The sequence below is a fragment of the Variovorax sp. GrIS 2.14 genome (assembly GCF_046115955.1).
Lineage (GTDB): Bacteria > Pseudomonadota > Gammaproteobacteria > Burkholderiales > Burkholderiaceae_C > Variovorax.
In genome coordinates, this window is record NZ_JBJXIA010000003.1 from 56,578 (window position 1) to 171,920 (window position 115,343).

Consider the following 115,343-nt stretch of genomic DNA (forward strand, 5'->3'; position numbering starts at 1 on the left):
CCGAGCCGTATTGCGGCCTCAATTCCGGCTTCGAGGCGACCCAATGGCTGGCCGAGCCGCGTGCCGCCGTGTCGATCGCAATGATCCCAATGCGGGCCGAGCCCGAGTCGCCAGCCTTCGGCATGTTGATCCTCTCGTCGCCCGATGCGCATCGCTTCAATTCAGACATGGGCACGGAGTTTCTGGAGCGCATCGCCGAGCTGGCGTCGGGCGCGCTGTCGCGACTGCGGCCTTGATCGGCTGGCTGCGACGCGCAACGCTGACCGCACCTTGGGTCGCGCCCGCGGCAGGCATTGCGGCCCTGTTGCTGGCGGCGCTGGCGTTCGTGTGCGTCGCCATCGGCATCACGGTCTGGCGCGATGCGCTCGACCGGTTGGCCCACCCACCTGAACGCACCGCCGACGCGGCGCTGGTGCTGGGCAATCGAGCGTACTTGCGCGGCAAACCCAACCCGTGCCTGACCGGCCGTGTCGACGCCGCTCTGGCGCTGGCTTCAGCGGGCCGTGTGCAGCGCCTGGTGTTCTCGGGCGGCGTCGACAGCGAAGACGGCCGCATCGAAGCCGAGGTCATGCGTGCCCATGCTGTCCAGTCGGGCTATGCCGGGCCGATGCTGCTCGAACCGGCTTCCCAATCAACGCGTGAAAACCTGGCGTTGTCGACTGCAGTATTACAGGCCGCAGGCGTCAAGAGCGTGATCGTCGTGACGGAGCCCTATCACCTGTGGCGCGCGCAGCGTCTCGCGCATGCCGGTGGATTCGATCGGCTTTTCGACGTCCAGTACGCCGCTGCGCCGACGAGTTGCTGGTTGCGCTGGGGCATGGCGTTCAAGGGTGCGTTGCGCGAGCCGTTGGCCATCATCAACAATGCGGCTCATGGCTATCTCCGCTGATCTCGCCCTGGTCGAAAGATACCTGGAGCATGTGCGCGTGGAGCGCCGGCTGGCGGCGCGCACGGTCGAGCTGTATGCCATTCATCTGACGACGTTGTCGGAGAAGGCCACCGAAGCCCGGCTGGCGTTCGACAAGGTCCAAACGGGCCACGTGCGCCGCTGGATGGCGCAGTTGCACAGTGCCGGTCATGCGCCGCGTGGCATCGCTCTCATTCTTTCGTGCTGGCGCAGCTTTTTTCGCTGGCTCGGGAACGAAGGGATGGTTGCGGGCAATCCGGTGCAGGACGTGAAGGCACCCAAGGCGGCGCGGCCGCTGCCCAAGGCGTTGGCCGTCGACGACGCGGTGCGGCTGGCCGACCTGCACGACACCGAAGCCGACCCGTGGACCGAAGCGCGCGACCGCGCCGTCGTCGAGTTGCTCTATGGCTGCGGCCTGCGCGTGAGCGAACTGACGGGGCTCGATGTTCACGCCAGCGCGACCGCGCGCGGCTGGGTCGACCTCGATGCCATGGAAGCCAGCGTGCTCGGCAAGGGCAGCAAACGGCGCAGCGTGCCGGTCGGCTCGAAGGCCGGCGAAGCGCTACTCGCATGGTTGGCCGTACGTGCCGATTGCGCCGCGCTCGATGCCGCCGCGCAGCGCGATCCGGTCGATGCCGCGGCCTTGTTCCTCGGCGCCAAGGGCACGCGACTGTCCCCTCATGCGGTTTGGAAGCAGTTGCGCGCGCGCAGCCTCAAAGCCGGCCTTGCAGCGCCCGTGCATCCGCACATGCTGCGCCATTCGTTCGCCAGCCACGTGCTGCAGTCGAGCAGCGATTTGCGTGCGGTGCAAGAGCTGCTGGGTCACGCCAACATCACGACGACGCAGGTCTATACGCGGCTGGACTTCCAGCATCTGGCGAAGACCTACGACGAATTTCATCCGCGTGCCAGGGCGCGCACGACGCCGGAAAGCGGCTCAAAAAAATAACCGTCGAGCCTTCTTGACAATGCGCGCTGACGCTCATTAGAGTCGGGCCTTCGCTGGCGACAATGCCGGCCGCGGCAACATCGCCGCACTCATCACCGGCAACACTGCCCTCTGCTTAGCGCTTACGCGCAGCAGGGGGCTTTTTTTTGGATTTTCGAAATGGCCCTCTCGCCTTCGACCGCGCAACAGACCCGCGTGGCATGCCTTCAGTTCGAGCCTCTCGTCGGCGAGAAGCAGCGCAACCTCGACGCCAGCGTGCGCCTGATCGAAGCTGCCGCTGCAGAGGGTGCGCGACTGATGGTGCTGCCGGAGCTGTGCAATTCAGGCTATGTTTTCGAGACACGTGAAGAGGCTTTCTCTTTGGCCGAAGCGGTGCCCGGCGGACCGAGCTGCGCGACGTGGATCGCCGTTGCCCAACGACTCGGCGTCACCCTGGTCGCGGGCATCGCCGAGCGCGACGGCAACGCGCTCTACAACGCGGCAGTGGTGATCGGCCCTGATGGCTACATCGGCACTTTTCGCAAGGTACATCTCTGGAACGCCGAGAACCTTTTCTTCGAACCGGGAAACCTGGGCTTTCCGGTTTTCAACACGCCGCACGGGCGCATCGGCGTGGCGATCTGCTACGACATCTGGTTCCCCGAGACCTTTCGCATCCAGGCATTGAAGGGCGCCGACATCGTCTGCGTGCCGACCAACTGGGTGCCGATTCCCGGCCAGGCGCCGGGGCGCGAAGCGATGGCCACGATCCTCACGATGGCGGCAGCACACAGCAACTCGATGTTCATCGCCTGTGCCGACCGCGTCGGCACCGAGCGCGGCCAGTTGTTCGAAGGACAGAGTCTGGTCGTCGGTTGCACGGGCTGGCCGGTGGCCGGCCCCGCGAGCCGCGTGGCGGAAGAAATCGTCATCGCCGATGTCGACCTTGGTGAGGCCCGGCGCTCGCGCAACTGGAACGCTTTCAACCAGGTTCTGCGCGACCGACGCACCGACGTCTACAGCGAAATGCTTGGCAGCGGGCAGACGCCCGGCTGGTACTGAGCGCCCTCGGATTCTTCGCTCCCTTTTCCGTTCATCCATTCATTCAACCCGCAGGAGTCTCCTCATGTTCAAACCGAAAATCCGCATCCTCACCGCCGCTTTGACGCTGGTCGCCTTTCCGTTGCTGGCCGCCGCGCAAGGCGATGCGCCGATCCGCATCGGCGTGCCGGTCGGCCTGTCCGGCGCTAACAGCGTGGTCGCGCCTTCGGTAGTGCAATCGGCAGAGCTGGCCATCGAGGAGATCAACGCTGCGGGCGGCGTGCTGGGCCGCAAGCTCGCACTCGAAGTGGCCGACGATGCGTCGGGCGCGGTCGGTGCGCAGAAGGCTTTCGATTCGCTCGTGTTCCAGAAGAAAGTCGACGTGCTGATCTCGATGGAGACCAGCGCCGCGCGCAATGCCGGCCTGCCCATCGTGGCACGCGGCAAAGTGCCGTACATCTATACCTCGTTCTACGAAGGCCGCTCGTGCAGCCCGTGGATGTTCGTCAATGCATGGGTGCCGGAGCAGCAGGTGCCGCCGGTGGTCGACTACTTCATGAAGACCAAGAACGCCAAGACGATCTTCCTGGTCGGCAGCGACTACTCCTTCGGTCGCGGCATGCTCGAATTCACCAAGAAGTACGCACAAGGCAAGGGCGCCAAGATCGTCGGCGAGGAATACCTGCCGATGGACGGTAGCGACTGGACCGCCGTCATCAGCAAGATCCGCGCGACCAAGCCGGACGCGTTGATCACCTCGACCGCAGGCGGCGCCCCCAACGTGACGCTGACCAAGCAATTGCGCGCGGCCGGCATCAACATTCCGTACGGCAACCTGGCGGTGGACGAAGGCACGGCCAAGAACATGGGTGCCGATGCCGCGGGCATCTACATTTCGGCGTCCTACGTGACCGGCATCGACAGCCCCGCCAACAAGAAATTCCTCGACGCGCTGACCAAGAAATTCGGTGCCGACCTGAAGACGCCCAACGATCTGTCGGTGCCCGAATACGAAGCTGTCTACGCCTACAAGGCGGCGGTCGAAAAGGCGAAGAGCACGGACGCCGACAAGGTCCTGAAGGCATTGGCTGAAGTGGCAGTCGACGGCCCGCGCGGCCGCATCACGATGAACCAGCAGCACCACGCGCCGCTCACGATGTATCTTGCGCAAGTACAGGCCGATGGCGGTGTGAAGGTGATCGACAGCTTCAAGGATGTCGCTGTCGGCATGCAGTGTCCCAATCTCAAATAAAACGACGGCCGCAACTTCGCTTTAAATGACGTAGATCGCCAATGGACTTGTTGCTGGACATCGTCACGACGGCGGCGATTTTGTACATCGTCTCTGCCGGGCTGTTGCTGATCTTCGGCGTCATGAAGATCATCAACTTCGCGCATGGCGCCTTCCTCACGGTCGGTGCCTATGCCAGCTTGGTGGCCTCACGCATCGGCCTGTCGCCGCTGCTCGGACTCGCGTTCGCGCTGCTGGTGGGCGCGCTGGTCGGCATGTTCATCGAGCGCGTCGTCGTGAGGCCGCTCTACGCACGGCCGCTCGACGCCATCCTCGCGACCTGGGGCCTGGCGATCGTCATCGGGCAGGTCATCACCCTGGTTTTCGGGCGCGAGGTGCAACTGGTGCCGAGCCCGGTCAACGGCACCTTCGCCTGGTCGGGCGGCGAGTACTCGGCATACCGCTTGCTGCTGGTCGCCGCCGCCGCCGTGCTCGGCACGGCCCTCGCACTGATCCTGACGCGGACCCGCATCGGCCTTGTCACGCGTGCGGTGATCATGAACGAGCAGCTGGCGCGCGGTCTCGGTATCCATGCCGGCATGGTGCGTTTTTGCACCTTTGCGGCGGGCGCTGGCATCGGGAGCCTCGCCGGTGCGCTGATCACGCCGCTGTCGAGCGTCGATCCCAACATGGGCGTGCCGTGGCTGGTCAACGCCTTCATGCTGGTTATGGTGTCGGGCGTGTCGATGGGTAGCTTGCTGGTCGCCACGCTGGTCTTCGGCGCGGCGCAGGTGCTGCTCTCGACCTATGTGAGTCCGGTTCTGGGCGGCTTGGCGATCGCTGTGCTCGCAGCCGTCACGCTGCGTATCCGGCCGAAAGGATTTTCCCGTGACTGACCCCGTGCTGGGCTCGGTTGCCGTTTCGGTTGCGCCGTTGGCAGACGTTCGATCGGTGCGTTCGATGCGTCGGGTGGTCGCTGTGGCTGCCGCATGCGCTGGCGTGGCGCTGGTCGCGCCGTCGCTGCTAGACACCTACACGCTCAATATCCTGATTCGAGCGATCTTCTTTGCGATGTTGGCGCTGACGGTCGATGTGCTGTGGGGCTACACCGGTTTCCTGACTTTCGGGCAGTCGGCTTTTTTTGGGGCTGGCGCGTACGCGGCTGGGCTGGTATTCACGCACCTCGGCTTCAGCCCCGGCATGGTGTGGGTGGCGCTGGGTCTTGCGGTGTCGGCTGCTGCAGTCCTCGCGCTGATCACAGGCTGGCTGTCGTTCTATCACGGCTCCACAGCGCTGTATGCCTCGGTCATTTCGCTGGTGCTGCCCATCGTGGTGACGCAATTGCTGTTTTCTGGCGGCACCTTCACGGGCTCGAGTTCGGGCCTCACCGGCTATACCGTGCCCGACCTGAGTCTGGAGGCCTGGTTTCGCATCGCTGGTTGTGTGCTCGTGCTCCTGACTGCCGGTGCCTGGCTCTTCGTGCGGAGCGATGGCGGGCGCTTGCTGGCAGCGATTCGCGACAACGAAACGCGCTGCTCCTACCTGGGCATCGACACGGCCCGCCTGAAAATCGTGTTGCTCGTTGCCACCGCCGCCATTGCCGGCCTCGCAGGGTTTGGCTACGCAAGTTTCAGCGGCGTGGTCGCGCCGGAGTTGGCCGGCTTCGTGTTCGGCACCGAGGTGATCATCTGGGTCGCGCTCGGCGGGCGCGGCACCTTGATCGGACCGGTGTTCGGCGCTCTGCTGATCGAGTGGGGCAGCGCCTACCTGAGCGGCAGCCTGCCCTTCATCTGGAAGTTGTTTCTCGGCGTGGCTTTCGTGCTGGTGATCGTGCTGTTGCCACAGGGCTTGCTGCCTCCTCTGGCGCGCCTGCTGCGGCGGTTGGGCCGGCGAAGCAGCGCCGCTGCAGCGGATGTGGCGCAGGCAGCAGGCACCGCCGTGCTGGCCGAGTCGCCCGTGCGGCCCGTCATGGACAGCGGAGCACCGGTGATCGAGCTGGCTGGCGTGTCGAAGCATTTCGGCAGCCTGAAGGTGCTGTCGGGCATCGACTTCGTCGCGCACCGCGGCGAACTGGTGAGCCTGATCGGCCCCAACGGCGCCGGCAAGACCACGCTGATGCGCTGCATGAGCGACGGTGCCGAGCGCAGCGCCGGCACCGTGCGAATCGATGGACACGACATCGCGCATGCGCCACCGCACGCCTGCGTGCGCTTCGGCCTCGGGCGCAAGTTCCAGACCGCCAACGTCTTCGAAACGCTGACCGTGGCCGAATGCCTGCGCATGGCGCGCGTGCGCGTCGACAAGCCGTCGTTGTGGCGTCGGAGCACGACGCTGGCCTTGCCGTCGCACGCGCTGGCGGTGCTGAAGGCGACCGAGCTCGACCGCAAGTTGCACGTCGAAGCGCGGCACTTGTCGCACGGCGAACAACAGGCGCTGGAGCTCGCGATGGTGCTGGCGCTGGAGCCACAGGTCGTGCTGCTCGACGAGCCCACGGCTGGCCTTTCACTGGAAGAGCGCAGCCGCATCGGCGCGGTCTTCACCGACCTGTGCGTGCGCTTCAACCTGTGCCTGCTGCTGGTCGAGCACGACCTTGACTTCGTGCGCGAGATATCGACACGCATCGTGGTGCTGCATCAAGGGCGGCTGGCGCTGTCCGGAACGGTGCAGGAGGTGGTCGACTCGGAGCTCGTTCAGACGATCTACTCGGGGAGTGCCGGCCATGACTGAGTTGCGCTCCAACGAGGCCGCGCTGACGCTGAAAGGCGTGAGCGCGGGCTACGGTGAACTGATGGTGCTGCGCGGCCTCGACCTCTCGGTGCCGGCTGGCAGCATCGTCGCTTTGCTGGGCAAGAACGGCATGGGGAAGACGACGCTGCTTAAATCGGCGATGGGTTTTTTGCCCAAGCGTCAAGGCCGCATCTCGATGGCGGGCGTCGACATCACCACCTTGCCGGCGCACCGCATCGCTCGCCTCGAGGTGTCGTATACGTCGCAAGAGCAGGCCCTCTTCGTCGACCTCAGCATCAGAGACAACCTGCGCCTCGGCCTCGCACGCGACGCGTTGCTGAACGACCGACTGCCGGCAATCTACGAGATCTTTCCTTTCATGCAAGGCCGCATGGCGCAGCGTGCGGGCACGCTGTCGGGGGGTGAACAGAAGATGCTGCTGGTGGCCCGTGCGCTGGTCGCGCGGCCGTCGTTGATGCTGGTCGACGAGATCACCGAAGGGTTGCAACCGTCGGTCATCGACAAGGTGGGCGCGGCGCTGCGGCAAGAGCGCGACCGCAACGGTACCTCCATGCTGCTGGTCGAGCAAAACGTGGGCTTCGCGCTCGCCGTCGCCGACCGGTATGCGGTGCTCAAGCGCGGCGAGATCGTGGTCGAAGGCGACACGCGTGCGCCGGGCGCTGCTGAAATCATTCGCGCGCAGCTGCGCGTCTGATACGGTGCGACCATGACATCGACGATCTGGACCCGCACCACCGCGCTCGCCACCCTGGCCCAAGTGGCCGCGGGCTTGCGTAAAGCGGCCGATGCCATGGAGCAGACGTACAGCGCCATCGCGCAATACGATCCCGCGATCGGCGCTTTCTCGTGCCTCGCCGAAGCCAGACTCGCGATAGACGGGGCAACGCGCGCTGTGGGGCCACTCGCCGGACTGCCGGTCGCGGTCAAGGACATCTTCGATACCCGCGACCTGCCTACGGCTTATGGCTCGCCGTTGTATGCCGGTCTCGCGCCGCCGCGTAGCGACGCCGCCATCGTCGGTGTCATTCGCAGCGCTGGCGGCGTCGTCGTCGGCAAGACGACCACCACCGAATTCGCCTACCTCGAGCCGACCGCCACCCGCAATCCGAATGTGCCCGGTCGCACGCCGGGTGGCTCGTCGGCCGGGTCTGCGGCGGCCGTCGCGGCGGGGCTGGTGCCGTGGGCCATCGGCACGCAAACCGGCGGCTCGACGATCCGCCCGGCCTCGTATTGCGGCATCGTCGGCTTCAAGCCGAGCTTTGGCCTGTTGCCGACCGCCGGGCTGAAATGCTTTTCGTGGTCGCTCGATACCGTCGGGCTGTTCGCGCGCGACATGGGAGACGTGGCTTGGCTGGCGCAGGCCCTGAGCGGTCGGCCGCTGGCGCTTGCCGCGCTGCCGGAGCCAAGGCGCTGGACCGTCGGCGTGCCCGCGGCGTATTCGTGGGGCGACGTGTCGCCGAGCGCGGCGGCTGCGATGGCGCAAGGCATCGAGGCGTGGCGCCGTGCCGGTGCGACGATTCGCGCGGTCGAGCTGCCGCCCATGGCCGAGGCACTTTTCAACGCACACGCAGCAGTGCAGGGATGGGAAGCCTGGCGCTCGCTCGCCGGCGACCTCGACATCGCGTCGAGCCACCCGCAGGGCATGTCCTTGCAGTTGCGCAGCTACTTGGACCAAGCCCGCCAGGTGGACGACTCGACCTATGCCGCTGCGCAGGCCACTGCACACCTTGCCCGTGCGCGCTTTGCCGATTGGCTGGCGCCCTGCGACTTCCTGCTCACGCCCAGCGCGCCGGACGAAGCGCCGGTCGGGTTCGCCAACACGGGGCCGTCGACGTACAACCGGGCATGGACCCTGCTCGGATCTCCCTGCGTGAACGTGCCGGGTGCAGTTGGCGTCAACGGCCATCCGATGGGGCTTCAACTGATCGGCGCGCCGGGTGAGGATGGCCCGTTGTTGAAGGCCGCGGCGGCCTTGCAGCAAGCCCTTGCGGTGGCGGCCAAGGGCACCCCCGGTCATTCACCCACCACGACATGACGCCAGCCGACGACTTTCGGAGCGACCCGCGCCAGGATCCACGCCGCGATGCCTCTGCGTTGCCGGAGACCGCTCCGGCAGGCGATCCCTGGCGTGTCGGCGTGCTGTTCTCGCGGTCGGGCGTCACGGCCATTTCCGAGAGCGAACACTTCTACGGCACGGTGCTGGCCATCGAAGAGATCAATCGTGCCGGTGGGGTGCTCGGCAGGCTGATCGAGCCGGTGGCGCTCGATCCCGGCTCCGATCCGACGGAGTACCGCCGTCTGGCGGATCAGTTGCTGCAGGACGAAGGCATTAGCGTGATCTTCGGCTGCCACACCTCGGCCGGGCGCAAGGCGGTGCTGCCGGCCATCGAGCGCCGCAACGGACTACTCTGGTACTGCTCGTTGTACGAGGGGTTCGAGTTCTCACCGAATGTGATCTACACCGGCGCGGCGCCCAACCAGAACAGCCTTCAGTTGGCGAGCTTTCTGCTGCGCGAAGGACGCAAACGCTGGCACCTGGTCGGCTCCGACTACATCTATCCGCGCGAATCGAATCGCATCATGCGCGACGTGGTTGAGCAGCACGGCGGCGAGATCACGGGCGAGGTTTACCTCAACTATCAGGTCGATACGGGGGCTGTGAGCAGGCTGGTCGAATCGATCAAGGCGGCCAAGCCCGATGTCGTCTTTTCGACGCTGGTGGGACGGCCCGGCCGGGAGTTGTACCGGCTCTACCGTGAGCTCGGCATGGACCCGCAGCAAACGCCGATTGCCAGCCTCACCATGGCCGAAGGCGAGATCGAGGCGGTCGGCCCTGAGCTGTGCACGGGCCACTTCACCTCGGCCAAGTACTTCGCTTCGCTCGACACGCCCGGCAACGCCCGCTTCGTCGCCGCGTTTCGGGAGCGCTTTGGCGCGGACTTGCCGATCAGCCAGTACACCGAAGGCGCCTACAGCCAGGTGCACCTGTTCGCGCGCGCCCTCGAGGTGACCGGCACGCTCGACACGCAGAAGCTTGTCGCCGCGGCCATGCAGGTGAGTTTCGAGGGGCCGTCGGGCGAGCTGCGCATCGATGCCGACAATCAGCATGCCTGGCTGCGTCCGCGCATCGGACGGGTCCGTGCCGATGGCCAGTTCGACATTGCGTGGGAGGCTGCCTCGGCCATCAAGCCCGACCCGTACATGACGATGTACGGTCTGGCCGACATAGCGGGCGATTGATTTGCCGCACGACAGGTTACCAATGAGTTCCGGCATCAAGCGTCTATTCGATGAGTTGCGCGGCACGTCGGTGGCCGTGATCCATCCGCCTGGCGCCGATTGCAACGTGCTGGTCGACCAGCTGCGCCGCATCGGCTGCAACGTGAAGTCGCTATGGCCTTGTCCGCCATCGCCGCCGGCCGCCATCGATGTGGTCTTCGTATTTGTCGCGGCCGAGCGCGGCAGCGAACACTTATGGAGCGGAGTCGATTGCGAGGCCGTGGTGATCGCACTGGTCGACTACGAGAATCCGACGGTGCTGAAAGGCATCCTCGACTTGAATGCGCAGGCCGTCATCAACAAGCCGTTTCGCCCGACCGGGGTATTGAGCACACTGATTCTTGCCCGCGCGAGCAAGGGCTATCAGGACCGGCTGTTGCTCAAGGTGACAAAGCTGGAAGAAGCGTTGCGCTCGCGGCGCGAGATCGAGCGCGCGGTAAAGCTGCTGGCCGAACGCCAGGGGCTGACCGACATACAGGCCTACGAGCAAATCCGTCGCCAGGCCAGCAACAAGCGCATTTCGGTGGTGGAGGTATGCGCCGCAGTCAACAGCGCGGGTTCCGTGCTGGACGGACTCTGGCCGCTGGACCGCTGAGGTCGCAGCGAGGGCGTCGAATCTTCCGTTCGAAGGCGATTTCCACGCCGTCGACAATCAGCGTATGAAGATACTTCGCCTCAAGCCCGGTAAAGAGCGCTCTCTCGCACGCCGGCACCCCTGGATCTTTGAATCGGCGATCGCCCGCGGTTCGGCCGATGCAGGCGAAACCGTGCGCGTCGAATCGCATGAAGGCCAGTTTCTGGCTTGGGCCGCTTTCAGCCCGATATCGAAAATCCGCGCGCGGGCCTGGAGCTTCGTCGAGACGCAGCGCATCGATGCTGGCTTTCTGGCGTCGCTGTGCAAGAAGGCGGTCGATGCGCGCTCGCTGTTCGACATCCGCAGCGACGGCATGCGGCTGGTGCATGGCGAGGCCGACGGGCTCCCGGGACTCATCCTCGACCGTTACGGCGACACGCTGGTGGCGCAGTTTTTGTCGGCGGGCGTCGAGCGCTGGAAAGACGTGCTGGCGGATGCGCTGTTGAAGGCGACCGGGCTCGCACGGCTCTACGAACGTTCCGACGCCAATGGCCGGGAGCGCGAAGGGCTGAAGCCAGTGACGGGCTGGCTGCGCGGCGCGGATGAGGGGGGCGGCCCTGGGGACACGGTCCGCACCATCCGCGAGCACGACTGGCAGCTGTCGCTCGACATCGCGACCGGCCACAAGACTGGCTTCTATCTCGACCAGCGCGACAGCCGCCAGCGCTTTGCCGAACTTGCCCAGCACCGCAAGTTTCGGCGCGTGCTCAATTGCTTTTGCTACACGGGTGGTTTCACCGTCGCAGCACTGGCCGGGTTGAAGGCGGCCGGCGCGCTCGAAGGCGCCGAGCTGACGTCGGTCGATTCGTCGTTGCCCGCCCTGGAAATGGCGCGTGCCAACGTGGCGCTCAACGGTTTCGAAGCTGCAGACACCCGCTTTCTGGATGCCGACGTCAACGCCACGCTGCGCCGCTTCATCGAAGAGGGCCAGACTTTCGATGCGATCGTGCTCGACCCGCCGAAATTCGCGCCCACCATCGCGCACGCCGAGCGCGCCGCACGCGCCTACAAGGACATCAACCGGTTGGCGCTCAAACTGCTGGTTCCGGGCGGCGTGCTGTTGACGTTTTCTTGCTCCGGCGGCATTGGCGCCGACCTGTTCCACAAGATCGTCGCCGGGGCCGGTATCGATGCCGGAGTCGATGGCTACATCAGCGAGCGTCTGGGCGCGGCGCCCGATCACCCGATGACGATCGAGTTTCCGGAAGGCGAGTACTTGAAGGGGCTGGTCGTCGTACGCAAATAGCAGTCGCTGTCGGCACGACGCATGCAGTGGATGTCCTTTCCTTGGCGCCACGCTGTCGTGCTGGCTAAACTTCCGCCTCTCCCGTTTTCAGCCCCCCGCTTTTCCCTTGACCGGAGCAATTCATGGCCCTTATCCCTGCCACCATCCTTACCGGCTTTCTCGGCTCCGGCAAAACCACCCTGCTCAAGCGCATCCTGACCGAGGCACACGGCCAAAAGATCGCGGTGATCGAGAACGAATTCGGTGAAGAGAACATCGACAGCGACATCCTCGTCACCGAGTCGAAAGAGCAGATCATCCAGATGAGCAACGGCTGCGTCTGCTGCACTATCCGCGAAGACCTGCGCGAAGCCTTGCAACTGCTGGCCTCCAAGAAGCGCCAGGGGCTGCTCGACTTCGACCGCGTGGTGATCGAAACGACCGGTCTGGCCGATCCGGGCCCGGTGGCGCAGACGTTTTTCATGGACGACGAGATCGCCGAGAGTTATCTGCTCGACTCGATCCTGACGTTGGTCGATGCCAAGCATGCGCCGCAGCAGCTCAACGACCGGCAGGAAGCGCGCCGCCAGGTGGGCTTTGCCGACCAGATATTCATCAGCAAGAGCGAACTCGTCTCGGCCGAAGAAACCGAGGCGCTAATCCATCGCCTGAAGCACATGAACCCGCGGGCGCCGCAGCAGAAAGTGCACTTCGGCGAAGTGCCGCTGGCTAGCGTGTTCGACCTGCGCGGCTTCAACTTGAACGCCAAGCTCGACATCGACCCTGATTTCCTGAAAGAGGAAGACGACGCGCACGCAGGCCACGATCATGACCACGCACACGGGGAGAGCTGCGATCACCCGTCGCATGCCAACGAAGGTCACGGCCACCATCACCACCATGACGATGACGTCAAAAGCTTCGTCTACCGGGCCGATCGCGCCTTCGATGCTGCGAAGCTGGAAGACTTCCTGGGCGCCATCGTCAATATCTACGGGCCGCGCATGCTGCGCTACAAAGGCGTGCTGAGCATGAAGGGCACCGACCGCAAGGTGATCTTCCAGGGCGTGCACCAGTTGATGGGCAGCGACCTGGGGCCCGAGTGGGGCGCGGACGAAGTGCGCCAGAGCCGGATGGTGTTCATCGGCATCGAACTTCCGCGTGAAATTCTCGAACAGGGCCTCGATCAGTGTCTCGTTTGAGCGGACCTTTGCTTTCAGCGCATTGACTTTCGGTTTCTCTATATACAATCGCCCGCCTGTTCCGGCGACGTGCTTTGGCCCTTTGGGGCTGAGGTATGGCTTCAGGCACAGGAGAGAGCGAGTTTTTGGCGTGTTTTCAGAGGTATAACCCCTGAGCCGCCAAGGGCGAGCATCCTGACTACATGGGAGGAGACACCCGTGAAAGCGCGTTCCAGTTCGTCCAAGGAGCCAGCCACCGTGAAGAAACCTGTCGTTCAGGCCAAGTCAGCTTCAAAGCCCGCCGCGTCCAAGCCGGCGGTCTCCAAGCCGGCGGCGTCGGCGACTAAAAAAGCTTCGGCAACGGCTCCCGCGCCAGCCAAAAAAACCGCTGTCTCAGACAAGTCCGCGAAATCCACGATCACGACCACCACCGCGGCGGCGTCTTCTCCTTCCAAATCGGTGGGCCGGCCCGCCGACTCATCTTCTCCTTCGATTCCCATGAAAAAAACGGCTGCTGCCTCCCTTCCCACTACGCCGACCCCGGTGATGCCGATCACCACCATCGCCGCCACGCCCGTGCCGGCGCGCGGTGGCCGGGTGTCGCGGTTGTCGCAACTCACGGTGCCTTCGATGCCGCAATCGATCGCTTCGACGGCTGCCAAGTCGAGCTTCTCGCAGATCGTGTCGACGGCCCTGGTGCCGCCGCCGCCGGTCGCGGTCAAGAAAGACCCGAAGTTGCTGAACAACTGGAAGACCAAGACGGCCGAACAGTTGGTCGATGCCGAAGTCATCGCGATGCCCGACGCGGAGTACATGAACGACAAGCAGATGGCGTTTTTTCGCCTGAAGCTGCAGGAACTCAAACGCGGCATTCTCGAAAACGCGGGTGAAACCACCGAGCATCTGCGCGAAGACACCGTCGTCGTACCCGATCCGGCCGACCGCGCCACCATCGAAGAAGAGCACGCTCTCGAACTGCGCACCCGCGACCGCGAACGCAAGCTGCTGAAGAAAATCGAACAATCGATCCAGCGCATCGACTCCGGCGACTACGGCTACTGCGATGAAACCGGCGAGCCGATCGGTGTCGGCCGGCTGCTGGCCCGCCCGACCGCGACGCTGTCGCTCGAAGCGCAACAGCGCCGCGAACTCAAGCAGAAAATGTTCGGCGACTAAGCCGACTGACAAAACTCCTTCCCCTTCCCGATTCCCCGTCCAAAATCCGCGCGCACTCATGGCCAAGGAAGAACCCGGTCGACTTTTGTCCAAGGTGGCCAAGTTCGTCCGCAATCCGCTGAAGGATTGGTCGGAACTCGACGCGCAGGATTCGGCTGCACCTGACAACGGCTACAGCCGCGAGATGCTGAAGGAAATGATCGAACGGCGGCAGCGCAACGACTTCGTGCGTCGCCGCGAATTCGACATGCTTCGCAAGCTGCGGCGCCGCGACGCCGCCGGCGGGCGCGACGACGGCGGCACGCCGTCGCAGTTCAACGTCAGCAGCACCTCCGGTAAGACCGAGGGCCGCGCGCTCACGCTCAAGAAGATCGACGAGATCGAAGAGCAGATGTCGCAGCAATGGTGGAAAAGCCGCGGGCCCGCGAGTGACGGCGCAGCGGCGCTCCCCGTTCCGGGTTCCGGTCCGGAAGTGCCCGCCGACATGGCTGGGGAACATGTGCGTGCGTACGCCGACACCGTTCCCGGTGTCACGCCTCACGTAAGCGCGCAGGGTGATTCGGCTTCGGGGGGCAGGTCGAGCGACGACGACGCGTCGCACGCCGGGCGGCAGGTTTATGAAAGTGGCATCGAGGAAGCGGCCATTCGTTTTGCACAAAGCGATGACGCCGGTGCCGAAGCGATCCTGCTACAGACCTTGGCGCCCGATAGCGCGCAGGCCGAGCAAAACGATAGCTGGCTCGCACTGCTCGACCTGTACCGCGCCACGGGCGATTCCGAAAAGTTCGTCGCCGCCAACACGCGCTATGCGCAGCGCTTCAAGCGGCAGGGGCCGGAGTGGGTTTCGCTGCGTTCGCTGGCGCGTGACCTGCAAGTGGCCGCTAGCGTTGCGCAGAATTCGGCCGACGCCGATCGGCCGCTTGGTGTGGCCGACTGGTTCGCTCCGGCGGTTCTGACGCGCCCTTCGCTCGGCGAACTGACGCGTGCACTTGCCGCAGCGACCGGTCCGAAGTGGACGCTCGACTGGCGTGCGCTTCGCAACATCGACGAGGAAGCAGCTGCACCGTTGAAGGCGCTGCTTGCGCATTGGGCCGATTCCGCCGTGCAGATTCAGTTCGTCGGCATGGGCCACTTGACCGCGGTGCTGGAGCAGGCCACGCCCTCGAACGAACGCACGGTCGATGCCATCTGGTGGCAGTTGCGCATGGAAGCGCTGCGCGTGATGCATGCGGCCGACGACTTCGAACTGGTCGCGCTCAATTACTGCATCACCTACGAAGTGTCGCCACCGCCATGGACCGACCCCAAGGGAGAATTCGCGTCAATCGAGGTGGTCACCGAAGCGCCAAAACCGCAGAAGCCGGCGGCGCCGTCGCTCACGCTCGCCAGCATGAGCGACGAAGTGCCGGTCGACATCGGCCCGAAGCTGCCCTCGCTCATCGGTGAACTCACGGGTGAGTCGGCGGCGGTCTGGCAACGGCTGGATGCCGAACTGGCCGACGCGGTGGCGCCGACGATTTCGTGCGCGGCGCTGGTTCGCATCGACTTTGCCGCGGCGGGTACGCTTCTGAACTGGGTGACGGCACGCGACGCGCGCGGTCAGCGCGTGCAGTTCGTCGATGCGCACCGGCTCGTCACAGCGTTTTTCGGCGTCATCGGCATCGCCGACCACGCTGCGGTTTCGCCACGCCAGCACTGATCGGCATTGAGCCCGGTCAGAGTCCGGCGGGACAGAACCCCGCTGTAAGAGGGCTTGAAAAATCCCTGCGTCGTCCTATCTTGTTCCGATGGAACAGTTTCACGGCACCACCATCGTCAGCGTGCGCCGCAAGACCCCCGTTGGCGACCAGGTCGCGATCGGTGGTGATGGGCAGGTCACGCTCGGCAATATCGTCATCAAGGGCACGGCGCGCAAGGTGCGGCGGCTCTATCACGGCAAGGTGATTGCTGGGTTCGCCGGCGCCACGGCCGATGCTTTCACGCTCTTCGAGCGCTTCGAGGCCAAGCTCGAAAAGCACCAGGGCAACCTGACCCGCGCTGCGGTCGAACTCACCAAGGACTGGCGTACCGACCGCGTGCTGCGCAAGCTCGAAGCCATGTTGGCGGTCGCCGACGCCACCACCTCGCTCATCATCACCGGCAACGGCGACGTGCTCGAACCCGAGAGTGGCGTGATCGCGATCGGTTCCGGCGGGCCGTATGCCCAGTCGGCAGCCAAGGCGTTGCTCGACAACACCGATCTCACCGCAGAGCAGATCGTCAAGAAATCGCTGGAGATCGCCGGTGAACTTTGCATTTATACGAACATGAACCACACGGTCGAGACGCTCTGAACCGGGCACAGACAGACAAAAGCACGCCATGTCCATGACGCCCCAGGAAATCGTTTCCGAACTCGACAACCACATCGTCGGCCAGCCCGACGCCAAGCGTGCCGTCGCCATCGCGCTGCGCAATCGCTGGCGCCGGCAGCAGGTCGAGGGTTCGCTGCGCTCTGAAATTACGCCCAAGAACATCCTGATGATCGGCCCGACGGGCGTCGGTAAAACCGAGATCGCGCGCCGGCTCGCACGCCTTGCCGACGCGCCGTTCATCAAGGTCGAAGCCACCAAGTTCACCGAGGTCGGCTATGTAGGCAAAGACGTCGATTCGATCATTCGCGACTTGGCTGAAATTGCAGTGAAGCAGACCCGCGAGAGCGAAAGCGCGAAGGTGCGGACGCGCGCCGAAGACGCAGCCGAAGACCGCATTCTGGACGTGCTGCTGCCGCCCGCGCGCACCGCCGAAGGCGCGGTGCCCGATACCGCCAACACCACGCGCCAGGCCTTTCGCAAGAAGCTGCGCGAGCACGCGCTCGACGACAAGGACATCGAACTGGACTTGGCCGAAACCCGCGCGCCGCTCGAAATCATGGGCCCGGCCGGCATGGAAGAAATGACCGAGCAGCTCAAGGGCATGTTCGGCCAGATGGGCCAGACCAAACGCAAGACGCGCAAGCTGAAGATCGCGGAAGCGATGCGCCTGCTGATCGACGAAGAGGCCGCCAAGCTGGTCAACGAAGACGACATTCGGGCGCAGGCGATCACCAACGCCGAGCAGAACGGCATCGTTTTCATCGACGAGATCGACAAGGTGGCCACGCGCAGCGAAGCACAGGGCACCGACGTGTCGCGCCAAGGCGTGCAACGTGACTTGCTGCCGCTGGTTGAAGGCACTGCGGTGAGCACCAAGTACGGCGTGATTCGCACCGATCACATCCTGTTCATCGCGAGCGGCGCTTTCCATCTGAGCAAGCCGAGCGATCTGATTCCGGAGTTGCAGGGGCGCTTTCCGATCCGCGTCGAACTGCAATCGTTGTCGATAGCCGATTTCGAAAGCATCCTGACGCAGACGCGTGCCTCGTTGGTCAAGCAATACCAGGCGCTGCTCGCGACCGAGGGCGTCACGCTCGAGTTCACGCCGGATGGCATCCAACGGTTGGCGAGCATCGCCTTCGAAGTCAACGAGCGCACCGAGAACATCGGCGCGCGTCGTTTGTCGACAGTGATGGAGCGTCTGCTCGGCGAGGTGAGCTTCGGCGCGACCCAACTCGAAGGTCAGTCGATTCACATCGACGCCGCTTACGTCGACACCCGACTTGCGGCACTAAGTCACGACGAAGACCTTTCGCGATTCATTCTTTGAAGTAGGGCGCCGCAACGGCGCTTCACGCATCACATGCAGTGCGTGAGCTAAGTGCTTCATTTGCAACGATTTTCAGTACTTCGACTGTTCAAAAGTACAGCTAAGTCGTTGATTCCATTACAAAATTCTCCGCAAGGGCCTTCTTGCGCAGGTGTTCCTTCCTGATAAAGTGGCGAAAAGTGCATATAAGTGGGAAAAAGTGTCGCCTGACATCCGTAGTGGATGTCGGAGACGTCTCACAACCAAGGTTTCGTTCTCGTGTTTCAAGGCGCTTCATCGCTCAGTCTGGATGCCAAAGGGAGGCTCGCGGTGCCGACCCGGCATCGTGACGTTCTGAGCGCGACGGCGGCCGGCCACCTCACCATCACCAAGCACCCGCACGGTTGCCTCATGGTGTTCCCCCGCCCGGAGTGGGAAAAATTTCGTGACCGCATCGCGGCGCTGCCGATGTCGGCGCAGTGGTGGAAGCGTGTCTTTCTCGGCAACGCGATGGATGTCGAAATGGACGGCACCGGCCGCGTGCTGGTGTCGCCCGAACTGCGTACCGCAACAGGCATCACGCGCGATGCACTGTTGCTCGGCATGGGCAACCACTTCGAGCTGTGGGACAAGGCGACGTACGACGCCAAGGAAGCCGAGGCCACGCAAGGCGACATGCCCGACGTGTTCCAGGACTTTTCGTTCTGAGGCCGGCAGTGGAGCAGCCATGGACCCACACCACAGTCCTGTTGAAAGAAGCGTCCGATGCGCTTTTTGCCGACACGACATCGCTTGCGCGCGGCACCTACGTCGACGCGACGTTCGGGCGCGGTGGACATGCCCGGGCCATCCTGGCCCGGCTGGCGCCGGAAGGCAGGCTGATCGCATTCGACAAAGATGCGGAAGCGGTGGCCGAAGCAGCGCGCATCACCGATGCGCGTTTTTCTATCCGTCACCAGGGTTTCAAAGACCTGCGCGAGCTGCCTGCGGGCAGTGTCGCGGGCCTGCTGCTGGACCTCGGCGTGAGTTCGCCGCAGATCGACAACCCGGCACGCGGTTTCTCATTTCGGTTCGACGGTCCGCTCGACATGCGCATGGACACCACGCGCGGCGAGAGCGTGTCCGACTGGCTGGCAACAGCCGACACTCAGCAGATTGCAGAGGTGATTCGTGACTATGGCGAAGAACGGTTTGCTGTTCAGATTGCAAAGGCGATTGATGCTCGCCGACAAGAACGGGGCCCAATTTCAACCACCACCGAGCTGGCCGACCTCGTGGCTGGCGCGGTCAAAACCCGCGAGCAGGGCCAGAACCCTGCAACGCGCACATTTCAGGCTCTTCGGATTTTCATCAACGCCGAGCTTGAAGAGCTGCAACAGGCGTTAGAGGCGAGCCTCACCGTGCTGCAACCCCAGGGGCGCCTCGCTGTGATCAGTTTCCATTCGCTGGAAGATCGCATCGTGAAGCAGTTCATCGCTAAACACTCGCGCGAGGTGTACGACCGCCGTGCTCCGTTTGCCGTGCCGCAGCCTATGAAATTGCAGGTGCTCGATCGCATCAAGCCGTCCGCGATCGAGGTGGCTGGCAACAAGCGTTCGCGCAGCGCCATCCTCCGCGTGGCCGAACGCACGGCGGTGAACTGACATGGCGCGGCTCAACTTTTTGCTGCTGCTCGCCGTGCTCGCCTCGGCGCTGTACCTGGTGCACACGCAGTACCTGTCGCGCCAGCTGTTCACCGAGTTCGACCGGGTGCAGAACGAAGCGCGTCGCCTCGAGCTCGACAACGAGCGCCTGCAGGTAGAAAAGCGCGCGCAGGCCACGCCGCTGCGCGTCGAAAAGCTGGCCAAGGAGCAGCTGAAGATGCGTACCACCACGCCGGCCATCACGCAGTACGTGCGGCCCGACGGTTCGGTCATTCCTGCTGTGGTGCAAGCGCCGCCGCCGGTGCCGTCGTCCGCCTCTTCCGCGAACACCGGCAAGAAGGAGCACTGATGCGCCGCAACAGCCGTAGCGTGCAATACGCATCGAGCCCCTTGCTGGCCAGCAAGACGCCGGTGTGGCGCAGCAAGTTCATCGTGGCCGGCATCGCCTTCGGCTTCGTCGTGCTGGCCGGCCGCGCTGCTTACGTACAGGTGTTTGACAACGCCTTTTTTCAGCGCCAGGGCGAGGTGCGATTCACCCGCACGCTCGAGCTGCCTGCGAGTCGTGGCCGCATCCTCGATCGCAACGGCTTGATCCTGGCATCGAGCGTCGAGGCGCCGAGCATCTGGGCGATTCCGGAAGATATCGAGCGCGACGATCCGGACGTCAAGGCCAAGTTGAAGCTGGCCGCGAAGCTGCTCGAGATGCCGCAGAAGGATTTCGACAAGAAGCTCGAAGACGAAGACAAGCAGTTCGTCTGGATCAAGCGGCAGGTCGACATGCCGATCGCCAAGCAGATCGCTGCGCTCAACATCAAGGGCCTGTACCAGCGCAAGGAATACAAGCGGCAGTACCCCGAAGGCGAAGCCGCCGCGCACGTCGTCGGCTTCACCAATGTCGAGGACAACGGGCAGGAAGGCATCGAGCTCGAGTTCGACAAGCAACTGGCCGGCAAGGCGGGTTCGCGCCGCGTCATCAAGGACCGGCTCGGTCGCATCGTCGAAGGCGTCGGTGAGACCGTGCCACCGCTCGATGGCCGCGACATCCAGCTCAGCGTCGACAGCAAGGTGCAGTTCTTCGCCTACCAGAAGCTGCGCGACGCGGTGATCGCACGCAAGGCGAAGGCCGGCAGCGTGGTGGTGCTCGATTCGGTGACCGGCGAGGTGCTGGCGCTCGCGAATTACCCGAGCTACGTGCCCGACAAGCGCCAAAACCTGACCGGCGAGCAGTTGCGCAACCGCGCCATGACCGACACCTTCGAGCCCGGCTCGACCATGAAGCCGATCACCATCGGCATGGCGCTCGAAGCCGGCCGTGTCACGCCCAAGACCATCATCGAAACCGCGCCGGGCCGGTTCCAGATCGGCGGCTTCACCATCAGCGACACGCACAACTACGGCACGTTGACGGTCGAAGGCGTGATCCAGAAGTCGAGCAACGTGGGCGCGCTGAAGATCGCGCAGAAGATGCAGCCGCATGAAATGTGGGACACGTACACCGCGCTCGGCTACGGCCAGAAGCCGGTGATCCAGTTTCCCGGCGCGGTGACGGGCAGGTTGCGCCCGTGGAAGAGCTGGAAGCCGGTCGAGCAAGCCACCATGGCTTATGGCTACGGCCTGTCGGCATCGCTCTTTCAGATGGCGCACTCGTACACCTCGTTCGCGCACGACGGCATGGTCATCCCGACCACGATGCTGAAGTCCGACCAGCCCGCCGTCGGCGTGCGTGTGTTCTCCGCAGAGAACGCGCGCGCCGTGCGCCGCATGCTGCAGATGGCCGCTGCGCCCGGCGGCACTGGCCCGCTCGCGCAGACGGTCGGCTACTCGGTCGGAGGCAAGTCGGGCACCGCCCACAAGCAGGTCGGCAAGGGCTATGCGAGCAACAAGTACCGCGCATGGTTCACCGGCATGGCACCGATCGAGAAGACTCGGATCATCGTCGGCGTGATGATCGACGAGCCCAGCGACGGCGTGTATTTCGGCGGCTTGGCCGCTGCGCCGGTGTTCAGCGAAGTGGTGCAGCAGACGCTGCGCATGATGAACGTGCCGCCCGATCTCGCAGTCAAGCCGCTGGTCACGACCAATGGCGTGGACGAGAGCTTCTGATGCCGATGACGATGCTCACCAACCCGGCCGAAGCGGCAACATGGCTCAAGTCGCGCGTGCGCGGCGTGCTCCATGCCGACAGCCGGCCGGTCGGCACGGGCGACGGCTTCATCGCCTGGCCAGGTGCGGCAACCGATGGCCGCAAGCATGTGGCGGCAGCGCTGGCGCAGGGCGCGGCGGCCTGCCTGGTCGAGCAGGAGGGCGTCGACGCTTTCGGGTTCGAAGACGATGCCATTGCCAGTGAAGCCATCGCCAGCTACGCAGGCCTGAAGGCGGCGACCGGCCCGATCGCCGCCGCCTACTACGAGGCGCCATCGCGCGCGCTCGACATCCTGGCCGTGACCGGCACCAACGGCAAGACATCCACCGCGTGGTGGCTGGCGGAGGCGCTGATGCAGGCGCGCAAGGCGCCGTGCGGTGTCGTCGGCACACTCGGCATCGGCGTGCCACCGGATCTGAACTACACCGGCCTGACGACGCCCGACCCTGTCGTGTTGCAGCGTGAACTGCGCGGCTTCGTCGATCGCGGTTTTGGCGCCTGCGCTATCGAGGCGTCGTCTATCGGCATCGCCGAGCGACGTCTGGACGGCACGCGCATCGCCGTCGCCGTGTTCACCAATTTCACGCAGGACCACCTCGACTACCACGGCGACATGGACGCCTACTGGCAGGCCAAGGTCGAGCTATTTCGCTGGCCTGGCCTGCGAGCGGCGGTGGTCAATCTCGACGACGTGCACGGCGCCAGCCTGGTGGGCAATCTCGTCGAGGCCGGCGTCGGTTCGCTCGATGTGTGGACCGTATCGGCTGCCGGCGCCCCCGCTCGATTGATGGCAAAAGACATCGGCTACGACGCGGCGGGATTGCGGTTTTCTGTGGTCGAGCAGGGTGCGCCGAGCCAGCGGCTCGCGACCCAACTGATCGGCCAATACAACGTCGACAACCTGCTCGGCGTACTCGGCACCTTGCGCGCCCTGGGCGTGGGCCTGGCCGATGCTGTCGATGCCTGCCGCCACTTGAGCAGCGTGCCTGGCCGCATGGAGCGCATCAGCGTTCCGGGTCATCCACTCTCGGTGATCGACTACGCGCACACGCCCGACGCGCTCGACAAGGCGCTGGCCGGACTGCAGCCGCTCGCCCAGCAACGTGGCGGCGCGCTGTGGTGCGTGTTCGGCTGCGGGGGCGATCGGGACGCCATGAAGCGGCCGCTGATGGCCGCCGTGGCCGAGACGCGCGCCGACCGGCTGGTCGTGACCAGCGACAACCCGCGCAGCGAAAAGCCAGGCTCGATCATCAGTCAGATCCTGCTCGGGCTGGCCAATCCTGATGCCGCACAAGTCGAGGTGGACCGCGCCGCCGCCATTGCCGAAACGCTGGCGCAGGCAAAGCCCGAAGACGTCGTGCTGATCGCCGGTCGTGGTCATGAAGCGTGGCAGGAGATCGCCGGTGAACGCATCGCGTTTTCGGACCGCACGCATGCGGTCGACGCGCTCACGCGACGAGGTGCCGCATGAGCGCCGCGCCGATGCACTCGCCGATGATGACGTTGGGTCAGGTTCAGCAATGGCTGCCTGGGTCGAAGCTGATCGGTGACGCCGCCACGCCGATTCAGCGTGTGCACACCGACACCCGCACGCTGGGTGTCGGCGACCTGTTCGTCGCACTCAAGGGCGAGCGCTTCGACGCCAACGACTTCCTGGCCGATGCCAAGGCGGCCGGCGCGGTCGCAGCCATCGCGCACGGTGGGGTCGAAGCCGCAGGCCTCTCCGGAATCGAAGTGCCCGACTCGCTCGCCGCACTCGGCGAGCTTGCCACCGGCTGGCGCTCGCAGTTCGAGCTGCCGCTGGTAGCGGTGACCGGTAGCAACGGCAAAACCACCGTCACCCAGATGATCGCGGCGATCCTGCTCGCGGCCTGCGACGATCGTGCGCTGGCCACCGCTGGCAACTTCAACAACGAGATCGGCGTGCCGCTCACGCTGCTGCGCTTGCGTGGTTGCCACACGCGTGCAGTCGTCGAACTCGGCATGAACCATCCGGGCGAGATCGCGCGCCTGGCCGCGATGGCGCGTCCGACCATCGCACTGGTCAACAACGCCCAGCGCGAGCACCAGGAATTCATGGCGACTGTGGAAGCCGTGGCGCAAGAAAACGGTGCCGTATTGACCGCGCTGCCGGCCAACGGTACGGCCGTGTTTCCGTTTGGCGATATTTTCACCGCGCTCTGGAGCGACCTGGCGCGAGCGGGTGCTTCGCGCCGCTGCCTGACATTTGGCGAGCACGAGAGTGCCGACATCGCGCTGCTGGCCGCCGACTGGCAAGACGGTGCCTGGCGTCTCGCGGCGCGCACGCCGATCGGGCCGCTGCAATGCACGCTGCGCATCGCCGGTCGGCACAACGTCACCAATGCCCTGGCGGCTATCGCCTGTTCGCTGGCGAGTGGCGTTTCGCTGGAAAAGATCGTCGAAGGGCTCGATGCGTTCGAGCCAGTGAAGGGGCGTTCGCGTGCCAGCGCGCTGCGGCTCGCGAATCAACAGGTGATCACGCTGATCGACGACACCTACAACGCCAACCCCGACTCCGTGCGCGCAGCTATCGAGGTGCTCTCTGCATTGCCGGGACCGCGCCTTCTGGTGATGGGCGACATGGGCGAGGTCGGCAATCAGGGTGCGGGCTTTCATGCCGAGGTCGGCGCCTGGGCGCGCCAGCGCGGCATCGAGACATTCTTTGCACTCGGGCAGGACTCGAGGCACAGCATCGACGCCTTTGATGCGCGGACCGACGTCACGCGCCGCCTGGTCGGCGAGCATTTCAGCGACATCGAAGCGCTCAACGCCGCAGTGCTCGCCGCGCTGCCGAACGTGGCCAGCGTACTCGTCAAGGGCTCGCGCTTCATGCGCATGGAGCGCGTAGTGCAGGCCATAGAGGCAACGACCAAAACAACGAGCAACAACGAGGAGGCCGGACATGACGCATGAACCGCGCACGCACGCACCATGCTGATGAGCCTGGCCCAATGGTTGCAAACCCTGTCCCCCGAGTTCGGGTTTTTGCGCGTGTTCCAGTACCTGACGTTTCGGGCGCTAATGGCCGCGACCACTGCGTTGCTGATCGGCCTGGCGGTGGGCCCGTATGCCATTCGGCGTCTGACCGCACTCAAGATCGGGCAGCCGATTCGCGGCTACGGCATGGACTCGCATTTGACCAAGAGCGGCACGCCGACGATGGGCGGTGTGCTGGTGCTGTTCTCGATCGCCTTCGCGACGCTGCTGTGGTTCGACCTGTCGAACCGATTCGTCTGGATCGTGCTCTGGGTAACGCTGGGTTTCGGCGCCATCGGCTGGGTCGACGACTGGCGCAAGGTGGTGCGCAAAGACCCCGAAGGCATGCGCTCGCGCGAGAAGTATTTCTGGCAGTCGGTGGTCGGCCTGGTGGCCGGCTTCTATCTGCTCTTCAGCATTTCGGAAAGCTCCAATTGGCGCGTGGTCGAGTTGTTCTACGCCTGGGTGCGCTCGGGATTCGACTTGAGTTTTCCGCCCAAGATCAATCTGCTGGTGCCGTTCTTCAAAGAGGTGAGCTACCCACTCGGCGGCATCGGCTTCGTCATCCTCACCTACCTCGTGATCGTGGGCTCCAGCAACGCGGTCAACCTGACCGACGGGCTCGACGGGCTGGCGATCATGCCGGTCGTCATGGTGGGCTCGGCGCTCGGCGTGTTCGCGTACGTCACGGGAAGCTCCGTGTACTCGCGCTACCTGCTGTTTCCGCACATCCCGGGCTCGGGCGAATTGCTGGTGTTCTGCTCGGCGATGGCCGGCGCGGGGCTCGCCTTCCTGTGGTTCAACACACACCCCGCGCAGGTCTTCATGGGCGACGTCGGCGCGCTGGCTTTGGGCGGCGCGCTCGGCACCATCGCGGTCATCGTGCGGCAGGAAATCGTCTTCTTCGTGATGGGCGGCATCTTCGTGGTCGAAGCGATCTCGGTCATGGCGCAGGTCACGTACTTCAAGTACACCAAGAAGCGCTATGGCGCCGGACGGCGCGTGCTCAAGATGGCGCCGCTGCACCACCACTTCGAAAAAAGCGGCTGGAAAGAGACGCAAGTCGTCGTGCGTTTCTGGATCATCACGATGCTGCTGTGCCTCGTCGGTCTGTCGACACTGAAGCTGCGCTAGACAAGAACCGATGAAGCACCTTCAAGATCTTCACGTGCTCGTTCTGGGCCTCGGTGCGTCCGGCCTGGCGATGGCACGCTGGTGCGCGCGCCACGGCGCGCTCGTGACCGTCGCCGACACGCGTGAAGCGCCGCCGCAACTTGCGATGCTGCAGCAGGATGTGCCTGGCGCGACATTCGTCGGCGGCGCGTTCACTGCAGCGCTGGTCGAGGGCGCGCCGGTGCGTGCGGTATATCGCTCGCCGGGGCTGTCGCCGGAAGCGATCGCGCCGGTCGCCGATGCGGCGCGCGCGATGGGCCTGCCGGTCGCCGGTGAACTCGACCTGTTCGCGCAGGCGCTCGCCGATCTGCGCATCGCGCCGGACGTGCCTGAAGTGCCTGAAGTGCCTGTCGAGGAAACCGTCGCGGAGCCGACGCCGGTCGAGCCGGAAGCCGAAGCCGGCGAACAGACGGACGACGACGTAGAGGCCGATCTCGAAGTTGCCGTCGCGTTGGCCGAAGACGATGAAGAAGCTGCCGTAGCGCCGTTGGCCGTCATCGTTCCGCCCGAAGCGCTTAAAGGCTACACCCCCGCCGTACTCGCTGTCACCGGCACCAACGGCAAGACGACCGTCACTGCGCTCACAGGTCAACTGGTCGAGCGCGCCGGGAAGACGGTCGCGGTTGCCGGCAACATCGGCCCGACACTGCTCGACACGCTGGCTGCGCACATGGATGCCGACACGCTGCCGCAGGTGTGGGTGCTCGAACTCTCCAGCTTCCAGCTCGACGGCGTGCAGGGCTTCGAGCCAACGGCCGCGGTCGTGCTCAACGTCACGCAAGACCACCTCGACTGGCACGGCGACATGGTGGCCTATGCGGCTGCCAAGGCGCGGGTTTTCGGCGCACGTGGCCCGATGATCCTGAATCGCGACGACGCCACGGTGATGGCGATGTTGCCGCCGCCCGTGCGGGCCAAGCTGCAGCGCCCGCAAGTGCGCGCGCATGTGACCTTCGGCGGCACCATGCCGCTGCGTCCGGGCGACTACGGCATCGAGCAGATCAACGGCATGGGCTGGCTGGTGCGTGCACTCGAAGCCGACGAAACGCAAAAGCGCAAACGTGGTGCGGCGGTCGAAGAAGAGATTTTCATGCAGCGCCTGATGCCGGCCAACGCGCTGCGCATTCGCGGCCAGCACAACGCGCTCAACGCGCTCGCGGCACTGGCGCTCGCCACCGCGGCCGGCTGCCAGCTTGCGCCGATGCTCTACGGCCTGCGCGAGTACCGCGGCGAGCCGCACCGCGTCGAGTCGATCGCCACCGTGGACGAAGTCGAGTACTTCGACGACAGCAAGGGCACCAATGTCGGTGCGACCGTGGCCGCGCTCAACGGCCTGGGTGCCGAACGCAAGCTGGTCGTGATCCTCGGGGGCGAGGGCAAGGGGCAGGACTTTTCGCCGCTCGCCGAACCGGTGCGCAACTTTGCGCGTGCCGTGGTGCTGATCGGGCACGACGCGCCACTCATCACCGAGGCACTCGCGTCTACCAACGTGCCCTTGGTCCAGGCCGCATCGATGGACGAAGCTGTGCAGCTCGCAGCCCGTAGCGCGCGGCCGAGCGATGCGGTGCTGCTGTCGCCGGCGTGCGCCAGCTTCGACATGTTCCGCGACTACGGCCACCGTGCGGCGGTGTTCCGCGACGCGGTGCAGGCGCTGGCCGATATGCCGCGCGAAACTTCGGGAGCGCCGGCATGAACACCAGTTCCGCGACGTTGCACACTTCCGATGTCGCACCGGGCCGCTTTGGTGGCTGGTTCGGCCGCGCCAAACGCAGCATCGATGCGTTGCCGATCCATCTACCGGTGCATCTCGGCAGCGCCGGCACCACGCAAACCAAAGCCGCGCCGATGCGCGTGCTCGGCTTCGACCAAGCGCTGGTCTGGGTCACGATTGCCCTGCTCGCATGGGGCATGGTGATGGTCTATTCGGCGTCCATCGCGCTGCCCGACAACCCGCGCTTCATCCGCCAGGGTTACGGCCCCTACTTCTTTTTGACGCGCCACATCGCCTCGCTGATCGTCGCCTTCATCGCCGCGTTGCTGACCTTCCAGATCCCGATGAAGACCTGGGAGCGCGTTGCGCCCTGGCTGTTCGTCGTCTCGCTGCTGCTGCTGGTGGCGGTACTCATTCCGCACGTCGGCATCAGCGTCAACGGCGCGCGCCGCTGGTTGCCGCTGGGCTTCATGCGCTTCCAGCCGTCGGAGCTCGCCAAAGTCGCGATGGTCTTGTATGCCGCCAGCTACATGGTGCGCAAGATGGAAATCAAGGAGCGCTTCTTCCGCGCCGTGCTGCCGATGGGCGTTGCAGTCGTGGTGGTCGGCATGCTGCTGCTGGCCGAGCCCGACATGGGCGCCTTCATGGTGATCGCCGTCATCGCGATGGGCATCCTGTTTCTGGGCGGCGTCAACGCACGCATGTTCTTCGTGATCGCCATGCTGGTGGTGATGGCCTTTGCCTCTATCGTGGCGTCGAGTTCGTGGCGACGCGAGCGCATCTTCGCGTACCTCGATCCGTGGAGCGAGCACAACGCGCTCGGCAAGGGCTACCAGCTGTCCCATTCGCTGATCGCCATCGGTCGCGGCGAGATCTGGGGTGTCGGTCTGGGCGGCAGCGTCGAAAAACTGCACTGGTTGCCGGAAGCGCACACCGACTTCTTGCTGGCTGTCATCGGCGAAGAGTTCGGCCTGGTCGGCGTGCTGCTCGCCATCGGCCTCTTCTTGTGGCTGACGCGCCGGGTCATGCACATCGGCCGCCAGGCCATCGCGCTCGACCGCGTGTTCTCCGGCCTGGTCGCGCAGGGCATCGGCATCTGGATCGGGTTTCAGACTTTCATCAACATGGGCGTGAACCTGGGCGCATTGCCTACCAAGGGCCTCACGCTGCCGTTGATGAGCTTCGGTGGTTCGGCCATTCTGTTCAACCTGATCGCGCTGGCTGTGGTGCTGCGCATCGACTACGAGAACCGCGTGCTGATGCGCGGCGGTCGCGTATGAGCGCAGTCATCCATCGCACCGCGCTGGTGATGGCCGGCGGCACCGGAGGACACATCTTCCCGGGACTGGCCGTGGCCGAAGCCTTGCGCACGCGCGGCTGGAACGTGCATTGGCTCGGCGCGCCGGGCAGCATGGAAGAAAAGCTCGTGCCACCGCGCGGCTTCGCTTTCGAGCCGGTGCAGTTTGGCGGTGTCCGCGGCAAAGGCCCGCTCACCTTGCTGCTTCTGCCGATGCGCCTGTTGCGCGCCTTGCTGCAAAGTATCGCGGTGCTGCGCCGCGTGCGGCCCGACGTGGTGGTCGGCCTCGGTGGCTACATCACTTTCCCGGGCGGCCTGATGAGCGTGCTGCTCGGCAAGCCGCTGGTGCTGCACGAACAGAACTCGGTGGCTGGCCTCGTCAACAAGGTGCTGGCGAGCGTTGCCAACCGCGTTTTCACCGCGTTCCCCAATGTGTTGAAGAACGCGACGTGGATCGGCAACCCGCTGCGCGAGGCCTTCCTGCAGCAACCGGCGCCCGCCCTGCGTTTTGCCGGCCGCAGCGGGCCGCTCAAGTTGCTGGTGGTCGGCGGCAGCTTGGGCGCCAAGGCGCTCAACACCATCGTGCCGAAAGCGCTCGCAATGATCGCGCCGGCCGTTCGGCCGACCGTCGTACATCAGAGCGGCGCCAAACAGATAGACGAGCTGCGTGCCAACTACGCGGCCGCCGGCGTGCGGGGCGAACTCACACCCTTCATCGAAGACACCGCTCGTGCCTATGCCGATGCCGACCTCATCGTCGCGCGTGCGGGCGCCAGCACCGTGACTGAAATCGCGGCCGTCGGCGCAGCAGCGCTGTTCGTGCCTTTTCCTTCGGCGGTGGACGACCACCAGACCACCAACGCGCACTTTCTTGTCGACGCGGGCGGCGGCTGGATCGTTCAACAATCCGAACTGACCCCTGAATTGCTGGCCGACTTGCTACAAAAAACCGAACGCGCCACGCTGGTGGACAAAGCTTCCAGGGCTAAGACGATGCAGAAAACCGAGGCTGTCGAAGCAGTCGTGCGCGCCTGTGAAGAACTCGCCGCGAAGCGGGCGGAGAAGAAGTCGTTGAAGAAGGAGGCTCGCCCATGAAGCACGCCATTCGTCACATCCATTTCGTCGGCGTCGGCGGTGTCGGCATGAGCGGCATCGCAGAGATATTGCTGAACCTCGGCTACCGCATTTCGGGCTCCGACCTGTCCGACAGCGCCACGCTCAAGCGGCTGACGAGCCTCGGCATCACGACCTTCGTCGGGCACGACGCGTCGAACATCGCCGGCGCCGATGCGGTGGTCACGTCGACCGCCGTGCAGGCCGACAACGCCGAAGTGCTGGCCGCGCGCGAGAAGCGCATTCCGATCGTGCCGCGTGCTTTGATGCTGGCCGAGCTGATGCGCCTGAAGCAGGGCATCGCCATCGCCGGCACGCATGGCAAGACGACAACGACGAGCCTGGTCGCGAGCGTGCTCGCCGCCGCGGGGCTCGACCCGACCTTCGTCATCGGCGGTCGCTTGAACAGCGCGGGCGCCAACGCCAAGCTCGGCAGCGGCGACTACATCGTGGTCGAGGCCGACGAGTCGGACGCTTCGTTTCTGAACTTGCTGCCGATCATGGCGGTGGTCACGAACATCGACGCCGACCACATGGAGACCTACGGGCACGATTTCGCGAAGCTGAAAAAAGCCTTTGTCGATTTCCTGCACAAGATGCCGTTCTACGGCGTTGCCATCCTTTGCACCGACGACGAAGCGGTGCGCACCATCGTGACCGAGGTGTCGTGCCCGGTGACCAGCTACGGCTTCAACGAAGACGCGCAAGTGCGCGGTGTGAATGTGCGTGCCGTCGGCGGCCAGATGCACTTCACCGCGCAGCGCCGCAACGGCATCACGCTGCCGGACCTGGACATCGTGCTGAACCTGCCGGGCGAGCACAACGTGCTGAACGCGTTGTCTGTCATCGCGGTCGCGGTCGAGCTCAACGTGCCAGACGAAGCGGTGCAGCGCGGCCTGGCCGACTTCAAGGGCGTGGGCCGCCGCTTCCAGAGCTACGGCGATGTGCCGGTGCAGGCCGTGCAAGGCACGCACGCCACCGGCAGCTTCACCGTCATCGACGACTACGGGCACCACCCTGTAGAGATGGCCGCGACCATCGCCGCGGCGCGCGGTGCCTTCCCCGGCCGCCGCTTGATGCTGGCGTTTCAGCCGCATCGCTACACCCGCACGCGCGATTGCTTCGAAGACTTCGTCAAGGTCATCGGACAAGCCGATGCCGTGCTGCTGGGCGAGGTCTATGCCGCGGGCGAGCAGCCGATCGTGGCCGCAGACGGCCGCTCGATGGCGCGCGCACTGCGGGTTGCCGGCAAGGTCGAGCCGGTGTTCGTCGACGACATCCTCGCGATGCCGCGAGCCATTCTGGACAATGCGCGCGAAGGCGATGTCGTGATCTGCATGGGAGCTGGATCGATCGGTGCGGTGCCGGGCAAGGTTGTCGAACTCGGCGGTGGCGCAGCGGGTGCCGTACCGGCCAAAGACGAGCGCTTCACGCGCGAAGGACGGGCGCTATGAACCTCTTTCACGAACCGGCTGCTTTCGGCAAGGTCGCCGTGCTCTTCGGCGGTACCTCGGCCGAGCGCGAAATCTCGAACTTGTCGGGCGCCGGCGTGCTGCAGGCGCTGCAATCGCGCGGGGTCGATGCGCACGCGTTCGATCCGTCGGTGCGTGAGCTGGTCGCGCTCAAGCACGAAGGCTTCACGCGCTGCTTCATCGCGCTGCACGGTCGCCATGGAGAAGACGGCACGGTGCAGGGCGCGCTGGAACTGCTCGGCATTCCGTACACGGGCTCGGGCGTGATGGCTTCGAGCGTGGCGATGGACAAGGTCATGACCAAGCGCATCTGGCAAGCAGATGGCCTGCCGACGCCCAAGTACATGCGCCTGGCGTTCGATCAGCAAAGCCGCGAGCAGATTCTCGCCGTGCCCGATGTGTTGGGCCTGCCGCTCATCGTCAAGCCGCCACGCGAAGGCTCGTCCATCGGCGTGACCAAGGTCAGGAGTTATTCGGAAATGCAGGACGCGGTGTCGTTGTCCGCGAAGTACGACACCGATGTGCTGTGCGAGGAATTCATCGAAGGCGAGGAAGTGACCTGCGCCTTGCTCGGCCACGGCCTCGATGCGGAAGCGTTGCCGGTGGTGCGCATCGCCGCACCCGAAGGCGCCTACGACTACCAGAACAAGTACTTCACCGACGACGTCAAGTACCACTGCCCGAGCGGCCTGCCCGAAGCCGAAGAGCGCCACGTTCAGCAGATCGCGCTGGCGGCTTACCGCACGCTCGGGTGCCGCGGCTGGGGCCGTGCCGACGTGATGATCCGCGCCAGCGACCGCAAGGCGTTTCTGCTCGAGATGAATACGTCGCCCGGCATGACCACGCATTCGCTGGTGCCGATGTCGGCGCGCGCCGCAGGCATCGACTACCCCGACTTGTGCCTGCGCATCCTGGCGTCGGCTTCGCTCGATTCGAAGGGAGTGCATTGATGGCAGATGCGCTCCCCGTGCCGTTCGACGTCAAGATCATGAACATCACCGCGACGCTCATGTTCGCGCTGGTGGCCGTCATGTTGCTGGCGGCGGGCGCGTGGTGGGTGCTGCGTCAGCCGTTCTTCCCGATCGCGGCGATCAAGGTCGACGGCGAGGTGACGCACAACAACGCCATCACGCTGCGCGCCAACGTCGCGCCGCAACTGGCGGGCAACTTCTTCACCGTCGACCTGGCCAAGGCCCGGACGGCATTCGAGTCGGTGCCATGGGTCCGCAAGGCGGTGGTGCGGCGCGAGTTCCCCGACAAGCTGCGGGCCACGTTGACCGAACAAGTGCCGGTCGCGCACTGGGGCGAAGAAGCCGATTCGAAACTGGTCAACGGCTTCGGCGAGGTGTTCGAAGCCAACGTTGCCGAGGTCGACGATTCGCTGCCGCGTCTGCAAGGGCCCGGCGACAAGGCCGGCCCTGTCCTCGGCATGTACCGCGTACTCGAGCCGCTGTTCGCGCCCTACGACCTGGTCATCGACGAGCTCGCGCTGTCGAGCCGTGGCAGCTGGGAAGCCACGCTCGACACCGGCGCCGTGATCGAACTCGGCCGCGGCCAGAGCGAGGAAGTGGCGGCACGGACCCAGCGCTTCTTGAAGACCGTGACGCAGGTCGCGGGCCAGTACGGCCGCTCGCTCTCTTCTGTCGAGAGTGCCGACCTGCGACACAACGATGCTTACGCGCTGCGCTTGCGCGGCGTCACCACGGGCGCGCCCGAACCGAAGCCTGCTGCAGCGGCCAAGCCAACGGCCAAACCTGCAGCCAAGCCTTCGGTCAAGCCGGCACCCAAGAAGAATTAAAGAACACCGAGGACATCTTCCATGCCCAAAGAATACAAAGACCTCGTCGTCGGACTCGACATCGGCACTGCCAAGGTGATGGTGGTGGTGGCCGAAGTGCTGCCGGGGGGCGAGCTCAAGCTGGCCGGGCTCGGCGTCGCGCCCAGCAACGGCCTGAAGCGCGGCGTGGTCGTCAACATCGACGCCACGGTGCAGAGCATCCAGCAGGCGCTGAAAGAGGCCGAGCTGATGGCCGACTGCAAGATCACCCGGGTCTATACCGGCATCACCGGCAGTCACATCCGCGGCATCAACTCCAGCGGCATGGTGGCGGTCAAGGACAAGGAAGTAACGCCCGCCGACGTCGCCCGCGTGGTCGAGACGGCACGTGCGATCAACATCTCCAGCGACCAGCGGCTGCTGTTGGTCGAGCCGCAGGAATTCGTGATCGACGGCCAGGATGTGAAGGAGCCGATCGGCATGAGCGGCATGCGGCTCGAAGCCAAGGTGCACATCGTGACCGGTGCCCAGAGCGCGGCCGAGAACATCATCAAGTGCGTGCGCCGCTGTGGCCTGGAAGTAGACCAGCTCATGCTGAATCCGCTGGCGTCGAGCCAGGCGGTACTGACCGAAGACGAGCGCGAACTGGGCGTGTGCCTGGTCGACATCGGCGCCGGGACGACCGACGTCGCGATCTTCACCAACGGCGCGATCCGTCACACCGCGGTGATCCCGATCGCCGGCGACCTGATCACCAGCGACATCGCGATGGCGCTACGTACCCCGACGAAGGACGCGGAGGACATCAAGGTCGAGAACGGCTACGCCAAGCAACTGCTGGCCGACCCGGACACGCAAGTCGAGGTACCCGGCCTGGGCGACCGCGGCCCGCGCATGTTGAGCAAGCAGGCGCTGGCCGGCGTGATCGAGCCGCGCATCGAAGAGATTTTCCAGCTGGTGCAGCAGGTGATCCGTGAATCCGGCTACGAAGAAGTGCTGTCGTCGGGCATCGTGCTCACCGGCGGTAGCGCGGTCATGCCCGGCATGGTCGAACTCGGCGAAGACATTTTCCTGAAGCCGGTTCGGCGCGGCATTCCGAAGTATTCGAGTGCGCTGTCGGACATGGTCGCTCAGCCGCGCGCCGCAACCGTCATGGGTCTGCTCGAAGAAGCCCGCTTCGCACGCATGAGGGGCTTCAAGGTGGCGCAAAAGAACGGTCCGGTAAAAACTGCTTTCGGACGTTTCAAAGACTTCATCGTGGGGAACTTCTGACCATGAAGCACCGTCCACTCTGGCTGGCACGCGCCGGGCCCCCCCGTCATTTCAACGAGCGATGGCGACGCACCGGGCCGCCATCCTGACGTCATCCGGTGACTCGCTAGATCTCAAAAGAATTCATCCCCTAAACAAACGGCAACTGCAAATTCACGGAGTTAAAAAATGGCCATCGAAATGATCGAAGTCGAAGAATTCAACCAGGGCACGCAGATCAAGGTGATCGGTGTCGGCGGCGGCGGCGGCAACGCGGTCGCCCACATGATGGAGCGCGGCGTTCAGGGTGTGCAGTTCGTCTGCGCCAACACCGACGCGCAGGCGCTCACGCGCAGCAACGCGCACAAGATCATCCAGCTCGGCACCAGCGGCCTCGGCGCCGGCAGCAAGCCCGACCGGGGCCGTGAAGCCGCCGAAGCCGCGGTGGACGACATCCGCGCGGCCATCGACGGCGCGCACATGCTCTTCATCACCGCCGGCATGGGCGGCGGCACGGGCACCGGCGCGGCGCCCGTGATCGCGCGCATCGCCAAGGAGATGGGCATCTTGACCGTCGGCGTGGTCACCAAGCCCTTCGACTGGGAAGGCGGTCGCCGCATGACCAACGCCGATGCCGGCCTGGCCGAGCTCGAAGCCAATGTCGATTCGTTGATCGTCGTGCTAAACGAAAAGCTGCTCGATGTGCTGGGCGACGACATCACGCAGGACGAAGCTTTCGCGCACGCCAACGACGTGCTGAAGAACGCCGTCGGCGGCATCTCTGAAATCATCAACGAGTACGGCGGCGTCAACGTCGACTTCGAAGACGTGCGCACCGTGATGGGCGAACCGGGCAAGGCCATGATGGGCACCGCTGCGGCGGCCGGCCCCGACCGTGCGCGCATCGCAGCCGAGCAGGCCGTTGCTTGCCCGTTGCTCGAAGGCATCGACCTGTCCGGCGCCAAGGGCGTGCTGGTGTTGGTGACGGCATCCAAGGGCTCGCTCAAGCTGAACGAATCGAAGCTCGCGATGAACACCATCCGCGCCTACGCCTCGCCGGATGCGCACGTGATCTACGGCGCGGCGTACGACGAAACGCTGGGCGACGAAATGCGCGTGACCGTGGTCGCCACCGGCCTGTCGCGGCAAGACGCGCGCCGTCAGGCGCCGACGCTGGAAGTTATCCGCACCGGCATGGGCACGGGCACCGATGGTCCTTTCAACGTGCCGACGCTGGGCGGCATGGGCCAGACCGGCGCGCACGGCAAGCCCAACTACGAAGGCATGGCAGTGCCGAGCGTGTGGCGCACCAACCGCACCATGGCCGCGGCCAAGGTCGATGCGTTGTCTTCGGGCGGCATGGACGACTTCGAAATCCCCGCTTTCCTCCGCCGCCAGGCGGATTGATGACGGCAAAAGCGGCGTGAGTTCAACGTGACTTCCGCGTGACTATTGCGGGCATAGCCAGGCGCACGGCGCGCCTGGCGTCTGGCGCTTCTAGAATCGCCGTCGTGTTGCAACAACGAACGCTCAAGACCATCAGCCGCGCCGTCGGCGTGGGGCTGCACAGCGGACAACGCGTCGAGTTGACGCTGCGGCCGGCGCCGGTCGATACGGGCATCGTCTTCAGACGCACCGATTTGCCAGAGCCCGTCGAGATCCGCATGACGGCCGAAGCGGTGACCGACACGCGGCTGGCCTCGACCATTTCGACCGGGGGCGCCAAGGTGCAAACGGTCGAGCACCTGATGTCGGCCTGTGCCGGGCTGGGCATCGACAATCTTTACATCGACATCACGGCCGACGAGGTTCCGATCCTCGATGGGTCCGCGTCGTCCTTCGTTTTTTTGCTGCAAAGCGCAGGCATCGAACTGCAGAAGGCGGCGCGCAAGTTCATTCGCGTCACGCGCAAGGTCGAAGTGCGCGAGGGCGAGGGCGCCAACGAGAAGTGGGCGTCGCTCGAACCCTTTCATGGCTACAAGCTCGCCTTCCAGATCGACTTCGATCACCGGGTCGTGAACCTGACGGGTCAGCGCTTCGAGTTCGACCTGGGCAGCGGTTCTTACAGCCGAGACATCGCACGGGCCCGCACCTTCGGCTTCACCAAAGAGGTCGAATACATGCGCAGCAAGGGCTTGGCGCTCGGCGGCGGTCTCGACAACGCCATCGTGATGGACGACACCAAGGTGCTGAACGCTGGCGGTCTCCGCTACGACGACGAACTGGTCAAGCACAAGATCCTCGACGCGATGGGCGACCTTTACATCGTCGGTCATCCGCTGCTGGCGTCTTACACGGCGTTTCGTTCAGGCCACGCCATGAACAACAAGCTGCTGCGCGAACTCATCTCCCACAAGGACGCGTGGGAGATCGTGACGTTCGACGACGTGAAGAAGGCTCCGGCCGGCTTCGCGGAAGTCGAACGCGCCTGGTAGGCGACGGGTCGCGACCGGTTTTTCGAGCGCCACGATCGATGCTGCTTTTTCGCTGGGCTATCCTGCTTTTCCTGCTGATGGCGGGCGTGTCCTTTGCGTTCTACGCGGGCACCGGCCAGGTCAAGTACCGCCGCTTCGGCTGGATCGTTTTGAAGTGGACATTGCTCGCTGCGTTCGGCTTCTTCGCCGTGCTGATCGCTGAACGCGTGGCCTGAGCGGCCAACGCGCCATCGCCCTCACTTGATCGTTGCGGTGTCCGCGAGATAGCGGCGGCGCCAGGGTTTGAGCACCAGCAGCGCCAGCAGGGCGGCGATGATGTCGAGCGTGATCGCGGTAGCGAACACCGGATGCCAGCTGCCGGTCTTCTCGTGCATCAGCGCTGCCATCGGGCCGCCGAGGATCGAGCCGATACCTTGCGAGATGTAAAGCCAACCATAGTTGGCGGTGGCGTGCTGCGTGCCGAAGGTATCGGTCAGCGTCGATGGAAAGAGCGAAAAGATCTCGCCCCAGCCGAAGAACACCACACCAGACAACAGCACGAACAGCACTGCGTTCTCTCGCGTCAGAAGCCAGAGTGTCATGGCCACGGCTTCCAACGCAAAAGCGAAGAACATGGTGTTCTCACGGCCCACGCGATCGGAAATCCAGCCGAAGAAGGGGCGGGTGAGGCCATTGGTGAGGCGGTCGATGGTGAGCGCCAGCGGCAGCGCCGCCAGGCCGAATACCAGCACGCTGGCCACGCCGAAATCGCGCGAGAAACTGGCCATCTGCGACGTGACCATCAGGCCCGAAGTCGACATCATGGTCATCATGCAGAACATCAGCCAGAACAATGGATTGCGCAGCATCTGACGCGGCGCGAGGTCGGTGCCCGTGGTCTGCTGGGCGTGCAGAGGTGCAGCACGCTTCAAGGCAGGGTCGGGCGAGCGCAGCGCCTGTGAGGCAATCACGCCGACGAGCGCGAACACCAGTCCGAACTGCCAGAGCGTGCTTTCCAGGCCCTGGCCGGCCAGCGCCGAGGCAATCGGAAAGGTCGTCAGGATCGCGCCCATACCGTAGCCCGCAGCCACCATGCCGACCGCGAAGCCGCGGCGGTCCGGGAACCAGCGCACCATCTGGCCGACGACGCCGATGTAGACGATGCCGGTGCCCAGGCCGCCGATCAGACCGTAAGTGAGGTAGAGCATGCCGATGCTGGAGGCCTGCGAGGCCAGCATCCAGCTGAGGCCCGACAGCAGCGTGCCGATAGAGATCAGTCGGCGCGCGCCGAAGCGCTCGATCAGCCGACCCTGGAACGGGGCGAAGAAGGTCTGCAACACGATCAACATGGAGAAGGTGATCTGCAGTTGCGACAAGGGCACGCCGAGCTTGGTCGACAGCGGCTTGGTAAAGAGCGTCCAGACGTATTGCGGACTGGAGATCGCCATCATGCAGATCAAACCGATCAGCAACTGGAACCAGCGGTTGTGCAGGAGTCCCGTCGTACTGGCCGGCGCCGAGGTATTGGCGAAAGTGGTCATGGTCTTTCTATCGTGGGAGGGAGGAGGCGAAAAGCGTTCCCATGCGGCCACGCTACCGTCGCTGCGCGGGTGGAGTGGGCCGCCGGGTCGAGTGAAAAGCTGCAGCCGCGGCTCTGCCGGTTGACGCCGCTCCGTGCATCAAGCGTGTGGGGTGCCGCAGCCGTGCCACGGCTGCTCCGGGTAGAAGGAAGATGCATTGCGATTGCGTCGCTCGGGTATTGCGTCTGATTTATGAACGCATAAATCTCGAGCAGACGCAGTGCACGATTCATGCCTATTTACGACATGAGAATTCCCGATAAAAGAACGAGGCGCGGGGCAACGCCGCACCAGCTCCGTGCGTCAGCCGAAGCGCTTGCGTCGCGCCCGCGCGTTCGACACCGCGACCAGGATCAGGCCCAGCACCACGAAGCACACCAGCAGCCCTAGCGCATTGAGCAGCGCCTGGCCATAGCCGATGGCCAGCACGTCGATGAACGGATACGGATACGACTGCAGCACCTCGCCTCGCAACAGCGCGTAAGCGAGGTAGCCGACCGGGTACAGGCACCACACCAGCGGCGCCCACCACGGCAGGCGATGGCCCGGAAGCACAAGCAGCCAGTGCAGGAAGAACAGGATCGGCATCACGTAGTGCAGCAGCATGTCTGCGATCCACTGCATGCCTTGCGGCGCCCAGACGTGGCGCAGCAGCAAGTGGTACACGATGCCGACGACCAGGATGCTGGCGACGGCGCAGCCTTGGACCATGGGCCTCGCCGCGAAGCGTCCGATGGTGGAGTCGGGCGCCACGAGTGGCAGCAGCAGTGCCAGCGCGACGAAGAGATTGGTCAGCACCGTGAAGTAACCGAGGTAGATCACGATGCCCATCAGCGCCGGCTTGCCACTCGCGGCGGTCATGCCGACCGACAGGTTCAGCTGCAACAGCAGGGCGAACCACGCGATGATGCAAAGAGCGAAGCTGGACTGGCGTGCGGTGGGCGTCATGGGTGCGTTGTGTTCGAAGGCCGTGGATCGGCGGTTTGTCTGCTGCTCATCGGCTGCGGCCGGCGCGATATTGGCCGCTGGGCGGTTGCGAACCCGTCGCTTCGGCCAGCCGCGCCAGCGAGCGCCCAACGTGGGCGTGCGTGATCGCGATGCCGAGTGCATCGGCCGCATCGCTGCCGGGCAAACCCGGCAAGTTGAGCAAGCGCTTGACCATTTCCTGCACCTGCGTCTTGGCTGCATTGCCATGGCCAGCCACGGCCTGCTTCATCTGCAGCGCGGTGTACTCGGCCACGCTGAGGTTGCAGGTGACCAGCGCCGTGAGGCAGGCACCGCGTGCCTGGCCCAGCAACAGCGTCGACTGCGGATTGACGTTGACGAACACGATCTCGACCGCCGATGCATCGGGCTGGTAGCGCGCCGCGACTTCGCCGATGCCGTCGAACAGCACCTTGAGACGCGCCGGCAGGTTGGTGCGCTCCAGATGTTTCGTGCTGATGGTGCCGCTCGCGACGTACCTTAGCGCGTGGCCGTCTACATCGACCACGCCGAAGCCTGTGGTCTGCAGGCCGGGGTCGATGCCGAGGATGCGCATGAAAAAACAGTGTCGGGTGCTGCGGCTAGACGCCGAAGTACCAGCGCACCGAATGAAAGAACACAGGCGCCGCGAAGCACAGTGCATCGACGCGGTCGAGCAGCCCGTTGGCGCCGGTCACGCCCATGCCCTTCGGACCCCAGTTGGGAATGCCGCGGTCGCGCTTGAGCGCCTTCATGACGAGGTGCCCCATCGACCCGGCGACGCAGGCGATCAACGACATCGCCAGCGCCTGGCCGTAGCCGAACGGCGTGATGAAAGACATCAGCGCGCCGACCACGCTGGCGATCGCCATGCCGACCGCCCAGCTGACCCAGTTGAAGCTCTGGCTCACGTTGGGCGCGAACGGTTCGCGCTGTAGCCAGCGCCACATCCTGGGGCCTGCATCGAGCGGCGAATAGGCGAAGCGGCGCGCGATCAAGTGCTGCACCACCATGCAGGTCTGCACCACGAACACCAGGAAGAACACGAGGAACGCGCTCTTGCCTTCGAAGCCCGGGAACGACAGCAACAGCAATGCCGGCACGTGGCTCATGCCGTAGACACAGACCGTGATGCCCCACTGCAGCTTGGCGTTGCGTTCGAGAAACTGGTGAGGGTCGTTCGACAGCGCGCTCACCACCGGAATGGCAAGGAACACGTAGACCGGGATGAACACGGTGAAGAGGTCGAAGCGCGCCGTCGCGACCAGAATGAACTGGATCGGCAGCACCACGAAAAACGCCAGGATCAAACTGCGATGGTCTCCGCGCCGCGTCGGCGACAGTGTGATGAACTCTCGCAGCGCCAGGAACGAGATCAGCGCGAAGAGCAGCGTGGCGACGCCTTCCCCAAGCGCCCAGCCGACCCAGAACACGACCACCATGAACCAGGTGGTGCTGAGCAGTTGCTGAAAGACCTTGAGCTCGCGTCGCCACGATTCGCTGTGCATCGCGTTGCGCCGTTCGCGCAGGCTGATCAAAAAGGTGACGGTGCTGACGATGGCTAGCACGCCGAACACCAGGAGGAAGAGGGCAGCGACCTGGTGGGCCGGCGAAAGGTCGCGCAAGAAATGGTTCATCTCGATGGCTGGATCGATGCGGGAGTCAAACGCTGCGCAGCGCGACGACGGCCTCACGCGCGCGATCGAGAAACGGGCGGCGCTCCTCGCCTTCTTCGAGCCGGATGGGCGCGCCGAAGGTGACCGAGCACAGGATCGGCACCGGCACCACTTCGCCCTTGGGCATGACGCGCTGGATGTTGTCGATCCAGGCCGGCACCAACACCACCTCGGGGAACAACTGCGCCAGCGTGAAGAGGCCCGACTTGAACTTTTGCGGTTCGCCGGTATGGCCGCGCGTGCCTTCGGGGAAGATGATGATCGAGTCGCCGCTGGTGAGGGCTTCGATCAGCGGAGCAAGCGGGTCGGCGGCTTCCGGTGCGGGCGAGGCTATCGCATCGGATGCAGTTGCAGTTGCAGTTGCAGTTGCTGCCGATGAAGCCGACGCGTCGGGCTCTGTCGACGGCAATGCAATCAGAGGCAGTTGAACCGCCTTGACTGCGAACGCCGCCGGTGCCGGTGGCGGCACCTGGATCATGAACGGCTCTATCGGGTCCATCGAGGGTTCGATGCGCGCGGTCGGTATGAGGGTTGGAACGGCAGGCTTGGTGGATGCCGATGCGGCCGGCGCAGAAGGCACTAACGGTGCTCCGCCGCGCTCCACGTACACCGCGTTGAACACCTCGGTCGTGATCCAGCGCTTGAACGGTGTGTTGGCCCAATAGTCGCGCGCCGCAATGGGCCGCGTGATACTGCGCAGCTCTTCGGGCAGGGCCGCCCAGATCATCACGAGGTCGGCATGGCTTTGGTGGTTGGCAAAGTAGATGCGCTGTTCGGCCTTGGGCGGGCATCCGTACCAGCGTGCCTGTGCCCCGGTCAATAACCGCACCACTCCCAACAACAACCAACCCGTCAACTTCGCCAGCATGGGCGCGATGATAAGGGGGCGGTACCGTTCAGGGCACGTCGGCCGACGGCATGCGCGCGACGATCGTCGCAGCGCGGCCGCTGATGTAGGCCGAGCCGGGTCGACGCTCGAAGAACTTCGGGCTCGGCAGCATCACCGCCAGCCGAGCGGCCTCGGTGGCGCTGAGGCGCGACGCGGACTTGCTGAAGTAGCGCTGCGATGCCGCTTCAGCGCCGAACACGCCTTCGCCCCATTCGACGCTGTTCAGGTACAGCTCCAGGATGCGCTGCTTGCTCAAGAGCGTTTCCAGCACCGTCGCGAGCATCAGCTCCTGACCCTTGCGCAGGAGGGTGCGTTCGCCCGACAGAAAGAGGTTCTTGGCAAGCTGCTGAGTGATGGTCGAGCCACCGCGCAGCTTGGCCGTTTGCGGCGACTTGCCGCGCGCGATGGCGGCGGCGGCGCGCCGTGCCGCAATCTCTTCAGCCTTGGCGTTGCGCTGGCGGGCTCGTTCGATGGCTTCCCATTCGACGCCCTGGTGGTAGATGAACTCACCGTCTTCGCTGGCAATGACCGCGCGCTTGAGCGTGTCGGAAATCTGCGCGTACGGCACCCAGCGTTGCTGCCAGGCGCGGTCGCCGGCGCGGCTTCCGCTCGCGTCCCCGTTGCTGCGTCCGCGTGTCGCAATCTGCCAGGCTTCGGAGCGCTGGAAAGCTGTCGACTGTGGATCGATCACGGCCATCAACGCGATGCGCGCGACAAAAAACAACTGCAGCGCGATGGCCGCGACGATGAGGCACATGAGCCAGGTGAAGAAAGCGCGCATTGGTTGAGCTGCTCACCCAACCAGCGCACGCAATTCAGCGAGCACTTGCGCTGCCGGCGGCCGCACGCCACGCCATATCTCGAAGGCCTCGGCCGCCTGTTCGACCAGCATGCCGAGGCCGTCTCGCGGCACCGCACCGTGTGCGCGCGCCCATGCCATGAAGCCGGCCGCCGAGGGCCCGTACATCATGTCGACGGCCAAGGTGCCGCGCTTCAATACGCTGGCCGCAACGGGCACCTCGCCACCCGCCAGGCTAGACGCCGTGGCGTTGACGACGACGTCGAAAGCGCCCCCGATGGTGTGCAGCGCTTGCGCTTCGAGGCTCGCGTGATGCTGGAGCGCCAACACTGCATGCCGCTGGACCAGCACGATGGCTTTGGCCAGCGTGCGGTTGGCGACGACGACGCGGCGCGCACCGGCTTCGAGGATCGGGCCGAGCACGCCGGCCGAGCCGCCACCGGCGCCGATCAGCAGCACGTCGCAACCTGCGAGCGCCACGTCGGCGTTGCGTTGAATGTCGTTCACCAGGCCGATGCCGTCGGTGTTGTCGCCATGCATGCCATCCTTGCGAAAGCTCAACACATTGACCGCTTGCGCCAACGTGGCGCGCGGCGTCACATGCTGCGCGAGTCGCGCCGAGTCGAACTTGAACGGCACGGTGATGTTGCAGCCACGTGCTGTGCCGGAAGTGTCGGCACGAAACGCCGACACCGCTGCATCGAAACCGTCCATCGGCACCAGCCGGCGCTCATAGCGCAAGGCCTGGCCAGTGAGTTCCGCAAAGCGCGCATGAATCCACGGCGAGCGGCTGTGCTCGATCGGGTTGCCCATCACGCAGTACAGGTCCATGGTGGTTTCGGGCGGCCTGGCTCGATGCGATTACTTGGACGACAGCTCGGTCGTTTCGTCGCGCGTGAACTTGAAGCGCGACGGCAACGCGATCTGGTCGGTCTGCTTGCGCATCGCGTCGGTAAAGCGGCCGAAGTTGCCGATACTTCGCACGATGGCTTGCGCACGCCGATCGAGCAACGCGTTGCCCGAGCTCTCGACGATCTCGGTGCTCACGATGCTTCCGTCGAAGTTGACGGTAACCAGCATCGTCAGCTGGCCGTACATCTTCTTGCCGGCCGCTTCGGGGAAGTTCTCGGTGCCGCGCTGCTCGATTTGGCGTCGCAGTGCGTCGACGTACGCGGCGTACGCGGCCTCTCGGGTGGCCGGGCTGATGTAGCGCTTCTTGGGTCGCGCGTTTTCTTCGTTGACCCGGCGCTCGATCTCGGCCAGCAGGTTGACCAACTGCTTGCGCTTCTCTTCGCGCGCCGCGGCCTCGCTCGGGTTGCCGCTGTGGCGCGGATCGGGCAGCGGCATGGCAGCCAGCTGCTGCTTGATCTGGGTGAGCAGCATCATCTGCTGCGCCTGCATGGCCTCGACCTCGCGCTGCGCATCTTCGGTGGCGTCGCCGATGGCGCGGAACTCGCTCGGCGGCAACGGGCTGGTGGCACGCCCTTTTTCGAGGTCGCCGCCGCCAGCCAGCGACGTTTGCGCAATCGCCGTGGCTTTGTCGGGCTTCTCGTTGCTGCGCGCATTGACCAAAATCACTTCGAGAGGCGTCTCGCTGAAGACGCGATTGAAGGCTTCAGGGTCGACAAACCGCACGGTGAGCAGTACAGCGTGCGCCAGGACCGAAAGCCCCAGCGCGATCTGCAGCGTGCTCAGGTCCTTGAGGTTCATTTCGCTGCGCTCATGCTCATGCGGGTGCGTTCTCCGCTGCCTTTTCTGGTGCTGCCTCGCCGTCGCTCATGTCGACCGCGATGGCGATCGGGCCGGCGACTTCGTCGTCCTCTTCGCCCGATTCTTCTTCCATGTCAGCCGCCACCACATCGAGCCGCTCGAGCACGGTGCCGTTCACGTCGAGGGCGATCTCGTCGATCTCGCCGAGCTTGACGCGCAGGTGCGCACCGCGTTCCTGCTGGCCGGCCACCGGAAAGACCAGCGGCAGCGAATCGGCCCGAACCAGGGCGCCGTTCTGGATGTCCTTGACGACGGTCACGGTCAGCTCGGTGATGCCTTGCTGCTGCAGATACTTGAGCGTCCAGAAGCGCTCCATGCCGCCCTGGTAACCGTTGTAGGTCGCATAGGCGGCGTCGAAGCCCGACAGGATCGAGAACAGGTCGGCGTCCTTCGGCTTGAAGGGCGCAGCCAGCGCGGCTGTCTTGCCGTGGCGTGCGGCCGCGATGATCTGCCACTGGTTCACCAGGTCGGTGTAGCGGCGCAGTGGCGAGGTGCTCCATGCATAGCTCTTCACGCCCAGGCCGGCGTGCGGCAGCGAGCGCGTGCCCATCCGCACCTTGATGCCCGGCGCCATGCTGGCCTGGCTGCGGTACAGGCCCGGCACGCCGAGTTCGCCCAGCCAGGCGCCCCAGGTGCTGTTGGCCAGGATCATCGCTTCCGAAACGATCAGGTCGAGTGGCGCGCCGCGTTGCCGCGTAGTGATCGTCACCTGCTCGCTGCCTTGCGGCTCGCCATCGTTTCCGATCAGGCGGAAGTTGTAGTCGGGCCGGTTGAAGTTCTCGGGCTTGCCACGAACCACTTCGCGCTGCGCTTTCAGGTGCTTCGCCAGGCGGAACAGCACCGACAATGGACCGCGTAAACGTGCAGCAGCCTCTGGGGTGTCCGGGCTGACGAACGACGCGTCTTCGAGCCACGGCTGCGTGACCACCGTGTCGAGTTGATCGTGCCGCAGGTTGGCAACGATCGGAACGCGTTCGAGCTTGGTCTCGGTACCCTGCAGTGCCAGCGTCGCCTCGTCGAAGGTGGCGTAGAGCGACACGGCCGGCCGGTTGCTGCCTTCGAGCAGCGTGTAGGCATCGACCACCGCGTCGGGCAGCATCGTGATCTTGTAGCCGGGCATGTACACCGTCGACATGCGGTTGCGCGCCACCTGGTCGATGGCCCCGCCCGGCACCAACGCCAGGCCGGGGGCGGCGATGTGCACGCCGACAACGAGGGTGCCACTGCCGATGCCCTGCACTGAGAGCGCATCGTCGATTTCGGTCGTCTGCGAATCGTCGATCGAAAAGGCTTCTACCGTGGCCACCGGCAAGTCGTCGACGATGGCCGGTGCCTGCAGCGCCGGGAAGCCCGTGCCTTTGGGGAAGTTCTCGAAGAGGAACCGGCGCCAGTGAAACTGGTACGGCGAGTCGATGGCGCCCGCGCGTTCCAGCAGGTCGAGCGGCGCCAGTTGCGCGGCACGCGAAGCGTCGACCACCGCTTTGTACTCGGACGCGTTCTTGTCGGGCTTGAAGAGGATCTTGTAGAGCTGCTCGCGCACCGGCTGCGGGCATTCGCCGGCCACCAGCTGCGCCGCCCATTCGGCGATCTGCGCCAGCACCAGCTTCTTCTTTTCGATGCCGGCCAGGGCGGCCTGAACGATGTCGGCTGGCGCTTTCTTGAAGCGGCCCTTGCCGGCGCGGCGGAAGTAGTGCGGTGCATCGAACAGCGCGAACAGCGCGGCACCCTGCTGCGCCAGCGTCGGCTTGTCGCTGAAGTAGTCGGACGCCAGGTCGGGAAAACCGAACTCGCCTTCGGACGCGAATTCCCAGGCCAGGTCGAGGTCCATGGTGGCGGCCAGCGTGCGAGCCTCGGCGATCAGCTCGGCCGGCGACGGTTTCTCGAAGCGCAGCACGATGGCCGCGCTCTTGACCTTGAGTCGCTTGCCGGTGTCGAGCTCGACCTGCGCCGACGCTTCGGCCTCCGACAGCACGCGGCCGCCGAGGTACTTGCCGGCTTCTTCAAACAATACAAACATGGCGCAATTATCAACGCCGTCCGGGGCCGCCTGGCACCGGATATGCCGTGCGCCCCGGCCTAGATTGGATCGACGAAGCGCATGACTTCGTCCAGGTGGGCCCCGGCGAAATTCGACAGCGCGTGGTCGCTGCCTTCGATCAGCTCGATGCGGCTGCCGGGATAACGCGCGGACATTTCGCGCCAGTCGAGCACTTCATCGCCTTTGGCGACGATCGCCAGCGCGCGTTCCGGCCGGATGAGCGTGCCGACTTCGAGCGCGCGCAGTTCGTCGATGTAGTCGGGCTTGAAATAGAAGTGCTCGGACGGATCGTGCCAGCTGGTCTGCTCGCCGATGTAGCGCGACAGGTCGCGGGCCGGATGCACTGCCGGGTTGAGCAAGACCAAGCGGCAGCGCGTCATGCCGGCCACGTAGGTCGCATAGAAACCGCCGAGCGACGAACCGATAACGGCCATCGATTCGCGCGGCCAGTCGGCGATGCCTTTCATGACCCTGTCCATCGCATCGTGCGGAGACGGCGGCAATTGCGGCGCCCAGAAATGCACCTTGGGATGGCGCTCTGCCACCCGCTGTGCGACCAGCCGCGCCTTGGCGGACTGCGGCGAGGAGCGGAAGCCGTGGAGGTAGAGGAGATGGGTGGTGGGCATCGGGCGCATGAGGTGATTTGCAGATTGATTCTGGCAATAAAAAAGCCCCGCAGGTGCGGGGCTTTGGGCTCCAAAGCAGTTCGTTATTGGAGCTTGTAGAGGGCAAGCTTCTTGCTGACCTCGACTTGCCGTGAGCTGCGCGCCCAGAGCTCGAGCAGGTGGAATGAGCTGCCATTCGCATACTGGGTGGTGAGCGTGGGGTCGCAATGCAGATCGGCGCTGCTCTGGCTTGAGCAATAGATGATGCCTTTGCGTTGCGTGCTGGTGAGGCCGGTGCTGTCGTTGAAGGACGCACTGCCGGGGCCGGCGACGCGCCCGATCACGCTGAACGAGGTGGGCGCCAGCGCACCCGCTGGCAGCATCCAGGCGTCGAGGTTGCCTTCGCTGCTGAAGTCGATGATGTTCGGGTCGCCCACGCTCGGGACGCCAAACGTGTAGCGACCCGCGGCGCTCGTTCCGGCGATCAGCTCCGCCTTCTGCACCGGCGTCGCCTGGACGAATGCGAGCTGCCGGATTTCGCCGATGGTCTGCGCACGCGATACGGTGCGGTAGGTCTGGATCACGGATGAACCGCCCGTCGGGAAAAATTCCAGCTGCCAGACGCTCTGGTTCTGTATCGCGCTGATCTGCGCATCGGTGTAGTTGGGCGACACGAAGTAGATGTTCGTCTCGGCTGCGCTCACCAGACCCGCATTGGCCTTGTTCTGGAATTCGCCGCCCAGACGGACGATGCTGCTCGAGATGACCTGGCCCGCCGTGTTCGTGCCGTCCTTGCTCACAGCCAGGAAAGAAAGGCCCGACTGCGGATAGAAGACGATCTTCGTCGCGCTGAACGGCGATGTGACTTCGACCTTGGTGAAAATCGAGGTGCCAGAGACCGTCTTGTTGTCGATGGAGATGTTGTAGCCCGTCATATACGAGCTGAAGTTGGGCGTGTTGACCAGTTCGCGGTCTTCCGAATACGGCCGCACCGAGGCGCGGTAGACGTAGTTGTTGCCGACCAGCTTGAGCACGCCATCGACATTGCGCGCAATGATGGTGTCGTTGTCGGTACTGCCGAAGCGGTCTACCGTGCGGTAGCTCAGCACGAAGTCGCCGCTGCTGCGCACGAACTCGAAATTGCCGCGGTCGAACGTCACGCCGGTGGCGCCCTGGCGAAAGATGCCCGCGAACGAGCCGTTGTTGCCGCTGTCGCGGCCGACGGCGTAGCCGTTGTTGTAGAACGTCGCGGGGTCGTCGCCGAGGAACAGCGTTTTGCAAGCTGGCGCTATCACGTTGACAGCCGTTCCCGTGGCGCTGGTGGTGTCGTTGACAGCGCCGCCGCCCTGCGCAAGGGCACCAGAGCCGCCGACACGTTGCGTGAGCGGCAGGGCGTAGCAGGAGGTCATGCGATCGAACAGCGCGGCGACCACGGCGGGTGCGGGCATGGCGGCAACGGCGGCTGCAGCGATGGGTGGCAACGTCGGTGTAGTGGCCGTGTCGGCGGTGTTGAACGCGATCGACACCGGCGCGGCGCCGTCGCTGGTCGGAATCGTCTTGACCGTGATCTCGATGTTGGCCGAGCTGCCGTTGGGCAGCACGCTGACCGAAATGGCGTCGAGCACCTTGTCCTGGCCCGTGCCGTTGGCGGTAAAGCCACCCGCCATCACGTCGATGGCGCCCTGGCCCAACGCGTCGAGCAGAGGCTTGAGCGCGGCGACCAGCTCGGCGACCTGCGTCTGGATCGTGGCCGTGGTCACGCTGGACGGATTGGTCTGAATGGCACCGGCCAGGCTGGCCGGATTGCCGTCCGGCGACAGCTGCGAAACGATGATGGTGGTGAGCGGCGTGACGTTGGCGATGCCGCCCGCGGCGCTGGCCGTGGTGCTGTAGAAAATATGGTCGTCACGGCTGGCCTTGATGACCAGCGGGGCCTTGGTGGTCGCGGGCAAAGTACAGCTGAAAGCGCCGGCAGCATCGGTGGTCGTGGTGCACACGGTCGTGCCGGTCTGATCGACCACCGTCACCGTGGCGCCGGCGAAGGCGGCGCCGGTGGCGGCCACGCCATCGAGCTTGGCGAGCGTTGGAGGCGTCGTGGTGGTTTCGGTAACCGGCGCCGCGGGTGCGGCAGTTGTCGCAGGTGTAGTCGTCGGCACCGCAAAGCCTCCACTGCCACCGCCGCCACCACCGCAAGCAGCCAGGGAGAGGAGAAGGGCGGTGGTCAAACCGACCTTGAATTTCAGGGTGTGGGGTCGCATGAGGTCCTCGAAATGCACCGGTGATTAACGAAGCGTTACAGGTGTGCGGCGCCAGTGTCGTGACCGAGGCCCGCCGCGCCCATCCCATGAATCGGGTAGTTCAACAACGTGACTTACTGTTTCCGGGCTTTATGCTCGGTGCATGAAAACCGAGGGGAGCGGGAGCAGCCCGGAGCGCATTTGGACCGTCTACGTGGTGGAGGACGATCCACGTACGCGCAGTTTTTTCGAGGTGAGCGTGCGGCGCAGCCCGCGTTTGCGCTGGCTCGGCTCGTCCGGAACGGTGGCCGAAGCTGTCGCGTGGATGCAACGGACGGCCGAGCCACCCGATGTGCTGCTGGTCGATCTCGGTTTGCCCGATGGCAGTGGGCTCGATGTGATTCGCTCCGCCGTGTCGCGCTTTGCGGAATGCGATCCGCTCGTCGTTTCAGTCTTCGGCGATGAAGACAACGTGCTGTCGAGCATCGAGGCCGGTGCCGTGGGATACATCCACAAAGACGCTGCGCCCGAAGACATCGCGCAGACCATCGTGGAGATGAAGGGCGGCGCATCGCCTATCTCTCCGATGATTGCCCGGCGGGTGCTGGAGAAGTACCGCCTGCTGCATTCCGGCGCGCAGGCGACGGAGAGACGCGGCACGGCGCTGGCCACGGCGGATGCCGCTGTGCGGCAATTGTTGTCTGGCCGCGAGCAGGAGGTCCTGACGCTGGTCGCGCGCGGTTTTTCGTATGCCGAGATCGCGCGCCTGAAAGACCTGAGCGTGCATACGGTGCAGACCCACATCAAGAACCTCTACGGCAAGCTCGCCGTGCACTCCAAGAACGAGGCGGTGTTCGAGGCGACCCGGCTCGGGCTGTTGCCGCATCCGCGCTGAGCCGGTGAAGCGCGGCGTGTACTTCCTCGCCGCGCGATCGATCGCCTTTTTGGTGGTGATTTGCGGGTCTTGGGGCACGGCAAATGCGACGGTCGAGCCACTCGAACTGCGGGCCGGCCGCATCGAGACAACCGTCGATGGCGTCACGCGAGAGGCCTTGGTAGCGCTGCCCTACAACTGGGACAGGCAGCATCTTGGCAAGGCGGGCTTCGCGACCTTCGATCTGCCTTTCACGCTGGACGCCGCGCCTGAAAGTCCCTGGGGCATCTTCATTCCCCGCACCGGCAACGTCTTTGAAGTTCGGCTCAACGGTGCCTTGCTGCAGGTCTACGGCAACCTCGATCGGGGCAACGGCCCCGACTACGCGAAGGCGCCGATCTACATGGCCGTGCCGGGGCGTCTTCTGCATGCGGGCGACAACCTGTTGCAGGTGCGGATTCGGGCCGACAGCGGGCGGCGCGCCGGCTTGTCGCCCGTGACGCTCGGGCCCGCCACACCGGTGCGCACACAGCTTTTCGACACGGCCTACGCGTGGCGCTTTACCGGGTCGGTGCTGCTCATGGCATTCAGTCTGGTCGTCGGGGGTATTGCGCTGTCGTTGTGGCTGACGCAGGTCGACACCAGCGTGCCCGGCGGCCGGCGAGAAGGCATTTACCTTTGGGCGGCGCTGGCCGAGTTCTGCTGGGCCCTGCGCGTAGCCGATGGCGTGGTCGCCGAGCCGCCGTTGTCGTGGGGCCCGTGGGGCGTGCTGATGGCAACGTGCTACGCAGGCTGGGTCGCGTCCGCGATGATGTTCTGCTATCACCTGGCCGACTGGGACCGGTGCGCCCGCACGCGATGGGCGCGCTGGCCCATGGTGGCCGTCGTCCTCGGCACGTTTGCGTCCGCGTCGATTTCGATGGTCGCCGACGAACCGGCATGGCGGACCGGCTGGCTGGCCGTCGAGATCGCCATCGTGGTGATTTTCGTTGGCTCCTTCACCGTAGCCACCGTGCGCCGGCCGCAGACCGGAAGCCTGCTCGTGATGCTGGCCGCGCTGGCGACGGTCGCCTTTGGCACGCGCGACTGGATCGTGATCCGGCTCAGCGATTCGTACGGTGAAACGACCTGGGTCCGCTACTCGTCGGTGTTCTTCGGCGTGGCCCTGCTGCTGATCGTGTTGCAGCGCTTTCGGGCGGCGAGCGCAGAGGCGCGCGGCTGGGTGACAACGCTGGCGGCGCGCGTGGCCGAGCGGGAACAGGAACTCGAGTCGACGTACGGCAAGCTAGAAAAGGTGGCGCGGGAACAGGCGCGCACCCACGAGCGCGAGCGCATCTTGCGGGACATGCATGACGGCGTCGGCTCGCACATCAGCGCCGCGATCCGTCAGCTGCAGTCGGGGCAGGCGAGCGATGCCGACGTACTGCGCACCCTGCGCGATTCGCTCGACCAGCTCAAGCTGTCGATCGACTCGATCCATCTGCCACCGGGCGATGTCGGCGCGCTGCTGGCGGGCATGCGCTATCGCATGACGCCACGCTTCACGGCATCGGGCATCGCGCTCGAATGGGCTGTCGACGACGTTACGCCGGTCGCCGGGCTCGATGGGCAGGCGATGCGGCAGGTCCAGCTTTTGTTGTTCGAGGCGATCTCCAATGTGCTGCAGCATTCGGGCGCCAGCACGTTGCGACTCGAAGCAGAGATGCACGGCGCCGTACTCCGCTTGCGCGTGATCGACAACGGCTGTGGTTTCGATGCATCGCAAGTGCCGCGGTCGCTCGGCCAGCGCGCCGCGGCCCTCGGCGTGGCGCTGTCGCTCGAAAGCGGACCGGGGCGCACTGTCGTCTCGCTTGAATTCATCGGGCACGGGCCGGTGGTGCCCGGCAGGCGCGGATAATCCGCGGCCATGTCAGCCGTGTTCAACCAGCCCTCGTTCGCGCGCCGCATCGCGCCTATTTTTCAGGGCTTCGACGGTTTTCTGGCCTTTGCCGTGTTTTTGCTTGCGTGCGCTGGGCTGCTGACGATGTATTCGTCGGGCTACGACCATGGGTCCCGCTTCATGGACCACGGTCGCAACATGATCCTGGCCGGCTTCATCATGTTCGTGGTGGCGCAAATTCCGCCGCAACGGCTCATGAGCTGCGCGGTGCCGCTCTACACCCTGGGCGTTGCGCTGCTCATTGCGGTGGCGGTATTCGGGCTGACCAAGAAGGGCGCCAAGCGCTGGCTCAATGTCGGCTTCGTGATACAGCCGAGCGAGATTCTGAAGATCGCCATGCCGTTGATGCTGGCCTGGTGGTTCCAGCGGCGCGAAGGTCAGTTGCGACCGCTCGATTTCGCGGTGGCGACCATCCTGCTGGTGGTGCCTGTCGGCCTTATCGTGAAGCAACCCGACCTGGGCACCGCGTTGCTGGTGCTGTCGGCCGGACTGTCGGTGATTTTCTTCGCGGGCCTGTCCTGGAAATTGATATTGCCGCCGTTCCTCATCGGGCTCGTCGCCGTGGCCCTGATCGTCGGCTACGAGTCGACGCTGTGCGCCGACGGCTTCGACTGGCGCGTGCTGCACGACTACCAGAAGCAGCGCATCTGCACGCTTCTCGATCCGGGCAAAGACCCGCTCGGCAAAGGCTTTCACATCATCCAGGGAATGATCGCGATCGGCGCAGGTGGCGTCGGCGGCAAGGGTTTCATGCAGGGCACGCAGACGCACCTGGAGTTCATCCCAGAGCGCACCACCGACTTCATCTTTGCCGCGTACTCGGAGGAATTCGGGCTGGCCGGCAACCTGTTTTTGATCGCATCCTTCATCTTCCTGATTTTCCGCGGCCTCGCGATTGCATCGGACGCACCCACCCTGTTTTCGCGATTGCTTGCAGGCGCCATCACGCTGATCTTTTTCACTTACGCCTTCGTCAACATGGGCATGGTCAGCGGCATCCTGCCCGTCGTCGGCGTCCCGCTCCCTTTCATCAGCTATGGCGGCACCGCCATGGTCACGCTTGGCCTCGGCCTGGGCATCCTGATGTCGATTTCGCGCGCCAAACGCTTGATGCAGACCTGACCGCGCCGTAGGGCGGCGGTCTGTTGGTGAGATGCCGTGAAACCGGCTCTGCCGCGCGACCGGCATCGCCTTCGGTAGGGCGCGAGGCAAGTACTCCGCGGTAGAGGGAGGGCGAAGCGACACGAAGTGCGCACCGCCCCTGGGCGCGAGCAATAATGTCCGATGATCTCTCGCGAACCCACCATCGAGCGCCTTGCCACGGCGCAATCGTTGCTTCTCACGCCCTTCGGTCTCGACGAATCGCACCTGACCAAAGCGCTCGGCGAAATCACCTCTTACGGTGTCGACGACGCCGATCTCTACTTCCAGTACACCCGCAGCGAAGGTTGGAGCCTGGAAGAAGGCATCGTCAAGACCGGCAGCTTCAGCATCGACCAGGGCGTCGGCGTGCGAGCAGTCAGCGGTGAAAAAACCGCGTTCGCGTACTCGGACGACATTTCAGAAGCGTCGCTGCTCGACGCGGCGCGCACCGTGCGTTCGATCTCAGCCTCGGGCCGTACGGGGCGCGCCAAGACGCCTTCCCGCAAGGTCGCATCGAGCCGCTCGCTCTACGCTGGCGTCGACCCGATCTCCACGCTCGACAGCGCGACGAAGGTGGCCTTGCTCGGCAAAGTCGAAAAGCTGGCGCGCTCGCGCGATCCGCGCATTGCGCAGGTCATGGCCGGACTCGCAAGCGAATACGACGTAGTGCTTGTGGCACGCGCCGACGGCACGCTGGCGGCCGATGTACGCCCACTGGTGCGTCTCTCTGTGACTGTGATCGCGGAGCAGAACGGCCGCCGCGAAATCGGCTCCGGCGGCGGTGGCGGGCGCTTCGGGCTCGCTTACTTCGACGACGAACACATTGCCGAATATGTCGACCAAGCCGTCAAGGCGGCGCTCACCAATCTCGAAGCTCGGCCCGCACCGGCCGGTGAAATGACCGTCGTGCTCGGCCCGGGCTGGCCCGGCATCCTGCTGCACGAGGCCATTGGCCACGGGCTCGAAGGCGACTTCAACCGCAAGGGATCGAGCGCGTTCTCGGGCCGCATCGGCGAGCGCGTGGCGGCCAAGGGTGTGACCGTGCTCGACGACGGCACCATCGCCGATCGCCGCGGCTCGCTCAATGTCGACGACGAAGGCAACGCCAGCCAGCGCAACGTGCTGATCGAAGACGGCATCCTGAAGGGTTACATCCAGGATTCGATGAACGCGCGCCTGATGAAGGTCAAGCCCACCGGCAATGGCCGCCGCGAAAGCTACGCGCATGTGCCGATGCCGCGTATGACCAACACCTACATGCTTGGCGGCGACAAGGACCCGAAGGAGATCGTTGCCAGCATCAAGAAGGGTCTGTACGCCACCAACTTCGGCGGCGGCCAGGTCGACATCACGAGCGGCAAGTTCGTCTTTTCGGCGAGCGAGGCTTACTGGGTCGAGAACGGCAAGATCCAGTACCCGGTGAAGGGCGCGACCATCGTGGGCAACGGCCCTGACGCACTTACGCGCGTCACGATGATCGGCGATGACATGGCGCTGGACTCAGGCGTCGGCACCTGCGGCAAGGAAGGCCAGAGCGTGCCGGTCGGCGTCGGCCAGCCGACGTTGCGCATCGATGGGCTCACGGTCGGTGGCACGGCCTGACGCGCCAGCGTCACGTCGTTCTGAAAAACCCTGTGCTACATTTCCTCCCCATGTCTCTGCGCGCCGCATTCTATTTTTCGTACTTTTGGTTCCGGATCTCCGGCGGCCCAGAGGCGAGCGCGTAAAGCAAACGTACACCCCTCCAAGACCGCCGGCGCTCACGCCCCGGCGGTTTTTTTGTGCCCCTCGTTTTTCAATCAAGACTTCAGATCAGGAGCCCACGATGACCCTCCCTACCGCCCGACCCAGCGACAGCTGGTATGCGACCGTCGAAAAGACCAGCAAGACCGACGACGAACGCATCAAGGACATCAACGTGCTGCCCCCTCCAGAACATCTGATCCGCTTTTTCCCGATCAGCGGCACCGCGACCGAAACGCTCATTGCCGACACGCGGCGCAACATTCACAACATCATGGCTGGCAAGGACGACCGGCTGCTGGTGGTCATGGGTCCGTGTTCCATTCACGATCCGGTCGCAGCGCTCGAGTACGCCAAGCGGCTGCAGGCGCAGCGTCTGAAGTACGCCGGAACGCTGGAGATCGTGATGCGCGTCTACTTCGAAAAGCCGCGCACCACGGTCGGCTGGAAAGGGCTCATCAACGACCCGTACCTCGACGAGAGCTTTCGGATCGACGAAGGCCTGCGGATCGCGCGGCAGTTGCTGATCGACATCAACCGGCTCGGTCTGCCTGCGGGCAGCGAGTTTCTCGACGTGATCTCGCCGCAATACATCGGCGATCTGATCGCCTGGGGCGCGATCGGCGCACGCACGACGGAGAGCCAGGTGCATCGCGAGCTGGCATCGGGCTTGTCGGCACCGATCGGTTTCAAGAACGGAACGGACGGCAACATTCGTATTGCGACGGACGCCATTCAGGCGGCGGCGCGCGGCCATCACTTTTTGTCGGTGCACAAAAACGGCCAGGTCGCGATCGTGCAGACCAACGGCAATCGCGATTGCCATGTGATCTTGCGTGGCGGCAAGGCGCCTAACTACGACGCCGCCAGCGTGACGGCGGCCTGCGCCGACCTCATGGCCGCCGGCCTGCCGCCCACCTTGATGGTCGATTGCAGCCATGCCAACAGTTCCAAGCAGCACCAGAAACAAATCGACGTCGCCGCCGACATCGCGGGCCAGGTGGCGGGCGGCTCCAGTCAGGTGTTCGGTCTGATGATCGAAAGCCATCTGCAGCCCGGCGCCCAGAAGTTCACGCCCGGCAAGGACGAGTTGGCCGGGCTCGAATACGGCAAGAGCATCACCGATGCCTGCATCGGCTGGGATGATTCGGTTGGCGTGCTCGAGACGCTGTCGCAGGCGGTCAAGACGCGTCGCGGCTGATCGGACTCTCAAGATCGATCCGACCTCGCCCGGATCAGGCTAGATCAGGTCGGCGAGGTCGGGCCAATGGTGGCGCATGGCCGCGGCTTCGTCGCCGTCGCCGGGCATGAACGAGAAATCGGCGAAGTCGAAGCCCGGCGCGACCGTGCAGGCGACCAGCGTGTAGTCCCCCGCCGCGTGGCTCACGATGGGCCGCGCCGCCTGCCACTGACCAGCTGGCACCACATGCTGCGGGCGGGTGCCGTGGACATCGATGGCGCCCAAACGCACGTGCGCAGGCGCGGTTCGCAAGTTGGCGTCGCAAGTCCACAGTGCCAGCGGCACGCCTTCCAGGAACACCCAGACTTCGTCGGACAGCACGCGGTGCCAACGCGAATGCTGATGGGCCTCGAGCATGAAATAAATGGCCGTCAGCGCGCTGCGCGGCGGGCGGCCATCGACCGGTGTCGACACTGCGCCGGAGCGAAACGTCTCGCGATACCAGCCGCCTTCCGGGTGTGGCTGCAACTGCAGCGCTTCAATCAGCTGCTGCGCGCGGGTCAGCGTCATGCAGCGGCCCGCAGCGCGGCCAGTAATTTGTCGTGCACGCCGCCGAATCCGCCATTGCTCATGCAGACGATGTGATCGCCGGGTCGTACGGCGGAGACGATTTGTGCCACCAGGGGATCGATCGCGCCGACCACGCGAGCTCGGTTGCCGAGCGGCGCGAGTGCTGCGGCCGCATCCCAGTCGAGTCCGGCGGTGTGGCAGAAAGCAAGATCGGCGGCTTCGAGACTCCACGGCAGCTGCGACGACATGGTCCCCAGCTTCATGGTGTTGCTGCGTGGCTCGAAGGCCGCGACGATGCGCTCACCGGTCTTGCCATGAATGTCCAGCTGACGACGCAGGCCGTCGAGAGTGGTTCGAATGGCGGTGGGATGGTGCGCGAAGTCGTCGTAGACATGGATGTCGCCACCCGCGCGCGCGACCACGCCGCGCAATTCCATGCGGCGCCGCACGTTGTGGAAGGTCCCGAGCGCGGCCGCGGCGTCGGTCGGCGGTACGCCGACATGCTCGGCGGCGGCGATGGCGGCCAGCGCATTCATCTGGTTGTGCAGCCCCGACAGTTCCCATTCGACGCGCCCGACGACTTCGCCATGGCGGCGCACGTCGAAAGCGCTGTGCTCGCCGTCGGCCTGCCACTCGGCCCGCACGCCCGCGCTGCGCATGGTGCCGATCGCACCGCCGAAGCGTGCGACCTCGCTCCAGCAGCCTTGCGCCAGCACGCGCTGCAGGCTGTCTTCGGTTGCATTCACCACCACGCGGCCAGTGCTCGGCACCGTCCGAACGAGGTGATGAAACTGCCTCTCGATCGCCGCGAGGTCATCGAAGATGTCGGCGTGGTCGAACTCCAGGTTGTTCAAGATGGCGGTGCGCGGTCGGTAATGAACGAACTTGCTGCGCTTATCGAAAAACGCGGTGTCGTATTCATCGGCTTCGATGACAAAGGGCAAGTTCGAGCCCAGGCGTGCCGACACACCGAAATCGAGCGGCACACCACCCACGAGAAAGCCCGGCGCCCTGCCTGCGCGATCGAGAATCCACGCCAGCATCGACGTGGTCGTGGTCTTGCCGTGCGTGCCCGCCACCGCCAGCACATGGCGGCCCTGCAGCACGTTTTCAGCGAGCCATTGCGGGCCGCTCGTATAGGGCAAACCGGCGTCGAGGATTGCTTCCATCAACGGAAACTTCGGCATGCCATCGGCCAGTCGAGCCCGTGAAACGACGTTGCCGACCACGAACATGTCGGGCGCCAGCGCCAGTTGGTCGGCCGAAAATCCTTCGATGAGATCGATGTCGAGCGCCCGCAGCTGGTCGCTCATTGGCGGATAGACGCCGGCGTCGCAGCCCGTCACGCGGTGACCGGCTTCGCGCGCCAAGGCGGCCACACCGCCCATGAAGGTGCCGCAGATGCCGAGAATGTGAATGTGCATCGACTGATTTTATGGACGGCGCCGGCAGCGCATCTGCGGGGCTTCTTCGGGGCTTCTTCAAATGACACTCTCCGGGCAAAATGATTCGATGGACATGTCCAAGCGCGAAATCGCAGCGACCGCGGCCCGCCTCGTCGTCGAGGAGGGGCTGGAGTACGGGCCGGCCAAACGTCGTGCCTTGCGCGAGATGGGTTTGCCGAACCGGACTTCGCTGCCCAACAACGACGAGGTCGAGGTCGAGGTCCGTGACTACATCCAGCTCTTTTGCGCCGATACGCAGCCCAAAGAGCTCCATGCGTTGCGCATGCTGGCACTGGAATGGATGGAGCGCATGTCGGCTTTCCGTCCGCACGTAGGTGGTGCGGTGTGGCACGGTACGGCAACGCGCCTTTCGGATATTTATGTCCAGCTTTTCTGCGACGATTCCAAGTCGGCCGAGATCGCGCTGATCGACCATCACGTCGACTACCAGCCCCGCACGGTTACCGGCTTTCACGGCGAGCAAGTCGAGGCGCTCAGCGTGCACGCGTCGAGCCTTGCACTTGGCGAAGACATCGGCGTGCACCTGCTGGTCTACGATCTCGACGACTTGCGCGGCGCACTGAAGCCGGATGCGCAGGGGCGTACGCCGCGTGGCGACGTGACGGGATTGCGGCGCCTCATTGAAAAGGATTCGGGATGAAGACGGATTTGAGCCGGCGACGCTGGCTCTACGGTGGCGTGGCGGTAGTGGCTGCCGGCGCGGGTGTCGGTGGCGCATGGGTGAAACATGATGCCAGTGCGGCCAGTGCGGCCAGTGCGGCCAGTGCGGCCAGCGCTGCAGGGAGCGTCGACGAGGGCGACCCGGCCTTTTGGTCTCGCAGCTTCACGCGACCTGAAGGCGGAGAACTCAAACTGGCCGACCTTCGGGGCAAGCCACTGCTGGTCAATTTCTGGGCGACCTGGTGTCCGCCCTGCGTCGAGGAGCTGCCGATGGTCGATCGTTTCTTTCGCGACCATGCGACATCAGGGTGGCAAGTGATCGGATTGGCAATCGATCAGCCAAGTTCAGTGCGCAAGTTTCTGGAAAAGACGCCGGTGAGCTTTCCGGTCGGATTGGCTGGTCTTGAAGGCACCGAACTGGTCAAGCAGTTGGGCAACACGGGCGGTGGGTTGCCCTTCACCTTGGTGGTGCAGGCCGATGGAAAAGTCGCCGCGCGGAAAATGGGAAAGCTCGAGCCCGCTGACCTGGAGGCATGGCGGCGTGCATATGTTCACGGTTAGAATGCGGCCGGCCGACGGCGAGCCCGACGCGCTGACGTCGCGAATCGCTGGAATAGACTGACGTAGCTGCCAGTAGTCGGTAATAAGTTGCTATTACACGCACTACACCGATTCCAGGCGAGTTGATTTCCCGAATGACCGGCCCCGCCGGCAATGGAGCCCCATGGACCTGCGCAAACTGAAGACACTGATCGATCTGGTGTCTGAATCCAACATTTCCGAACTAGAGATCACCGAAGCAGAAGGCAAGGTTCGCATCGTCAAAGGCGGTGAACCCGCACCGGTTCAATACGTGCAGGCCATGGCAGCACCGTCCGCAGCAGTTGCTCATGCGCCTGCTGCAGCAGCGATTCCTGCGGCGCCAGCGGAAGCAGCGCCAGTTGGCCACGCGATCAAATCTCCGATGGTCGGCACCTTCTACCGCTCGTCCAGCCCGGGTGCCGCCGCTTTCGTGGAAATCGGCAGCAAAGTGAATGAAGGCGACACCATCTGCATCATCGAGGCCATGAAGATCCTGAATGAGATCGAAGCCGACAAGTCGGGCACTGTCACGCAGATCCTTGGGGAAAACGGCCAGGCAGTCGAGTACGGACAGTCGCTGTTCATCATCGAGTGACCATGTTCAAGAAGATTCTGGTCGCCAACCGCGGCGAGATCGCGCTGCGTATTCAGCGCGCCTGCAGCGAGATGGGCATCAAGGCCGTCATGGTCTATTCCGAAGCCGATCGCGAGGCCAAGTACGTCAAGCTGGCGCAGGAAGCGGTGTGCATCGGCCCGGCGGCATCGGCGCTGAGCTATCTCAATATGCCGGCCATCATTTCGGCGGCCGAAGTCACCGACGCCGAGGCGATTCATCCGGGCTACGGCTTTTTGAGCGAGAACGCGAACTTTGCCGAACGCGTCGAGCAGAGCGGGTTTCAGTTCATCGGCCCAACGCCAGAAAACATCCGGACCATGGGTGACAAGGTCATGGCCAAGCAGTCCATGATCAAGGCGGGGGTGCCTTGCGTGCCCGGCTCGGAAGGCGAACTGTCGGACGACGCGGCCACGAACAAGCGCATTGCGCGTGCGGTGGGCTATCCGGTCATCATCAAGGCTTCGGGCGGTGGCGGCGGGCGCGGTATGCGCGTGGTGCACACCGAAGCGGCACTGATCAACGCCATTCAGATGACCAAGGCCGAGGCGGGTGCTGCTTTCAGCAATCCGGCGGTCTATATGGAGAAATTTCTCCAGAATCCGCGGCACGTCGAGATCCAGATCCTGGCCGACAAGTATAAAAACGCGGTCTATCTCGGTGAGCGTGATTGTTCGATGCAGCGGCGCCACCAAAAGGTGATTGAAGAGTCGCCGGCACCGGGCATTCCTCGCAAGCTCATCGAGAAGATCGGTGAACGTTGCGCGGCGGCCTGCAAGAAGATCGGCTATCGCGGCGCCGGCACCTTCGAGTTTCTATATGAAAACGGCGAGTTCTATTTCATTGAAATGAACACGCGGGTGCAGGTCGAGCATCCGGTAACCGAGTTCACGACCGGCATCGACATCGTCAAGACGCAAATCATGGTGGCCGCAGGCGAAAAGCTTCCGTTTACCCAGCGTCAGATCCAGATGCGCGGCCATGCTATCGAGTGCCGCATCAACGCCGAGGACGCGTGGAAGTTCACGCCTTCGCCAGGCCGCATCACGATGTGGCACCCGCCCGGTGGCCCGGGAGTGCGGGTTGATTCGCACGTCTACACGAACTACTTCGTGCCGCCGAACTACGACTCGATGATCGGCAAGATCATCACGTTCGGTGACACGCGCGAGCAGGCCATGGCGCGCATGCGCACGGCCCTCAACGAGACGGTGGTCGAGGGCATCAACACCAACATTCCGCTGCACCGCGAATTGATGGTCGACGCCAAGTTCATGGCGGGCGGCACCAACATCCACTACCTCGAAGAGTGGCTCGCGGCGCATAAGCGCTGAGCCGGCCGGTGACGTCGATGTTCGAGCTGCGTTTGCTGGTCCCTGAAAGTGGTGTCGAGTCGGTCAGCGATGCGCTCGACGTGCTCGATGCGCTCAGCGTGTCTGTTGAAGATGCAGACGCGGCGACCGATGCCGAACAGGCGTTGTTCGGCGAACCCGGCATGCCGCCGCCGAAAGAAGGATGGCAGCGCTCCCGCGTGATGGCGCTGTTCCATACCGAGGCGTTGGCGCACGAGGCGGTCGCAGTGCTCACACCGCAGGATTTCTTTGGCGGTTGCGAGGTGCTGGGTATCGGCGCAGTACCGGACCAGGATTGGGTGCGCCTTACGCAATCGCAGTTTGCCCCGGTCGAGATCACGCCCGACTTCTGGATCGTACCGACTTGGCACGAGCCTCCGGCGCAAGCCAGCAAAGTGATCCGGCTCGACCCGGGCCTGGCTTTCGGCACCGGCACTCACCCGACCACGCGTATGTGTCTGCGCTGGATCGCGACCCGCGGTGGCCTCGAGGGCCAGCGCGTCCTCGACTACGGCTGCGGTTCTGGCATCCTCGCCATCGGCGCGGCCAAGTACGGCGCGACAGACATCGATGCCGTCGACATCGACGAGGCGGCCGTGACTTCGACCCGGCTCAATGCTGAAGCCAACGGCGTCCAGTTGAAGACCGGATTGCCCGACGCTGTCGATGGTCGCTATCAGGCCGTGCTCGCCAACATCCTCGCCACGCCCCTCAAGGTGCTGGCGCCGCTGCTGTGCGGGCGAATTGCGCCGGGTGGCGCGCTGGTGCTCGCAGGCATCCTGGAGCGGCAGGCAGACGAGCTGAAGGCGGCCTACGCGCCTTACGTCGAACTCACGGTCAGCGACAGCGAAGACGGCTGGATCCTGATGACGGCGCGCACCTGAGCTTCCGGTGCGCGGGGTGCGACCCTACAATTCGCGCGACATGAGCCTCGTCACCCGTTGCCCCTCCTGCGCGACCACCTTCAAGGTGGTGAAGGATCAATTGCGGATCTCCGACGGATGGGTGCGCTGCGGTCGTTGCAGCCATGTGTTCGATGCGTCGCTCGATCTGCAAGAGTTGCCTGAGCCTGCAGCTTCTGTGCCCGTTGTGCCTGCAGTGCCAGACTCGGCGGCGTCCGTGCCATCGCCGCCGCCGCTTTCAGACGATGCGGATTTCTTCGATGACGAGCCTCTGCCGGAGCCCGTCGCATCGGCGCCCGCGCCGCTCGAGATGCCCGAACCCGACTTCGACGACGACGACGTAGATGAAGTCGAGGCAGATGAAGCAGAGGAAGGACATGAGTCCGACCCGTCGCGCGAACTTGAACCGGCCGGCGAAGCCCCGGAGGAAGATCGCCAGCCGTATGTCGTGGCGTATAGCTCGGAGACCGTGTTCGAGGGTCGGCCTGTGCCCACGCCGATGCCCGCCTACGAACTCAACCTCTCCGAGCCGGCCCGGAGCGCAGAGCCGGCGCACTTCAAGCCCTCATTGCATGCCGGTGCCATCGTGCTGCCGCGCACGTTGCCCGGTCTGCCGTCGATCGGGTTGGTGGCGGACGAACCGTGGCCGCAAGTGGTCACGCTGCAGTTCGACAACAACGGCGACGAACCGACGATTAAATCTTCCTTGATCGTGCCGTCGCATCTCAGGGAGCAAGCGGACAACGCTAGCCAGGTGCAGTTTCAGAAGGCGTTGCGACGCGCGCGCGACAAGGCCGCCAAGATCGCGCGTTCGCGCGAAAAGAATGCTGCCGCGCAGGACTCCAACCCGATGCCGCTGGTTCAGTCCGAAAGCGATGCGATGCCGCTGGTCGTCATGTCGGCGACCGCAGAGAGTGCACCGGTGACCGGCTCCGAAGGCGTCACCTTGCCCGGCCTTCTTCGTGCCGCCTCGGCACCGGCTTTCTGGCGTGGCGTCAAAGGACGCGCATTGCTTGTCGCAGGCATCGTGCTGGGCGTGCTGTTGCTGACGGTGCAGGTCTTGCACCAGGAGCGCGACGCCATCGTTGCGAGACAGCCCGGCATGCGGCCGCTGATGAGCGGTGTGTGTGCCATCACCGGTTGCCAACTGTCGGCACTGCGTCAGATCGGCGATATCACGATCGATGGCGCTGCATTTGCCCGTGAGAAGGTCGGCGACGGCTATCGGCTCAGCTTCACCTTGCGCAACGCCGCGTCGGTGCCGCTCGCGATGCCGGCCATCGAACTCTCGCTGCTCGACACGCAGGAGCAGGCGGTGATCCGGCGCGTGTTGCTGCCAGCCGACTTCGGCGCCCCGGCAGAGCTGGCCGCGCGTGGCGAACGCGTGGCGTCGATGCCGCTGGCGCTCGACGCTGCCCAAGCTGCGAGTCTGCCGCCGGTGGCTGGTTACCGTCTGGTGGCTTTTTATCCCTGAAGCGGCCGAGCGGCGCCGACTTCTTTTCTCCTTTTTTCTTTCCTAACAACGGTTTACCCATGGCAGCAGTGATTTGCGGTTCCCTTGCGTTCGACACCATCATGACGTTCGAAGGTCGGTTCGCCGACCAGATCCTTCCTGATCAGTTGCACATCCTCAACGTGTCGTTCCTGGTGCCGGCGCTCCGGCGTGACTTCGGCGGCTGTGCGGGCAACATCGCCTACAGCCTCAACGCACTGGGCGGCACGGCATTGCCGATGGCTACGGTGGGCAGTGACGGCGCCGACTACGTCGCCCGATTCAAGGGGCTGGGCATCGGCACGGAGTTCGTTCGCGAACTCTCCGACACCTACACCGCGCAATGCTTCATCACGACCGACATGGCGAACAACCAGATCACGGCCTTTCATCCTGGCGCAATGCAGCAAGCCCATCTCAACAAGATCGCGGCACGCGATGACATCCGTATCGGCATCATCTCGCCCGATGGACGTGACGCGATGCTGCAGCATGCAGAGCAGTTCAAACAAGCCGGCATTCCCTTCGTGTTCGATCCGGGCCAGGGGTTGCCGATGTTCAACGGAGATGAGCTGGCACGGTTCATCGAGCAGGCCGACTGGGTCACCGTAAACGACTACGAAGGCAAGATGCTGAGCGACCGCACCGGCTTGAGTGAGGCAGACATCTCGCGTCGCGCGCGTGGGCTGGTGGTCACGCTTGGCGCCGAGGGTTGCGATGTATGGGTCGACGGGCAGAAGATGCATGTTCCGGCCGTCAAGCCTGAGGCAGTTGTCGACCCCACGGGTTGCGGCGACGCGTGGCGCGGTGCGTTGTTGTTCGGGCTGGAACAAGGGTGGGATCTCGCACGGTGTGCAGCGCTGGGCAACCAGATCGGTGCGCTCAAGATCGCGCAACGCGGGCCGCAGAACTACCAGATCGACTTGAAGGCGCTCGGCCTCTGAAAGCGCATTCGTCAGCGCTCCTTCGCTGAGCGAAAAAAAAGCCCGACACCGTGAGGTGCCGGGCTTTTTGCCTTAGGGCCGCTGACCGATTCAGGGCTTGCTGGCCGTCGGAAACGGCCATGCAGCCTGAGGGTTCAGCGTCGTCTGCGCGGCGGGCGCAGGAGCGGGCGCTACTGCTGCCTTTGCAGGAGCCTTGGCAACTGCCTTCTTGGCGGGCGCAGGTTTCGCAGCAGGGGCAGGCTTGGCAGCGGGCTTTTTCGCTGCTTTCTTGGCAGCGGTCTTTTTAGCCGCGGCCTTTTTCGCAGGAGCCTTCTTGGCAGGGGCCTTCTTCGCAGCTGCCTTTTTCGCAGGAGCCTTCTTGGCGGCAGCCTTCTTAGCCGGGGCCTTCTTGGCAGCGACCTTTTTGGCCGGAGCCTTCTTGGCTGCTACTTTTTTAGCCGGGGCCTTCTTTGCTGGAGCCTTCTTGGCAGCGACCTTTTTGGCCGGAGCCTTCTTGGCTGCTACCTTCTTCGCGGCTACCTTCTTGGCGGGAGCCTTCTTAGCAGCTACGACCTTCTTTGCCGGAGCCTTCTTTGCAGCGGCTTTCTTAGCCGGCGCTTTCTTTGCAGTTGCCATTTCTATTTCTCCTTGATCAAGTTGAAAAATCAACCTCTTGAAGCACTTCGCGTCCGCTTGTGAACGCGAAGCGATTCATGGTGTTGGATCAAGCCCAGCACCATGAACACCTGCGCTTTCGTCCGTGCCGCGCTCTATGGCGTGATCGGCGGCGAAAGCAATTCTTGAACTCATTTATTCTTATCGAAAAAATTCAATCCCACGACAGCGCACCACCCGACTGGTATTCGATGACGCGGGTCTCGAAGAAATTTCGCTCTTTCTTCAGGTCAATCATTTCGCTCATCCAGGGGAACGGATTTTCTTCGTTCGGGAAGAGCGTTTCGAGGCCGATCTGCTGTGCACGCCGGTTGGCGATGTAGCGCAGGTAGCCCTTGAACATGGAGGCGTTCATGCCGAGCACACCACGCGGCATGGTGTCTTCGGCGTACTTGTATTCGAGCTCGACGGCCGTCATGAAGAGGGCCTTGATCTCGGCCTTGAACTCGCTGTTCCAGAGGCTGGGGTTCTCGAGCTTGAGCTGGTTGATCAGGTCGATGCCGAAGTTGCAGTGCATCGACTCGTCGCGCAGAATGTACTGGTACTGCTCGGCGGCGCCGGTCATCTTGTTCTGGCGACCCAGCGCCAGAATCTGCGTAAAGCCGACGTAGAAGAACAAACCCTCCATCAGGCATGCGAACACGATGAGCGACTTGAGCAGGGTCTGGTCGGTCTCGTGCGTGCCGGTCTTGAAAAGCGGATCGCTGATGGCTTCGATGAACGGGATCAGGAACTGGTCCTTCTCGCGGATCGAAGGCACTTCGTTGTAGGCGTTGAAGATCTCGCTCTCGTCCAGACCGAGCGACTCGACGATGTACTGGTACGCGTGCGTGTGGATCGCTTCTTCGAAGGCTTGGCGCAGCAAGAACTGGCGGCACTCCGGCGCGGTGATATGCCGATACGTGCCCAGCACGATGTTGTTGGCGGCGAGCGAGTCGGCGGTCACGAAGAAGCCGAGGTTGCGCTTCACGATGCGGCGCTCGTCTTCGGTCAGGCCGTTCGGGTCTTTCCACAACGCGATGTCTCGCGTCATGTTCACTTCCTGCGGCATCCAGTGATTGGCGCAAGAGGCCAGGTACTTTTCCCACGCCCATTTGTACTTGAAGGGCACAAGCTGGTTGACGTCGGTTTGACCGTTGATGATTCGTTTGTCGTCGGCCCGCACGCGGCGTGCGACCGGAGCGGCGGCTGACGCGACAAATGACGCAGCGACCGACGATGTTGTAGCAGAGATGGCCGGTGCAATTTTCGGCGTCGGCGCCTCCATCGAGCGTGCATTCAATGCGCCGCTTTTCGGTGAGTGCTGCAATCCTTGTTGCATGTCCTTTGGCAAGGAGGGCTTGACTTCTTCGTCCCAGGTCAACATAGAAAAATCCAATGCTCAAATTATCAGAGCAACGATGTAAGTTGGAAAGTGCTCGTTCACATCGCGCTCCATTTATCTCGTCGTTATGTTGCTCACATGCATCGCGTTGTGATGTCAGGCGATGCCGCGAACATCAAACGCGCTTCATTGACATGCTTCGCACGTCGGATCGTCGACACCGCAAAACGCGATGTCGGTTTGCGGCATCGAACTCAACTGCAATTGCGCAGCGAGTGCAGCGGCATCCAGTGCGCTCAAGCCTGATGCACCCGACATGCTCGATGACATGTTCGACGATGCATCGCTGCTCGTGCTGCCCGACGACACAGCATTGAGACGACCGGATTGCACCGTCGATTTTTCAGCGTGCGTCGCGCTCTGCGTGCGGAGGTAGTAGGTCGTCTTCAGGCCCCGCAACCATGCGAGCTTGTACGTGTCGTCGAGCTTCTTGCCCGATGCACCGGCCATGTAGATGTTGAGCGACTGCGCCTGGTCGATCCACTTCTGGCGCCTCGAGGCGGCTTCGACCAGCCACGTCGTTTCGACTTCGAAGGCGGTGGCGTAGAGCGCCTTGATGTCTTGCGGCACGCGATCGATCGGACGCAGCGAGCCATCGAAGTGCTTCAGGTCCATGACCATCACGTCGTCCCACAAACCGAGACGCTTCAGGTCGCGCACCAGATAGTGATTGATGACGGTGAACTCGCCCGACAGGTTCGACTTGACCGACAGGTTGCCGAAGCAAGGCTCGATCGATGCGTCGACGCCGATGATGTTCGAGATGGTCGCGGTCGGAGCGATGGCCGTGCAGTTCGAATTGCGCATGCCGTCGGTCTTGATCTTCTGACGCAACGCGTCCCAGTCGAGCGTGGTCGAGCGGTCGACTTCGACGTAGCCGCCACGTGCTTTTTCGAGCAGGTCGAGCGTGTCGATCGGCAGCACGCCCTTGTCCCACAACGAGCCCTTGTAGCTCGAGTACTTGCCGCGCTCCTTGGCGAGATCGGTCGATGCCCAGTACGCGTGGTAGCAGATGGCTTCCATCGACACGTCTGCAAATTCGACGGCTTCTTGCGAAGCGTACGGAATCCGCAACTCATACAGCGCATCCTGGAAGCCCATCACGCCCAGGCCGACCGGACGATGGCGCAAATTGGAGTCACGCGCCTTCTTGACGGCGTAGTAGTTAATGTCGATCACGTTGTCGAGCATGCGCATCGCGGTCGAGATCGTGCGCTTCAGCTTCTCATGGTCGACCTTGCCGCCTTTCAGATGCTGCAGCAGGTTCACCGAACCCAGATTGCAGACAGCGGTCTCGGTGTCGCTGGTGTTGAGCGTGATCTCTGTGCAGAGGTTCGATGAGTGCACGACGCCCGCGTGCTGCTGCGGCGAGCGCACGTTGCACGCGTCCTTGAAGGTGATCCACGGGTGTCCGGTTTCGAACAGCATCGTGAGCATCTTTCGCCACAGGTCGGCGGCCGGCAGCGTGCGGCTCGGCTTGATGTCGCCGCGTGCCGCCCGTTCTTCGTAAGCGACGTAGGCGCGCTCGAAGTCGGCACCGAAGAGGTCGTGCAGGTCGGGCACGTTGTTGGGCGAGAACAGCGTCCAGGTGCCCTTCTCCATCACGCGGCGCATGAACAGGTCGGGGATCCAGTTGGCCGTGTTCATGTCGTGCGTGCGGCGGCGGTCGTCGCCGGTGTTCTTGCGCAGTTCGAGGAACTCCTCGATGTCGAGGTGCCAGGTTTCGAGGTATGTGCAGACCGCGCCCTTGCGCTTGCCGCCCTGGTTCACCGCGACAGCGGTGTCGTTGACCACCTTCAGGAAAGGCACGACGCCTTGCGATTCGCCATTGGTGCCCTTGATGTGGCTGCCGAGTGCGCGAACGCGGGTCCAGTCGTTGCCCAAGCCGCCGGCGAACTTCGACAGCAGCGCGTTTTCCTTGATCGATTCGTAGATGCCGTCGAGGTCGTCGGGCACTGTCGTCAGATAGCAGCTCGACAGTTGCGAGCGCAGCGTGCCGGCGTTGAACAGCGTCGGCGTGCTCGACATGAAGTCGAAAGACGACAGCACTTCGTAGAACTCGATAGCGCGCGCTTCGCGGTCGATTTCGCCGAGCGACAGACCCATCGCAACGCGCATGAAGAACGCCTGCGGCAGTTCGATGCGGTCTTTGCGGATGTGCAGGAAGTAGCGGTCGTACAGCGTTTGCAGGCCGAGGTAGTCGAACTGCAGGTCGCGCTCAGCCTTGAGCGCGGCGCCCAGGCGGGGCAAGTCGTACTGCAGCAGCTTCTCGTCGAGCAGTTCGTTGTCGACGCCCTTCTTGATGAACTGCGGAAAGTAGTCGACGTAGGCTTGCGAGCGCTCGACCGGCATCACTTCGCGGCCGAGAATTTCTTTGAAGATCGTATGCAGCAGCAGGCGCGCGGTGGCGAACGTGTAGTCCGGATCTTTTTCGATCAGCGTGCGGGCTGCCAGGATCGATGCCTTGTAAACCTCGTCGAGCGGCACGCCGTCGTAGAGGTTCCGCATCGTCTCGGCCTGGATCGGTGCCGCAGTGATGCTGTCGCCCAGACCTTCGCAGGCGGACTCGATCAGGCCCTTGAGCTCGTTCAGGTCGAGCGCGACACGCTCGCCGCAGTCGAGCACATGGATGATCGGCGCGACCGGCGCGTCTTGCGCACCTTGCTTGGCGCGCTCTTGCGTGCGGCGTTCGCGGTACAGCACATAGGCACGCGCGATTTCATGATGACCGCCGCGCATCAGGCCGAGTTCGACCGAGTCCTGCACGTCTTCGATGTGGAAGGTGCCGCCGCCCGGACGCGAGCGCACCATGGCGCGCACGACCGCTTGCGTAAGGCCGTCGACGGTTTCGCGCACGCTGGCAGACGCCGCGCCTTGCGTGCCGTGCACGGCGAGAAAGGCCTTCATCATCGCGATGGCGATCTTGTTCGGTTCGAACGGGACCACCGCGCCGTTGCGGCGAATGATCTGGTAGTGCGCGAGCGCATTGCCGGCGGGCGATCCGGCGGTGTCGCGAGCGCTGCTGGTGGCGTTGGGGCTGCCGTTGGTAGATAGCGCGTTGCGCGATGCGGACGGTGTGTTCTGGGCTGTTTGCATTCGGTCCTCGGTTGGCAATTCTTGTTGGAGACGCGGACATCGGTGGTCGGCGTTCTATTCCGGAGCCATTCAGGCATTTGTTCCGGACGGCACACTATATCTAGGGTCTGAGGGCCCCACAACCACTAGATGTAGTGTTTTCGACGAACTTCGATGTTTGTGAAAAACTGCACATTCTGCCGGTTCGCGGTGTGCGTGGCGTCGTAGATGCCGGGCATGCGGCGTGGTTGCTACCCTACGTTATTCCAACCCAGCAGCCATGCGGTTTTCGGCCGCTTTTGCACCTGCGAACCGCATGGTTGCTGCGATGCGAAACAGCGCCGCGCGCCATGTTTGCAGTGCAATATCAAGGTCCGATGGCGACCTCGGGAAACATATCTTTTTTCCAACCCGTTGCGTCGCGCAGACGCCGCCATGCGAAGCCTGGCCCCGGGTCTTGTTTGCGTCCGGGTGCAATGTGTTCATGGCCGGCGACGAAGGCGATCGGGTAGTGCTGTGCGATGGCGGGGCAGAGGCCGGCAAGCGCCTCGTATTGCGCGTCTTCGAAGAGCGCACCTTCGAGCCCTTCGAGCTCGATGCCGATCGAATCGTCGTTGCAGTTGGTGCGGCCGCGCCATGCCGATGGACCTGCGTGCCAGGCACGATCGTCGCAGCTGACGAACTGCCAGAGTTCGCCGTCGCGCCGCACATAAAAATGCGACGACACCTCGACGCCGCGGATGCTCTTGAAGTACGGGTGTGCGTCCCAGTCGAGGCGATTGGTGAAGAGCTGCTGCACCTCGTCGCCGCCGTATTGCGCAGGTGGCAGGCTGATCGAATGCAGCACGATCAGATCGATCTGCGCGCCGACAGGGCGCGGGCCGAAGTTCGGCGAATGCAGTTGCCTGGCAAAGCGGTACCAGCCTGTGTTCCACATCGCTGCGCCGTTCGCAATTCCATCCCCCGCACCATCCACGCCAACCCCCTCATTCATCGATGGCGACGCCATGTCCATCGTCGCCGTTCGGTGTCGCAATGCCGAGTCGTGCAATGCGATAGCGGATCTGCCGCAGGCTCAAGCCAAGTCGCGCCGCCGCTGCGGTGCGATTGAAGCCGCTTTCATGCAGCGCGCGCACGAGGATCTCGCGCTCCTGTTGATCGAGATAGGTCTGCAGGTCGGACGGCACCGCGGGCGGCGGCGCCTTCGCTTCATGCGGCATCGATGTCGTGCTGTTCGAGCCGATGGGGGCGTCGTGCAGATCAGCGGTGCTCGCCACGCGCGCACCACCTGCTGCATCGTTCGCCACATCGGCCGTGCCCGAAGCCGCAGAACTCGTCATCGCAGCCAGGCTCGCCAGTCCCGAATCAGACCCCATCAGATCCAGATGCAGCTCATCGCCATCGTTCAACGCGACGGCGCGATGCAACAGGTTTTCAAGCTCGCGCACGTTGCCGTTCAGCGGATGCAGCGCGAGCCGGCGCAGCACGTCGGCCGACAGCGTCGGCACCGGCATGCCGGCTTCGTGCGCGATGCGTTCGAGCAGCGCGGTGCACAGCGCCGGCAGATCTTCGCGCCGCTCGCGCAGCGCTGGCACCGCGATCTCGATCACGTTGAGCCGATAGAAAAGGTCTTGCCTAAACCGGCTCGCCAGCACCTCGGCGTGCAGATCCTTGTGCGTCGCGCTGACGATGCGCACATCGACCGCGTCTTCCTGCGTCGAGCCGATCGGCCGCACGTTGCGCTCCTGGATGGCGCGCAGCAACTTCGACTGCATGGCGATTGGCAGGTCGCCGATCTCGTCCAGAAACAAGGTGCCGCCACGCGCCGCCTGAAAGTAGCCGTCGCGGTCTTGCGACGAGCCGGTGTACGAGCCCTTGCGCGCGCCGAAGAACTCTGCCTCGAGCAGGTTCTCCGGAATGGCGCCGCAATTGACTGCGACGAAGGGCCCGTCGCTGCGCTGGCTGCAGGCATGCACGGCGCGCGCGACCAGTTCCTTGCCAGTGCCCGACTCGCCGCGCACCAGCACCGGCGCCATGCCGCGCGCGACCTTGGCGATGCGCGACTTGACGATCCGCATCGGTTCCGAATCGCCGACCAGCCGGGCCAGCGCGGCCAACCCGCTCGCAGCCACGACCGCCGATTTGCTTGCACCCGTATCGATGCTGGCTGCCGTTCGCACCACCTTCACCGGCGACGCATGTTGCTGGACGGCAGAGGCCACGACGGCTCGAAATTGCTTCAGATCGACCGGCTTGGTGAGGTAGTCGAAGGCGCCGGCTTTCAAGGCCTCGACGGCGTTTTCGGCGGAGCCGTAGGCCGTCATGACGACGCATCGCTCGCTGCGCTGGTCGTTCTGGATGCGCTGCAGGATTTCCATGCCGAGCCCATCGGGCAGCCGCATGTCGGTGATCACCGCATCGAAGCGCTCGGCCGCCAGATGCTGCATCGCCTCGGCCACGCTGCCGGCCGCGTCGACCTTGTAACCCTCGCGCAGCAGCGTCAGTTCGTAGAGCGTGCGCAGGTCGGGTTCGTCGTCGACCACGAGGATGTGCGCGGGTTGCGCGCTTTGCGCATGCGACGCGGACGCTGTCGGCGATGGGGTGGGGTTGCTCACCCGCCTATTGTGTCAGCGGCGTTTCGGCCGGTGCAAACGAAACGAAGAAATCGTTGCCTTCCGGCCCGTTGGCGACAAGCGCGCGACGCTCGTAGCCGATCGTCGCGCCGTGCCGCTCGCACAGCTCTCTGCAAATGAACAGCCCGAGACCGCTCGAGCGACTCTCCGACGAAAAGAACGGTTCGAACAGATGCCTCTGCACCGCCGTCTCCAGCGGCGCGCCGTCGCTCCACACTTGCAGATGCGCCCGGTCGCGGCCATCGGCCAGCGTGCTGACCTGGATCGAGCCATCGCGCTCGCCGGCATAGCGCGCGGCGTTATCGAGCAGATTCACCAGAATGCGCCGGAGGTGTTCGGCGTCGAAGCGCACGTCGCGGCCGCCGGTTCCCAGCATCACCAGCACGCCGTTGCGCTTCGACTGGCGAACCCATTCTTCGGTGAGCATGCGCACCGTGCTGTCGAGCTCGACCATGTCGCCGAGCGGTTCGATGCGTTGCTGGCGCGCGCGTGCGACATCGAGCACGTCGTCGACGATGCGTGCGAGGCGCTGCGCGTTGTGCTGCACCATGCTGGTCAACTTGCGGTGGGCCGGGTCGACCAGGTCTTCCGCCAGCAGTCCGCTGGCTTGTGTGATGGCTGCCAGCGGATTGCGGATTTCGTGCGCGACGGCAGCCGACATACGGCCCATCGCGGCCAGTTTTTCGGTGCGGATGCGGGCTTCGAGTTCGCGCAGGTCTTGCAGGAACATCACGCACAGGCTGTCGAAGCCGCGCTCGCTGGGCGGCGTCAGGCGTGTGCGCACGCGCACCTCGCGCGGCGCGCCTTGTACTTGCGCTACCGGTACCTCGTGCGATTGCGGAGCGCGCCGCAAAAATGTCTGAGCTGCCAGTGCCGCCAGCGGTTGCCACGCCGGATGGGTGTCGAGGGGAAAGGGCAGCGCCATGCCGGCCAGCCCTTGCCCAAGGATCTCGTCGGCCGCCGGATTGGCCGCATGCACGCGGCCGAAGCTGTCGATCACCAGCACGCCTTCGGTCAGCGTTTCGATGACCAGATCGTTGACCTGCGCGTGCATCTGCGCCGAACTGCGATTGCGCACCGCCAGTGCCTCTTCGCGCGCCAGCCGGCGCGAGAGTTCGTGCGCCAGCAGCGCCACCACGAACAGGCCGGTGCCAGTGAGCGCCGCCTGCACGAAGCGAGTGGACGAATCGGACGGTTGCTGCAGCCAGTTCCAGGCCGCGTCTGCCAGCAAGAGCAAGGTCACTGCGGCGGTGGTCCCGAGGCCGACCGATACCGTGCCCAGCACCGCACCCATCAACACGGGCAGCGCGAACAGCGGTGTGTAGTTGATGCTGCCGATCTGCAGCAACTGCAGCAGCGTGAAGGTCGCGAGATCGATGCCGACGGTCGCGAACCAGGTCGGGCCCATCCCGCGAATCGGCGGCTGGAATCGGGCGTAGCGTGAGCCCAGTAGCGTTGCAACGAGGTACGCGATCGATACCGCGATGGCGGCGCGATGCACCGGCTGGCCGATCGTCAGCGTGATGACCTGCAGCACCAGCAGCACGGCCGCGACGAAGTAGCGTGCGGTCATGAAGCCACGCCACAAGCGCAGCAACGCAGAGCTTTCTCGCGTTGCAATTTCGAGTCCGCCCCAGTCTGTTCCCGGTTCGCCACGGGACCAGAGGAGGGGCGCCATGTCGCTCAACGCGTGCTTTCGGCGGCCCGTCGGTGCGCGACGCTGCAGTAGACGCCGTCGGGTCCGGCGATGGCGTCCGTGGCAGGCAGGTGCAGCCCGCACTGCGCGCAGCGGAGCATGGCCTGCGGCGCGCCGACGGTCGGCGGCGCTTTCGGTGGGACAGGCCGGGCCTTGCGCGCGGCCTCGCGTTCTTCTTCGCGCTGGCCCTTTCGAAAGAGCCAGATCGCGATGAACAGAACGATAAAAACCAGCAGGTACTTCATGGCGCGCGTCCCAAGACCACTTCGAGCACGAATCGCGAACCTACATAGGCCAGCACCAGCAGTGCCGCGCCCGCATAGAGCACCCGACGTGCCTTGCGCCCGCGCCAGCCGAAGCGCGCGCGGCCCGTCAACAGCACGGCGAAACAGAACCAAGCCAAGAGGGAGAACACCGTTTTGTGGTCCCACTTCCAGGCACGGCCGTACAAGGTTTCGCTGAAGAGCAAGCCGGCCAGCAGCGTCGCCGAGAGCAGCACGAAGCCCGCGGTAACGAAGCGGAAGGTCAGTCGTTCCAGCGTCAGCAAAGGCACGCCGGCTTGTGCATCGGCGGCCAGCCGAATCTGTTTTTCTGCGCGGCTGATGAGCCATGCATGCACGACCGCGGCGCCGAACAGTCCATACGACGCGATGCCGAGCGCCAGATGCAATGGGAGCCACGGCGAAGCGGAAACGTGGAGCGGCACGCCGGGAAACAGCACAGCCAGCAAGACAACGCCGGCACCGAGCACCGCCAGCACCCGGCGCACCGTGAGCTGCGGATACATGCGGCTCTCGATGGCGTAGACCGTCAACACGAGCCAGGCGGTGACGGAAATGGCGGGCGCGAACCCGAAGAGCGGGATGCCGCCGACCAGACTCCATGCCAATGTGAGCCCGTGCAACAGCCAGGCCAGGCCGAGCAACCAGCGCGTGCCCTGTCGCCCGAGCCGCGATGCGCCCGCGGCGGTCACGGCATAGGCTGCGGCAGCGGCGATGCCCAGTGCCACGCCGAGCGGGGAGGGGCTCGCTAAAATCATGGGCTGAGTTTAGCTGCGCCCCTGCAGCGGCTCGCGCTTCACGGCATCTCCAAGGCATCCCCTCATGGCCACCGCCCTCACAGAAAAATTCTCCCGCCTCGTCAAGCAGATGAGCGGGCAGGCCCGCATCACCGAAGCCAACGTGCAGGACATGCTGCGCGAAGTGCGGATGGCGTTGCTCGAAGCCGACGTCGCGTTGCCGGTGGTGCGTGACTTCGTCGCCCGCGTCAAAGAGAAAGCGCTCGGCCAGGAAGTACTGGGCTCGCTCAAGCCGGGGCAGGCGCTGGTCGGCATCGTCAACCGCGAGCTCACCGCGACCATCGGCCAGGGCGTGTCGGACATCAACCTGGTGGCGCAACCGCCAGCGGTGATCCTGATGGCCGGCCTGCAGGGCGCGGGCAAGACCACCACCGTCGCCAAGCTGGCCAAGCACCTGATCGAAAAGCGCAAGAAGAAAGTGTTGACCGTGTCGGGCGACGTGTACCGGCCGGCCGCCATCGAGCAGCTCAAGATGGTCACCGCCCAGGCTGGCGCCGAATGGTTTCCAAGCACGCCCGACCAGAAGCCGCTCGACATCGCGCGTGCCGCGCTCGACCACGCCAAGCGTCATTTCTTCGATGTGCTGCTGGTCGACACGGCGGGCCGCCTGGCCATCGACGAAGCCCTGATGGCCGAGATCAAGGAACTGCACGCCGCGCTGAATCCGATCGAAACGCTGTTCGTCGTCGACGCTATGCAGGGGCAGGACGCGATCAACACGGCCAAGGCCTTCAAGGACGCGTTGCCGCTGACCGGCATCATCCTGACCAAGACCGACGGCGATTCGCGCGGTGGCGCGGCGCTGTCGGTGCGGCAAGTGACGGGCGTGCCTATCAAGTTCGCGGGCACCAGCGAGAAGATCGACGGGCTCGAGGTGTTCGACGCCGAGCGTTACGCCGGCCGCATTCTCGGCATGGGCGACATCGTGGCGCTGGTCGAGCAGGTGACTGCCGGTGTCGACGTGGCGGCGGCGCAAAAGCTGGCGGCCAAGGTCAAGAGCGGCGCCGGTTTCGACCTCGACGACTTTTTGAGCCAACTGCAGCAGATGAAGCAGATGGGTGGCCTGTCGAGCATCATGGACAAGCTGCCGCAGCAGATGGCCGCCAAGGCGACCGAAGCCGACATGACGCGTGCCGAGCGCGACATCCGCCGCAAGGAGGGCATCATCCAGAGCATGACGCCGCTGGAACGCCGCAAGCCGGAATTGTTGAAAGCCACGCGCAAGCGGCGCATCGCGGCTGGCGCCGGGGTTCAGGTGCAGGAAGTGAACCGCCTGCTCAATGAGTTCGAGCAGATGCAGACCATGATGAAGAAGATGAAGGGCGGCGGCCTCATGAAGATGATGAAGAAGATGGGCGGCATGAAAGGCATGCCAGGGATGGGCGGACCCGGCGGTGGCGGCGGCATGCCGCGCTTCTGAACAAGGTCGAAAAATCGCCGCAGCGCCACACGACAGGCAACAAAAAAGCCCGCATCGAGCGGGCTTTTTTGCGGGTACGCGATGAACGCGCCAGGCAAGGGTCTTAGACCGCAGCGAGCGCCGGGCGGGCCAAGCGCACTGCGTGCATCCAGGCACGGCGCAGAACGGCGGGCGAACGTGACTCTTCCGGGATCAGCAACCAGCCGCGTTCGCGGAGCGAGGTACCAAGTGCGATCTGGCTGGTCAACACGGTGAGCGGGATCGCGAGCAGCAGCGGCAGGCCGACCGGCATCAGCCAGATCAATGCGCTCGGGTCGATCATCGCGATGCCGACTGCCAGGGCAGCGATCACCAGCGTCATTGGCGCGAGTTGCGAAGCAGCGGTCTTCCACGGCACGGCATTGGCTTCACGCGGGGGTGACTTCCAATCGAGCTTGATGCCGGTGAGGGCCACGACGACGAAGAGCGAATGGGCCAGCATGCGCACCGGAGCTTGCACGATCGCGAGGGCACTCTCGAGCACTGTGCTCTTAAGCAGGCCCCGAACGCCACCGTACTGACGTTGCTCACCGCGCATCAGCACAGCGGCGATGCCCAGGATGCGGGGCAGGAACAACAGACACAGCGTCCATACCCACAGGCCAACGAGTTCGGAAGGCAGCACGTTCCAGGTTGCGACCAAGCTGGAGCCCGAGAGCCAAAGAGCCGTACCCAGCGTCAGGAAAGCCAGCCACAGGGGCGCCGAAGCATACGCCATCGTGCCGGTCACGAACATCGCGCGGTGCACCGAGTGGATGCCGGGCTCTGCCATCAGACGGGCGTTTTGCAGGTTGCCCTGGCACCAGCGGCGATCGCGTTGCAGTTCCGCCAGCAGATCTGGCGGTTGTTGTTCGTAGCTACCGACCAAGTCGGCGACGAGCCACACGTTGTAGCCGGCGCGGCGCATCAGCGCAGCTTCGACGAAGTCGTGCGACATGATGCCGCCGGACATCCCGCCGGTACCCTTGATCGGGGCCAGCGCGCAATGCTTCATGAAAGGCTCGACGCGGATGATGGCGTTGTGGCCCCAGTAGTGCGATTCGCCCAGTTGCCAGAACTGCATGCCCAGCGTGAACAGGCGGCCCGTCACGCGGGAAGCGAATTGTTGAGCGCGGGCATGCAGCGTGACGTGGCCGATGGCCTGCGTCGCGGTCTGGATGATGCCGGCGGTCGGGTTGGCTTCCATCAGCTTGACCATGGAGGTCAAGCAGTCGCCGCTCATCACGGAGTCGGCGTCGAGCACCACCATGTAGCGATAGTCCTTGCCCCAGCGACGGCAGAAGTCAGCAACGTTGCCGGCCTTGCGGTGTGTGCGGCGGGTGCGCAGGCGGTAGTACACCTCCACTTGAGGCTGGTTCGGGCTGGTTGCCAATGCGGCGCGGAGGTCCTCCCAGGCAGCGCGCTCGGCGGCAGCGGTCTCAGGTGTGTAGCTGTCCGACAGCACGAACACGTCGAACTGCTTGGCATGGCCGGTGGCCGCAACCGATTCGCAAGTGGCGCGAAGGCCGGCGAACACCGTTGACACGTCTTCGTTGCAGATCGGCATGATGATTGCCGTGCGGGCTTCGGGGTTCATCGAATGCCCCGCCACCTGCTTGACCGACAAGGAATGCTTGTCGCCCTTGACGGAAACATAGAAGCCCATGAGCGCGGTCACGAAACCGGTCACGACCCAGCCGGACAGCAAGCCATACAGGCCGATCTGGCCGTACTCGAGCCAGACGTTGTCGTAGTCGGGCTGGATTCGGGCGAACAGCGTCGAAGCGATCACCGTGCTGATCAGCGTCAGCAGCATGAACGCCAGGCGCCGTTGCCTGGCCGCACGCTGCCAGGGTTGCGTCACTTCGGCTTGCTTGTGTTCTTCCGCAGCTTTGCCGACGCCACCAGCGCCGAGCTTGACCAGCGCAGCGGTGCCGAGGCTGTTCCAGAAACCGCGCCAAGGGCGAGGCGTCATGGAGCCGCGGTTAACCGGCGGTGCAGTCACTGCGTTGGGATGGCGCTCTTCGCGCAGGTCGCTGCGTTGCGTCGCCACCACTTGGTCAGCATCAGCAGCATTCAAAACGTTGCTGTCGGCCAGCACGCGCAATTGGGAGAAATCGTTCGGCTTCATGGATACCTCAAGAGCGTTGCTTGTCGAGGGAAGCGATGTCGCCAATTGCCGGAAAGCGTTTGAACACGCAATCCGGAGCGACACCGTGGGCGGCACTGAAAGCGCCGAGTTGCTGGCTCGCGGCACGGGGCCGTGAGAGGGAAAACTGTGTTTGACGGACGCCGTCGCGCTGCTGGCGCAGTGCGAAAGAGGGGCTGTTTTGTGCTGTCATGCATTTACAAGGGCAAACCCTGTGCCAGCATGGAAAATTCTTTGTGTACCAACGACTTGCGGCAGATGAGAGCTCTTTTTGGGTTGTTCAAGCCTGCCGCATGCTCGAAAACCCTCGTTTTTGTCGCCGAATCCCGACAGACCGGCAGACCTGCTAAAAAATTCCCAACAAAATCAACGCTTAAGCCAAGTCGCTAGTTTGCGACAGGATCGCCGGGCGTTGGCGACGCATCTGCCTTGAAGTGTCCCGGCGTCAGTTCGTGCTTCTGCAGCAATCGATAGAACTCGGTCCGATTCCGATCAGCCAAACGGGCCGCGTCGGCCACGTTGCCATCGGTCAGTTTGAGCAAACCAACCAGGTAATCCCGCTCGAAGCGCTGCTTGGCTTCGGCATAGGTCTGAACCTCGACGCTTGGGACACGGAGCGCCCGCTGGACCAGCGACAGTGGAATCAGCGGCGAACTCGACAGCGCGCAGACCTGTTCGACCACGTTGAACAACTGACGCACATTGCCGGGCCAAGAAGCCGTCGTGAGCGACTTCAGCGCTTCCGGCGCGAAACCGGAGAGCCGCTTGCCGTATTTGACCGACAGGCGCTGCAAGAAGTGATTCGCCAGCAGCGGAATGTCTTCGCGGCGGGCGCTCAGCGGCGGCAACGTCAACGTCACCACGTTCAGACGGTAATAAAGGTCTTCCCGAAACTGATGCGCGGCCATCGCCGCATCGAGGTCGCGGTGCGTCGCCGAGATGATGCGCACATCGACGTCGATCGACTGGCTGGCACCGAGCGGACGCACCGCGCGCTCCTGCAGCACACGGAGCAGCTTGACCTGCAAGGCAGGCGGCATGTCGCCGATCTCGTCGAGCAGCAGGGTGCCGCCGTCAGCCTGCTGGAACAGGCCCTTGTGATTGGCCACCGCGTCGGTGAATGCACCCTTCATGTGGCCGAACAACTCGCTCTCGAGCAACGCCTCGGGAATGGCACCGCAATTGACCGCGACGAAAGGCTTGGAAGCGCGCGCACTGGCCCGGTGGATAGCCCGGGCCAGCAGTTCCTTCCCGGCGCCACTGTCGCCGCGCAGCAGCACGCTGGCGTCCGACTGGGCGATCATCCGCGCCTCGGCCAGCACCTCGGACATCCGGTTGCTGCGGCTGACGATTTCAGCGCGCCAGCTTTCATCGCCACCACCCTTGCTGGTCGGCGTGACTGGAGAGCCGAGCGCCAGCGCCTGCGAAATTTTCTCGAGCAGTTCGCGGCTGTCGTAGGGCTTGGTCAGGTAAGTGAACACGCCGCGCGCCGTGGCCTCGACTGCATCGGGGATGGTCCCATGTGCGGTCAGCAGGATCACCGGCAGCGTCGGATGGCGCTTGCGAATCTCGTCGAACAGCGCCAGGCCGTCGCGCCCCGGCAAGCGCACGTCGCTCAGCACCAGTTGCGGATGTTCGATCTCGAGCTGCGTCAGTGCCGATTCGGCCGACGTCACCGCCGTCACTTGGTAGTTGGACGAGGCCAGCCGCATCGACAGTAGGCGCAGCATGTCCGGGTCGTCGTCGACCACCAGCAGCTTGGCGCCGGTCGGCTTGGCGGGGGGCGCTTCGGTCATGGCGTCAGTCAGTCAAGGCGCAGGCTTTGCGCCGTTGCCGGAGTTGGCGGCGGGTGCGGCACCGCCGGCCGGCGTGCCCGAGCCGGTCGGCGCATTGGCGGCAGGGCGCGCAAAGCTGCGTTCGATGGCGCGCAGCGCCTCGATGCGATCGTTGAGCTGGTCGATGCGGCGCTGGGCGTCGCGCAACTGTGCAACCTGGCGATCGCGGTCGTCTTCGACACGGCGCTGTTCGTTATAGCGCGATGCCAAAGCGCGGGCCAGCGGTTGAAGCGGTTTTGCGTCCGATGCGTTGCTGGTCGAAACCCGTTGCAGCAAACCCATGGCGCGGGCGAGATCGGCCGGCACGCGCGTCTGCGCAAGCACCAATGCAACCTGCATCTGCGTCGTGGGCGAATCGCCCGGATCGCCGACGCGCTGCAGTTCGGTCGACAGCTCGCCCCCACTCATCCCGCGCACTTTTTCGCTGTACTGAAGCATCGCCGCGACCGGTCCTTGCGTGATGAGCGTGAAGATCGAGGCCGGCTGCGTGGCGGGCGGCGTGGGTTCCACCTCGACCGGCTGCACCGCCGGCGGTGACGGCGGCACCGCGGCATGCGCCGGAGGGCTGACGCTGGCTTCGGCAGCAGGCTGCCTCGGCGCGACGGTACAGCCTGCCAGCCACAACGGCGTGACCAGCGTCACGGACACCATCAAAGCGGCGGATGACCAGCGGACGATCGAAAAAGACATGGTCTTGAGACGGCGCGTGAGAACGTGCAAAACGGAATGCAAGGTGTGAAGTTCGGGCGTGAAGGTACGGGTGAATACCGGCGTGGCGTCAGACGGTCAGCGGCAGCTCGATGCGAAAGCGGGCGCCGGGGCCATCGGGCAGCAGCGAGACACGACCACCGTGAGCTGCAATGTACTCCTGCACGATCGAAAGTCCGATGCCCGTTCCCTTCACCGCATGCTCAGGTTGACGCTCGCCCCGGAAGAACGGCTCGAACACGCGGTCGCGATCACCCGGCGCAATGCCGGGGCCGGCGTCGCCGATGTCGATCCGCGCGAATTCCGGCGTGCTCGACACCTCGATGGCGATGGTGCCGCCGCGGCTCGAAAACCGAATGGCGTTCGACAGCAGGTTGGCGATGGCGGTGCCCAGTTTGACCGGGTCGACCGTGATCATGAGCGGCTCGCCGCTCGCCCGCACAGTGAGGCCCTGGCCTTGCCACTGCAGGCGCTGCGAATCGATCTGCTCTTCGATCAGTGGCAAAAGCGCGGTCCGCTCGCGCCGCAGTTCGCGAGCTTCGAACGCGGCTGCGTTGAAGCGGAGCAGGGCTTCGATCTGCCCCTGCAACGCCACTGTGTTTTGTTGCAGGATTTGCGCGACTTCACGCTGCGCTGGATTGAGCGCGCCGGTCACGCCGTCTTCCAGTAACGACACGCCTTCGCGCAGCGCGGCGAGTGGTGTCTTGAGTTCATGCGAGACGTGGCGCAGGAAGCGTGCCTTGTCGGCGTCTAGTTCGGTCAGCCGCAAGCGCAACCATTCGAGTTGCTGCGATACGCGGCGCACGTCGGCCGGCCCGCGAATGTCGATCGGCACGTCGAGCCGGTTTTCGCCGAGTCCGACGATGGCGCGTTCGAGCCGCTTGAAGGGTCGCGCCAGCCACACGCCGAACGCCAGCGCCAGCGTCACCGCCAGCACGCTCGCGGCGATGACCTGGCGCATCAGCCGCTTGCGGGCGTTCTCGATGCGCGTCGCCAGCGCGCTGTTTTGCGTTTCGATCAGCAATTGCGCCTGCTGCGCGATGTTGGTGTTGAGCGCATCGAGATCGCGAAACTGCACCGCCATCGAGCTTTCGCGCGTGAGGGCGCTGTCGGGGCTGCCGTTCATGAGGTCGTTGATGACATTGAGCTGCTGACGCCAGGCGTCGGCGGCGGGCACGCCAAGGTCGTTTTGCACCAGCTTGTCGAGCGCGCCATTCGCGTCGTGCTCGGCATCGGTAAAGCGGCGCCGCAGCACCGCGTCGTTGAGCACCAGCGACTGGCGGCCGGCGCGCTCCATCGCGGCGCTGCGCTCGGCCAGGGACTGGGCGGCGCCCGACAGCGTGACGGCGCGCGCCGCCGCGTCGCGGCTCTGCGTCATCAACAGGTCGTACTGGAATACCGAGCGCACCGCCACACCCACCAGCAGGGCGGTGATCAGCAAAAACGCAAAGAGCAGCAGTTGCTGGAACGAGCCGCGCGCCGAAGGCAATTTCGCCATCAGGCGGCGAGCACTGCGTGAGCCTCAGGGGCCGGCATTGCGGCCCCTGATTCACGCGTTGCCACGTCGCCACGCAGCGTGTAGGCCAGCGACCGCGTGATGGTCAGGTCGAGCATCTGGCCGACCAGCAACTCAGGCATCTGCAGGCTTCGTGGCGGCGCTGCAAAATTGACGACCCGATTGCACTCGGTGCGTCCCATGAGTTCGTTCGCATCCTTGCGCGACCTGCCTTCGACCAACACCCGCTGCGTGCTGCCCACCATCGCTTCACCGAAGCGCCGCACATTGCCGTCGATGACGGCCTGAAGCGTTTGCAGCCGCGCCAGCTTGACTGCGTGCGGCGTGTCGTCGTGCAACTGCGCTGCCGGCGTGCCGGGACGTGGGCTGAAGATAAAGCTGAAGCTCGCGTCGAACCGGCAGTCGTCGATCAGCTTCATGGTATTGGCAAAGTCGTCGTCGGTTTCGCCAGGGAAGCCGACGATGAAGTCGCTGCTCAACGCAAGCTCGGGACGGATGGCGCGCAGCTTGCGCACCGTGCTTTTGTATTCCATCGCCGTGTAGCCGCGCTTCATCGCCATCAGGATGCGGTCGCTGCCGTGCTGCACAGGCAGGTGCAGATGCGAGACGAGCTTCGGCACCTTCGCGTAGGCCTCGATCAGCCGCGGCGTGAACTCGTTCGGATGACTGGTCGTGTATCGGATGCGCTCGATGCCAGGGATCTCGGCGATGTATTCGATCAGCAGTGCGAAATCGGCAATCTCGCTGGTGTCACCCATCCTGCCGCGGTAGGCGTTGACGTTCTGGCCCAGCAGCGTGACCTCTCGCACGCCCTGGTCGGCCAGGCCGGCGACTTCGACGAGCACGTCGTCGAGCGGCCTGTTCACCTCCTCGCCACGGGTGTAAGGCACCACGCAGTAGCTGCAGTATTTGGAGCAGCCTTCCATGATCGATACGAAGGCGGTGACGCCGTCGACGCGTGCCGGCGGAAGATGGTCGAACTTTTCGATCTCTGGAAAACTGATGTCGACCTGCGGCCGGCCCTGCACCGCGCGCTGGTTCAACAGTTCGGGCAGGCGGTGCAGGGTTTGCGGGCCGAACACGATGTCGACATAGGGCGCGCGCGCGATGATGGCTTCGCCTTCCTGGCTCGCCACGCAACCGCCCACGCCGATCTTCACGCCCTTGGCCTTCAGGTGCTTCACGCGGCCGAGATCGCTGAAGACCTTCTCTTGCGCCTTCTCGCGCACCGAGCAGGTGTTGAAGAGGATGAGGTCGGCTTCATCGACATCCTGGGTTTGCTCGTAACCTTCGGCGGCGTGCAGCACATCGGCCATCTTGTCCGAGTCGTACTCGTTCATCTGGCAACCGAAGGTTTTGATAAAGACTTTTTTGGACATGGAATGCGCGATGCGACCGCTTTGAAGGAGGGAAGCTGAAGACGGATGAGGGCTGAGAGCGCCGCACGGTGGGCGATCGATGTTCAGCAGCAAGAACAGTGGGGCGGGTAGAGCGGCGCGGGAAGCGCGGCCTGGTTCGCCGGCGTTATTTGCCGGCTTTATTCGCCGTATTTGGGTAACTGGTCGAACGGTGTTTTGCCGTCGTCCCGCGGGCCGCTGTTGGCCACGAAAGGCCAAAAATTCAGAAAGGGCTTTTCAGCCGATTCGCGGTCGGCGCGCGCTTCGTCGGGTGTCAGGATCCACACCTGCGACACGAGGTTGGAGGCGTCGCGCGTGTAGTTGACCAGCAAGTTCTGGCCGACGATCGCGCCGGGCATCACCAGCATGTTTTGCGCACTGCGAACGCGTGCACCCGGCGACATGCGCTCCAGGTCACCGTCGAGCTTGATTTCGGGCGGATTGAGCACCATGAACTTGCCGCGCAGCGTGCCGATCGGAAAGTTGCGGCCGCCGGCTTCTGCTTCGAACTGGGTCTGTGGCACCGGCACTGCCTGAGCACGCGCATCGACAGTAAAGAGCGCCGCAGCAGGCGCCAGCACAGCGCAGAGCGCTATTAAAATATGAGCATTAGGGGAGTTTTTGCAGCGTTTCATGGGGTACATCCAGAGGCTGTGGGAAGCTGAGATTCTAGCGGCGCCGATCTTGCATGTTCCCTGGTGCGATGGTCATGTCCGTGTGCTGATTCACATTTCGCCAGACTTATAAAGAAACCTTTTATGGACGGGTTGCCGGGCCACTGCTCCAATAGCAAGCGCCCCTGCCCATGCCCGCGAACGCCGCCTTTCGACCCTATGAAAACGTCCCCATGAAGAAGAATGCCTCCCGCGCCCTGACCGGTGTGCTCGTCGTCGCCGTCGCAGGGGCAGCCTGGTGGTGGTCGGGATCGCATTCGCGCGACACCGCCGCGAAGGTCGCGGCCGCCGGCGTACCCGGCGCAGGCGCGCCGGCCTTGGTCACAGTCGCTGCCGCGTTGAAGCAAACGGTGCCGGTCACGGTGCAGGTCAACGGCAGCGTGGTGTCGCTCAACAGCGTCGATCTGCGGCCCCAAGTCACCAATACGGTGAGCGAGGTGCACGTCAAGGAAGGCCAGTTCGTCAAAGCCGGCCAGTTGCTCTTCACGCTCGACCAGCGGCCGGATCAGGCCAATCTGGCCAAGGCCCGTGCCCAGCAGCAAAAAGACGAGGCGACGATGGCCGACCTGGAGCGCCAGTACAAGCGCAGCCAGGATCTGGTGGCGCAGAACTTCATTGCCAAGAGTGCTGCCGATTCGACGCTGTCGCAGCTCGAAGCCCAGCGCGCGGCGGTCGCGGCCGATCGCGCCGCAGTGCAGTCGGCGCAAGTCGCGCTCGGCTATTCCACGCTGCGAGCGCCCATCGCCGGGCGTATCGGTGCCGTCAACATCTACCCGGGCACGCTGGTGCAGCCGGCCGGCACGCTGGTGACGATCACGCAGCTCGACCCGATCGCTGTGAGCTTTCCGGTGCCTGAAGGGCAACTGCAGGATTTGCTGGCCGCCGCCCGCGCGAAGACGAGGGTCGAAGCCGTGGTCAAGGGCCGCAAGGAGCCGCTGGCCGGCGCGCTCAGCTTTGTCGACAACACGGTCGATCCGCTGATCGGCACGGTGCGCGCCAAAGCCGTTTTCGACAACGCCGACCAGGGCCTGTGGCCCGGGCAGTTCGTCGAAACGCGCGTGATCGTGCGCACCCTGCCCGATGCGACAGTGGTCCCTGCCGCGGCCGTCATGATGCTGGCCGAAGGCAATGCGCTGTATGTCGTCAATGCCGATCAGACGGCCACGCGACGCAAGGTGCAGACCGTCTACACCTTCGGCACGCAGGTCGTGGTGCGTGGCGTCGAGCCGGGAGAGATGGTCGTCATCGAAGGCAAGCAGAACGTGCGTCCCGGCGGCAAGGTGCGCATCGAAGCAGCGGCTGCACCGGCCGCTGCGCCGGGCCGGTCGCCTGACAAGTCGCCCGATACGTCATCTCCCGCGTCCTCCGGCTCGGCATCGCCGGCTGCGCTGTCGCCTGCACAAGTCGATCCCAAGGCGAGGGACCGCGCATGAACATTTCCGAGCTGTGCATCCGCCGTCCGGCGATGACGGTGCTGCTGTCGGCCGCGGTGGTGGTCATCGGCATCTTTGCGTACCTCAACATCCCGGTCGCCGCGCTGCCCAGCTACAACACGCCGGTCATCAACGTGTCGGCACAGTTGCCGGGGGCGAGCCCCGACACGATGGCGTCTTCGGTCGCGCTGCCGCTGGAAAAGCAGTTTTCGACCATTCCAGGGCTGCAGACCATCAGCTCGGTCAACACGCAGGGCGTGACCTCGCTCACTCTCGAGTTCGTCAGCTCCCGCGACATCGATGCCGCGGCGGTGGACGTGCAGGCTGCGCTGTTGCGCGCACAGCGGCAGTTGCCGATCGAGCTCACGCAGATGCCGTCGTACCGCAAGGTGAACCCGGCCGACGCACCCGTGCTGTTCATCGCGCTGGTGTCGCCGTCGATGAACCCGGCGGAGCTCAACGACTACGCCGAGAACCTGATCTCGCCCACCCTCTCGACCATCGACGGCGTGGCGCAGGTCGGCGTGTACGGCCGCAAAGCGTTCGCGGTGCGAATCAAGGCCGACGCGAACCTGCTCAACGCGCGCAACATCACACTCGACGAGCTGGCGAAGGCGGTGAATTCGGCCAACGCCAACACGCCCGTCGGCGTGCTCGACGGCCCGCGCCAGACGCTGACCATCCAGGCCAACCAGCAGCTGATGAAGGCGGCCGACTTCGCCAAGCTCATCGTCGGCCAACGCGACGGCGCACCGGTGCGGCTGGACGAAGTGGCGACCATCGAAGACAGCTTCGAATCGGTCAAGACGGCGAGCAGTTTCAACGGTCAGAGCTCGATTTCGCTCGCGGTGCAACGCCAGCCGAACGCCAACACCGTGCAGGTGGTCGACGCCGTGCGCGCGCTCATGCCGCGCTTCCGTGCGGAGCTGCCGCAGTCGGTCGAAATCAATCTCGTCAACGACCGCTCGCTGTCGATTCGCGAAGCCGTGCACGACGTGCAGCTCACCCTTATCGGCACGATCCTGCTGGTCGTGCTGGTCATCTTCCTGTTCTTGCATCGCATCGTCGCGACGCTGATTCCGGCGGCGACGATTCCCATCTCGCTGGTCGGCGCGGTCGCCTTGCTCTATGCCTTCGGCTACAGCCTGGACAACGTCTCGCTGCTCGGCATCACGCTGGCGGTCGGGCTGGTGGTCGACGACGCGATCGTGGTGCTCGAAAACATCATGCGATACGTCGAAAAAGGCATGGAGCCTTACGCAGCAGCGCTGCGCGGCGCACGCGAAGTGGGCTTCACCATCGTCTCGATCTCGATCTCGCTGGTGGCGGTGTTCATCCCGGTGTTCTTCATGCCGGGCGTCATCGGCTTGCTGTTTCACGAGTTCGCTGTGGTCGTGGCGCTCGCCGTGCTGGTCTCGGCCATCGTGTCGCTGACACTGGTGCCTATGCTGGCCAGCCGCTTGCTGAAGCAGGTGACGGTGAAGGAAGACGTGCTCGATCATGAAGAGCAGCATCCCGAGCCTGGCACCGCCATCGGCCGCGGCTTCGAGCGTGGCTACCAATGGGTGCACCGCAACTACATGCGCACGCTCGACTGGACTCTGCTGCACCGCCCCGTGATGCTCGGCATCGCCGCATTGACCTTCGTGCTTACCGCGTGGATGTTCGTGACGATTCCCAAAGGCTTCTTCCCCGAGGAAGACATCGGCCAGATCCAGATAACGACCGAAGCGGCCGAAGACATTTCCTTCACCGCGATGAAGGTGCTGCAAGACCGCGTGGCCGAAACGCTGGGCAAAGATCCGAGCGTCGATTACGTCAACTCGTTCGTCGGCGTCGGTGGTCCGACGGCTACGCAGAATTCCGGTCGATTGTTCGCCGTACTCAAGGCCCGCAGCGAGCGCCCGCCGATGGCGCAAGTGCTCGAATCATTGCGAAAACGCTTCCGTGAAATCCCCGGCATTGCCGTGTACATGCGGCCGGTGCAGAACCTGCAACTCGGCGGGCGCCAGAGCAAGGCGCGATACCAGTACACGCTGCAAAGTGTGAGCGCTGGCGAGATGAGCGAATGGGCCAACAAGCTCATGGAGCGCATGCGCGGCGATGCGGCTTTTCGCGACGTCACCAGCGACTCGCAGAATCGCGGTCTGCAGGCCACGCTCGACATCGATCGCGACAAGGCGGGCGTGCTCGGTGTGTCGGTCGGCGACTTGCGTACCGCCCTCTACAACGCCTATGGCGACCGGCAGATCGGCAGCATCTACAGCGCCAGCAATACCTACCAGGTGATTCTTTCGGCCTCCGACGACGACCGTCAGTTCGAGGGCGACATGTCGCGTTTGTCGGTGCGCAACCGCGCCGGTCAGCTGGTGCCGCTGTCGGCGTTTTCAACCGTCAAGCGCACGGTCGGGCCCACCTCGGTCAACCACCAGGGTCAGCTGCAGGCGGTGACGGTGTCGTTCAATCTGGCGCCCAACGTCCCGCTCGGCGATGCCACCCACAAGATCGACCGCTTCACGGCGGAGATCAAGATGCCGCCGTCGATCATCACCAGCTACGGTGGCGATGCAGCGGTGTTCCAGAGTTCGCAGTCGAGCCAGGCCGTGCTGCTCATCCTGGCGGTGCTCGTCATTTACGTGCTGCTCGGAGTGCTGTACGAGAGCTACATCCATCCGCTGACGATTCTGGCCGGGCTGCCTTCAGCGGCAGTCGGCGCCTTGTTGTCGCTCAAGCTGTTCGGTTTCGACCTGACGTTGATCGCGACCATCGGCATCCTGCTGTTGATCGGCATCGTGAAGAAGAACGCCATCATGATGATCGACTTCGCACTCGACGCGCAGCGCAATGAAGGCATGTCGCCGGTCGATGCGATTCGCGAAGCGTGTCGGTTGCGTTTTCGGCCGATTCTGATGACGACGCTGGCCGCCTTGATGGGCGCGTTGCCGTTGGCGCTCGGGCTCGGCGCCGGAGCGGAACTGCGTCAGCCACTGGGCGTCGCAGTGGTCGGCGGGCTGCTTTTCTCCCAGGTGATCACGCTCTACATCACGCCTGCGATCTACCTGGCGCTCGACCGCTACAGCGGTACCGGACCGATGCAGACGCTGCCGGGCGAGGCGGCTGTCAAGCCAGCGCCTGGCGTTGCGGTCTGACGCGGGACCAAGGGCTTTAGAGGCTTGTCGCCATCGCACGCGACGCCGTGCGCTTTGGGTTCGGTATCGCGGTGAGTGCGCCGAAACTGCTGGTGCTCGACTCTGACTTCGCTGCAGGCCTCACTGCCGCTGAGGTCAGGCCGTGCACGGCGCGCATTGTCCAGTCGCCCACCACTTTGAGAAACATTCGCTGCGTGGCCTGCGTGGTCAGGCTGTGGTCCATCTCGCCGATGAAAACGTATTCGACGTGCTTGGCGAACTTCTCGTTGGCAAAGGGGCCGAGCTGGTCAAGATGCCGATCGACCGAATTCAGGGTGCCCGTGTACAGCAGCAGCGTCGGAATGTTGCGCTCGGCCACGATATTCATGCAGTCGACGAAGACCTTTGCTTTGTCTTCGAGCGTGCCCGCGGTGAAGATTTCGCCTTCGAGCGCGCCGGGGCCCGACAACTTGCGCTTGATCCAGCGCACCGTCTTCAGAATCATGATCGGATTGGTGGGCACCGACAGCGCACGACGCAGGGCGCGCTCCCAACGCGCACGGCGTCCCGGAAACGCATAGCCGTCGAACTGCAGCAGGCCGACCACGCGGGGGTCGACGACCGTGGCTTCGAGTGAACTCGGCGCGCCCGAGCACAAGCCCATCAAAATAAAGCGCTGGATGCCGAGCGATTCCTGGACTTGGTCCATGGCCGCCTGGACATCGAGGATGGCCTGCGCCATGAAGGTTCGGGCGCCGGTCGCCGGGCCGCTGTCACCCAACCCGGCGAGGTCGAAGCGAATGCTGCTGACGCCAGCCTCCGCCAGCTGGCGCGCCAGCTTGACGTTGATACGGCGTGGACCGACGCGGTGGTTGCCGCCCATGTTGTAGAAGATGCAGGCAACGGGTTCGACCTCACCGCCGGCCGGCGTCGAAATCATCCCGAGCAACGAACCATTGCTACCGAAAAGCACCGGAAATTCTTTGACTTCATTCATCTATTTCTGCCAGTAAACGTTGGACAGCTTCACCGGGAACCACCGGGTTCTCGGCGTTCGGATCTGTCGTCCAGTCCAGGGAGTGACGAAAGCTGGCCATGCGCAGGGGCGCATGGTTGGCGATCGCCGATTGCGCCCACTTGTTCGCCGTGTGGTCGTCTGGATCGGCCAGCATCACCGTTCGATGCGTCGGTGCCTTGACGGCCCCCGGTACAAGCGAACGGAACTGCTGGCGCAATTGGGGGGAAATGGCGACACCGAGCACTTCGTCGGTGTAAGCCTCGGCTTCGTTTTCAAGACGCTTGCGCCACGCGCGGTCGGGCATGAAATAAGAGCGCTCGAGCGCTTCGACATGCGCGAGTCGCAGGCTTTCCATGTAGCGCGCTCCGTCAAAAATCGGATCCCAAAGGATGATTCGCTCGGGGTCGCAAAGGCCGCTTCGGTCGGCCATGGCCGCCAAGGTCGCCCCCATGCGCGAGCCGAGCCACACCACGCGTCGGCCGACAGCGTGGCGCTGCAGTTCGTCGTGCGCCGTGCAGATGTCGCGCCACCAGCCTTCAAAGTCACCGTCGAGGTCGGCGCCGCCTGAGTCGCCACTGCCATAGAGGTCGAAGCGCAACACCGCGGCGCCGCTGCGCGCCAGTCGGTCTGACAAAACCCGGAAGAAGCGATGGGTGCGAATGGCCTCCTGCCCAAAAGGAGGGCAGATGAGCACGGCTAAGTCACTGCTTTTTTCGGGAGTGTGATACAGCCCGAATAGCTGTCGTGACGGTTGCCCGAAGAGCAAGGGGATCACGCGAATTCCCTTTCTATCAATGCATTGGTGGGGATCATTTTGGAAGGCGTTTCGACGACCACTTTGGCGAACGCGCAAACGAGGTCGGAACCATGCCTGAACGAGTGCACCCGCAATGTCTCTGTCCTGCCGTCGACGACCATATCGACGTCTCGGGACTCGAGATTCACGCCTACCTCGAAAGAACAGGTGTCGATACTCAGGCCAAGTCCGAGCGCCTTCGCGCAGGCTTCCTTGCGCGTCCAGCAGGTGAGGAACGCGAGGTCGCGATCCGGGGGGGCCGTAGCCGCTAGGCCTTGTTGTTCGGCAGCAGTGAAGTATTCCGCCGCCAGCGCTGCGGAATAGGACAACGGCCGCAGCACCTCGACGTCGACACCGATCTCCGTAGCGCTGTCGCTGTCGTCGATCGCGATGAGGCCGGCGCCCGCGCTGTGGCTGAGATTGAAGCGGAGCGCCGACGGCGCAGTGAGCGATGGCTTGCCGAATGCGCCGACATCGAATGCCAGGTCGCAAGCGGTCGAGCCCGTCACCATCGCCAGCGTTTCGCGCAGCGCGACGTGCGCCGCCACGTAGCGGCGACTGTCGCGCTCGAATACGAAGCGCGCCGCGCGGGCGCTTTCATCGGCCGACAAGCACTCACGCGCTTGCGGCGCGGCGGCAGCGTCGAGGTCGACGTGCCACAGCCGGCATTCCGTAATCGATGGAAGCTGCGCGATGGTCATGTGCCTCAACGTTTGCGGGACCAGCCGCTGAAAACACGACCCAGCAGGCCACGTTTGGGTTCGTCGTCGTTCGACGTCGAGGCCACTGAATCAAGCGCCGTGCCTGATGCGGTCACAGCCAGTTGTCCGAGGTTTTCAAAGACATAACGACGTGGCTCGATGCGGAAGCCCATGACCTTTTCGGCCTGCGCGATGACGCGCATGGCGAGCAGCGAATCGCCGCCCAGATCGAAGAATGTGTCGCTGGCACGGATGTCGTTGACGTCGATGCCGAGGGCGCTGGCCCAGACCTGTGCGAGATGCGCCTGCTCGGGCCGCAGCAGGTCAGGAGCAGGCCGTGCGCGTGATTCGGCGGCGCGCTGGGCGTCGGCGATCATCGCGGCCGCACTGCTCGGTGCCAGGCGGCGCAGGTATGTCGCGCTGGCCGAACCTTCGGACGAGGCCAGTGACTCCAGCGTGCTGTCCGGGTGTTCCGATACGCGGCGCAGGAGTTCGGCATAGCGTTCGTTGAAAGCGGCCCCGGTCTCTTGGCGGTACACGTCGGCGTTGTAGACGATCGCGCCTTCGAGGCAATCGGCTTTGTCCATCAGCCATATGCCGAGGTCGTCGGTGGCGCCGCGTTGCAGCAAGTGCATCTGGCGATAGGCCAGACCACCGATTTCGCGCGGCCGCTCACGTGCATCCTGGAACGAGAAGAGACCTTGGTACAAGCCGACGCGTTGCGCACGTTCGGCAAATTCCGGTTCGGTCACGAGGCGTTCGAATGGCACCTCCTGATGATTCATGACCGACAGCAATTCCTGCTTGATGTAGCGCATGAAATCGCCGAAAGGCAACGATCGATCGATCTGGAACGAAAGCGGCAGCGTGTTGTTGAAAAAACCCATTACCGATTCGGTCTCGGGCGCTTCTCGGCCTCGCACCGGCGTCGCGATGACGATCGAACGCGTGTCGATCACGTCGCTCATCATCAACACGTAGACGCCGAGCGTGAGCATGCTCAAGGTGACGTCCTGGTTGCGACCGATGTCGCGCAGGCGCGATGTCAGCGCCTTGTCGATCTTGATCCAGTGCGTGCCACCTTCGCCGCTCATGCCGGCTTTGCGCGGCATGTCTGTGCGCGGTGCCTTGGGCAACGGCGCGCTGGCGAAGCGCTGCTTCCAGTACCGCAGGTGCGCATGGAAATCGGGCTGCTGCAGCCAGTGCGCGTACCAGTCGGCGTAGTCGCCGTGGTTGATAGGCACTGGCGGCAGGCTGTGCGGGATGCCCTTCGTCATAGCGCCGTAAATCGCGTTCAGCTCGGTCTGCAGGATGTCGAAAGACCAGCCGTCCCAGATCAGGTGGTGCGGCACGAAGACGAACACATGGTCGTCGTCCGCCAGCTTGTACAACGCTGCGTTGAAGAGCGGCGCGCGATGGATGTCCATCGGCCGGTCGGCAACTTCCTGCATGCGTGCGGCCAGCTCGGCCTCACGCTGCTCAGCAGGGATGGCACCCAGGTCGATCACCGGCAGCGCGTAGCCGATGTCGTCGATGATGATTTCGACCGGCGCGTTCGTTTCCGGGTCGACGCCCATCTGCGTGCGCATTGCGGGCTGGCGACGAATGATCTCGCCGAGCGCTGCCTTGAAGCGGCTCACATCGAGCGCGCCACCCAGGCGGTGGGCCGACGGTGCGTTGTAGACAGGACGACCCGGATGCATGTCTTCGATGAAGCGGATGCGCTCCTGCATCGGTGTCAGCGGCGCGCTGCGACGATTTGCGACATGAACGATCGGCTCGCGGCGCGGCGCGCCCGAACTGACGATCGCTTCGACCGCTTCGTTCAGTCGTTCCGCCGTCGGCGCTTCGAACAAGGTGCGCAGCGGGATCGTGATGTCGAACTCGCGACTGAGCAAAGTTGCGAGCCGCGCGGCCAGCAACGAATGCCCGCCCAGCGCGAAGAAGTCGTCGCGAATGCCGAGGCCCGGGAGGTTCAAGACCTTTTCCATCACCTCGAGCACGCGGCGTTCGCCGTCGTTGCGTGGCGCCACGCGTTCTGCTGCGTCGTGTTGCGGAGTTTCTGGTTTGGGCAGCGCCTTGCGGTCGACCTTGCCGTTGGGCAACAGCGGCAGGGCGTCGAGCACCACCACGTGCTGCGGCACCATGTATTGCGGCAGGCGGGCACGCAGGTGGCGGTCGAGTTCGACCAGGTCGATCGAAGCGCCCGGCGACGTCGCCAGGTAGGCCACCAGACGCACGTCGCCCGGCTGGTCTTCGCGCGTGATGACCACGCTGCGTGCGACGCCGGCGGCCTCGTCGCAGCGCGCTTCGATCTCGCCGAGTTCGATGCGGTAGCCGCGGACCTTTACCTGGAAGTCGAAACGGCCCATGTGTTCGAGCAGGCCGTCGTTGCGCCAGCGACCGCGGTCGCCGGTCCGGTACATCGTGCCCTCGGTGCCGCCGAGCAGATGCGAGACGAACTTTTCCGCCGTCAACTCGGGCCGGTCGAGGTAGCCGAGCGTCACGCCCTTGCCGCCGATGCAGATTTCACCGGGGATGCCGACGGGGCATGGCTGGCCTTGCGCATCGACGATCCACACCGTGGTGTTGGCGATCGGCTTGCCGATCGACACGCTGCGCTCGGCCAGGCCTGCCGCAGTCACACGCCAGAGCGTCGACCACACAGTGGTCTCGGTCGGGCCATACATATTCCAGACTTCGCCGCAGCGCAGCAGCATTTCTTGCGCGAGGTCTGCCGGCAGGCTCTCGCCACCGACCAACGCGCGGAAGCCGCGTGGGCCTTGCCATTGCGCATCGACCAGCAAGCGCCACATGCCTGGCGTGGCCTGCATCATGGTTGCGCCGGTGGCGTCGAGGAGTGCGGCCAGCGCGTTGCCGTCCATGGCGGTTTCGCGCGGCACCATCACGACTTCGGCGCCGGCGATCAGCGGCAGCATCAGCTCGAGCACGGCGATGTCGAACGACAGCGTGGTTACGGCGGCGAGCTTGTCGTCAGCCGCGATCGAGGGCTCGCGACGCATGCTCTGAAAGAAGTTGGCGACGGCGCCATGCGGCACGCAAACGCCCTTCGGCTTGCCGGTGGAGCCTGATGTGTAGATCACGTAGGCCGGGTCTTCTGGCAAGGCGTCCTTGGCGCTCGGCGCCAGCGACTCGCCCGGCAGGTCGAGCCAGGACGTGTCGCTGTCGATCTCGAACAGACGATCGCCTGCATCCGCACACCATTCGCGTGGTGCGGCCTCGTTTTGCGAATCGGTCACCAGCAACGCCAGCTTGGCGTCTTCGGCGTAGTAGTCGAGGCGTGCCTTCGGAAATTCAGGATCGAGCGGAATGTACGTGGCGCCTGCTTTCAGGATGGCCAGTACGGCGACCATCATGTCGGCGCTTCGGTTCAGGCACAGGCCGACATGCTGGCCGCGCTGCACGCCACGAGCGCGTAGTGCGTGCGCCATTCGGTTGGAGCGCTGGTCGAGTTCGGCGTATGTCCACTCCGTCACGCCTGCGCGCAACGCGGCGCGCGTCGGTTGCTGAGCCGCCTGCGCGACGAAGCCTGCGTGCATGAGCGCCGGACCCGACACCGGCGTTGCAGCGGGCTGCAACGCGCGCAGCACAGCCGCTTCGGTCGCCGGCAGCATGTTCATGCGGGCCAGGCCTTGCGAAGGGTCTTGCACCGCCGAGCGCATCAGGCACTCGTACATCGCAAGCCAGCGGCGCACGGTCTGCTCGTCGAACAGGTCGGCGTTGTATTGGGTCTCGACCTGCATGCCGCCGGTCACGGGCGTCACGTTCAGGAACAGCTCGAAGTTCTCGAAGCGGCGCGCCACGCTGCTCGCCTGCGCCTCGAGGCCCGGGAAGGTGCCGTTGCCCGGTGCTGCATCGCGGTCGACGTTGAAGAGCACGTTGACCAGCGGCAGCCGGCTCGGGTCGCGCGGCACGGGAAGCTTCTTGAGCAACGTGCCATAGGTCAGCGACTGATGCTCGAAAGCGTCGAGCAGCGCGGTACCGGACTGGCGCACCAGTGCATGGAACGGCAACTGCCCGTCGACTGACACGCGCATGGGCAGCAAGTTGACGCAGTGCCCGACCAGCGTCGGCATATCGGCGGCCATCTGCCCGGCAGCGGCAATGCCGATGACCAGATCATCTTGTTCGGTCAGGCGGTGCAGCAGGGTGGCGAAGGCGCCGAACATCGTCGCGAACAGGCTGGTGCCCGATGCTGCGCCGACCTTGCGGAGTGCGTCGACGAGTTCGCGGTCGAGCAGGTGATCGATGCGCTGCGAGGTGAAAGTGCGCACCGCAGCGCGCGGATGGTCGACGGGCAATTCGAGCACGGGCAACGTGCTGCCGCCAAAGCGCGAAAGCCAGTAGTCGACGTGGTCCTGCATCGCGGGGCTGGCCGTTTCGGCCGCTTCCCATGCGGTGTAGTCGGCGTATTGCGCCGCGGCCTCCAGGGCCGGCCCTTCTCCGATTTGTTCGGCATACAGCTGGCCAAGTTCTTCGGTGATCACGCCCCACGACCAGCCGTCGCAGACCGCGTGGTGCGCGGTCATCAAGAGCACGTTGTCGACCGGCGAAAGCCGGTACAGCGCTGCGCGAAAAAGTGGACCTTCTTCTAGAGAGAACGGCTCCGTGACTGCGGTGACGCAATCTTCGTCGAGCGACTTCGCCTGCGCCTTGGCATCCAGATGTGCCAGGTCGTGCTCGCTCATCGAGAGCGGAGTAGCTTCCCCAATCAGCAATTGCGTGCCGTCCGGCGAAATCGTCGCGCGCAGTGAGTCGTGACGCGCGATCAGGCTGTCGAGCGTGGCAGCGAGTGCGCGCGTGTCCAGCACACCGCGCAGGCGCAGCTTGACTGCTTCGTTGTAAGCCAGCGAGGCTTGCTGGCTCAACTTGTCGCCGAGCCACACTTCACGCTGCGCTTCGGTGGTCGAGACGATTTGTTCGATCGCGCCACCTGCAAAGGGATCGAATTCCATTGCAACGGAGGCGGCTTGTGGGATTCCCATGTCGGGTGGTTCCATCACTGCGCTGTTCATGCCTGAATCTTCATGAATTTGCCTTGTGCCGCCGGATCGGGCACGAACCAGGCGGGCTGTCCGTCCTTGTCGCGGCCCAGGCGGGCATTCGGCACCGGTGGATGGGCGGCATCGAAGCTCGGTTCGGCCGTCACGCGGCGCGGCAGGAACTCGGCTTCCTGCATCTCCGCGACCGATTCCTTGAAGGCCGACTTGATGCGCGCGATGTCTTCGTGCGAATGCGCCGTCGTCATGAAGCAGGGGAAATTGTCGAGGATGTGCACGCCGCGGCTGCGCATCATGGCGAACATCAAATCCTGGAACGGATGGTCTTCGAGCCAGCTGATGCGCCAGAGCGAGGTGAAGTAACGAATCTCGAGCGGCGCGCCGACCTCGCGGCAGAAGGCGGTGAGCTCGTCGGCCATCGCGGCGGTGTGCAGATTGAGCTGCGTCTGAAGGCCTTCGCCCGATTCCTTCAGATGATCGAGCGATGCCTTGCAAGCAGCCAGTGCAAGCGGATGGCGCACGAAGGTGCCGGCGAAGTAGGTGACGCCCACGGTCGGGATCGAGTCGTCGCCGTACTGCCAGGCGCCGCCGTCGAGCGAGTCCATGTACTCGCGCTTGCCGGCGACCACGCCGACCGGGAAGCCGCCGCCGATGACCTTCCCGTAGGAAGCCAGGTCGGCGCGAATGCCGAAGATGGCCTGGCAACCGCCGAGGTGTGAACGGAAGCCGGTAATCACCTCGTCGAAGATCAGGCAGGTCTTCGATTTCTCCGTGATGGCGCGCACCTCGCGCAGGAAGTCGCGCGGCTGGAAGTCGGGGCGACGGCTCTGCACCGGCTCCACCAGCACGGCGGCCAGGTCGTCGGCGTTGTCACGAATGAATTCGAGTGCTTCGGGCGTGCCGTAGTCGAGCACGCGCACGTCGCCGAACATGCCGCGCATGATTCCCGGCGCGGCAGGCATGCCCTTGGCCTCGCGCCCGGCACGCACCAGCACTTCGTCGAAGGTGCCGTGGTAGGAGCCGGTGAACACTACGACGGTGTTGCGGCCCGTCACGGTGCGTGCAATGCGGATGGCCGCCATCACGGCTTCGGAGCCGGTGTTGCACAGTGCTGCACGGTCGTGGCCGGTGAGTTCGCAGATGGTGCGCGACACGTCGGCAGCCAATGGATGCTGCGGGCCGATTTCGTAGCCGAGGTCGAGTTGCTTCCTCACCGCGTCGTTCACGAAGTCGGGCTGCCAGCCGAACAGGTTCATGCCGAAGCCGCTCAGCACGTCGACGTATTGGTTACCGTCGATGTCCCAAAACTGCGAACCCTTGGAACGTTCGACCACGATCTGATAGACCATTTCCTTGGTCGCCGGACGGAAGCCGTTGACCACACGCGGGTCGGCCATCACCGGCCGGTTGGCTTGGGTGAAAGCCTTGCTCTTGGCAGTGCGCTCGGTGTAGCGGCGAATGAACGACGCCAGCCGTGCCTTTTGCCGGTCGGTCGGCTCCTTGTACTGCGTGTGGATACGGGCGATGGCGCCGAACGCTTTCTTGACGTCGTACTTCATCGTGCCTTCGGTCTCGGCCGAAGGCGTTTCAGGAGCGATGGTTGCGACGGGTATCGCAACGACGGGCGCTGTCGTTGCAACCTGCGCCACTGCGGCGGGTGCTACCGACATGGCCGACATTGCGACCGGCGTGGGCAATGAAGGCGTTGCCGACAACAAGGCCAACTGCTGCTGCATCAGCTGCATCTGTTGCGCGATGACCTGCTGAACGAGCGTACCGGTCGCCGAGTCCATGGCGACGGGAGCGACAGGTGCGGCGTACGTCATGGCGGCGGACACGGGCTGCGCCACCACCGCAACGGCTGCGACGGGGGGAGGAACCGCAACCGGTGTCGCGATCGGATCGGGCGGTAGCGTGGCGTCAAGGTACGCGGCCAACGAATCGAATGTCCGGTAGCTCTCCATCAACTGCCTGAAGCTCAGATTTGTCTTGAACTGCTTCTTGACCTGCAGGGCGGCCTGCGTGAGCGTTAACGAATCGAAACCCATTTCGACGAAAGGCGTCGAGCCGTCGGCGCCGGCCATGTCGATGCCGGAAATGTCCTCGAACAGGGCTTGCAACGCACTGGTCAGGTTGCTGCGTCGCGGAGGCGCCGTGTGGGCTGTGGAAGCGGCGGTTGTCATGGACGACTCCGGTAAGGCAATTGAAGAAGGAGGAATAGACGGAATGGCGGAAGCAGTGGGCTCGATGTCGACCCAGAAGCGCTTGCGCTCGAAGGGGTAGGTCGGCAACAGCAGACGGTGCTTGCGATTGCGCGTGTCGAGCTGGTCGAGCGCGATGTCGGCACCGATCGTCCAGAGTCGGCCAGCGGCCAGCCGCCACGCGTCGCGTTCGTTTTCGGGGCGGTCGCCGAGCAGGGACAGCGCGGAGACGGGCAGTGCTTTGTTCGCGTGCTGGCGTACCAGCGTCGCCAGCGTGTTGCGGGGACCGATCTCGACGAACACGGCTTCCGGTATTTGTGCCAGCACCGCTTGCACTGCCGGCGAAAAGCGCACGGTCTCGCGAAGATGACGTGCCCAGTAGTGCGGATCGATGGCTTCCTCGAGCTTCAACAAGGCGCCCGTTAAGGTGGAGTAGATCGGTATCGTGGGCGCCGACAGCACGATGCCGTGCACGAGGGCTTCGAACGGCGCCACAGCCCGATCCATCATGGCGGAGTGGAACGCGTGCGAGGTCTGCAGCAGCTTGGCGGCGACGCCATCTGCTTCGAGTTGTGTGCGCAGGCGTTCGACTTCGTCGGTGGGCCCGGCCACCACGCTGGCGGTCGGTCCGTTGTCGGCGGCCAACGAGAGGCCGGCGGGCAAGCGCGCCTGCATTTGGACGGCTGACAGGCGAACCGAGAGCATCGACCCCGATGGCAAGGCTTGCATCAAAGCGCCGCGCTCCGCGACGAGGCGGGCAGCGTCTTGCAGTCGCATGACGCCGGCCAGCACCGCGGCCACGAACTCGCCTACGCTGTGACCCATCAATGCGACCGGCGCGACCTGCAGCGCCATGAGTTGTCGGGCGAGCGCGTATTCCAGAACGAAGGTGGCCGGCTGCGTAACCGACGTCGGCGCCAGTGCCGCGATGTCGACCGAGAACATGCGTTCGCGCAGATCGAAGGGCAGCACGTCACCGAACGCGGCAAGGCATTCGTCGAACGCGGCGCGGAAAACCGGCTCCGCCGCATACAGGGCGCTGCCCATGCCGGCGTACTGCGCGCCCTGGCCTGGAAACATGAAGACCGGTTGCGGCACGCGGGCGCCTGTCGCGCCGGTGGCGCGCAACGGCGCATCGATTGCGCGCAGAGCCATGACCGCTTGTGTCGTAGACGATGCCACGACGCAGCCGCGCTGCGCAAACGCCTTTCGACCGATGCGCAGGGTGTGCGCCACGTCGGCGAGCGACAGGCCCGGATGGGCTTCGAGGTGGTCGGCCAATCGGGCACTGGCGGTAGCAAGCGCTGCTGGCGAACGGGCCGAGAGCACCAGCAACTGCGGCGCATTCGTGGCGTCCGATGGCGGTCGAAGCGGCGCTTCTTCCACGATCACATGGGCGTTGGTGCCACCGACGCCGAATGAGCTGACGCCCGCCCGGCGTGGCTGGTCGACGCGGGGCCACGCCAACATGCGATCGGCCACGCGGAATGGTGTTGCGCCGAAGTCGATCGCGGGATTCGGCGCATCGAAATGAATCGAAGGCGGAATGCATTCGCCTTGCAGCGCCAGCGCGGTCTTGATCAGGCCTGCCGCCCCCGAAGCCGCGACGATGTGACCGATATTGCTTTTGAGAGAGCCAACTGCGCAGAAACCGGTGTCCGTGGTCTGGGCGCCATAGGCTTTGGTCAGCGCTGCGATCTCGATCGGGTCGCCCATCGGCGTCGCGGTGCCGTGTGCCTCGACATAGGAAACGCTTCGCGCGTCGACGCCCGCCGAGGCCAGCGCAGCAGTGATCACGCGGGCCTGACCGTCCACGCTCGGTGCCGTAAAGCTCGCTTTGACGCCACCATCGTTGTTGACGGCTGTGCCGCGCAGCACGGCGTGCACGGTATCGCCATCGGCCAGTGCGGCCGACAGGCGCTTGAGCAGCACAACGGCCGCGCCGTCGCTGAACACGGTGCCTTGGGCCCCGGCAGAAAAGCTGCGCGTGTGGCCGTCGGGCGACAGCATCGCGCCGTCTTCATGAAGGTAGCCACTGCGTGGCGGCGAAGTGATGGAAGCGGCACCTGCCAGCGCCATATCGCAGTCGCCGTTGCGGATCGCAGAGAACGCCTGCGCAATCGCGACCAGGGAGGTCGAGCAGGCCGAGTGCACGCTGATGGCGGGGCCGGTCAGGTTGAGCCGATGCGCAACGCGGGTGGCGATGAAGTCCTTGTCGTTGCCCAGCATCACCTGGAAGTCGCCGACCTGCTCGATCAGGTCGGGGCGGGGCATCACATGGCGGTGGAGGTAGGTGCTGCCGTACATGCCGGCGAACACGCCCACGGTGCCCGGCGCACTGTCGGGCGCATAGCCGGCTCGCTCCACGCATTCCCAGCACAACTCCAGAAAGATGCGTTGCTGCGGGTCCATCAGCGCCGCTTCTTTCGGGTTGATGCCGAAAAAGGCAGCGTCGAACATCTCGGTATCGGCGATCACGCCACGCGCCTTGACATAGGCCGGGTCGGCGCGCAGTTCGGCGCTCACGCTCGGGTCCAGCGTGGCGTCGTCGAAAAAGGTGATGGTCTCGCGGCCAGCGCAGAGGTTGTCCCAGAACTGTTCGATGTCGGCCGCGCCGGGGAAGCGTCCCGCCATGCCGATGATGGCGACAGGTTCCAGACCGCTGCCAGTGCGCTCGACACGGGTCCCGGCGACACCGGGTGACACGGCCGCAGGTGCCGTCGGTGCGAGCAACAGCCGAACCAGCGCGCGCGGCGTCGGGTCGGCAAAGAAGTCGGTCACGCCCAGCGTGCGCTGACCCGCGCCCTGCAGCATGACCAGTGCACGGGTCACCAGCAGCGAGGTGCCGCCAAGTTCGAAAAAGTTGTCCGCAAGGCCGGTCTGGTCGATCTCCAGCACTTCGGTGAACACCTGGCACACCCGTTCTTCGAGCGCAGTCGATGGCGCTTGATAAGGCGTCGCCAGCTCGGGGCGTTCGCGCGGGGGCGCAGGCAGCGCGCGGCGATCGAGCTTGCCGTTTTCGGTGATTGGCAACATGGGCAGCTCGACGAAGGCGGCCGGCAGCATGAACTGCGGGAGGTCCTTGGCGAGGTGGCTGCGGAGTTCGGACGCCGGAACATGCCCTGCAGCCATCACTACATAAGCCACCAGCCGCGGTTCGCCATCGGCATGGTCGGTGCGAGCCAGCACAGCGCACTCCCGAACACCGGCGTGCCCGAGCAACAGATTTTCAATCTCGCCGGTCTCGATGCGAAAGCCCCGGATCTTGACCTGATGGTCCATGCGACCCAGGCATTCGATGTCCCCATCGGGATGGCGTTTCCCGAGATCGCCGGAACGGTAGGCGCGTAAGGTTGCACCAGTGGCCGGGTCGGTCCAGTCGATGAATCGCTGCGCCGTCAGGTCGGGGCGTCGGAGGTAACCGTTGGTGACGCCGGGGCCGCTGACGACGATCTCACCGATGTCGCCATCGGCCACCGGTTGCAACTGTTCGTTCAGCAGATCGATGCGCAGATCGGGAATCGGGCAGCCGATCATGCTGCCGCGGCGCAGTTCGAGGTCTTGCCAGCTCACCGGACGATAGGTGACGTGGACGGTGGTCTCGGTGATGCCGTACATGTTGACCATGAGCGGCATGGCGTCGCCATGGCGCTCGTACCACGGGCGCAGCATTTCGAAGGAGAGGGGTTCGCCCGCAAAAATCACGTAGCGCAAATGGAGCGCGTCCGGTGCCAGCGCGGCGCGCCGATCGGCTTCGATCAACGGCCTGAAAGCCGATGGCGTCTGATTCAGGACCGTGACCTGTTCGCGCACCAGCAATGCGAGAAAGTCGTCGGGCGAGCGCGTTGTCAGATAGGGCACCACGACCAGTCGGCCGCCGTAGCTGAGCGATCCCCAGATTTCCCAAACGGACACGTCGAAGGCGTGGGAGTGAAAGAGCGGCCACACGTCGTCGGGCCCAAAGTTGTACCAGGCATCGGTCGCATCGAAAAGCCGGGTGACGTTCAGGTGCGTGACCAGGCAGCCCTTGGGCCGGCCAGTCGAACCTGAGGTGTAGATCACATAGGCCAGCGCATCAGGGTCGGCCGTGCCGACGTTGCTGCTGTCCTCGTTTGCCGCACTGCCGTCGTCCACCAGGAACACCGGTGCCGACGACGCCCCCATGGCGGCCGCGCTGGCTGCGGTGGTCAGCATCGCCACCGGTTGCGCGTCACTGACCGTGAAATCGAGCCGCTCCATCGGATATTCGAGATCGATCGGGAGGTAGGCGCTGCCGGATTTCAAGATCGCGAGCAGTCCGACCACCATGTCGATGGAACGCTCCATGCCGATGGCTATCAGTTTGTTGCGACCTGCTCCGGCGCGCTGCAGACGTCGCGCCAGCTGGTTGGAGCGGCTGTTGAGCTCTTCGTAAGTGATCGATACGCCGTTACAAGATACAGCAACCTTCTTCGGGTTCGCCGCCGCGCGCAACGCGATGCGCTGGTGTACCGGTATGAAAGCTGTCATCGAAGATCCTTTGGCCCCGGCCTGATCAGTACATAAACAAGATCAGAACCGTTATTCACTTAATTACAAAGCACTCACTCTTGTCCGTTGCCACCATCCTGCCGAGAGACCAAGTCGGTTACCACCGGCCAAACGACATGTTCAACGGCCTATTTCTTGAACACGAACGCGGCAACACTTGACGCATTTCGTTTCGATTGGCGTGTTGACAAGGCATCTTGCTTGATGAGATTGTGCGCGCGTTTTTACTTTTTGAATACAAACGACTGACATCGAAACGTCAAATTTTGACGAATTTTCGATAGCAAGGGTCTATTGCTGCGGCAGGCGCAACAGCGCTTTTTGATCGTCTAGACCGTTGCGTCGTCGTTAAGGGCGTCGTTCAGATGCGTTGTGTCGCTCCAGCCCACGAGGATCAAACCTTCGGGAGTCCAAAGGAGCCGGTTGATGGAGGCGTTGCCCAGCATCCAGGTACGGGGTGCCTGCAAGCCCTGCCGGGTTGCAGCACGATAGAGAACGTCCATCACGCCGCCGTGCGCGACCAGCACGACCAATTCGCCGGGATGGCGAGCGGCGAGTTCGGCCGCCACTGCAGTGATGCGATCACGAAACACCAGCAGGCTTTCACCACCCTCGGGCGTGAAGGCGGGGTCCCGCTCTCGCCACAGCCGCGCCTGATCGGGCAAGTTTTGCTCGATCTCCGCAAAACTCATACCTTCGAAACATCCGAAAGCGCGCTCTCGCAGCCGGGGCTCCGGCCTGACCTGGAGCCCGAGTGGTCGCGCAATCTCGAGCGCCGTGTTCCATGCGCGCGCCAAGTCGCTGGCGTAGATCACGTCGATGGCTTCGTCGGCCAGCGCCTGTCCGACGCGACGGGCCTGCCATTCGCCTATGGCGTTGAGGCCGATGTCGAGTTGCCCCTGAATGCGTGTGCCGACGTTCCATGCGGTTTCGCCATGGCGCACGGCAATGAGTCGCGTGGCCTCTTCCATCCGGAACGATCTAGGGCCGGGCCGGGGCGTTGGTGCCGGGCAAGGCGATGTCTACGCGCCGCTCGCCGGCGGGCGGGTTCGGAAAGCCCTGCAGAGCGGCTTCGAACAAGACTGAAAGTATGGCCGCACTCCGGTTGTAAGGCCCGTCGTTGCTTGCGTGTGTCTCGTAGACCACCTGGCCCGAAGCAAGTTCGCGCAGCACGATGCTGACTTCCCTGACATACCAGGAGTTCGCCATTTCCGGGAACGCCGGACCGTAGAACCCCCGGTAACCGTAGTCGACCCTTGCGCCGAACCCTAGCCCTTGACGGGCACCGTAGAGCAACGGCTCGGCAAACGGCGGGCGCGACGCGTCCACGCGTGCGTCGATCTGCGCGCTGTAGCGCGGCTTCGCATCGTCGCGCCGGAGACCGACATTGCCCAGCGCGGCGCTCGCCATTGACTCGATCGATTGCTGTGCCGCCTCGTTCGACTGCTGCGACGGAAGCCGCTCGAAGCGGTAGGTGGCATCGGCCATTACCGGTGCAACTGCCAGCCTCGAAAAACTGCGGACATCGCTGTCGACCACCCAATTGGTGGCACAACCAGACAGCGCGACCAGCATAAAAAGGGAGGCGGGGGCCAACAGAGCGCGCCTGGGTCGTCTCGCCCCGCTCATGTCTGAATTTCCACGCCTCAAACCTGCACGATTTGCAAAGCCGATTGCGCCAATGACCCCGGGCGCATGGACAACGGCGGCAAGGTCGGCGCCAGCGCATCGAAGTTCGGCGCGTCGAACGCCTTGTCGCCTTCGTCGTCCGCGACGCCCGTCGCCTTCAATCCCTTGAAATCGTGACGCGTGCCGTCTAGCAAGTGCGACGGCACCACGTTCTGCAGCGCGGTGAACATGTTTTCGACACGGCCGGGATGCTTCTTGTCCCAGTCGCGCAGCATCTCGCCAACCTGCTTGCGCTGCAGGTTTTCCTGGCTGCCGCACAGCGTGCACGGAATGATCGGAAATTCTCGGTGCTGCGCCCAGCGCACCAGATCTTTTTCAGCCACGTAGGCCAGCGGCCGAATGACGATGTGGCGGCCGTCGTCGCTCACGAGCTTGGGCGGCATGCTCTTGAGCTTGCCGGCAAAGAACATGTTGAGGAAGAAGGTCTGCAGCATGTCGTCGCGGTGATGCCCCAACGCGACCTTGGTGGCGCCCAGTTCATCGGCCACGCGATACAGGATGCCGCGCCGCAGCCGGCTGCACAGGCCGCAGGTCGTCTTGCCTTCGGGGATGACACGCTTGACGATGCTGTACGTATCCTGGTTCTCGATATGAAAGGCCACGCGGAGTTCGCTCAGGTACTTGGGCAGCACTTCTTCAGGAAAACCCGGTTGCTTCTGGTCGAGGTTGACGGCGATCAAGTCGAAATGAATCGGCGCGCGGGCTTTCAGCTTCAGCAGGATGTCGAGCATCGCGTAGCTGTCTTTGCCACCCGACACGCACACCATGACCTTGTCGCCTTCTTCGATCATGTTGTAGTCGACTATGGCGCGGCCGACTTCACGACACAGGCGCTTTTCAAGCTTGTGCGTGTCGCGCTCGATCTTGAGGTTGGCCGATGGCGCGACCTCGTCAGTCCAGACGGCGCTCATGCGTTTTCTACCATGTTCATTTGCTCCTGAAGACTTCGACGCCCACCGCTTCACAGTCGGGATAGACATCGGGTTTGGCGCTCGACACGCGTGCCGCGTGCACCTTCGGATGCGCCAATATGGCCGCCAGGAGGTCGTCGCACAGCGTCTCCTGCAAATGAATATGCCCCTGAGACAGCCGCGCTGCCACGGTTCGGCGAATGAAGTCGTAGTCGACAACTTCGTCCAACTCGTCGGCTTTGGGCGTCGAAATTTCCAGCGGCACATACAGGTCGACGTTGATGGTTACCCGCTGCTCGGCCTTCTTTTCGAACTCGTGCACGCCGATGTTGATCCAGACCTCGTAGTTCTTCAAAAAGACGCGTCGGCAGGAGAGCAGCAGGGGATCGAGGGCGGCAGTGGTCATGGCGGGGAAGCTTTCAGCAAATCGTCGACGACGAACATGATGTCGCGTTCCAGCGGCACCAAATGCTGGCCGTTGTCGACGCACAGGGTGGTGCCGGTCACGCTCGGCGTGCCGGCCAGAAAAACGCAGGTGCGCGCCACGTCGGCGGGGTCGATCGGCCGACGCATGAGGTTGGCGCGCGCAGCCCGCGCGAAGTTGGTTTCGTCTTGCGGGCCGCTGGTGAACAGGATGCCCGGCGCCACGCCGCACACGCGCACGGCGGGCGCCAGCGCCTGCGCCTGCAGCGACACGGCGCGCTCGAGCGCCAGCTTCGACACGGTGTAGGAGAAGTAGTCGGGGTTCAGGTTGAACACCTTCTGGTCGAGAATGTGGACCACCGACCGGTCGGTGCCATCGGCTGGTTGCTGCGCCAGCAGCCGCGCGAAAGACATCGGCGCGATGAGGTTTACGCCGAGTTGCCTGAGCGCGTCGTCCGGCTTGAAATCCAGCGCGGTGTCCGGCTCGAAAGCAGAAGCGTTGTTGACGATGCATGCCAGCGGCGTGGCAGCAGAAATTCGTTCGACCAGCACCCTGCGCGCGTCTTCGTCGTCGATGTCCGCTTCGATGGCGGTGGCGGCAAAGCCTTCATCGCGCAGACTGGCACACAGGGTTTCGGCAGCGTCGCGCGAGGCGCGGTAGTGGCACCACACCTGCCATCCGGCTCGCGCGAAGGCTTCGCAGATGGCCGCGCCCAGCCGTCGCCCGCCGCCCGTAACGAGCACGCCGCGTGGTCTTGCTGAAGGGGTCGAAGCGACCATGTCGGCCATCCTGATAAATTTCTCGAATGAATTTGGAATGCGGCGCCGTGCGCGCCAACCCGTTGACCCGGATTATCGATGCCGCGCTGGAGCGCGGCGGTGGCTGGCTGCCGTTCGACCGCTTCATGGCCATGGCCTTGTACGCACCGGGGTTGGGCTACTACGCGAACAGTTCCACCAAGTTCGGACAGATGCCGTCGTCGGGCAGCGATTTCGTCACCGCGCCAGAACTGACGCCGATGTTCGGCCGCACTCTGGCCGCACAGGTGGCCCAAGCCCTGGACAAGACTGGCACCGACACGGTGTGGGAGTTCGGCGCTGGCTCCGGCGCGCTAGCGGGGCAGTTGCTGGATGCGCTCGCGGCGCTTGGCACCAAGGTTGCGCGCTATCGCATCGTCGACCTCTCCGGCACCTTGCGGGCGCGGCAGCAACTGGCGCTGGCAGCGCATGGCGACCGGGTCGAATGGCTCGCTGAGTTGCCGGAGACGATGCAAGGCGTGGTCGTCGGCAACGAGGTGCTCGACGCGATGCCGGTGCAACTGCTGGCACGCGTCGGCGGCGCGTGGTTCGAGCGCGGTGTCGTCAAGGCGCCGGACGCCCACGGATGGTCGTGGCAAGACCGGCCGACCGAGCTGCGGCCCCCCGTCGAGGTAACCGGGGACCACGACTACCTCACCGAGATCCACCCCCAAGCCGAGGCTTTCATGGCCACGTTGGCCGACCGGCTGACGCAGGGCGCGGCGTTCTTTATCGACTACGGTTTTCCCGAGGCCGAGTACTACCACCCGCAACGCCACATGGGCACCGTGATGTGCCACCGCGCGCACATGGCCGACGGCGATCCGCTGTCGGATGTCGGGCTGAAGGACATCACTGCGCACGTCAACTTCACCGGCATCGCGCTGGCTGGCCAGAACGCCGGGCTCGAAGTGCTCGGCTACTGCAGCCAGGCGAGGTTTCTTTTGAATTGCGGGCTGCTGACGCACATGGAGCAGGGCACGCCGGCGCAGCGCGCGATGGCGGCGCATCTGGTGCACGAGCACGAAATGGGTGAGCTCTTCAAGGTCATCGGCTTTGCGGTCGGCGCGCCGTGGGATGCGATAGGTTTCGCGGAGGGCGAGCGCACGCATACCCTGTGAGCGCGGTTCAGTGCTGCCGCAGCTTGCGCAGTTCGTCCCGTAAGAAGTCGCCCGATTCGCGCATCGCCGCGCCGCCGGCCAGCCTCACCTTGTAGGCGACCTTGGTCATCTCGGAGCGGGTGGCGCAGCGCTCGATGAAGTCTTCGGCAGTGACGATCTCTGCCTTGAAGTGGTCGTACTTGCTGCGCATGTGCGAGGCGGCATCGGTCGCGTTGTACTCACTGCCGTTGCGCACGAAAACCATGTCGGTGGTCGTCTCGACGCGCTGGATCAAGGTCTGGATGACTTTGTCTTCGCTTGGCGACGGCGTGGCACTGGCGACGGTCATGAGGCCTATCCACAGGGCCAGTACGCAATAGACGCTTCGAACAAAGATGCGCAACATCGATTTCTTTCGTGAGCCGGAATGGCTCATCGTTTGTTTGGGAATGGTAGGCGTCGCTCGTCGGCGCTGTCAATCGCCGGCCGGTCGGGTTTAATCTGGCGACTGCTTTCAATCAAGCATTTTTCAGACCACCGACGGACGTCCCGAATTGAGCTTCCCCGCCAACGAGCCCCAAGATCCACGCGATCCGCTGGCCATCGCCCACGCGTTGGCCGATGCTGCGGCTGCCCACTCGATGCGCTGGTTTCGCATCTCGCTCGACATCATCACCAAGGCCGACGACAGCCCCGTGACGCTGGCCGATCGCGCTGCCGAAACCGCCATGCGCGAGATCCTCGGCGAGCGCTGTCCCGCCGATGGCATCTACGGCGAGGAGCACGGGCCCGAGCGTCTCGACGCCGACCGCATCTGGGTGCTCGACCCGATCGACGGCACGCGCAGCTTCATTACCGGCTCACCGCTGTGGGGCACGCTCGTCGGCGTGCTGCAAGGCGGCCGCGTCGTCTTCGGCATGGTCGATATGCCGGTGCTCGGCGAGCGCTGGATCGGGCAGGCCGGCAGGGGTGCGCAGCGCAATGGCGAGACGGTCGAGGTCAGCAGCTGCAGGGCGATCGACAAGGCCCGCATCGTGACGACGTCGCCGGACATCTTCAACGCCGCCGACTGGCAGGCGTTCGACCGATTGAGCCGGCAGTGCGCCATGCGTCGCTTCGGCGGCGACTGCTACGGCTATGCGCAGTTGGCCGGCGGCACCATCGACCTGGTGGTGGAAACCGGCTTGCAGCCCTACGACTATCTCGGCCCGACCGGGCTGATAGAAGCCGCCGGTGGCGTCGTCACCGACTGGCTCGGCCAGCCCCTCGGCCTCGCGTCCGACGGTCGCGTTATCGCCGCCGCCACGCCTGAACTGCACCGCGCCGCGCTCGGCATCCTGAACGCTCGAAGCCTCGCATGATCCGTTGGCTGATCGTCGTCGTGCTGGCGCTGGTGCTGATGAGCGGGCTCACGCAGTGGCTGCGCAAGTTCGGCTTCGGCCGCTTGCCGGGCGATTTCGAATTCCGCGCGCTTGGACGTGAGTGGCAATTGCCGATCGCCAGCACGGTGCTGCTCAGCATGATCGCGGCGCTCATCGCGCGCTGGATTTGAGTCCGACCTTTGAACATAACCAAGCGACAACCAAGGATCACGACTCGATGAGAGCCTGCGTCGACATCGGCGGCACCAAGGTGGCCGTCAGTCTTTCTCCTTCCGCTGATGTGCCGTTGCTCGGCCGTCGCAGCGAACCCACAGCCCGGACCGGCAACAACGACGCACTCGCGCTGCAAGTCATGCGGCTGATCGATGCGGTCTGTGCCGAGCAGGGTGTCGACCCGGCGTCGGTCAGCCGTGTCGGCGTGTCGACGACCGGCCCTTTCGAACTGCGCGACGGCAAGGTGGAAGTCGCCTCGCCCAACATTTGCGGCGGCATCGCTGGCCCATCAGGCGGCTTGCCCAATCAATGGATGACGGCGTTGCTCGAAGCGCCGCTGGCCCAGCGCTTTGCCTATGTGCGCGTGGAGAACGATGCCGTGTCCGCCCTCGAAGCCGAGCGCCAGTGGGGCGCGCTCAAAGGCATCGACGACTGCGCCTACGTCACCTGGAGCACCGGCATCGGCGTCGGCTTGTGCGTTGGCGGGCGGGTACTGCGCGGCAAGAACGGCAACGCCGGCCACGCCGGCCACAGCTTCGTGGTCGACGACGCCAGCGGCGCGCTGTGCGGCTGCGGCAACGTCGGCGATGTCGAGGCGCTGATCGGCGGCAACTCGATGGCGCGGCGCTTTCGGCAATCGCCAGCCGACCTGTTCGCGGCCGCCACCCAGGGCGACACGCATGCGCTGCACATCGTCGATACCCAATGCCGCGTGATGGGCCGCATGCTCTACAACTTGATCGCAACGCTCGATCTGCAGCGCATCAGCCTGGGCGGCAGCGTGTTCTGGAACCACCGCGACTTCCTGCTGCCGCGCCTGCAGTCGGAGATCGCCGGCAAGCTGGTGCCGCTGACGCGCGGAGTGGAACTCGTGCCGGCGGGGCTGGGCGACAAGGTCGGGGATTACGGCGCGCTGGCGCTGCTGGACTGATCTATCTAGAAAATCGGGAGCCACCAAGGAGGGGGCAGGCCTCAGGTGGTGCGCCTGCGCGTCACGATGCGCGGCAGTTGCCGAAGTCGCAGCGCACCGCCAGGGTCTGCCCGCTGTTACAGGCCAACGTATAGCGCTCAAAGCCAGGGCCCTTTTCCACCAATGTCGCAAGCGGCATTGCGGCGCAACTGCGGGCCTTGGCAAGCTTTTCGGCGTTGTAAGTGTCGACGCCCGTGCGACGGAACGACAGCGCGGGGTTCGGAGCCCGCGGGCGCCAAGTCACGGTAACGGAAGGATCTGCGTTCTCATAGCCGCGGCGGGCCATGCAGTTCATCATCACCGTCTCTTGCTTGGAGCGCCAGGCAGCGCGTTGCGGCGAATAGACGAAGTAGTCGAAACCATAAAGAGCCCCCCCGGTCCAACCAATTGCCGTGATGACGGGAGCGACTGAACGACCGACCGTCGCGACAGTCGCGCCGACCACGGCACCCATTGTCAATACGTCCACGAAAAACAGTGCCCCGTCGTGTTCGGTTGGTCTGACGAAGGTATAGCCGCGTGCCTCGCGTTGGCACTTGTCCACGTCGGCGTCGTAGACCTCTGTCACCTGAGCCGGGGTGGTGACGTTTGGCACGTAGTTCGCGCCAAGGCCGGAGCCCGGGCCCGCCGCCGGACGGGTCGCGCATCCGCAGACGAGCGCAGCAACGCACAAAACAGCTATCGAACTTTTCATTTCGCACTCTCGTTCAAACCTTGGCCGGACGAGGATTTGACCACACATCTTGTTACTGAAAACGTATGAGGGTCAGGTTCACATGCCGCCCAACCCCGCGATGCGCTGGTTGTTACCCGAGCGGTGGTCGGTATGCGGAAGCATCCAGATCGCATCGCCGATGTCATCCGGTTGACGCAGGTGATCGGCCCCAACCGCGCGTGATCTGGGTCGAAGCTCAGCCCTTGCCAGTCGCCTCGTTCAACGCCGCCAGAAAGCTGCGCCGCCACCAGTGGATGTCCTGCTCGCGAATGCGTGCCAGCAACTTCTGGTGCCGCTGCCGACGTTCTTCCAGTGGCATGTGCAGCGCCTGCTGCACCGTCTCTGCCGTGCCGTGCGTGTCGTACGGGTTGACCAGCAGCGCTTCCTTCAGCTGCTCTGCCGCCCCGGCAAAACGTGACAGCACCAGCACGCCGGGATCAGCAGGGTCTTGCGCTGCCACATATTCCTTGGCGACCAGGTTCATGCCGTCGCGCAACGGCGTGACCAGCCCGACGGCCGCCGCGCGGCACAGCCCCGGCACGCGCTTGCGTGCCACCATGCGGTGGATGTAGCGCACCGGCATCCAGTCGAGCTCGCCGTAGTCGCCGTTGATGGCGCCGCACAGCGATTCGAGCTCGCGCCGGATGTCGGCGTAAGCGTCGACGCTCTCTCGTGTGGGCGAGGCGATCTGGATCAGCGTCGCGCTGCGGCGGTTCTCCGGGTAGTTTGCGAGCAGCTCCCGAAAGCTCCTCACCCGCTGTGGAATGCCTTTGGAGTAATCGAGCCGGTCGATGCCGAGCAAGAGGCGACGGCTCGAGTACTCGCGCTTCATCGTCTCGTACATCTCGCGGCCTTCCTTCGCATGCGTCAGCGCTGCGAACTCGTCCACGTCGATCCCGATGGGGAAGGCGCTGCAGCGCACCGTCTGCCCGAAAGCGCGATACATGTCGTCGCCCAGCGCCTCGCCGTGCGCTTCGCCGATGACATAGCGCTCGAAGTGCTGGACGTCCTGGTGGGTTTGCAACCCGATCAGATCGAAAGCGAAGAGCGATCGCACGAGCCACTCGTGCTGCGGGATGGCCGCCATGATCTCTTGCGGAGGCAGCGGAATGTGCAGGAAGAAGCCCATGCGCTGCTTGCATCCCATGGCGCGCAGTTCAGCCGCCAGCGGAATCAGGTGGTAGTCGTGAATCCAGATGATGTCGTCCGGCTTCAACATCGGCATCACCTTGCGTGCGAACAGCTGGTTGACGCGCCGGTACCCTCCGATGAAGCCGGCGTCGAAGTGCGCCAGGTCGAGCCGGTAATGGAACACGGGCCACAGCACATCGTTGCTGTAGCCGAGGTAGTAGCTGTCGTGATCCTCGCGGCTGAGATCGATCATCGCGAGCGTGACCGGGCCGGCCTGCTGCTTGTGCACTTCGCCTTCGCCGGCCGTGCCGCCTTCGACGATGTGGCCGCTCCAGCCGAACCAGAGTCCGCCGGTCTGTTGCAACGATTCGCCGAGTGCGACCGCCAGGCCGCCGGCAGCGGGTTTCCGTGGGTCGGCCACGCGATTGGAAATGACGACGAGGCGACCCATCAGCTGGCGTTCTTTCTTGGCTCGGCCAGCAGATCGCGCGCCTGCACCAGCCACTCGTACACGGCGCGTGGCGAATCGAGTCGATGCAGCGCCTGGCTCGGACCCGATCCCACCTTGATGGCGACACCGCCGAGCGGCTGCACGATGGCAAAGCCGGTCTCGTCCGTCGTGTCGTCGCCGGCGAAGACGGGCACGCGACCTGCAAACGGCTCCTCCCGCATGAAAGCGGCGATGGCAGTGCCCTTGTTGACGCCGGCTGGCTTCACCTCGAAGACGAATTTGCCGTGCAGCAGTTCGAACTGGGGCTGCCCATTGATAGCGCGCGCCATCGCATCGCGGCATACCGCTTCGAGCTGCGGCGCCATGCGGTAGTGCAGAGCGACCGCGGCATGTTTGCGTTCGACCAGCAGGCCTTCATGAACCCGCGCCAGTTCGTTGGCGGACTCGAGAATCAGAGTGAGATCGGGCGCGCGCTGCTCGTCGATATGGCCTTCGGCGCTGCGGCGCTGCACGCCATGCTCGCCGGCCGCTGGCAATCGCAATGGCGCAAGAAAGCGGTCGAGTACATCGATCTGTCGGCCCGACACCACCGCCAGCGCGCCGCCGAGCAAGCCGTGCAGGTCGTGCAGCAATGGCACCAGCGCAGTCGGCACTTCGACCGCTTCGGGCGTGTCGGCGATGGCCACGAGCGTGCCGTCGAAATCGAGAAAGAGGGCGGCGTCGGGTGTGAGGCGGGGTGGTAGCTGCATCGCTTGTCACCTTAGCAGCAGCCAGGCTTCAGCGGCGTCGGTCAATGCCGCAAATCCCCGAGCAGGCTCCCACGGCAGACCGTGACCGTGCTCACTCGACCGATGCGAGCGCTTCGCCGACGGCGGCGATTCGTGCGCGGGCGATGGCCTCACCAATCTTCGGGCCGGTGGCGCCTGCCGCCTGCGCCTCTCGTGCGACGACGTCTGTTGCCACGCCCAGCGCGACGGCGAGGGCGTGGTTCAGCCGGTCGCGCGGCGAATAGGGCCGCTCTTCGAGTCCCAGCCGGCCGCGTGCATCGCACTCGCACGCCAGCAGGACCTGGTCGAAGCGGCCCGGCTTGCGAAACGCATCGCAGCGCTCCAGCAGCCGCACGACCGAAGCCGCGTTCAGTTCACCGCTGCGGTGAATGTTGCCGTGCTCGCGCGCCACCACATCGGCCAGCTCGCGCAGTTCGACCGGCACCCGCCAGCGGTCGCACACGGCCCGCAGCAATTTGGCGCTGCGCTGTTCGTGGCCGATGTGGCGCGGCAGCACGTCGACCGCTGTCGTGCCTTTGCCGAGGTCGTGTGTCAGGCAGGCGAAGCGCACGGCCAGCGGTGCCTCGAGCCGCGCGCTCATGTCGAGCACCATCATCAAGTGCACGCCGGTGTCGACTTCAGGATGGTGTGCGACGGGTTGCGGCACGCCCCACAGGCGATCGACTTCAGGCAGCAGCACGGCGAGC

The 115,343-nt window shown here is 64.5% G+C and carries 95 protein-coding genes (2 of these 95 only partly in view); 53 read left to right on the top strand and 42 right to left on the bottom strand.

Translation table 11 applies throughout. The annotated features are described in order from the left end of the window. From RCH10_RS06395 to RCH10_RS06560, 34 genes are all read left to right on the top strand, one after another. Positions 1 to 236 carry the final stretch of a DUF484 family protein gene (locus tag RCH10_RS06395; RefSeq protein WP_409051748.1) on the top strand. 460 nt of this gene lie to the left of the window's left edge, so only the last 236 of its 696 coding nucleotides appear in the window; its start codon lies off the left edge, out of view; it ends in the stop codon at positions 234 to 236. Beyond that, positions 233 to 889 carry a YdcF family protein gene (locus RCH10_RS06400; protein WP_409051749.1) on the top strand — a complete coding sequence of 219 codons (657 nt, stop codon included), beginning with the start codon at positions 233 to 235 and terminating at the stop codon, positions 887 to 889. The genes RCH10_RS06395 and RCH10_RS06400 overlap by 4 nt, the downstream gene beginning before the upstream one ends. Then, positions 873 to 1,856, top strand: coding sequence for a tyrosine recombinase XerC (locus tag RCH10_RS06405; protein ID WP_409051750.1), 984 nt, complete (start codon positions 873 to 875; stop codon positions 1,854 to 1,856). Before RCH10_RS06400 ends, RCH10_RS06405 begins: the two co-directional genes overlap by 17 nt. A 159-nt stretch (positions 1,857 to 2,015) precedes the next feature. Next, positions 2,016 to 2,897, top strand: a complete 882-nt coding sequence (locus RCH10_RS06410) for a nitrilase family protein (RefSeq protein WP_409051751.1) — start codon at positions 2,016 to 2,018, stop codon at positions 2,895 to 2,897. A 64-nt stretch (positions 2,898 to 2,961) separates the two neighbouring features. Beyond that, the gene (locus tag RCH10_RS06415) at positions 2,962 to 4,128 is read left to right on the top strand and encodes a substrate-binding protein (protein ID WP_409051752.1); all 1,167 of its coding nucleotides are present in this window, start codon (positions 2,962 to 2,964) and stop codon (positions 4,126 to 4,128) included. A 41-nt stretch (positions 4,129 to 4,169) separates the two neighbouring features. Continuing rightward, positions 4,170 to 5,003, top strand: coding sequence for a branched-chain amino acid ABC transporter permease (locus RCH10_RS06420; protein ID WP_187054334.1), 834 nt, complete (start codon positions 4,170 to 4,172; stop codon positions 5,001 to 5,003). Between the two features lie 64 nt (positions 5,004 to 5,067). Further along, entirely contained in the window at positions 5,068 to 6,834 is a 1,767-nt protein-coding gene (locus RCH10_RS06425) for an ABC transporter permease subunit (protein WP_409051983.1), read from the top strand. Continuing rightward, positions 6,827 to 7,549, top strand: coding sequence for an ABC transporter ATP-binding protein (locus RCH10_RS06430; protein WP_409051753.1), 723 nt, complete (start codon positions 6,827 to 6,829; stop codon positions 7,547 to 7,549). The genes RCH10_RS06425 and RCH10_RS06430 overlap by 8 nt, the downstream gene beginning before the upstream one ends. Before the next feature lie 12 nt (positions 7,550 to 7,561). Then, positions 7,562 to 8,890 (top strand): amidase, encoded by a 1,329-nt coding sequence (locus tag RCH10_RS06435; RefSeq protein WP_409051754.1) that lies wholly within the window; start codon positions 7,562 to 7,564, stop codon positions 8,888 to 8,890. Next, positions 8,887 to 10,095, top strand: a complete 1,209-nt coding sequence (locus RCH10_RS06440) for a transporter substrate-binding domain-containing protein (protein ID WP_409051755.1) — start codon at positions 8,887 to 8,889, stop codon at positions 10,093 to 10,095. Before RCH10_RS06435 ends, RCH10_RS06440 begins: the two co-directional genes overlap by 4 nt. A gap of 22 nt (positions 10,096 to 10,117) precedes the next feature. Beyond that, positions 10,118 to 10,729: an ANTAR domain-containing response regulator gene (locus tag RCH10_RS06445; RefSeq protein ID WP_187054338.1), complete on the top strand. Its 612-nt coding sequence runs from the start codon at positions 10,118 to 10,120 to the stop codon at positions 10,727 to 10,729. Positions 10,730 to 10,793: 64 nt separating this feature from the next. Further along, entirely contained in the window at positions 10,794 to 12,014 is a 1,221-nt protein-coding gene (locus RCH10_RS06450; protein WP_409051756.1) for a class I SAM-dependent rRNA methyltransferase, read from the top strand. A 122-nt stretch (positions 12,015 to 12,136) separates the two neighbouring features. Next, positions 12,137 to 13,195, top strand: a complete 1,059-nt coding sequence (locus RCH10_RS06455) for a GTP-binding protein (protein ID WP_187054340.1) — start codon at positions 12,137 to 12,139, stop codon at positions 13,193 to 13,195. Between the two features lie 174 nt (positions 13,196 to 13,369). Continuing rightward, positions 13,370 to 14,350 carry an RNA polymerase-binding protein DksA gene (gene dksA / locus RCH10_RS06460; RefSeq protein WP_409051984.1) on the top strand — a complete coding sequence of 327 codons (981 nt, stop codon included), beginning with the start codon at positions 13,370 to 13,372 and terminating at the stop codon, positions 14,348 to 14,350. Between the two features lie 58 nt (positions 14,351 to 14,408). Continuing rightward, the gene (locus RCH10_RS06465; protein WP_409051757.1) at positions 14,409 to 16,049 is read left to right on the top strand and encodes an STAS domain-containing protein; all 1,641 of its coding nucleotides are present in this window, start codon (positions 14,409 to 14,411) and stop codon (positions 16,047 to 16,049) included. Positions 16,050 to 16,137: 88 nt separating this feature from the next. Beyond that, the gene (gene hslV, locus RCH10_RS06470; protein ID WP_409051758.1) at positions 16,138 to 16,683 is read left to right on the top strand and encodes an ATP-dependent protease subunit HslV; all 546 of its coding nucleotides are present in this window, start codon (positions 16,138 to 16,140) and stop codon (positions 16,681 to 16,683) included. Positions 16,684 to 16,711: 28 nt separating this feature from the next. Then, positions 16,712 to 18,034, top strand: coding sequence for an ATP-dependent protease ATPase subunit HslU (hslU, locus tag RCH10_RS06475; RefSeq protein WP_409051759.1), 1,323 nt, complete (start codon positions 16,712 to 16,714; stop codon positions 18,032 to 18,034). Positions 18,035 to 18,292: 258 nt separating this feature from the next. Continuing rightward, the gene (mraZ, locus tag RCH10_RS06480) at positions 18,293 to 18,721 is read left to right on the top strand and encodes a division/cell wall cluster transcriptional repressor MraZ (protein ID WP_187054345.1); all 429 of its coding nucleotides are present in this window, start codon (positions 18,293 to 18,295) and stop codon (positions 18,719 to 18,721) included. An 8-nt stretch (positions 18,722 to 18,729) separates the two neighbouring features. Next, on the top strand, positions 18,730 to 19,656 hold the full coding sequence (gene rsmH / locus RCH10_RS06485; protein WP_187054346.1) for a 16S rRNA (cytosine(1402)-N(4))-methyltransferase RsmH: 927 nt from the start codon (positions 18,730 to 18,732) through the stop codon (positions 19,654 to 19,656). A gap of 1 nt (position 19,657) precedes the next feature. Next, positions 19,658 to 20,005, top strand: a complete 348-nt coding sequence (gene ftsL / locus RCH10_RS06490; RefSeq protein WP_323500048.1) for a cell division protein FtsL — start codon at positions 19,658 to 19,660, stop codon at positions 20,003 to 20,005. Continuing rightward, entirely contained in the window at positions 20,005 to 21,759 is a 1,755-nt protein-coding gene (locus RCH10_RS06495) for a penicillin-binding protein 2 (protein WP_323494869.1), read from the top strand. The genes ftsL and RCH10_RS06495 overlap by 1 nt, the downstream gene beginning before the upstream one ends. A 5-nt stretch (positions 21,760 to 21,764) precedes the next feature. Then, the gene (locus RCH10_RS06500) at positions 21,765 to 23,270 is read left to right on the top strand and encodes a UDP-N-acetylmuramoyl-L-alanyl-D-glutamate--2,6-diaminopimelate ligase (RefSeq protein WP_409051985.1); all 1,506 of its coding nucleotides are present in this window, start codon (positions 21,765 to 21,767) and stop codon (positions 23,268 to 23,270) included. Continuing rightward, positions 23,267 to 24,733 carry a UDP-N-acetylmuramoyl-tripeptide--D-alanyl-D-alanine ligase gene (murF, locus tag RCH10_RS06505; RefSeq protein WP_409051760.1) on the top strand — a complete coding sequence of 489 codons (1,467 nt, stop codon included), beginning with the start codon at positions 23,267 to 23,269 and terminating at the stop codon, positions 24,731 to 24,733. Before RCH10_RS06500 ends, murF begins: the two co-directional genes overlap by 4 nt. An 18-nt stretch (positions 24,734 to 24,751) precedes the next feature. Continuing rightward, on the top strand, positions 24,752 to 25,930 hold the full coding sequence (gene mraY / locus RCH10_RS06510; RefSeq protein ID WP_187054349.1) for a phospho-N-acetylmuramoyl-pentapeptide-transferase: 1,179 nt from the start codon (positions 24,752 to 24,754) through the stop codon (positions 25,928 to 25,930). Between the two features lie 10 nt (positions 25,931 to 25,940). After that, a complete protein-coding gene (murD, locus tag RCH10_RS06515; RefSeq protein WP_409051761.1) occupies positions 25,941 to 27,662 on the top strand; it encodes a UDP-N-acetylmuramoyl-L-alanine--D-glutamate ligase in 1,722 nt (573 codons plus the stop codon). Then, complete coding sequence (ftsW, locus tag RCH10_RS06520; protein WP_409051762.1) at positions 27,659 to 28,960, top strand: putative lipid II flippase FtsW; 1,302 nt, start codon at positions 27,659 to 27,661, stop codon at positions 28,958 to 28,960. Before murD ends, ftsW begins: the two co-directional genes overlap by 4 nt. After that, complete coding sequence (murG, locus tag RCH10_RS06525) at positions 28,957 to 30,072, top strand: undecaprenyldiphospho-muramoylpentapeptide beta-N-acetylglucosaminyltransferase (protein WP_409051763.1); 1,116 nt, start codon at positions 28,957 to 28,959, stop codon at positions 30,070 to 30,072. Before ftsW ends, murG begins: the two co-directional genes overlap by 4 nt. Next, the gene (gene murC / locus RCH10_RS06530) at positions 30,069 to 31,544 is read left to right on the top strand and encodes a UDP-N-acetylmuramate--L-alanine ligase (protein WP_409051764.1); all 1,476 of its coding nucleotides are present in this window, start codon (positions 30,069 to 30,071) and stop codon (positions 31,542 to 31,544) included. Before murG ends, murC begins: the two co-directional genes overlap by 4 nt. Next, complete coding sequence (locus tag RCH10_RS06535; protein ID WP_409051765.1) at positions 31,541 to 32,512, top strand: D-alanine--D-alanine ligase; 972 nt, start codon at positions 31,541 to 31,543, stop codon at positions 32,510 to 32,512. Before murC ends, RCH10_RS06535 begins: the two co-directional genes overlap by 4 nt. Then, positions 32,512 to 33,360, top strand: a complete 849-nt coding sequence (locus RCH10_RS06540; RefSeq protein WP_187054355.1) for a cell division protein FtsQ/DivIB — start codon at positions 32,512 to 32,514, stop codon at positions 33,358 to 33,360. The genes RCH10_RS06535 and RCH10_RS06540 overlap by 1 nt, the downstream gene beginning before the upstream one ends. 21 nt (positions 33,361 to 33,381) lie before the next feature. After that, positions 33,382 to 34,611, top strand: coding sequence for a cell division protein FtsA (gene ftsA, locus RCH10_RS06545; protein ID WP_409051766.1), 1,230 nt, complete (start codon positions 33,382 to 33,384; stop codon positions 34,609 to 34,611). 168 nt (positions 34,612 to 34,779) lie between these two features. Beyond that, the gene (gene ftsZ, locus RCH10_RS06550; RefSeq protein WP_187054357.1) at positions 34,780 to 35,997 is read left to right on the top strand and encodes a cell division protein FtsZ; all 1,218 of its coding nucleotides are present in this window, start codon (positions 34,780 to 34,782) and stop codon (positions 35,995 to 35,997) included. Positions 35,998 to 36,101: 104 nt separating this feature from the next. Next, positions 36,102 to 37,025, top strand: coding sequence for a UDP-3-O-acyl-N-acetylglucosamine deacetylase (lpxC, locus tag RCH10_RS06555; protein WP_409051767.1), 924 nt, complete (start codon positions 36,102 to 36,104; stop codon positions 37,023 to 37,025). Between the two features lie 38 nt (positions 37,026 to 37,063). Next, positions 37,064 to 37,240 carry a hypothetical protein gene (locus RCH10_RS06560; RefSeq protein WP_187054359.1) on the top strand — a complete coding sequence of 59 codons (177 nt, stop codon included), beginning with the start codon at positions 37,064 to 37,066 and terminating at the stop codon, positions 37,238 to 37,240. A gap of 21 nt (positions 37,241 to 37,261) precedes the next feature. On the opposite strand, the gene oxlT is transcribed toward RCH10_RS06560, so the two are convergent. The 11 genes from oxlT to RCH10_RS06615 form a co-directional block, all read right to left on the bottom strand. Then, a complete protein-coding gene (gene oxlT / locus RCH10_RS06565; protein ID WP_409051768.1) occupies positions 37,262 to 38,545 on the bottom strand; it encodes an oxalate/formate MFS antiporter in 1,284 nt (427 codons plus the stop codon). A gap of 342 nt (positions 38,546 to 38,887) precedes the next feature. After that, complete coding sequence (locus RCH10_RS06570) at positions 38,888 to 39,532, bottom strand: Pr6Pr family membrane protein (RefSeq protein ID WP_409051769.1); 645 nt, start codon at positions 39,530 to 39,532, stop codon at positions 38,888 to 38,890. A gap of 46 nt (positions 39,533 to 39,578) precedes the next feature. Next, a complete protein-coding gene (gene ruvC / locus RCH10_RS06575; RefSeq protein WP_323500040.1) occupies positions 39,579 to 40,124 on the bottom strand; it encodes a crossover junction endodeoxyribonuclease RuvC in 546 nt (181 codons plus the stop codon). 25 nt (positions 40,125 to 40,149) lie between these two features. Next, positions 40,150 to 41,184: a phosphatidate cytidylyltransferase gene (locus RCH10_RS06580; RefSeq protein ID WP_409051770.1), complete on the bottom strand. Its 1,035-nt coding sequence runs from the start codon at positions 41,182 to 41,184 to the stop codon at positions 40,150 to 40,152. A 25-nt stretch (positions 41,185 to 41,209) separates the two neighbouring features. Beyond that, entirely contained in the window at positions 41,210 to 42,091 is an 882-nt protein-coding gene (locus RCH10_RS06585; protein WP_409051771.1) for a lysophospholipid acyltransferase family protein, read from the bottom strand. A 28-nt stretch (positions 42,092 to 42,119) separates the two neighbouring features. Continuing rightward, positions 42,120 to 42,893, bottom strand: coding sequence for a transglycosylase domain-containing protein (locus tag RCH10_RS06590; RefSeq protein WP_323494856.1), 774 nt, complete (start codon positions 42,891 to 42,893; stop codon positions 42,120 to 42,122). A gap of 12 nt (positions 42,894 to 42,905) precedes the next feature. Next, positions 42,906 to 43,742: a shikimate dehydrogenase gene (gene aroE / locus RCH10_RS06595; protein ID WP_409051772.1), complete on the bottom strand. Its 837-nt coding sequence runs from the start codon at positions 43,740 to 43,742 to the stop codon at positions 42,906 to 42,908. 30 nt (positions 43,743 to 43,772) lie between these two features. Then, on the bottom strand, positions 43,773 to 44,621 hold the full coding sequence (locus tag RCH10_RS06600) for an energy transducer TonB (protein ID WP_409051773.1): 849 nt from the start codon (positions 44,619 to 44,621) through the stop codon (positions 43,773 to 43,775). A gap of 16 nt (positions 44,622 to 44,637) precedes the next feature. Next, the gene (locus tag RCH10_RS06605) at positions 44,638 to 46,698 is read right to left on the bottom strand and encodes a ribonuclease catalytic domain-containing protein (RefSeq protein WP_409051774.1); all 2,061 of its coding nucleotides are present in this window, start codon (positions 46,696 to 46,698) and stop codon (positions 44,638 to 44,640) included. Between the two features lie 59 nt (positions 46,699 to 46,757). Next, complete coding sequence (locus tag RCH10_RS06610) at positions 46,758 to 47,345, bottom strand: YqiA/YcfP family alpha/beta fold hydrolase (protein ID WP_409051986.1); 588 nt, start codon at positions 47,343 to 47,345, stop codon at positions 46,758 to 46,760. Positions 47,346 to 47,428: 83 nt separating this feature from the next. After that, positions 47,429 to 49,582 (bottom strand): Ig-like domain-containing protein, encoded by a 2,154-nt coding sequence (locus RCH10_RS06615; protein ID WP_409051775.1) that lies wholly within the window; start codon positions 49,580 to 49,582, stop codon positions 47,429 to 47,431. Positions 49,583 to 49,724: 142 nt separating this feature from the next. Between RCH10_RS06615 and RCH10_RS06620 the strand changes: the two genes are divergently transcribed. From RCH10_RS06620 to RCH10_RS06640, 5 genes are all read left to right on the top strand, one after another. After that, complete coding sequence (locus RCH10_RS06620; protein WP_409051776.1) at positions 49,725 to 50,456, top strand: LuxR C-terminal-related transcriptional regulator; 732 nt, start codon at positions 49,725 to 49,727, stop codon at positions 50,454 to 50,456. Between the two features lie 4 nt (positions 50,457 to 50,460). Continuing rightward, positions 50,461 to 52,332 (top strand): sensor histidine kinase, encoded by a 1,872-nt coding sequence (locus RCH10_RS06625; protein WP_409051777.1) that lies wholly within the window; start codon positions 50,461 to 50,463, stop codon positions 52,330 to 52,332. A 9-nt stretch (positions 52,333 to 52,341) separates the two neighbouring features. Further along, positions 52,342 to 53,496 (top strand): rod shape-determining protein RodA, encoded by a 1,155-nt coding sequence (gene rodA / locus RCH10_RS06630; protein WP_187054370.1) that lies wholly within the window; start codon positions 52,342 to 52,344, stop codon positions 53,494 to 53,496. 162 nt (positions 53,497 to 53,658) lie between these two features. Then, positions 53,659 to 55,119 carry a metalloprotease TldD gene (gene tldD / locus RCH10_RS06635; RefSeq protein WP_187054371.1) on the top strand — a complete coding sequence of 487 codons (1,461 nt, stop codon included), beginning with the start codon at positions 53,659 to 53,661 and terminating at the stop codon, positions 55,117 to 55,119. Positions 55,120 to 55,342: 223 nt separating this feature from the next. Beyond that, the gene (locus RCH10_RS06640; RefSeq protein WP_409051778.1) at positions 55,343 to 56,461 is read left to right on the top strand and encodes a 3-deoxy-7-phosphoheptulonate synthase; all 1,119 of its coding nucleotides are present in this window, start codon (positions 55,343 to 55,345) and stop codon (positions 56,459 to 56,461) included. A 39-nt stretch (positions 56,462 to 56,500) separates the two neighbouring features. On the opposite strand, the gene RCH10_RS06645 is transcribed toward RCH10_RS06640, so the two are convergent. After that, positions 56,501 to 57,010, bottom strand: a complete 510-nt coding sequence (locus RCH10_RS06645) for a cupin domain-containing protein (protein WP_409051779.1) — start codon at positions 57,008 to 57,010, stop codon at positions 56,501 to 56,503. Further along, positions 57,007 to 58,434 carry a UDP-N-acetylmuramate:L-alanyl-gamma-D-glutamyl-meso-diaminopimelate ligase gene (gene mpl / locus RCH10_RS06650; protein WP_409051780.1) on the bottom strand — a complete coding sequence of 476 codons (1,428 nt, stop codon included), beginning with the start codon at positions 58,432 to 58,434 and terminating at the stop codon, positions 57,007 to 57,009. Before mpl ends, RCH10_RS06645 begins: the two co-directional genes overlap by 4 nt. Before the next feature lie 88 nt (positions 58,435 to 58,522). On the opposite strand from mpl, the gene RCH10_RS06655 reads away from it, so the two are divergent. From RCH10_RS06655 to RCH10_RS06685, 7 genes are all read left to right on the top strand, one after another. Beyond that, on the top strand, positions 58,523 to 59,116 hold the full coding sequence (locus RCH10_RS06655; protein ID WP_323500037.1) for a hypothetical protein: 594 nt from the start codon (positions 58,523 to 58,525) through the stop codon (positions 59,114 to 59,116). Next, a complete protein-coding gene (locus RCH10_RS06660; RefSeq protein WP_409051781.1) occupies positions 59,113 to 59,697 on the top strand; it encodes a TlpA family protein disulfide reductase in 585 nt (194 codons plus the stop codon). The genes RCH10_RS06655 and RCH10_RS06660 overlap by 4 nt, the downstream gene beginning before the upstream one ends. A 163-nt stretch (positions 59,698 to 59,860) precedes the next feature. Further along, positions 59,861 to 60,313 carry an acetyl-CoA carboxylase biotin carboxyl carrier protein gene (accB, locus tag RCH10_RS06665; protein WP_409051782.1) on the top strand — a complete coding sequence of 151 codons (453 nt, stop codon included), beginning with the start codon at positions 59,861 to 59,863 and terminating at the stop codon, positions 60,311 to 60,313. Positions 60,314 to 60,315: 2 nt separating this feature from the next. Further along, positions 60,316 to 61,665 carry an acetyl-CoA carboxylase biotin carboxylase subunit gene (accC, locus tag RCH10_RS06670; protein WP_187054378.1) on the top strand — a complete coding sequence of 450 codons (1,350 nt, stop codon included), beginning with the start codon at positions 60,316 to 60,318 and terminating at the stop codon, positions 61,663 to 61,665. 17 nt (positions 61,666 to 61,682) lie between these two features. Beyond that, positions 61,683 to 62,567, top strand: coding sequence for a 50S ribosomal protein L11 methyltransferase (gene prmA, locus RCH10_RS06675; protein WP_409051783.1), 885 nt, complete (start codon positions 61,683 to 61,685; stop codon positions 62,565 to 62,567). 40 nt (positions 62,568 to 62,607) lie between these two features. Further along, complete coding sequence (locus tag RCH10_RS06680) at positions 62,608 to 64,059, top strand: zinc-ribbon and DUF3426 domain-containing protein (protein WP_409051784.1); 1,452 nt, start codon at positions 62,608 to 62,610, stop codon at positions 64,057 to 64,059. Between the two features lie 59 nt (positions 64,060 to 64,118). Next, complete coding sequence (locus RCH10_RS06685) at positions 64,119 to 65,021, top strand: carbohydrate kinase family protein (RefSeq protein ID WP_409051785.1); 903 nt, start codon at positions 64,119 to 64,121, stop codon at positions 65,019 to 65,021. A gap of 90 nt (positions 65,022 to 65,111) precedes the next feature. Here the strand turns inward: RCH10_RS06685 and RCH10_RS06690 are convergent, their stop codons facing one another. The 8 genes from RCH10_RS06690 to RCH10_RS06725 all read right to left on the bottom strand — a co-directional run bounded on the left by RCH10_RS06690 (position 65,112) and on the right by RCH10_RS06725 (position 75,502). After that, entirely contained in the window at positions 65,112 to 65,636 is a 525-nt protein-coding gene (locus RCH10_RS06690) for a histone H1-like DNA-binding protein (protein ID WP_323495011.1), read from the bottom strand. A 193-nt stretch (positions 65,637 to 65,829) separates the two neighbouring features. Continuing rightward, complete coding sequence (locus tag RCH10_RS06695) at positions 65,830 to 67,041, bottom strand: ribonucleotide-diphosphate reductase subunit beta (RefSeq protein ID WP_409051786.1); 1,212 nt, start codon at positions 67,039 to 67,041, stop codon at positions 65,830 to 65,832. A gap of 144 nt (positions 67,042 to 67,185) precedes the next feature. Next, complete coding sequence (locus tag RCH10_RS06700; protein WP_409051787.1) at positions 67,186 to 70,155, bottom strand: ribonucleoside-diphosphate reductase subunit alpha; 2,970 nt, start codon at positions 70,153 to 70,155, stop codon at positions 67,186 to 67,188. Between the two features lie 346 nt (positions 70,156 to 70,501). After that, positions 70,502 to 71,128, bottom strand: coding sequence for a 1,6-anhydro-N-acetylmuramyl-L-alanine amidase AmpD (ampD, locus tag RCH10_RS06705; protein WP_409051788.1), 627 nt, complete (start codon positions 71,126 to 71,128; stop codon positions 70,502 to 70,504). Then, positions 71,121 to 72,749, bottom strand: coding sequence for a sigma-54-dependent transcriptional regulator (locus RCH10_RS06710; protein ID WP_409051789.1), 1,629 nt, complete (start codon positions 72,747 to 72,749; stop codon positions 71,121 to 71,123). The genes ampD and RCH10_RS06710 overlap by 8 nt, the downstream gene beginning before the upstream one ends. A 4-nt stretch (positions 72,750 to 72,753) precedes the next feature. Further along, the gene (locus RCH10_RS06715) at positions 72,754 to 74,445 is read right to left on the bottom strand and encodes a sensor histidine kinase (protein WP_409051790.1); all 1,692 of its coding nucleotides are present in this window, start codon (positions 74,443 to 74,445) and stop codon (positions 72,754 to 72,756) included. A gap of 5 nt (positions 74,446 to 74,450) precedes the next feature. Next, positions 74,451 to 74,708, bottom strand: a complete 258-nt coding sequence (locus RCH10_RS06720) for a PP0621 family protein (RefSeq protein ID WP_409051791.1) — start codon at positions 74,706 to 74,708, stop codon at positions 74,451 to 74,453. After that, positions 74,705 to 75,502: an inner membrane protein YpjD gene (locus RCH10_RS06725; RefSeq protein WP_409051792.1), complete on the bottom strand. Its 798-nt coding sequence runs from the start codon at positions 75,500 to 75,502 to the stop codon at positions 74,705 to 74,707. Before RCH10_RS06725 ends, RCH10_RS06720 begins: the two co-directional genes overlap by 4 nt. Positions 75,503 to 75,566: 64 nt before the next feature. On the opposite strand from RCH10_RS06725, the gene ffh reads away from it, so the two are divergent. Then, positions 75,567 to 76,961, top strand: a complete 1,395-nt coding sequence (gene ffh, locus RCH10_RS06730; RefSeq protein WP_187054389.1) for a signal recognition particle protein — start codon at positions 75,567 to 75,569, stop codon at positions 76,959 to 76,961. Positions 76,962 to 77,064: 103 nt separating this feature from the next. Here the strand turns inward: ffh and mdoH are convergent, their stop codons facing one another. The 6 genes from mdoH to RCH10_RS06760 all read right to left on the bottom strand — a co-directional run bounded on the left by mdoH (position 77,065) and on the right by RCH10_RS06760 (position 85,219). Next, complete coding sequence (gene mdoH, locus RCH10_RS06735) at positions 77,065 to 79,110, bottom strand: glucans biosynthesis glucosyltransferase MdoH (RefSeq protein WP_409051793.1); 2,046 nt, start codon at positions 79,108 to 79,110, stop codon at positions 77,065 to 77,067. Between the two features lie 404 nt (positions 79,111 to 79,514). Next, positions 79,515 to 80,924: a sigma 54-interacting transcriptional regulator gene (locus tag RCH10_RS06740; RefSeq protein ID WP_409051794.1), complete on the bottom strand. Its 1,410-nt coding sequence runs from the start codon at positions 80,922 to 80,924 to the stop codon at positions 79,515 to 79,517. 12 nt (positions 80,925 to 80,936) lie between these two features. Beyond that, the gene (locus RCH10_RS06745) at positions 80,937 to 81,653 is read right to left on the bottom strand and encodes a hypothetical protein (protein ID WP_409051795.1); all 717 of its coding nucleotides are present in this window, start codon (positions 81,651 to 81,653) and stop codon (positions 80,937 to 80,939) included. A gap of 88 nt (positions 81,654 to 81,741) precedes the next feature. Then, the gene (locus RCH10_RS06750; RefSeq protein ID WP_409051796.1) at positions 81,742 to 83,169 is read right to left on the bottom strand and encodes a sensor histidine kinase; all 1,428 of its coding nucleotides are present in this window, start codon (positions 83,167 to 83,169) and stop codon (positions 81,742 to 81,744) included. Continuing rightward, a complete protein-coding gene (miaB, locus tag RCH10_RS06755; RefSeq protein WP_409051797.1) occupies positions 83,169 to 84,566 on the bottom strand; it encodes a tRNA (N6-isopentenyl adenosine(37)-C2)-methylthiotransferase MiaB in 1,398 nt (465 codons plus the stop codon). Before miaB ends, RCH10_RS06750 begins: the two co-directional genes overlap by 1 nt. A 158-nt stretch (positions 84,567 to 84,724) precedes the next feature. Next, the gene (locus RCH10_RS06760) at positions 84,725 to 85,219 is read right to left on the bottom strand and encodes a hypothetical protein (protein WP_409051798.1); all 495 of its coding nucleotides are present in this window, start codon (positions 85,217 to 85,219) and stop codon (positions 84,725 to 84,727) included. A gap of 212 nt (positions 85,220 to 85,431) precedes the next feature. On the opposite strand from RCH10_RS06760, the gene RCH10_RS06765 reads away from it, so the two are divergent. Then, positions 85,432 to 86,691, top strand: a complete 1,260-nt coding sequence (locus RCH10_RS06765) for an efflux RND transporter periplasmic adaptor subunit (RefSeq protein WP_323494828.1) — start codon at positions 85,432 to 85,434, stop codon at positions 86,689 to 86,691. Next, positions 86,688 to 89,840 (top strand): efflux RND transporter permease subunit, encoded by a 3,153-nt coding sequence (locus RCH10_RS06770; protein ID WP_409051799.1) that lies wholly within the window; start codon positions 86,688 to 86,690, stop codon positions 89,838 to 89,840. Before RCH10_RS06765 ends, RCH10_RS06770 begins: the two co-directional genes overlap by 4 nt. A gap of 16 nt (positions 89,841 to 89,856) precedes the next feature. On the opposite strand, the gene RCH10_RS06775 is transcribed toward RCH10_RS06770, so the two are convergent. The 10 genes from RCH10_RS06775 to RCH10_RS06820 form a co-directional block, all read right to left on the bottom strand. Then, positions 89,857 to 90,816, bottom strand: coding sequence for a hypothetical protein (locus RCH10_RS06775; RefSeq protein WP_409051800.1), 960 nt, complete (start codon positions 90,814 to 90,816; stop codon positions 89,857 to 89,859). After that, positions 90,809 to 91,531 (bottom strand): alpha/beta fold hydrolase, encoded by a 723-nt coding sequence (locus RCH10_RS06780; protein ID WP_409051801.1) that lies wholly within the window; start codon positions 91,529 to 91,531, stop codon positions 90,809 to 90,811. The genes RCH10_RS06775 and RCH10_RS06780 overlap by 8 nt, the downstream gene beginning before the upstream one ends. 77 nt (positions 91,532 to 91,608) lie before the next feature. Continuing rightward, the gene (locus tag RCH10_RS06785; protein ID WP_409051802.1) at positions 91,609 to 92,334 is read right to left on the bottom strand and encodes a 4'-phosphopantetheinyl transferase family protein; all 726 of its coding nucleotides are present in this window, start codon (positions 92,332 to 92,334) and stop codon (positions 91,609 to 91,611) included. A 5-nt stretch (positions 92,335 to 92,339) separates the two neighbouring features. Then, a complete protein-coding gene (locus RCH10_RS06790) occupies positions 92,340 to 97,370 on the bottom strand; it encodes an amino acid adenylation domain-containing protein (protein ID WP_409051803.1) in 5,031 nt (1,676 codons plus the stop codon). Continuing rightward, complete coding sequence (locus tag RCH10_RS06795) at positions 97,367 to 104,065, bottom strand: amino acid adenylation domain-containing protein (protein WP_409051804.1); 6,699 nt, start codon at positions 104,063 to 104,065, stop codon at positions 97,367 to 97,369. The genes RCH10_RS06790 and RCH10_RS06795 overlap by 4 nt, the downstream gene beginning before the upstream one ends. Before the next feature lie 350 nt (positions 104,066 to 104,415). Beyond that, positions 104,416 to 105,057, bottom strand: coding sequence for a histidine phosphatase family protein (locus RCH10_RS06800; RefSeq protein ID WP_409051805.1), 642 nt, complete (start codon positions 105,055 to 105,057; stop codon positions 104,416 to 104,418). 10 nt (positions 105,058 to 105,067) lie between these two features. Next, positions 105,068 to 105,682, bottom strand: a complete 615-nt coding sequence (locus RCH10_RS06805) for a DUF4136 domain-containing protein (RefSeq protein WP_409051806.1) — start codon at positions 105,680 to 105,682, stop codon at positions 105,068 to 105,070. Positions 105,683 to 105,732: 50 nt separating this feature from the next. Next, complete coding sequence (gene ttcA, locus RCH10_RS06810; protein WP_409051807.1) at positions 105,733 to 106,686, bottom strand: tRNA 2-thiocytidine(32) synthetase TtcA; 954 nt, start codon at positions 106,684 to 106,686, stop codon at positions 105,733 to 105,735. 16 nt (positions 106,687 to 106,702) lie between these two features. Further along, a complete protein-coding gene (locus RCH10_RS06815; protein WP_409051808.1) occupies positions 106,703 to 107,092 on the bottom strand; it encodes a dihydroneopterin aldolase in 390 nt (129 codons plus the stop codon). Beyond that, positions 107,089 to 107,889, bottom strand: a complete 801-nt coding sequence (locus RCH10_RS06820) for an SDR family oxidoreductase (RefSeq protein WP_409051809.1) — start codon at positions 107,887 to 107,889, stop codon at positions 107,089 to 107,091. Before RCH10_RS06820 ends, RCH10_RS06815 begins: the two co-directional genes overlap by 4 nt. A gap of 125 nt (positions 107,890 to 108,014) precedes the next feature. Here RCH10_RS06820 and RCH10_RS06825 point away from each other — a divergent pair, with 125 nt between their 5' ends. Then, on the top strand, positions 108,015 to 109,028 hold the full coding sequence (locus RCH10_RS06825; RefSeq protein ID WP_409051987.1) for a class I SAM-dependent methyltransferase: 1,014 nt from the start codon (positions 108,015 to 108,017) through the stop codon (positions 109,026 to 109,028). 7 nt (positions 109,029 to 109,035) lie between these two features. Here RCH10_RS06825 and RCH10_RS06830 read toward each other — a convergent pair whose 3' ends face one another. Continuing rightward, on the bottom strand, positions 109,036 to 109,413 hold the full coding sequence (locus tag RCH10_RS06830; protein ID WP_409051810.1) for a DUF5329 family protein: 378 nt from the start codon (positions 109,411 to 109,413) through the stop codon (positions 109,036 to 109,038). Positions 109,414 to 109,561: 148 nt separating this feature from the next. On the opposite strand from RCH10_RS06830, the gene hisN reads away from it, so the two are divergent. The 3 genes from hisN to RCH10_RS06845 are packed head-to-tail and all read left to right on the top strand — an operon-like array spanning position 109,562 to position 111,533. Beyond that, a complete protein-coding gene (gene hisN, locus RCH10_RS06835; protein ID WP_409051811.1) occupies positions 109,562 to 110,368 on the top strand; it encodes a histidinol-phosphatase in 807 nt (268 codons plus the stop codon). Continuing rightward, a complete protein-coding gene (locus RCH10_RS06840) occupies positions 110,365 to 110,559 on the top strand; it encodes a DUF2905 domain-containing protein (RefSeq protein ID WP_187054408.1) in 195 nt (64 codons plus the stop codon). The genes hisN and RCH10_RS06840 overlap by 4 nt, the downstream gene beginning before the upstream one ends. Before the next feature lie 47 nt (positions 110,560 to 110,606). Next, positions 110,607 to 111,533, top strand: a complete 927-nt coding sequence (locus RCH10_RS06845) for an ROK family protein (RefSeq protein WP_409051812.1) — start codon at positions 110,607 to 110,609, stop codon at positions 111,531 to 111,533. A 61-nt stretch (positions 111,534 to 111,594) separates the two neighbouring features. Here RCH10_RS06845 and RCH10_RS06850 read toward each other — a convergent pair whose 3' ends face one another. The 4 genes from RCH10_RS06850 to RCH10_RS06865 form a co-directional block, all read right to left on the bottom strand. Continuing rightward, on the bottom strand, positions 111,595 to 112,266 hold the full coding sequence (locus tag RCH10_RS06850; RefSeq protein WP_409051813.1) for a hypothetical protein: 672 nt from the start codon (positions 112,264 to 112,266) through the stop codon (positions 111,595 to 111,597). 217 nt (positions 112,267 to 112,483) lie between these two features. Then, the gene (gene otsA, locus RCH10_RS06855; RefSeq protein ID WP_187054411.1) at positions 112,484 to 113,869 is read right to left on the bottom strand and encodes an alpha,alpha-trehalose-phosphate synthase (UDP-forming); all 1,386 of its coding nucleotides are present in this window, start codon (positions 113,867 to 113,869) and stop codon (positions 112,484 to 112,486) included. Continuing rightward, complete coding sequence (gene otsB / locus RCH10_RS06860; RefSeq protein ID WP_409051814.1) at positions 113,869 to 114,618, bottom strand: trehalose-phosphatase; 750 nt, start codon at positions 114,616 to 114,618, stop codon at positions 113,869 to 113,871. The genes otsA and otsB overlap by 1 nt, the downstream gene beginning before the upstream one ends. A 91-nt stretch (positions 114,619 to 114,709) precedes the next feature. Then, positions 114,710 to 115,343 carry the 3' portion of a multifunctional CCA addition/repair protein gene (locus tag RCH10_RS06865; protein ID WP_409051815.1) on the bottom strand. Its footprint extends 635 nt past the window's final position, so the window shows 634 of its 1,269 coding nt (coding positions 636-1,269); its start codon lies off the right edge, out of view; its stop codon occupies positions 114,710 to 114,712.

Bases quoted from the DNA above. Each gene is read 5' to 3' on its own strand.
- hslU (WP_409051759.1), top strand. From the start codon at position 16,712: ATGTCCATGACGCCCCAGGAAATCGTTTCCGAACTCGACAACCACATC.
- ruvC (WP_323500040.1), bottom strand. From the start codon at position 40,124: ATGCGCATCCTCGGCATCGACCCCGGCCTGCAGACCACAGGCTTCGGC.
- RCH10_RS06825 (WP_409051987.1), top strand. From the start codon at position 108,015: ATGGCCATGGCCTTGTACGCACCGGGGTTGGGCTACTACGCGAACAGT.
- RCH10_RS06540 (WP_187054355.1), top strand. From the start codon at position 32,512: ATGGCAGATGCGCTCCCCGTGCCGTTCGACGTCAAGATCATGAACATC.
- ftsW (WP_409051762.1), top strand. From the start codon at position 27,659: ATGAACACCAGTTCCGCGACGTTGCACACTTCCGATGTCGCACCGGGC.
- RCH10_RS06820 (WP_409051809.1), bottom strand. From the start codon at position 107,889: ATGGTCGCTTCGACCCCTTCAGCAAGACCACGCGGCGTGCTCGTTACG.
- RCH10_RS06495 (WP_323494869.1), top strand. From the start codon at position 20,005: ATGCGCCGCAACAGCCGTAGCGTGCAATACGCATCGAGCCCCTTGCTG.
- RCH10_RS06695 (WP_409051786.1), bottom strand. From the start codon at position 67,041: ATGTTGACCTGGGACGAAGAAGTCAAGCCCTCCTTGCCAAAGGACATG.
- RCH10_RS06800 (WP_409051805.1), bottom strand. From the start codon at position 105,057: ATGGAAGAGGCCACGCGACTCATTGCCGTGCGCCATGGCGAAACCGCA.
- RCH10_RS06450 (WP_409051756.1), top strand. From the start codon at position 10,794: ATGAAGATACTTCGCCTCAAGCCCGGTAAAGAGCGCTCTCTCGCACGC.
- mdoH (WP_409051793.1), bottom strand. From the start codon at position 79,110: ATGAAGCCGAACGATTTCTCCCAATTGCGCGTGCTGGCCGACAGCAAC.
- miaB (WP_409051797.1), bottom strand. From the start codon at position 84,566: ATGTCCAAAAAAGTCTTTATCAAAACCTTCGGTTGCCAGATGAACGAG.
- RCH10_RS06580 (WP_409051770.1), bottom strand. From the start codon at position 41,184: ATGAACCATTTCTTGCGCGACCTTTCGCCGGCCCACCAGGTCGCTGCC.
- RCH10_RS06815 (WP_409051808.1), bottom strand. From the start codon at position 107,092: ATGACCACTGCCGCCCTCGATCCCCTGCTGCTCTCCTGCCGACGCGTC.
- RCH10_RS06430 (WP_409051753.1), top strand. From the start codon at position 6,827: ATGACTGAGTTGCGCTCCAACGAGGCCGCGCTGACGCTGAAAGGCGTG.
- RCH10_RS06590 (WP_323494856.1), bottom strand. From the start codon at position 42,893: ATGCGCGCTTTCTTCACCTGGCTCATGTGCCTCATCGTCGCGGCCATC.
- RCH10_RS06690 (WP_323495011.1), bottom strand. From the start codon at position 65,636: ATGGCAACTGCAAAGAAAGCGCCGGCTAAGAAAGCCGCTGCAAAGAAG.
- otsB (WP_409051814.1), bottom strand. From the start codon at position 114,618: ATGCAGCTACCACCCCGCCTCACACCCGACGCCGCCCTCTTTCTCGAT.
- RCH10_RS06740 (WP_409051794.1), bottom strand. From the start codon at position 80,924: ATGACCGAAGCGCCCCCCGCCAAGCCGACCGGCGCCAAGCTGCTGGTG.
- RCH10_RS06605 (WP_409051774.1), bottom strand. From the start codon at position 46,698: ATGTTTGTATTGTTTGAAGAAGCCGGCAAGTACCTCGGCGGCCGCGTG.
- RCH10_RS06465 (WP_409051757.1), top strand. From the start codon at position 14,409: ATGGCCAAGGAAGAACCCGGTCGACTTTTGTCCAAGGTGGCCAAGTTC.
- aroE (WP_409051772.1), bottom strand. From the start codon at position 43,742: ATGGACCTGTACTGCGTGATGGGCAACCCGATCGAGCACAGCCGCTCG.
- ttcA (WP_409051807.1), bottom strand. From the start codon at position 106,686: ATGAGCGCCGTCTGGACTGACGAGGTCGCGCCATCGGCCAACCTCAAG.
- RCH10_RS06785 (WP_409051802.1), bottom strand. From the start codon at position 92,334: ATGACCATCGCGCAGCTTCCATCGATTACGGAATGCCGGCTGTGGCAC.
- RCH10_RS06765 (WP_323494828.1), top strand. From the start codon at position 85,432: ATGAAGAAGAATGCCTCCCGCGCCCTGACCGGTGTGCTCGTCGTCGCC.
- RCH10_RS06535 (WP_409051765.1), top strand. From the start codon at position 31,541: ATGAACCTCTTTCACGAACCGGCTGCTTTCGGCAAGGTCGCCGTGCTC.
- RCH10_RS06500 (WP_409051985.1), top strand. From the start codon at position 21,765: ATGACGATGCTCACCAACCCGGCCGAAGCGGCAACATGGCTCAAGTCG.
- RCH10_RS06655 (WP_323500037.1), top strand. From the start codon at position 58,523: ATGGACATGTCCAAGCGCGAAATCGCAGCGACCGCGGCCCGCCTCGTC.
- RCH10_RS06725 (WP_409051792.1), bottom strand. From the start codon at position 75,502: ATGATTTTAGCGAGCCCCTCCCCGCTCGGCGTGGCACTGGGCATCGCC.
- ampD (WP_409051788.1), bottom strand. From the start codon at position 71,128: ATGAATGAGGGGGTTGGCGTGGATGGTGCGGGGGATGGAATTGCGAAC.
- mpl (WP_409051780.1), bottom strand. From the start codon at position 58,434: ATGCACATTCACATTCTCGGCATCTGCGGCACCTTCATGGGCGGTGTG.
- RCH10_RS06840 (WP_187054408.1), top strand. From the start codon at position 110,365: ATGATCCGTTGGCTGATCGTCGTCGTGCTGGCGCTGGTGCTGATGAGC.
- ffh (WP_187054389.1), top strand. From the start codon at position 75,567: ATGGCCACCGCCCTCACAGAAAAATTCTCCCGCCTCGTCAAGCAGATG.
- RCH10_RS06610 (WP_409051986.1), bottom strand. From the start codon at position 47,345: ATGCCCACCACCCATCTCCTCTACCTCCACGGCTTCCGCTCCTCGCCG.
- RCH10_RS06715 (WP_409051790.1), bottom strand. From the start codon at position 74,445: ATGGCGCCCCTCCTCTGGTCCCGTGGCGAACCGGGAACAGACTGGGGC.
- murD (WP_409051761.1), top strand. From the start codon at position 25,941: ATGAAGCACCTTCAAGATCTTCACGTGCTCGTTCTGGGCCTCGGTGCG.
- RCH10_RS06845 (WP_409051812.1), top strand. From the start codon at position 110,607: ATGAGAGCCTGCGTCGACATCGGCGGCACCAAGGTGGCCGTCAGTCTT.
- rodA (WP_187054370.1), top strand. From the start codon at position 52,342: ATGTCAGCCGTGTTCAACCAGCCCTCGTTCGCGCGCCGCATCGCGCCT.
- RCH10_RS06420 (WP_187054334.1), top strand. From the start codon at position 4,170: ATGGACTTGTTGCTGGACATCGTCACGACGGCGGCGATTTTGTACATC.
- RCH10_RS06775 (WP_409051800.1), bottom strand. From the start codon at position 90,816: ATGAATGAAGTCAAAGAATTTCCGGTGCTTTTCGGTAGCAATGGTTCG.
- RCH10_RS06425 (WP_409051983.1), top strand. From the start codon at position 5,068: ATGCGTCGGGTGGTCGCTGTGGCTGCCGCATGCGCTGGCGTGGCGCTG.
- hslV (WP_409051758.1), top strand. From the start codon at position 16,138: ATGGAACAGTTTCACGGCACCACCATCGTCAGCGTGCGCCGCAAGACC.
- RCH10_RS06750 (WP_409051796.1), bottom strand. From the start codon at position 83,169: ATGGCGAAATTGCCTTCGGCGCGCGGCTCGTTCCAGCAACTGCTGCTC.
- RCH10_RS06415 (WP_409051752.1), top strand. From the start codon at position 2,962: ATGTTCAAACCGAAAATCCGCATCCTCACCGCCGCTTTGACGCTGGTC.
- oxlT (WP_409051768.1), bottom strand. From the start codon at position 38,545: ATGACCACTTTCGCCAATACCTCGGCGCCGGCCAGTACGACGGGACTC.
- RCH10_RS06760 (WP_409051798.1), bottom strand. From the start codon at position 85,219: ATGAAACGCTGCAAAAACTCCCCTAATGCTCATATTTTAATAGCGCTC.
- murG (WP_409051763.1), top strand. From the start codon at position 28,957: ATGAGCGCAGTCATCCATCGCACCGCGCTGGTGATGGCCGGCGGCACC.
- RCH10_RS06720 (WP_409051791.1), bottom strand. From the start codon at position 74,708: ATGAAGTACCTGCTGGTTTTTATCGTTCTGTTCATCGCGATCTGGCTC.
- RCH10_RS06685 (WP_409051785.1), top strand. From the start codon at position 64,119: ATGGCAGCAGTGATTTGCGGTTCCCTTGCGTTCGACACCATCATGACG.
- accB (WP_409051782.1), top strand. From the start codon at position 59,861: ATGGACCTGCGCAAACTGAAGACACTGATCGATCTGGTGTCTGAATCC.
- RCH10_RS06660 (WP_409051781.1), top strand. From the start codon at position 59,113: ATGAAGACGGATTTGAGCCGGCGACGCTGGCTCTACGGTGGCGTGGCG.
- murF (WP_409051760.1), top strand. From the start codon at position 23,267: ATGAGCGCCGCGCCGATGCACTCGCCGATGATGACGTTGGGTCAGGTT.
- RCH10_RS06645 (WP_409051779.1), bottom strand. From the start codon at position 57,010: ATGACGCTGACCCGCGCGCAGCAGCTGATTGAAGCGCTGCAGTTGCAG.
- RCH10_RS06850 (WP_409051813.1), bottom strand. From the start codon at position 112,266: ATGAAAAGTTCGATAGCTGTTTTGTGCGTTGCTGCGCTCGTCTGCGGA.
- RCH10_RS06435 (WP_409051754.1), top strand. From the start codon at position 7,562: ATGACATCGACGATCTGGACCCGCACCACCGCGCTCGCCACCCTGGCC.
- RCH10_RS06790 (WP_409051803.1), bottom strand. From the start codon at position 97,370: ATGAACAGCGCAGTGATGGAACCACCCGACATGGGAATCCCACAAGCC.
- otsA (WP_187054411.1), bottom strand. From the start codon at position 113,869: ATGGGTCGCCTCGTCGTCATTTCCAATCGCGTGGCCGACCCACGGAAA.
- prmA (WP_409051783.1), top strand. From the start codon at position 61,683: ATGTTCGAGCTGCGTTTGCTGGTCCCTGAAAGTGGTGTCGAGTCGGTC.
- murC (WP_409051764.1), top strand. From the start codon at position 30,069: ATGAAGCACGCCATTCGTCACATCCATTTCGTCGGCGTCGGCGGTGTC.
- RCH10_RS06770 (WP_409051799.1), top strand. From the start codon at position 86,688: ATGAACATTTCCGAGCTGTGCATCCGCCGTCCGGCGATGACGGTGCTG.
- ftsA (WP_409051766.1), top strand. From the start codon at position 33,382: ATGCCCAAAGAATACAAAGACCTCGTCGTCGGACTCGACATCGGCACT.
- RCH10_RS06445 (WP_187054338.1), top strand. From the start codon at position 10,118: ATGAGTTCCGGCATCAAGCGTCTATTCGATGAGTTGCGCGGCACGTCG.
- ftsL (WP_323500048.1), top strand. From the start codon at position 19,658: ATGGCGCGGCTCAACTTTTTGCTGCTGCTCGCCGTGCTCGCCTCGGCG.
- RCH10_RS06570 (WP_409051769.1), bottom strand. From the start codon at position 39,532: ATGACGCCCACCGCACGCCAGTCCAGCTTCGCTCTTTGCATCATCGCG.
- RCH10_RS06640 (WP_409051778.1), top strand. From the start codon at position 55,343: ATGACCCTCCCTACCGCCCGACCCAGCGACAGCTGGTATGCGACCGTC.
- RCH10_RS06830 (WP_409051810.1), bottom strand. From the start codon at position 109,413: ATGTTGCGCATCTTTGTTCGAAGCGTCTATTGCGTACTGGCCCTGTGG.
- RCH10_RS06795 (WP_409051804.1), bottom strand. From the start codon at position 104,065: ATGACAGCTTTCATACCGGTACACCAGCGCATCGCGTTGCGCGCGGCG.
- RCH10_RS06745 (WP_409051795.1), bottom strand. From the start codon at position 81,653: ATGTCTTTTTCGATCGTCCGCTGGTCATCCGCCGCTTTGATGGTGTCC.
- RCH10_RS06455 (WP_187054340.1), top strand. From the start codon at position 12,137: ATGGCCCTTATCCCTGCCACCATCCTTACCGGCTTTCTCGGCTCCGGC.
- RCH10_RS06440 (WP_409051755.1), top strand. From the start codon at position 8,887: ATGACGCCAGCCGACGACTTTCGGAGCGACCCGCGCCAGGATCCACGC.
- RCH10_RS06410 (WP_409051751.1), top strand. From the start codon at position 2,016: ATGGCCCTCTCGCCTTCGACCGCGCAACAGACCCGCGTGGCATGCCTT.
- RCH10_RS06620 (WP_409051776.1), top strand. From the start codon at position 49,725: ATGAAAACCGAGGGGAGCGGGAGCAGCCCGGAGCGCATTTGGACCGTC.
- accC (WP_187054378.1), top strand. From the start codon at position 60,316: ATGTTCAAGAAGATTCTGGTCGCCAACCGCGGCGAGATCGCGCTGCGT.
- RCH10_RS06680 (WP_409051784.1), top strand. From the start codon at position 62,608: ATGAGCCTCGTCACCCGTTGCCCCTCCTGCGCGACCACCTTCAAGGTG.
- RCH10_RS06600 (WP_409051773.1), bottom strand. From the start codon at position 44,621: ATGAACCTCAAGGACCTGAGCACGCTGCAGATCGCGCTGGGGCTTTCG.
- RCH10_RS06585 (WP_409051771.1), bottom strand. From the start codon at position 42,091: ATGCTGGCGAAGTTGACGGGTTGGTTGTTGTTGGGAGTGGTGCGGTTA.
- RCH10_RS06405 (WP_409051750.1), top strand. From the start codon at position 873: ATGGCTATCTCCGCTGATCTCGCCCTGGTCGAAAGATACCTGGAGCAT.
- RCH10_RS06560 (WP_187054359.1), top strand. From the start codon at position 37,064: ATGCTGCTTTTTCGCTGGGCTATCCTGCTTTTCCTGCTGATGGCGGGC.
- tldD (WP_187054371.1), top strand. From the start codon at position 53,659: ATGATCTCTCGCGAACCCACCATCGAGCGCCTTGCCACGGCGCAATCG.
- ftsZ (WP_187054357.1), top strand. From the start codon at position 34,780: ATGGCCATCGAAATGATCGAAGTCGAAGAATTCAACCAGGGCACGCAG.
- RCH10_RS06700 (WP_409051787.1), bottom strand. From the start codon at position 70,155: ATGCAAACAGCCCAGAACACACCGTCCGCATCGCGCAACGCGCTATCT.
- RCH10_RS06615 (WP_409051775.1), bottom strand. From the start codon at position 49,582: ATGCGACCCCACACCCTGAAATTCAAGGTCGGTTTGACCACCGCCCTT.
- mraY (WP_187054349.1), top strand. From the start codon at position 24,752: ATGCTGATGAGCCTGGCCCAATGGTTGCAAACCCTGTCCCCCGAGTTC.